The organism is Pseudomonas boreofloridensis (assembly GCF_030580795.1).
Classification (GTDB): Bacteria; Pseudomonadota; Gammaproteobacteria; order Pseudomonadales; family Pseudomonadaceae; genus Aquipseudomonas; species Aquipseudomonas boreofloridensis.
Genome location: NZ_JAUQOQ010000009.1, coordinates 1 through 115,343, shown reverse-complemented (window position 1 = coordinate 115,343; position 115,343 = coordinate 1). Strand labels below are relative to the sequence as shown.

98 protein-coding genes and 16 tRNA genes (1 of these 114 running past the window's edge) are annotated in these 115,343 nt (G+C 62.8%); 25 read left to right on the top strand and 89 right to left on the bottom strand.

The genetic code is table 11. The annotated features are described in order from the left end of the window. The 6 genes in view from pepN to Q6A47_RS13150 are tightly spaced (at most 14 nt apart) and all read right to left on the bottom strand, a layout consistent with a single transcriptional unit that may run on beyond the window. Positions 1-2,535, bottom strand: the 5' portion of a protein-coding gene (pepN, locus tag Q6A47_RS13175; RefSeq protein WP_304484501.1) for an aminopeptidase N. It extends 123 nt beyond the left edge of the window; only the first 2,535 of its 2,658 coding nucleotides appear in the window; the start codon lies at positions 2,533-2,535; its stop codon lies off the left edge, out of view. A 13-nt stretch (positions 2,536-2,548) separates the two neighbouring features. Further along, on the bottom strand, positions 2,549-3,379 hold the full coding sequence (locus tag Q6A47_RS13170; RefSeq protein WP_039576375.1) for a DUF2797 domain-containing protein: 831 nt from the start codon (positions 3,377-3,379) through the stop codon (positions 2,549-2,551). Next, positions 3,376-3,636, bottom strand: coding sequence for a YeaC family protein (locus tag Q6A47_RS13165; RefSeq protein ID WP_029614797.1), 261 nt, complete (start codon positions 3,634-3,636; stop codon positions 3,376-3,378). Before Q6A47_RS13165 ends, Q6A47_RS13170 begins: the two co-directional genes overlap by 4 nt. 14 nt (positions 3,637-3,650) lie before the next feature. After that, positions 3,651-4,529: a rhomboid family intramembrane serine protease gene (locus Q6A47_RS13160; RefSeq protein WP_304484500.1), complete on the bottom strand. Its 879-nt coding sequence runs from the start codon at positions 4,527-4,529 to the stop codon at positions 3,651-3,653. Then, a complete protein-coding gene (locus tag Q6A47_RS13155) occupies positions 4,526-5,500 on the bottom strand; it encodes a metallophosphoesterase (RefSeq protein WP_304484543.1) in 975 nt (324 codons plus the stop codon). The genes Q6A47_RS13160 and Q6A47_RS13155 overlap by 4 nt, the downstream gene beginning before the upstream one ends. Further along, positions 5,497-6,387 (bottom strand): NAD(+) kinase, encoded by an 891-nt coding sequence (locus Q6A47_RS13150; protein WP_039576369.1) that lies wholly within the window; start codon positions 6,385-6,387, stop codon positions 5,497-5,499. Before Q6A47_RS13150 ends, Q6A47_RS13155 begins: the two co-directional genes overlap by 4 nt. A 228-nt stretch (positions 6,388-6,615) precedes the next feature. Between Q6A47_RS13150 and Q6A47_RS13145 the strand changes: the two genes are divergently transcribed. Next, positions 6,616-7,161: a cytochrome b/b6 domain-containing protein gene (locus Q6A47_RS13145; RefSeq protein WP_029614799.1), complete on the top strand. Its 546-nt coding sequence runs from the start codon at positions 6,616-6,618 to the stop codon at positions 7,159-7,161. On the opposite strand, the gene Q6A47_RS13140 is transcribed toward Q6A47_RS13145, so the two are convergent. The 3 genes from Q6A47_RS13140 to Q6A47_RS13130 all read right to left on the bottom strand — a co-directional run bounded on the left by Q6A47_RS13140 (position 7,152) and on the right by Q6A47_RS13130 (position 14,106). Beyond that, positions 7,152-8,042 (bottom strand): 1-aminocyclopropane-1-carboxylate deaminase/D-cysteine desulfhydrase, encoded by an 891-nt coding sequence (locus Q6A47_RS13140; protein WP_304484499.1) that lies wholly within the window; start codon positions 8,040-8,042, stop codon positions 7,152-7,154. The two genes, Q6A47_RS13145 and Q6A47_RS13140, sit on opposite strands and share 10 nt — an antisense overlap. Before the next feature lie 44 nt (positions 8,043-8,086). Then, positions 8,087-11,995: a dermonecrotic toxin domain-containing protein gene (locus Q6A47_RS13135; protein ID WP_304484498.1), complete on the bottom strand. Its 3,909-nt coding sequence runs from the start codon at positions 11,993-11,995 to the stop codon at positions 8,087-8,089. A gap of 74 nt (positions 11,996-12,069) precedes the next feature. Further along, positions 12,070-14,106: an NADPH-dependent 2,4-dienoyl-CoA reductase gene (locus Q6A47_RS13130; RefSeq protein ID WP_304484497.1), complete on the bottom strand. Its 2,037-nt coding sequence runs from the start codon at positions 14,104-14,106 to the stop codon at positions 12,070-12,072. Positions 14,107-14,290: 184 nt separating this feature from the next. Here Q6A47_RS13130 and Q6A47_RS13125 point away from each other — a divergent pair, with 184 nt between their 5' ends. After that, positions 14,291-15,409 (top strand): nitrilase-related carbon-nitrogen hydrolase, encoded by a 1,119-nt coding sequence (locus Q6A47_RS13125; protein WP_304484496.1) that lies wholly within the window; start codon positions 14,291-14,293, stop codon positions 15,407-15,409. 1 nt (position 15,410) lies between these two features. Beyond that, complete coding sequence (locus Q6A47_RS13120) at positions 15,411-16,451, top strand: AraC family transcriptional regulator (protein WP_039576360.1); 1,041 nt, start codon at positions 15,411-15,413, stop codon at positions 16,449-16,451. Between the two features lie 187 nt (positions 16,452-16,638). On the opposite strand, the gene Q6A47_RS13115 is transcribed toward Q6A47_RS13120, so the two are convergent. The 21 genes from Q6A47_RS13115 to leuC form a co-directional block, all read right to left on the bottom strand. Further along, complete coding sequence (locus Q6A47_RS13115; protein ID WP_304484495.1) at positions 16,639-17,496, bottom strand: DUF2242 domain-containing protein; 858 nt, start codon at positions 17,494-17,496, stop codon at positions 16,639-16,641. A 194-nt stretch (positions 17,497-17,690) separates the two neighbouring features. Further along, positions 17,691-17,767: transfer RNA gene (locus Q6A47_RS13110), tRNA-Asp, on the bottom strand. Between the two features lie 140 nt (positions 17,768-17,907). Further along, positions 17,908-17,984: transfer RNA gene (locus Q6A47_RS13105), tRNA-Asp, on the bottom strand. A gap of 98 nt (positions 17,985-18,082) precedes the next feature. Next, positions 18,083-18,159: transfer RNA gene (locus Q6A47_RS13100), tRNA-Asp, on the bottom strand. A 78-nt stretch (positions 18,160-18,237) separates the two neighbouring features. Further along, a tRNA-Val gene (locus Q6A47_RS13095) sits at positions 18,238-18,313 on the bottom strand. 207 nt (positions 18,314-18,520) lie between these two features. Further along, complete coding sequence (locus Q6A47_RS13090; protein ID WP_029614187.1) at positions 18,521-19,294, bottom strand: SDR family oxidoreductase; 774 nt, start codon at positions 19,292-19,294, stop codon at positions 18,521-18,523. Further along, positions 19,291-20,502: an O-succinylhomoserine sulfhydrylase gene (locus Q6A47_RS13085; protein WP_304484494.1), complete on the bottom strand. Its 1,212-nt coding sequence runs from the start codon at positions 20,500-20,502 to the stop codon at positions 19,291-19,293. Before Q6A47_RS13085 ends, Q6A47_RS13090 begins: the two co-directional genes overlap by 4 nt. 24 nt (positions 20,503-20,526) lie before the next feature. Then, positions 20,527-22,032, bottom strand: coding sequence for an amidophosphoribosyltransferase (purF, locus tag Q6A47_RS13080; protein ID WP_295483573.1), 1,506 nt, complete (start codon positions 22,030-22,032; stop codon positions 20,527-20,529). A 41-nt stretch (positions 22,033-22,073) separates the two neighbouring features. After that, complete coding sequence (locus Q6A47_RS13075) at positions 22,074-22,628, bottom strand: CvpA family protein (protein ID WP_029614185.1); 555 nt, start codon at positions 22,626-22,628, stop codon at positions 22,074-22,076. A gap of 194 nt (positions 22,629-22,822) precedes the next feature. Next, complete coding sequence (locus Q6A47_RS13070) at positions 22,823-23,506, bottom strand: SPOR domain-containing protein (RefSeq protein ID WP_304484493.1); 684 nt, start codon at positions 23,504-23,506, stop codon at positions 22,823-22,825. Then, the gene (gene folC / locus Q6A47_RS13065) at positions 23,490-24,797 is read right to left on the bottom strand and encodes a bifunctional tetrahydrofolate synthase/dihydrofolate synthase (protein ID WP_304484492.1); all 1,308 of its coding nucleotides are present in this window, start codon (positions 24,795-24,797) and stop codon (positions 23,490-23,492) included. Before folC ends, Q6A47_RS13070 begins: the two co-directional genes overlap by 17 nt. Continuing rightward, positions 24,797-25,690, bottom strand: a complete 894-nt coding sequence (gene accD, locus Q6A47_RS13060) for an acetyl-CoA carboxylase, carboxyltransferase subunit beta (protein ID WP_029614183.1) — start codon at positions 25,688-25,690, stop codon at positions 24,797-24,799. Before accD ends, folC begins: the two co-directional genes overlap by 1 nt. Before the next feature lie 254 nt (positions 25,691-25,944). Then, positions 25,945-26,565: a phosphoribosylanthranilate isomerase gene (locus Q6A47_RS13055; RefSeq protein WP_039576348.1), complete on the bottom strand. Its 621-nt coding sequence runs from the start codon at positions 26,563-26,565 to the stop codon at positions 25,945-25,947. Between the two features lie 59 nt (positions 26,566-26,624). Next, on the bottom strand, positions 26,625-27,479 hold the full coding sequence (truA, locus tag Q6A47_RS13050) for a tRNA pseudouridine(38-40) synthase TruA (protein WP_029614181.1): 855 nt from the start codon (positions 27,477-27,479) through the stop codon (positions 26,625-26,627). A gap of 95 nt (positions 27,480-27,574) precedes the next feature. Next, a complete protein-coding gene (locus tag Q6A47_RS13045) occupies positions 27,575-30,190 on the bottom strand; it encodes a motility hub landmark protein FimV (RefSeq protein ID WP_304484491.1) in 2,616 nt (871 codons plus the stop codon). Between the two features lie 71 nt (positions 30,191-30,261). Beyond that, entirely contained in the window at positions 30,262-31,266 is a 1,005-nt protein-coding gene (locus Q6A47_RS13040; RefSeq protein WP_304484490.1) for an aspartate-semialdehyde dehydrogenase, read from the bottom strand. 109 nt (positions 31,267-31,375) lie between these two features. Next, a complete protein-coding gene (asd, locus tag Q6A47_RS13035) occupies positions 31,376-32,488 on the bottom strand; it encodes an aspartate-semialdehyde dehydrogenase (RefSeq protein ID WP_039576342.1) in 1,113 nt (370 codons plus the stop codon). 64 nt (positions 32,489-32,552) lie between these two features. Further along, positions 32,553-33,635, bottom strand: a complete 1,083-nt coding sequence (gene leuB / locus Q6A47_RS13030; RefSeq protein ID WP_116887834.1) for a 3-isopropylmalate dehydrogenase — start codon at positions 33,633-33,635, stop codon at positions 32,553-32,555. A 51-nt stretch (positions 33,636-33,686) separates the two neighbouring features. Next, positions 33,687-34,451, bottom strand: a complete 765-nt coding sequence (locus Q6A47_RS13025) for a class I SAM-dependent methyltransferase (RefSeq protein WP_304484489.1) — start codon at positions 34,449-34,451, stop codon at positions 33,687-33,689. A gap of 52 nt (positions 34,452-34,503) precedes the next feature. After that, entirely contained in the window at positions 34,504-35,148 is a 645-nt protein-coding gene (gene leuD / locus Q6A47_RS13020; RefSeq protein WP_304484488.1) for a 3-isopropylmalate dehydratase small subunit, read from the bottom strand. Beyond that, positions 35,145-36,578: a 3-isopropylmalate dehydratase large subunit gene (gene leuC, locus Q6A47_RS13015; protein WP_304484487.1), complete on the bottom strand. Its 1,434-nt coding sequence runs from the start codon at positions 36,576-36,578 to the stop codon at positions 35,145-35,147. The genes leuD and leuC overlap by 4 nt, the downstream gene beginning before the upstream one ends. Positions 36,579-36,709: 131 nt before the next feature. Here leuC and Q6A47_RS13010 point away from each other — a divergent pair, with 131 nt between their 5' ends. Further along, complete coding sequence (locus Q6A47_RS13010) at positions 36,710-37,588, top strand: LysR family transcriptional regulator (protein WP_029614179.1); 879 nt, start codon at positions 36,710-36,712, stop codon at positions 37,586-37,588. 60 nt (positions 37,589-37,648) lie between these two features. Further along, positions 37,649-40,945, top strand: coding sequence for a PAS domain S-box protein (locus Q6A47_RS13005; RefSeq protein WP_304484486.1), 3,297 nt, complete (start codon positions 37,649-37,651; stop codon positions 40,943-40,945). A 99-nt stretch (positions 40,946-41,044) separates the two neighbouring features. Here Q6A47_RS13005 and Q6A47_RS13000 read toward each other — a convergent pair whose 3' ends face one another. The 11 genes from Q6A47_RS13000 to uvrB form a co-directional block, all read right to left on the bottom strand. Then, positions 41,045-41,488 carry an Hsp20 family protein gene (locus tag Q6A47_RS13000; RefSeq protein WP_029614178.1) on the bottom strand — a complete coding sequence of 148 codons (444 nt, stop codon included), beginning with the start codon at positions 41,486-41,488 and terminating at the stop codon, positions 41,045-41,047. 124 nt (positions 41,489-41,612) lie between these two features. After that, on the bottom strand, positions 41,613-42,593 hold the full coding sequence (locus Q6A47_RS12995; RefSeq protein WP_304484485.1) for a tRNA dihydrouridine synthase: 981 nt from the start codon (positions 42,591-42,593) through the stop codon (positions 41,613-41,615). 47 nt (positions 42,594-42,640) lie between these two features. Then, entirely contained in the window at positions 42,641-43,075 is a 435-nt protein-coding gene (locus tag Q6A47_RS12990) for an acyl-CoA thioesterase (protein WP_304484484.1), read from the bottom strand. A gap of 116 nt (positions 43,076-43,191) precedes the next feature. After that, a tRNA-Glu gene (locus tag Q6A47_RS12985) sits at positions 43,192-43,267 on the bottom strand. Positions 43,268-43,311: 44 nt separating this feature from the next. Then, positions 43,312-43,387 (bottom strand) — tRNA-Ala (locus Q6A47_RS12980). A 67-nt stretch (positions 43,388-43,454) separates the two neighbouring features. After that, a tRNA-Glu gene (locus tag Q6A47_RS12975) sits at positions 43,455-43,530 on the bottom strand. A gap of 43 nt (positions 43,531-43,573) precedes the next feature. Then, positions 43,574-43,649 (bottom strand) — tRNA-Ala (locus Q6A47_RS12970). A gap of 52 nt (positions 43,650-43,701) precedes the next feature. After that, positions 43,702-43,777, bottom strand: a tRNA-Glu gene (locus tag Q6A47_RS12965). A 71-nt stretch (positions 43,778-43,848) separates the two neighbouring features. Continuing rightward, a tRNA-Ala gene (locus Q6A47_RS12960) sits at positions 43,849-43,924 on the bottom strand. A gap of 245 nt (positions 43,925-44,169) precedes the next feature. After that, positions 44,170-45,651, bottom strand: coding sequence for a glutamate--tRNA ligase (gene gltX, locus Q6A47_RS12955; RefSeq protein ID WP_116887829.1), 1,482 nt, complete (start codon positions 45,649-45,651; stop codon positions 44,170-44,172). A gap of 146 nt (positions 45,652-45,797) precedes the next feature. Further along, positions 45,798-47,813 carry an excinuclease ABC subunit UvrB gene (gene uvrB / locus Q6A47_RS12950; protein WP_304484483.1) on the bottom strand — a complete coding sequence of 672 codons (2,016 nt, stop codon included), beginning with the start codon at positions 47,811-47,813 and terminating at the stop codon, positions 45,798-45,800. 288 nt (positions 47,814-48,101) lie between these two features. On the opposite strand from uvrB, the gene Q6A47_RS12945 reads away from it, so the two are divergent. Next, the gene (locus Q6A47_RS12945) at positions 48,102-49,298 is read left to right on the top strand and encodes an amino acid aminotransferase (protein WP_039576319.1); all 1,197 of its coding nucleotides are present in this window, start codon (positions 48,102-48,104) and stop codon (positions 49,296-49,298) included. Positions 49,299-49,360: 62 nt separating this feature from the next. Continuing rightward, positions 49,361-49,436 (top strand) — tRNA-Asn (locus Q6A47_RS12940). 78 nt (positions 49,437-49,514) lie between these two features. On the opposite strand, the gene Q6A47_RS12935 is transcribed toward Q6A47_RS12940, so the two are convergent. The 15 genes from Q6A47_RS12935 to Q6A47_RS12865 form a co-directional block, all read right to left on the bottom strand. Further along, a complete protein-coding gene (locus tag Q6A47_RS12935) occupies positions 49,515-50,075 on the bottom strand; it encodes a DUF1285 domain-containing protein (protein ID WP_116887826.1) in 561 nt (186 codons plus the stop codon). A gap of 10 nt (positions 50,076-50,085) precedes the next feature. Then, positions 50,086-50,691: a DUF4823 domain-containing protein gene (locus Q6A47_RS12930; RefSeq protein ID WP_039576316.1), complete on the bottom strand. Its 606-nt coding sequence runs from the start codon at positions 50,689-50,691 to the stop codon at positions 50,086-50,088. Positions 50,692-50,825: 134 nt separating this feature from the next. Then, positions 50,826-51,461, bottom strand: coding sequence for a TetR/AcrR family transcriptional regulator (locus tag Q6A47_RS12925; RefSeq protein WP_029612997.1), 636 nt, complete (start codon positions 51,459-51,461; stop codon positions 50,826-50,828). 400 nt (positions 51,462-51,861) lie between these two features. Continuing rightward, complete coding sequence (locus tag Q6A47_RS12920) at positions 51,862-52,644, bottom strand: TatD family hydrolase (RefSeq protein ID WP_304484482.1); 783 nt, start codon at positions 52,642-52,644, stop codon at positions 51,862-51,864. A 36-nt stretch (positions 52,645-52,680) separates the two neighbouring features. Further along, positions 52,681-53,667: a DNA polymerase III subunit delta' gene (locus Q6A47_RS12915; protein ID WP_304484481.1), complete on the bottom strand. Its 987-nt coding sequence runs from the start codon at positions 53,665-53,667 to the stop codon at positions 52,681-52,683. After that, positions 53,660-54,292, bottom strand: a complete 633-nt coding sequence (gene tmk / locus Q6A47_RS12910) for a dTMP kinase (protein WP_029612992.1) — start codon at positions 54,290-54,292, stop codon at positions 53,660-53,662. Before tmk ends, Q6A47_RS12915 begins: the two co-directional genes overlap by 8 nt. A gap of 18 nt (positions 54,293-54,310) precedes the next feature. Continuing rightward, positions 54,311-55,486 (bottom strand): endolytic transglycosylase MltG, encoded by a 1,176-nt coding sequence (gene mltG / locus Q6A47_RS12905; RefSeq protein WP_295483514.1) that lies wholly within the window; start codon positions 55,484-55,486, stop codon positions 54,311-54,313. 3 nt (positions 55,487-55,489) lie between these two features. Next, positions 55,490-56,311, bottom strand: coding sequence for an aminodeoxychorismate lyase (pabC, locus tag Q6A47_RS12900; protein ID WP_304484480.1), 822 nt, complete (start codon positions 56,309-56,311; stop codon positions 55,490-55,492). Next, on the bottom strand, positions 56,311-57,555 hold the full coding sequence (fabF, locus tag Q6A47_RS12895) for a beta-ketoacyl-ACP synthase II (RefSeq protein WP_304484479.1): 1,245 nt from the start codon (positions 57,553-57,555) through the stop codon (positions 56,311-56,313). The genes pabC and fabF overlap by 1 nt, the downstream gene beginning before the upstream one ends. A gap of 171 nt (positions 57,556-57,726) precedes the next feature. After that, the gene (acpP, locus tag Q6A47_RS12890; protein ID WP_304484478.1) at positions 57,727-57,963 is read right to left on the bottom strand and encodes an acyl carrier protein; all 237 of its coding nucleotides are present in this window, start codon (positions 57,961-57,963) and stop codon (positions 57,727-57,729) included. Positions 57,964-58,167: 204 nt separating this feature from the next. Then, the gene (gene fabG / locus Q6A47_RS12885; RefSeq protein WP_039576305.1) at positions 58,168-58,908 is read right to left on the bottom strand and encodes a 3-oxoacyl-ACP reductase FabG; all 741 of its coding nucleotides are present in this window, start codon (positions 58,906-58,908) and stop codon (positions 58,168-58,170) included. Positions 58,909-58,925: 17 nt separating this feature from the next. Then, positions 58,926-59,864 (bottom strand): ACP S-malonyltransferase, encoded by a 939-nt coding sequence (gene fabD / locus Q6A47_RS12880; protein WP_304484477.1) that lies wholly within the window; start codon positions 59,862-59,864, stop codon positions 58,926-58,928. A gap of 127 nt (positions 59,865-59,991) precedes the next feature. Then, on the bottom strand, positions 59,992-61,002 hold the full coding sequence (gene plsX, locus Q6A47_RS12875) for a phosphate acyltransferase PlsX (protein WP_116887822.1): 1,011 nt from the start codon (positions 61,000-61,002) through the stop codon (positions 59,992-59,994). A 3-nt stretch (positions 61,003-61,005) separates the two neighbouring features. Continuing rightward, on the bottom strand, positions 61,006-61,188 hold the full coding sequence (rpmF, locus tag Q6A47_RS12870) for a 50S ribosomal protein L32 (RefSeq protein WP_008096416.1): 183 nt from the start codon (positions 61,186-61,188) through the stop codon (positions 61,006-61,008). A gap of 13 nt (positions 61,189-61,201) precedes the next feature. Beyond that, complete coding sequence (locus Q6A47_RS12865) at positions 61,202-61,729, bottom strand: YceD family protein (RefSeq protein ID WP_080754710.1); 528 nt, start codon at positions 61,727-61,729, stop codon at positions 61,202-61,204. A 95-nt stretch (positions 61,730-61,824) separates the two neighbouring features. Between Q6A47_RS12865 and Q6A47_RS12860 the strand changes: the two genes are divergently transcribed. Further along, entirely contained in the window at positions 61,825-62,403 is a 579-nt protein-coding gene (locus tag Q6A47_RS12860; protein ID WP_039576294.1) for a Maf family protein, read from the top strand. Positions 62,404-62,440: 37 nt separating this feature from the next. Here Q6A47_RS12860 and Q6A47_RS12855 read toward each other — a convergent pair whose 3' ends face one another. The 3 genes from Q6A47_RS12855 to rluC are packed head-to-tail and all read right to left on the bottom strand — an operon-like array spanning position 62,441 to position 65,081. Continuing rightward, positions 62,441-63,436, bottom strand: coding sequence for a S49 family peptidase (locus Q6A47_RS12855; protein ID WP_304484476.1), 996 nt, complete (start codon positions 63,434-63,436; stop codon positions 62,441-62,443). After that, entirely contained in the window at positions 63,429-64,118 is a 690-nt protein-coding gene (locus Q6A47_RS12850; RefSeq protein ID WP_304484475.1) for an HAD family hydrolase, read from the bottom strand. Before Q6A47_RS12850 ends, Q6A47_RS12855 begins: the two co-directional genes overlap by 8 nt. A 6-nt stretch (positions 64,119-64,124) precedes the next feature. After that, complete coding sequence (gene rluC, locus Q6A47_RS12845) at positions 64,125-65,081, bottom strand: 23S rRNA pseudouridine(955/2504/2580) synthase RluC (RefSeq protein ID WP_116887820.1); 957 nt, start codon at positions 65,079-65,081, stop codon at positions 64,125-64,127. 739 nt (positions 65,082-65,820) lie between these two features. On the opposite strand from rluC, the gene rne reads away from it, so the two are divergent. Further along, positions 65,821-69,135 carry a ribonuclease E gene (gene rne, locus Q6A47_RS12840; protein WP_304484474.1) on the top strand — a complete coding sequence of 1,105 codons (3,315 nt, stop codon included), beginning with the start codon at positions 65,821-65,823 and terminating at the stop codon, positions 69,133-69,135. A gap of 88 nt (positions 69,136-69,223) precedes the next feature. On the opposite strand, the gene murB is transcribed toward rne, so the two are convergent. The 8 genes from murB to Q6A47_RS12800 form a co-directional block, all read right to left on the bottom strand. Beyond that, on the bottom strand, positions 69,224-70,243 hold the full coding sequence (murB, locus tag Q6A47_RS12835; RefSeq protein ID WP_039576286.1) for a UDP-N-acetylmuramate dehydrogenase: 1,020 nt from the start codon (positions 70,241-70,243) through the stop codon (positions 69,224-69,226). Continuing rightward, the gene (locus Q6A47_RS12830; RefSeq protein WP_029612983.1) at positions 70,240-70,704 is read right to left on the bottom strand and encodes a low molecular weight protein-tyrosine-phosphatase; all 465 of its coding nucleotides are present in this window, start codon (positions 70,702-70,704) and stop codon (positions 70,240-70,242) included. The genes murB and Q6A47_RS12830 overlap by 4 nt, the downstream gene beginning before the upstream one ends. Then, complete coding sequence (gene kdsB / locus Q6A47_RS12825) at positions 70,704-71,468, bottom strand: 3-deoxy-manno-octulosonate cytidylyltransferase (protein WP_029612981.1); 765 nt, start codon at positions 71,466-71,468, stop codon at positions 70,704-70,706. Before kdsB ends, Q6A47_RS12830 begins: the two co-directional genes overlap by 1 nt. Next, positions 71,465-71,650 (bottom strand): Trm112 family protein, encoded by a 186-nt coding sequence (locus Q6A47_RS12820; RefSeq protein ID WP_304484473.1) that lies wholly within the window; start codon positions 71,648-71,650, stop codon positions 71,465-71,467. Before Q6A47_RS12820 ends, kdsB begins: the two co-directional genes overlap by 4 nt. Before the next feature lie 41 nt (positions 71,651-71,691). After that, a complete protein-coding gene (gene lpxK, locus Q6A47_RS12815; protein WP_029612979.1) occupies positions 71,692-72,687 on the bottom strand; it encodes a tetraacyldisaccharide 4'-kinase in 996 nt (331 codons plus the stop codon). Continuing rightward, positions 72,687-73,121, bottom strand: coding sequence for a flagellar polar localization protein PocB (gene pocB, locus Q6A47_RS12810; protein ID WP_039576284.1), 435 nt, complete (start codon positions 73,119-73,121; stop codon positions 72,687-72,689). Before pocB ends, lpxK begins: the two co-directional genes overlap by 1 nt. Next, positions 73,118-73,753: a flagellar polar localization protein PocA gene (gene pocA / locus Q6A47_RS12805; RefSeq protein ID WP_029612977.1), complete on the bottom strand. Its 636-nt coding sequence runs from the start codon at positions 73,751-73,753 to the stop codon at positions 73,118-73,120. The genes pocB and pocA overlap by 4 nt, the downstream gene beginning before the upstream one ends. Before the next feature lie 113 nt (positions 73,754-73,866). After that, positions 73,867-76,089, bottom strand: coding sequence for a DNA internalization-related competence protein ComEC/Rec2 (locus Q6A47_RS12800; protein WP_116887816.1), 2,223 nt, complete (start codon positions 76,087-76,089; stop codon positions 73,867-73,869). 143 nt (positions 76,090-76,232) lie between these two features. Here Q6A47_RS12800 and Q6A47_RS12795 point away from each other — a divergent pair, with 143 nt between their 5' ends. Next, positions 76,233-76,859: a DUF2062 domain-containing protein gene (locus Q6A47_RS12795; RefSeq protein ID WP_116887815.1), complete on the top strand. Its 627-nt coding sequence runs from the start codon at positions 76,233-76,235 to the stop codon at positions 76,857-76,859. On the opposite strand, the gene Q6A47_RS12790 is transcribed toward Q6A47_RS12795, so the two are convergent. The 3 genes from Q6A47_RS12790 to Q6A47_RS12780 form a co-directional block, all read right to left on the bottom strand. After that, the gene (locus tag Q6A47_RS12790) at positions 76,743-77,522 is read right to left on the bottom strand and encodes an ABC transporter permease (protein ID WP_029612976.1); all 780 of its coding nucleotides are present in this window, start codon (positions 77,520-77,522) and stop codon (positions 76,743-76,745) included. The genes Q6A47_RS12795 and Q6A47_RS12790 overlap by 117 nt on opposite strands. After that, positions 77,519-78,451, bottom strand: coding sequence for an ABC transporter ATP-binding protein (locus Q6A47_RS12785; RefSeq protein WP_029612975.1), 933 nt, complete (start codon positions 78,449-78,451; stop codon positions 77,519-77,521). The genes Q6A47_RS12790 and Q6A47_RS12785 overlap by 4 nt, the downstream gene beginning before the upstream one ends. A 146-nt stretch (positions 78,452-78,597) precedes the next feature. Beyond that, complete coding sequence (locus tag Q6A47_RS12780) at positions 78,598-79,221, bottom strand: glutathione S-transferase (protein WP_304484472.1); 624 nt, start codon at positions 79,219-79,221, stop codon at positions 78,598-78,600. A 183-nt stretch (positions 79,222-79,404) separates the two neighbouring features. Between Q6A47_RS12780 and Q6A47_RS12775 the strand changes: the two genes are divergently transcribed. Together Q6A47_RS12775 and Q6A47_RS12770 are read left to right on the top strand one after the other, a co-directional pair. Further along, positions 79,405-81,852, top strand: a complete 2,448-nt coding sequence (locus Q6A47_RS12775) for an acyl-CoA dehydrogenase (protein ID WP_304484471.1) — start codon at positions 79,405-79,407, stop codon at positions 81,850-81,852. Between the two features lie 126 nt (positions 81,853-81,978). Beyond that, positions 81,979-82,389, top strand: a complete 411-nt coding sequence (locus Q6A47_RS12770) for a PA2817 family protein (protein WP_304484470.1) — start codon at positions 81,979-81,981, stop codon at positions 82,387-82,389. A 236-nt stretch (positions 82,390-82,625) separates the two neighbouring features. Here Q6A47_RS12770 and Q6A47_RS12765 read toward each other — a convergent pair. From Q6A47_RS12765 to Q6A47_RS12745, 5 genes are all read right to left on the bottom strand, one after another. Further along, positions 82,626-82,701: transfer RNA gene (locus tag Q6A47_RS12765), tRNA-Gly, on the bottom strand. A gap of 81 nt (positions 82,702-82,782) precedes the next feature. Then, positions 82,783-82,858: transfer RNA gene (locus tag Q6A47_RS12760), tRNA-Gly, on the bottom strand. 3 nt (positions 82,859-82,861) lie between these two features. Continuing rightward, a tRNA-Glu gene (locus tag Q6A47_RS12755) sits at positions 82,862-82,937 on the bottom strand. Between the two features lie 92 nt (positions 82,938-83,029). After that, positions 83,030-83,105 (bottom strand) — tRNA-Gly (locus Q6A47_RS12750). Between the two features lie 2 nt (positions 83,106-83,107). Further along, positions 83,108-83,183, bottom strand: a tRNA-Glu gene (locus Q6A47_RS12745). A 346-nt stretch (positions 83,184-83,529) separates the two neighbouring features. Here Q6A47_RS12745 and Q6A47_RS12740 point away from each other — a divergent pair. Continuing rightward, a complete protein-coding gene (locus tag Q6A47_RS12740; RefSeq protein ID WP_029612970.1) occupies positions 83,530-84,297 on the top strand; it encodes a hypothetical protein in 768 nt (255 codons plus the stop codon). Positions 84,298-84,344: 47 nt separating this feature from the next. Here Q6A47_RS12740 and msrC read toward each other — a convergent pair whose 3' ends face one another. Together msrC and Q6A47_RS12730 are read right to left on the bottom strand one after the other, a co-directional pair. After that, a complete protein-coding gene (gene msrC / locus Q6A47_RS12735; RefSeq protein ID WP_039576275.1) occupies positions 84,345-84,827 on the bottom strand; it encodes a free L-methionine (R)-S-oxide reductase MsrC in 483 nt (160 codons plus the stop codon). Next, positions 84,824-85,714 (bottom strand): ATP-binding protein, encoded by an 891-nt coding sequence (locus tag Q6A47_RS12730; RefSeq protein WP_295483434.1) that lies wholly within the window; start codon positions 85,712-85,714, stop codon positions 84,824-84,826. The genes msrC and Q6A47_RS12730 overlap by 4 nt, the downstream gene beginning before the upstream one ends. A gap of 102 nt (positions 85,715-85,816) precedes the next feature. Between Q6A47_RS12730 and Q6A47_RS12725 the strand changes: the two genes are divergently transcribed. After that, positions 85,817-88,171: a hybrid sensor histidine kinase/response regulator gene (locus tag Q6A47_RS12725; protein ID WP_304484469.1), complete on the top strand. Its 2,355-nt coding sequence runs from the start codon at positions 85,817-85,819 to the stop codon at positions 88,169-88,171. On the opposite strand, the gene Q6A47_RS12720 is transcribed toward Q6A47_RS12725, so the two are convergent. After that, on the bottom strand, positions 88,161-88,649 hold the full coding sequence (locus Q6A47_RS12720; RefSeq protein WP_039576269.1) for a glutathione peroxidase: 489 nt from the start codon (positions 88,647-88,649) through the stop codon (positions 88,161-88,163). The two genes, Q6A47_RS12725 and Q6A47_RS12720, sit on opposite strands and share 11 nt — an antisense overlap. Before the next feature lie 13 nt (positions 88,650-88,662). Next, positions 88,663-89,058, bottom strand: coding sequence for a peptide-methionine (R)-S-oxide reductase MsrB (gene msrB, locus Q6A47_RS12715; protein ID WP_029612960.1), 396 nt, complete (start codon positions 89,056-89,058; stop codon positions 88,663-88,665). A 168-nt stretch (positions 89,059-89,226) separates the two neighbouring features. Between msrB and Q6A47_RS12710 the strand changes: the two genes are divergently transcribed. Then, the gene (locus Q6A47_RS12710) at positions 89,227-90,438 is read left to right on the top strand and encodes a pyridoxal phosphate-dependent aminotransferase (RefSeq protein ID WP_029612957.1); all 1,212 of its coding nucleotides are present in this window, start codon (positions 89,227-89,229) and stop codon (positions 90,436-90,438) included. Positions 90,439-90,670: 232 nt separating this feature from the next. Next, the gene (htpX, locus tag Q6A47_RS12705; protein WP_304484468.1) at positions 90,671-91,558 is read left to right on the top strand and encodes a protease HtpX; all 888 of its coding nucleotides are present in this window, start codon (positions 90,671-90,673) and stop codon (positions 91,556-91,558) included. Positions 91,559-91,630: 72 nt separating this feature from the next. On the opposite strand, the gene Q6A47_RS12700 is transcribed toward htpX, so the two are convergent. Further along, positions 91,631-92,275 carry a thiopurine S-methyltransferase gene (locus tag Q6A47_RS12700; RefSeq protein ID WP_304484467.1) on the bottom strand — a complete coding sequence of 215 codons (645 nt, stop codon included), beginning with the start codon at positions 92,273-92,275 and terminating at the stop codon, positions 91,631-91,633. 102 nt (positions 92,276-92,377) lie between these two features. Between Q6A47_RS12700 and Q6A47_RS12695 the strand changes: the two genes are divergently transcribed. Beyond that, entirely contained in the window at positions 92,378-93,145 is a 768-nt protein-coding gene (locus Q6A47_RS12695) for a DODA-type extradiol aromatic ring-opening family dioxygenase (RefSeq protein WP_295483418.1), read from the top strand. A 75-nt stretch (positions 93,146-93,220) separates the two neighbouring features. On the opposite strand, the gene Q6A47_RS12690 is transcribed toward Q6A47_RS12695, so the two are convergent. Beyond that, the gene (locus Q6A47_RS12690) at positions 93,221-94,900 is read right to left on the bottom strand and encodes a DEAD/DEAH box helicase (protein WP_039576263.1); all 1,680 of its coding nucleotides are present in this window, start codon (positions 94,898-94,900) and stop codon (positions 93,221-93,223) included. Between the two features lie 315 nt (positions 94,901-95,215). Next, positions 95,216-95,971: a spermidine synthase gene (locus Q6A47_RS12685; protein WP_029612951.1), complete on the bottom strand. Its 756-nt coding sequence runs from the start codon at positions 95,969-95,971 to the stop codon at positions 95,216-95,218. 115 nt (positions 95,972-96,086) lie between these two features. Between Q6A47_RS12685 and Q6A47_RS12680 the strand changes: the two genes are divergently transcribed. From Q6A47_RS12680 to Q6A47_RS12670, 3 genes are all read left to right on the top strand, one after another. After that, complete coding sequence (locus Q6A47_RS12680; RefSeq protein WP_039576261.1) at positions 96,087-97,433, top strand: class II 3-deoxy-7-phosphoheptulonate synthase; 1,347 nt, start codon at positions 96,087-96,089, stop codon at positions 97,431-97,433. Positions 97,434-97,587: 154 nt separating this feature from the next. Then, positions 97,588-98,004 carry a Spy/CpxP family protein refolding chaperone gene (locus tag Q6A47_RS12675; protein WP_039576259.1) on the top strand — a complete coding sequence of 139 codons (417 nt, stop codon included), beginning with the start codon at positions 97,588-97,590 and terminating at the stop codon, positions 98,002-98,004. A 68-nt stretch (positions 98,005-98,072) separates the two neighbouring features. After that, positions 98,073-99,401, top strand: coding sequence for a sensor histidine kinase (locus tag Q6A47_RS12670; protein WP_116887809.1), 1,329 nt, complete (start codon positions 98,073-98,075; stop codon positions 99,399-99,401). Positions 99,402-99,424: 23 nt separating this feature from the next. On the opposite strand, the gene Q6A47_RS12665 is transcribed toward Q6A47_RS12670, so the two are convergent. After that, the gene (locus Q6A47_RS12665) at positions 99,425-99,982 is read right to left on the bottom strand and encodes a nitroreductase family protein (RefSeq protein ID WP_039576256.1); all 558 of its coding nucleotides are present in this window, start codon (positions 99,980-99,982) and stop codon (positions 99,425-99,427) included. Between the two features lie 162 nt (positions 99,983-100,144). Between Q6A47_RS12665 and Q6A47_RS12660 the strand changes: the two genes are divergently transcribed. After that, positions 100,145-101,599, top strand: coding sequence for a TrkH family potassium uptake protein (locus Q6A47_RS12660; RefSeq protein ID WP_039576254.1), 1,455 nt, complete (start codon positions 100,145-100,147; stop codon positions 101,597-101,599). On the opposite strand, the gene Q6A47_RS12655 is transcribed toward Q6A47_RS12660, so the two are convergent. Further along, the gene (locus Q6A47_RS12655; protein ID WP_304484466.1) at positions 101,556-102,608 is read right to left on the bottom strand and encodes an AraC family transcriptional regulator; all 1,053 of its coding nucleotides are present in this window, start codon (positions 102,606-102,608) and stop codon (positions 101,556-101,558) included. The genes Q6A47_RS12660 and Q6A47_RS12655 overlap by 44 nt on opposite strands. 153 nt (positions 102,609-102,761) lie before the next feature. Here Q6A47_RS12655 and Q6A47_RS12650 point away from each other — a divergent pair, with 153 nt between their 5' ends. Continuing rightward, positions 102,762-103,073: an Mpo1-like protein gene (locus Q6A47_RS12650; RefSeq protein ID WP_116887807.1), complete on the top strand. Its 312-nt coding sequence runs from the start codon at positions 102,762-102,764 to the stop codon at positions 103,071-103,073. 9 nt (positions 103,074-103,082) lie between these two features. On the opposite strand, the gene Q6A47_RS12645 is transcribed toward Q6A47_RS12650, so the two are convergent. Together Q6A47_RS12645 and Q6A47_RS12640 are read right to left on the bottom strand one after the other, a co-directional pair. Further along, the gene (locus tag Q6A47_RS12645; protein ID WP_039576249.1) at positions 103,083-103,895 is read right to left on the bottom strand and encodes a UDP-2,3-diacylglucosamine diphosphatase; all 813 of its coding nucleotides are present in this window, start codon (positions 103,893-103,895) and stop codon (positions 103,083-103,085) included. Positions 103,896-103,993: 98 nt separating this feature from the next. Then, on the bottom strand, positions 103,994-104,275 hold the full coding sequence (locus tag Q6A47_RS12640) for an Rdx family protein (RefSeq protein WP_029612945.1): 282 nt from the start codon (positions 104,273-104,275) through the stop codon (positions 103,994-103,996). Between the two features lie 69 nt (positions 104,276-104,344). On the opposite strand from Q6A47_RS12640, the gene Q6A47_RS12635 reads away from it, so the two are divergent. Further along, a complete protein-coding gene (locus tag Q6A47_RS12635) occupies positions 104,345-106,528 on the top strand; it encodes a patatin-like phospholipase family protein (RefSeq protein WP_304484465.1) in 2,184 nt (727 codons plus the stop codon). An 87-nt stretch (positions 106,529-106,615) separates the two neighbouring features. Here the strand turns inward: Q6A47_RS12635 and Q6A47_RS12630 are convergent, their stop codons facing one another. Together Q6A47_RS12630 and recQ are read right to left on the bottom strand one after the other, a co-directional pair. Beyond that, positions 106,616-107,053 carry a MarR family transcriptional regulator gene (locus tag Q6A47_RS12630; RefSeq protein WP_029612943.1) on the bottom strand — a complete coding sequence of 146 codons (438 nt, stop codon included), beginning with the start codon at positions 107,051-107,053 and terminating at the stop codon, positions 106,616-106,618. Positions 107,054-107,170: 117 nt separating this feature from the next. Further along, complete coding sequence (gene recQ, locus Q6A47_RS12625; protein ID WP_295483392.1) at positions 107,171-109,315, bottom strand: DNA helicase RecQ; 2,145 nt, start codon at positions 109,313-109,315, stop codon at positions 107,171-107,173. Positions 109,316-109,558: 243 nt separating this feature from the next. Between recQ and Q6A47_RS12620 the strand changes: the two genes are divergently transcribed. Further along, the gene (locus Q6A47_RS12620) at positions 109,559-110,146 is read left to right on the top strand and encodes a YecA/YgfB family protein (protein ID WP_029612941.1); all 588 of its coding nucleotides are present in this window, start codon (positions 109,559-109,561) and stop codon (positions 110,144-110,146) included. A 9-nt stretch (positions 110,147-110,155) separates the two neighbouring features. Next, a complete protein-coding gene (locus Q6A47_RS12615) occupies positions 110,156-110,518 on the top strand; it encodes a YbaN family protein (RefSeq protein ID WP_116890026.1) in 363 nt (120 codons plus the stop codon). 25 nt (positions 110,519-110,543) lie between these two features. Here the strand turns inward: Q6A47_RS12615 and Q6A47_RS12610 are convergent. Then, positions 110,544-115,343 (bottom strand): cadherin-like domain-containing protein (locus tag Q6A47_RS12610; protein WP_304484464.1); only part of this gene is annotated, 4,800 nt, incomplete at its 5' end.

The following is a 115,343-nucleotide window of genomic DNA, read 5'->3' as shown; positions in this document are numbered from 1 at the left end:
CAGGGGCGAAAGTTGACGCGAGGCGATCTGCGGGTTGAGGGCGTTGAGCTCGATCACCAGGTCCGCCAGGAAGCGGTAGCCCGAACCGTCGGCGGCGTGGAAGTTGACCAGGTTCTGCCCGGCGAAGGCGCCGACCACTGCACGCACCTTGTTCGGGTTCTTCAAGGTGAAGGCCGGGTGCTGCATCAACGCCTTGACCCGCGCCAGCGCGCCCGGAAGGCTACTTGCTGCCTGCACGCTGAACCACTGGTCCATGACCAGCGGGTTGTCCTTGAAGTGCTCGGCGAAGGCCTCCAGCGCCTTGGCGCGCTCGGCTTCGAACGGCGAGTTGACCAGTACCGCCAGGGCAGTCAGGCGTTCGGTCATGTTGTCGGCGTGCTCGAACTGCTCGAGGGTCGCTTCCAGCACCTGCGCCTTGCCAGTGAGCATCAGGTACGACAGCGCGATGTTCTGCAGGCTGCGGCGGGCGAAGTGCTCGGCCTCGGCCACATAGGCGGTGTTGCGCGACACCTCGCGGTGCGCCTGGTAGCGCGCCCAGAGCGCATCGAACAGTTGCTCGGCGATCTGCCTGCGGGCGAATTCGCGGGCCGCATGAATCGCGTCGACATCCGCCACCTGGCTGATTTCGGTCAGGTACGCTTCGCCCGGCAGCGACAGCATCTCGGCGACCATGGCCGGATCCAGCGACTCGTTGCCCAGTACCGTACCCAGGGCGGTCATCAGCCGTGGATCGAGTTTCAGCGCTTCGCCGCGCTGATGCTGACCGATCAGCTCCTGCAACACCTGCACGGCCAACTGCTGTCCCGCCTCCCAGCGGTTGAAACCGTCGCTGTCGTGCTGCATGAGGAACATCAGCTGGTCGCGGTCGTAGGGGAAGCTCAGCTTGACCGGCGCGCTGAAACCGCGCAGCAGCGAAGGCAGCGGCTTGGCAGCGATGCCCTGGAAGGTAAAGGTCTGCTCGGCTTCGGTCACCGCCAGCACGCGGTGGGTGCCAGTGGCCTGCGCCTCGCCGAGCAGTTGCAGCGGCAGGTCGTTGCCGTGCGCATCGAGCAGACCGAGCGCCACGGGGATCACGAACGGTCGTTTCTCGGCCTTGTCCGGGGTCGCCGGGCAGCTCTGGCAGAAGGTCAGGCTGTAGGTCTGGGCGCCAGCGTCATAGGCCTCGCTGACCTCCAGGCGCGGCGTTCCCGCTTGGCTGTACCAGCGTTTGAACTGGGTCAGGTCGACGCCGTTGGCATCTTCCATGGCCTTGATGAAATCGTCGGTGGTCACGGCCTGGCCGTCATGACGGTCGAAATACAGGTCGCTGCCTTTGCGGAAACCCTCGGCGCCCAGCAGGGTGCGGACCATGCCGACCACCTCGGCCCCCTTCTCGTAGACGGTCAGGGTGTAGAAGTTGGAGATTTCGATGAAGCTGTCCGGACGCACCGGGTGGGCCATGGGGCCGGCGTCTTCGGCGAACTGGTGGGTGCGCAGGTAGGCGACGTCTTCGATGCGCTTGACCGTGCGCGAATTCATGTCGGCACTGAACTCGGCATCGCGGAACACCGTGAAGCCTTCCTTGAGCGACAGTTGGAACCAGTCGCGGCAGGTCACGCGGTTGCCCGACCAGTTGTGGAAGTACTCGTGGGCTACCACCCCTTCCACACGCTGGTGAGCGGCGTCGGTGGCCGTCTCGGCGCGCGCCAGCACGCAGCTGGAGTTGAAGATGTTCAGGCCCTTGTTTTCCATGGCGCCCATGTTGAAGTCGTTGACTGCGACGATCATGAAGATGTCCAGGTCGTACTCGCGGCCATACACCTCTTCGTCCCAGCGCATGGACTTCTTCAGGCTGACCATGGCGTGCTGACACTTGTCGATGTTCTCGGGTTCGACGTAGATGCGCAGCGTCACGTCGCGACCGGACTGACGGCTGAAGCTGTCCTCGACGCACCACAAGTCGCCCGCTACCAGGGCGAACAGGTAAGCGGGCTTTCTGAACGGGTCTTCCCAAGTGGCCCAGTGGCGCCCGTCTTCGGCCGGACCGCTGTCGACCGGGTTGCCGTTGGACAGCAGCACCGGGTAGCGATGCTGTTCAGCGATCACCGTGGTGGTGAAGGTGCTCATCACATCCGGGCGGTCGAGGTAATAGGTGATCTTGCGAAAGCCCTCGGCTTCGCACTGGGTGCAGAACATGCTGCCGGACTTGTACAGCCCCTCCAGCGCAGTGTTGCTTTCCGGGTGGATCTTGACGCTGGTGTCGAGGGTGAAGCGCTCGGCTTTGGGCTGCAGGGTCAGGCTGTCGTCATCGCGTTGATACTCGCCGGCGTGCAGTTCCTGATCGTCCAGCGCGGCGCGCAGCAACTCCAGGTGCTGGCCGTCGAGCACCAGCGGCGGCAGGCCGGCGCCGCGCTCAGGGTTGCGTCGCATGACCAGTTGCGCGTGCACCAGGCTGTGGTCTTCGAACAGCTCGAAGGTCAGGTGCGTCTCGTCGATCAGGTACTCGGGGGCCTGATAGTCCTTGAGGTAGATCACTTGCGGTTGTTCGGTGCGCATGCGGACGATCCTTTTACTGGAGCACGGCCAGCTGATAAGCCGTGTACTTGCGAATGTTGATCACGCCGGTGTCGAAGATCAGGTATTGACCCTTGATGCCCAGCAACGTGCCCTCGACCACCGGATCCTTGTCCAGGTTGAAGCTGACGATCTTCTTCGGGTAGGCCTGGACCGGATAGCGCATCTGCACCACCTCGGCATCGGCCAGCGGTTGGATCGCCTGCAGGCCGAACCGTGCCTGCAGCCCGCGCAGGCCCTCGGCGCAGGCATCGAAGATCTGCTCGCGCACGGCCGGCAAATCGAGTACCTCGGCATCGCCCTTGAGCAGGGTGCGCCAGTTGGTGCGGTCCGGCACCTGGCTGCGCAGCAGGTCTTCGACCAGCCCGGACTGCTGGCGCGTGGCAACGCGCAGGATCGGCAACGCCTGGCTGGCGCCCTGGTCGAGCCAGCGGGTGGGCAGTTGGGTGGCGCGGGTGATGCCGACCTTGATGCCCGACGAGTTGGCCAGGTAGACGATGTGGTCGGTCATGCAGAACTGCTCGCCCCACGACGGTTCGCGGCAAGTGCCGGCGTCGTAGTGACAGCGCTCCGGCGCCATGATGCAGAGGTCGCACTGCGCCAGCTTGGTCATGCAGGGGTAGCAATAGCCCTGGCTGAAGCTGGTCTTGGTGCGTTTGCCGCAATGACTGCAATGAATCGCGCCCAGGTACTCCAGGCGCAGGGTCTGGCCGATCAGCGGATTGACCGGCACCTGCTGTTCGCCAAGGCGAAAGCTGTACTGCACCACCGGTGCGTCCAGGCGCACCGCCATCTTGCTCAGAGAGCCACGAGCGAGTTCGATCAATGTACCGAGTCCGACTTGAACAGAATGTTGGGGATCGGCGCAGACTTGGACGCGCATTCCTGGGCGCCCATGTAGCCGGTGCGCTGCTCCTCGGGCAGGTTGCTGGCCTCCCAGGCGATCATGGCCTGCAACGACAACTCTTTCTGCTCGGCGGTGAGCTTGCGGCCATCGGACCATTTGCCGATCTCCACGGCCGTCTTCAGGCTCTGGTAGATCTCGGGTGTGATGTTTTCGATCATTTGCGCGAAAGTGGACATGAACGTCTCCTGAATCAAGCCGACAGTTTACGCCGGGCCAGCAGCCCACCCAAGAGGCCGCTCAGGCAACCGATGAGCAGGCCGCCGACATGGGCGGCATTGGCGATCTGGCCGAAACCGAGCTGACCGACGACGCCGCTCAGGCAGACCACCAGCCAGATCAGCATCATTGCCAGGACGCCGCGAGGCAGTTCGAACAGCGGGTGCGGCGCCAGGCGCTGGTACAGCCAGAGGTAGCCGAGCAGGCCGTAGAGCACACCGGAAAGCCCGCCGAACAGGTTCGGGCCGTCGATGACATGCTGGGCCAGGTTCGACACCCCGCCGAACACCAGCGTCAGGGCCAGCAGCGTCCATGGGCCTTGGCGCAGCTCGATGCGCCGCCCCAGTTCCCAGTACCACATGCCGTTCATCAGCAGGTGCAGCACGCCGAAGTGCACGAAGATGGGTGAAATCAGCCGCCACCACTGACCCTCGCCGAGGCTCTGGGCCAGGGGCACGAAGTACAGGTAATCGCCCTGCACCTGGTAGTCCTGGAAGGTGAACCCGCTCAAGGTGGCGAGGTTGTCGCCAAGGCCGGTCAGGCCCGCCACCACCAGGCACAGCAGCAGCACGGCGACGGTGACCTTGCAGGCGCGGGCCTGAGCCTTGAGCGAGGGCGCTGCGTTGTCCTGGGCCGGACGTTCGGGCGTGGCCAGTGCATGCAGGTCGGCGTCGCCTTCGCGATAGCGGCGGTACAAGTCCAGCACCTGCTCAGCCAGTTCCGGCGGTGCCCACAGCACTTGATCGCTGCCCTCTTCCACCACCCGGTGCGGCACCTGCAACTGCTGGAGCAAGGTCACGAAGCCGCCCAGGTCGACCGACAAGGGCAGGCGCAGCACTTCGACCACGTTCATTGGCCGGCCCGCGGACGGTCGACATCGACCCAGACGAACTTGTGCGGGTCGATGCGGGTTTCCGCATCCAGCCGGTAGGCCACCAACTTGCCGTACAGCACTGCGCTGTAGTCCAGGCAGGCCAGGTTGGGGCGGATCGGCGCGGGATGACCGCTGCGCCAGTAGTGGCCGACGAACAGCAAGGGCTCGTCTTCGGCGTACCTCAGCAAGGCATTCTTCTGGCTGTGACTGAGCGGCGCGCGGGCCACTTCTTCGGGCAGAGCGTCAGGCTGGAACACGATGTCACCATAGGTCTGCGGGTCTTCCTCCCAGAACTTGGTGCGGAAGAACGCGCGGGTCAGGCCGTCGCCACCGGTCAGGGTCAGACCGCCGGGCAGGCGCATGTCGGTGCCGCGCAGCAAGCGGTTGCAGGCGGTCGCGGCGAAGCTGCCGGACACCGCCGAGGCCTGCACGAAGTGCGGATCGATACGTCCGTCCGGATGCTGGGCGCGCAGTTGCGCGATCAGTGAGTGATCCCAGCAGGCATGCACCAGCCGAAAGCGCTCGGCATCGATGAACAACGGCAAGGTGTAGAACCAGTGCAGGAAGTCGTGCCAGTCGCCCGGATGCTGGGCGAACTGCTCCAGGGTCTCGTCGATCAGGCGCGCGTGGCGCGGCGTGTGCTCGCGTACGAAGGTCTTGCCGCTGCCCGGCAGCGCCGGGGTTTCCCAGGCCAGGGCGTTGTATTCATGGTTGCCCATGATGCAGTGCGCCTGCCCCGCTTCGACCATGTTGTGGACGATGTGCAACGCCTCGCGAATGCGCGGGCCGCGGTCGACGATGTCGCCGAGGAACAGCGCCTGGCGCCGTGGGTGACGCCACACGCCACCCACGCGGTGGTAGCCGAGGACGTCGAGCAGGCGTTCGAGGGTCTGCGCGCAACCATGGACGTCACCGATGATGTCGAAACTGCGAGCCGGATCGAGCATCAGTCGTCCCTGCCACCCAGACGGCTGCCCCAGCCGAGCTTGGTCCGGCAGACCTCGTAGTAGTTGTGCCCCAGCGGATGGATAAGGCGCAGCTTCTGCGACTTCTTGCTCACGGTGATGGTGTCGCCCGGTGCGCAGGTGAAATGGTTCTGGCCGTCACAGGAAACCTGCGGATAGATCTGCAGGTCCTTGGCCACCACGATCTTCAGCTCGCTGTTGCCGTCGACCACGATCGGCCGCCCGGACAGGGTATGCGGGTACATCGGCACGATGACGATGGCGTCGAGCTTGGGGTGCATGATCGGCCCGCCCGCCGACAGCGCGTAGGCGGTGGAGCCGGTGGGCGTGGCCACGATCAGGCCGTCGGCCTTCTGGCTGCAGACGAACTGGCCGTCGATGTAGATCTCGAACTCGATCATCCGCGTCGACTTGCCCGGGTGCAGCACCACATCGTTGAGCGCATCGCCCTGGCCGATGGCCTCGTGGTGACGGCGCACCTCGGCCTGCAGCAGGAAACGGTTCTCGACCAGGTAGTGACCGTCGAGCACCTCGGCGACCTTGGTCTCCAGCTCGTCGGGGCGAATGTCGGTGAGAAAGCCCAGGTTGCCGCGGTTGATGCCCAGCACCGGGATGTTATGGCGGGCCAGTGCGCGCGCAGCGCCGAGCAGGCTGCCATCGCCGCCGACCACGATGACCAGGTCGCAGACCTCGCCCAGCAGCTTGCGCGACGAGGTCTGCAGGCCATGACCGGGCAGCACTTCGGCGATGGTGTCCTCGAGAATCACGTGCAGGTGGCGCTCGAGCAGGAATTTCTTCAGTCGGCGAATGGTGTCGAGCACCTGCGAGCTACCGAGGCGACCGATGATACCGATATTGCGAAATTGCTCCATGGGGCTCCTGCAAGGCTCTGCGGCGGGTGACGATGGCGCGATTATGGGCGAAACCCCTGGCCAGCAGCAAACGGCCATCGCCCCGGCATACAGGGCGTGGGTCAGCATGAGTGGCGCCGATCGAAGAAACTCACCGCTAGGATCAACGAAAAACTATCATCCGACGCGCTACAGTCCACAGCAGGCGCCAGCAAGAGCGCCTCACTGACCTGATGACGAGGATCGACCATGCTTTCATCCACCCCGACGCCGCACTACGCGCGCCTGTCCATCATCCTGCACTGGCTGATGCTGGTGCTGCTCGCCGCGGTGTACGCCTGTATCGAGTTTCGCGGTCTGTTCCCCCGCGACAGCGCTGAACGCGACCTGATCAAGAGCCTGCACTTCATGCTCGGCCTGACCGTGTTCGTGCTGGTGTGGCTGCGCCTGGCCATGCGCGTGATGCGTCCCACGCCGCCGATCCTGCCCCGGCCACCGGCCTGGCAGACCGGCCTGGCGCACCTGATGCACGCATTGCTGTATCTGCTGATGATCGGCATGCCGGTGGCCGGCTGGCTGATCCTCAGCGCGGCGGGCAAGCCCATCCCCTTCTATGGACTGGAATTGCCCGCGCTGATCGGCAAGGACCCGGACCTGGCCAAGTTCATCAAGGGCTGGCACGAGCAGGTCGGCACCTGGGGCTACTGGCTGATCGGCCTGCATGCGCTGGCCGGCCTCTACCACCACTACGTGCGCCGCGACAACACGTTGCTGCGCATGCTGCCCTACAAGTAACCGCGGCGCCCCTGCAGGCCGCCGGTATGGACGAAGATCAGGCGAGTGCCACGGGCAAAGCGCCCAGCCTCGACCTGCTCGCGCAGCGCCAGCAGCGCCTTACCGGTATACAGCGCCTCCAGGGGCACCTCGCTGTGGCGCTCGCTGGCGGCGATGAAGTCCAGCAATGCTTCGTCGATCCGGGCGAAGCCCCCGCGGCAAGCGGCGTGCAGGTGATAGCCCGAAGCGCCGACCAGCGCCGCGACGTTCTGCGCCGCGCCGTGGTCTTCGGGGACCGCCAGCGCACCGTGCACGGGATGCGCGCCCTGCTCGGCCTGCACCAGGCCAGCCAAGGTGGTGCCGGTCCCAACTGCCAGCCACCAGGCGTGATAGTCCGCCCAACCGAGTGCACCCAGCCCAGCACGGGCCTGCTCGACGATCTGCGCACACCCCACCAATCCGTCCTCGCCGGCGCCGCCTTCGGCGATGCAGTGCCAGCCCGGGTAGCGTGCCTGCCAGGGCCGCCAGAAGTCTTGCTGGTGCCGCGCCCGATAACCGGCGTAACCCAGCCAATGCAGTTGCATGCCGAACGCCTCCAAATCGCGAACCGTGGGCGTGTCCTGGCGATGACCACGCAGCAGCCCGGCGGTAGCGAAGCCGAAGCGGCGACCCGCGGCCGCGAGGGCGTGCAGATGATTGGAGTGGTTGCCGCCCAGGCTGATCAGGCCAGGCGCACCGGCCTGACGTGCGCGTTGCAAAGGCCGCTGCAGCTTGAACCACTTGTTGCCGCTGATCAGCGGGTCGATCAGGTCCAGGCGCAGGATCGCGCACTCGACGCCCGCCTGCGCCAGCCAGGGCAGGCGCAGCGGGTGCAGCGGCGCGGAGGGAAGGTCTGCGAACATCGGGCGTCTCGTCGAACAGCGGCAAGGCGCCCAAGATTAACAGCTCAACGCCGGGTGGTTCGCCAGCTGTGCGCATTGCCCACATCGATGAAGCGCTCCAGCGTCGGGTGCAGCACCTCGGCGGTTTCGATCCACTGCATCACCTCGCGCTCGGCCAACACGCCTTGCCCGATCAGATCAAACACATAGCCTTTGGCTGCGTCCACGGCAGCGATCTCGACATCGGCCAGATGGCGCATGTCGTTGAACAACCGTGGACCGCTGATCGCGGAAATCTCCCGCATGTACGCGGTGAAGCCGGGCTGATCGTGCAGTGGACGCTGTTCGGGCAACCGTGCCTGATCGAAACGCCGAACGATTTCGGCCTGCATCGCGTCGAGCAACGGATTCCCTGCCAGGCTGGCGAAGTGGCTGTTGTTCGGCCCTTTGAGCATGAGCAGATAGTTTTCCACCACCGCGCCAACAGCCAGCTGTCCCGGCCGCAGGCTGATCGTTTCGAGCGGCTTGAGCAGGCGGTCGTCCATGTCCAGGTACACCCCGCCCAGTTCGAACAGCAAGCGGTAGCGCAACACGTCGCTGGCTGCCGCGTAATTACGCCACTGTGGTTGCAGAAAAGCGTCGAACACCCGCCCCTGAGCGCTGGCCTTGAACGGGGTATAGAACGCTTCGCCGGCCAGGCTCACGAATGTCGCGCCGGGGTAACGCAGACGCAGGCGGGTCAATTGCGTCAAGGTCCGCAGTCGCCCCCCCTCACCCAGAAAATGCACCTGCAGGCTGTAGCCGCTTTGTCGGGCCAACGCCACATTGGATTTGAGCGTGGCATCGTGGGCAGCGATCAGCGCAGCGGCGCTGCCGATCCATATCTGGTGAATGGCCTTGGGCACGGCCTCGCCCAGCGCCGCCGACTTGAGCCTCGGCAACACCGGGCGATCGACGCACTCCAACTCGTAACGTGCCTGCTGGCGTTCGAGTTCACTGGGCAAGCGGGTGGGCCTGGTAACGCTGCGATGACGGGCGGCCAACCCATCGTATTCATAGAACAATCGGTTGTCGGCCGAATACCAGCAACAGGTATCCAGATCGAAATACACCAATTGACTGCGCTGACCATCGTGCAGACGATGCTCGACACCATCGCGCACCTGACTGCTGTTGATCCCACGTAGATGCAGCAGTGCCGGTGCCCGCCCTACCGGCACCATCGGCATGCCGGCGCGCAGTTGCAGCTTCGGCATGACGTGCCAACGCGGCGAGCCACCCATGCGCTCGACACGCGTATCAGGATTGGAAAACAGCGAACGGGCCAGCGGACCCTGACCGTCGCCCAGGTAGAAACGCGAGATTCCTTCCAGGCTGTCGTGTACCTCATAGACCCGGTAGTAGCGGCCGTCCAGCCGGACATGGAGCTTGCCGTCGGCGGCAAACAGGCCTTCGCGTACCCCTGTTTCGATCCGCACCAGCCCGGCCATGGGTGGAGAGCTCGGCACCGGCGTCAAGCTCAGACGCGCGCCCACCGACTGCAGACGTACCGGAGCCTGAGCGCGCGCTGCCGGGATCAGCGTGGGAAAACGGGCATTGGCCAGCCCGGTGATGCTGGTCAGGGCCTGTATCACGTACTCGCCGGCCTCTTGACGCTGGCCTTGAGCGTAGGCGGCATAGCCGTTGAACAGGTAGTAGCCTAACTCGGCCAGGTCCAATACCGTCATCACGCGCGCCGGAAATACCACGCTGAGCAGACGAAAAATCGCCACGGCGATTTCCAGGCCACGCTCAAGTGCCAGTTCTGCGTCGGATAAGGCCAAGCTGTCGGCTTCGGCAGCCAGGAAGGCGAGCCGGTAATCGAAGACCTGCTGCGCGAGTGGCTTGTCGATCACGACCGTGGCGATCTGCGCTCCACCCTTGCCTTCGGCGATTTGCCGCAACAGGGGATAGACGGCAGCCTGCTGATGCTTGCCGAAACGCGACAGCCAGTACCGCAGCGTTGCCTGCCAGGCTGATGGCATGCCGATTCCCGCCAGTTCCTGGCGCAGTAGTGCGACCAGCGCGCTGCGCGACTGGCAGCGTCTGAATGGCTGCCCAGACGGGTGATCCGGAAGATAGCAGAGGATGGACGACTCACCACGAATGGAGAAGACCAGCACGTCCCGCAGCGAGTTACCACCGATCGCCAGGCCCTCCACCCGTGCGCCACTGCGTGGCGACTCGGAGGGCGCAAGCACCTCGAGCACCTGCCTATGCCCCGAGTCGTCGAGCACGCCACAGGCGTTGGCCAACAGCGCATCCAGGCGTAACCGCGTTTCGAACTGCGACAGCGCGGCGGTGCGGCTCGCCTCGAACCCCGCCTGCGTGGTCGGCCGCATCGCATCGGTGAGCAACTGCGCATAGCGCCCAGGCAAATCGAGTTGCTGCCCCAGCGTCTCCAGATAGGACGCGCTCAGGCGTGTGGCCTGGACGAGCGTAAGGCCCTCGAACTGGACCTGCCAGGTGGCATCGGCACGTGCAGGCATGCGCATCGCCAGGTACTCCACCAGCGTGCACTCGACCACGCTGGGTTGGACATGCCCCCGCTCGGGCTCGACGCCCGGCGCAAGCTCCGAGCCGATCGTCTCTGCTGAGAATTCAGTGATGGTGATCATCACCTTGACCTGCGCCGGGTCGATGGCCAAGCCGCGTGCGGCCAAGGCATCAGCAATGCGTTGGCGGGCGAAGGTCTCGAAAGACGGCAGTGCCAGCCAAAAGCGCTCGGCCTGGGCCTGCTGTTCCAGTAGCGACAGAATCAACGTGTCCAACTGCGCCTGACGCGTGGCAGTGAGCTCGCGCAGGCCCATCGGCAACTGGGCACGCAAGGCCTGTCGATGTGCAACGAAGGCCTGCAGGTCGTGCAGTGCACGCGGGGGTGATGCATCCAGCCCCAGTTGCGGGTTCCACAGCGACAGTCCGTTCGCCATCGCATTGCTGCGCCAGGCGGCGATCTGCTGCTCGGCCAGGGCTTCGAACGGGTTGTCGTCGATGGGCCGAGCGAACAGCTCGAAGCCTCCGCCCAAGCGGGCGCGCTCGCCAAGGATCCGCGCTTGATCGACAGCGCCCAATCGACGCAGCAGCGCCTGCAACCAAGGCCCCTGCCCCGCCAATGCCATCGCCACCCCATGCAACGCCTCCTGCAAGTGCGCATGGGCTCGCACGAAACCGAAATAGCCGGTGCAATAGAGCACCGTGGTACCGGTCAGGGTCTGCCGTTCGGTCACTCGACCGAGCGCTGGCTGATAGCCCGCAGGCTCAGTGCACACCGCCATCACCCCAGGCAAAAGCACCTCTTGGCCATCGCCCCAGGTCCGCGCGACCAGTGCGTAGACACCGCGTCGGGTGCTGCGATCAACCAGACGCGGGTGCGCGACGATGTCCTCGACCAACGTCATGGCCTCAGGCGCGATCCATCCAGCCGCTGCGAACGATTCCACGGTCTCGCGCAGGCTTTGGCGCACCTGAATCTGCAAAGCCAAGCGTCGACTGTTCTCGGACACGCGTTGCGGCACGTCCCAATAGGTCGCTGCGTCAGCCGCCCAGCGCGCCGCGACACGCTGCACATCGATCTGCTGCAACGCCTCACGCAGTTGCTTAAGGGTCAGGCCAGGCAACGCCTCGGGCAACTGCACGGCATCGGCACGCAACGACAGCGCCGCGTCAGCCGGCTCGAAGTCGCCTGGCGCCGCCGGCTGCCCCTGCCGAGCCTGTTGCAACAACTCGAACAACGAACGGGCCGCGAGCACTGCACGTTGCCCCGATTCATCGGCAGGGCCTAGCTGCAGCAGGTAGAGATCGAGGTCGAGCACGCCGGGCAGGCGGGCTTCGAACAAGGCACGGGCCGCCGTGTCAAGCGACGGCAGACCGTGGACGTCGGGCAGACCCTCTGGCAGTTGCGCCAGCAGCGCGGCGGACAGATCGAGCGAGGACATGAGGCACTCTCCAAGCGAAAAGCCTGGAGCTTGCCGAGGGCCCAACCGCCGCCGGTGCTAACTATGTAGAGCCCTCACAAGGCGGCGGCCAGCCGCGAACCTTGGTCAATGGCGCGCTTGGCGTCGAGTTCGGCGGCCACATCGGCGCCGCCGATCAGGTGTACCGATTGGCCCCTAGCCAGCAACCCGTCATGAAGTTCGCGCAAGGGCTCCTGGCCGGCGCAGACGACCACATTGTCCACCGCCAGCACCTGGGGTTGGCCGTCAGCAATGCGTACGTGCAGGCCTTCGTCGTCGATCTTCAGGTAGTCCACGGCGTTGAGCATCTGCACCTGCTTGTTCTTCAGGCCGGTGCGATGAATCCAGCCGGTGGTCTTGCCCAGGCCGTCGCCGACCTTGCTCTTCTTGCGTTGCAGCAAGTAGACCTGCCGCGCCGGCGCCTGCGGCTTGGGGTGGATCCCCGCTACACCACCCCGGGCGCGCAGATCGGTGTCGATCCCCCATTCGCGCCAGAACGCCTCTCGGTCGAGGCTGGTGGCGGTGCCAGCGTGCACCAGGTACTCGGACACATCGAAGCCGATGCCGCCTGCGCCAATCACCGCCACGCGCTCACCCACCGGCTTGCGCTCAAGCAGCACGTCCAGGTAGCTCAGCACCTTGGCATGCTCGATACCGGGGATGGCCGGGGTGCGCGGGGTAATACCGGTGGCCAGGATCACCTCGTCGAAACCGCCCGCCACCAGGTCGTCGACGCCCACCCGCGTGTTCAAGCGCAGATGCACGCCGGTCTGAGTCAGTTGGTTGGCGAAATAGCGCAGGGTTTCGTTGAACTCCTCTTTGCCCGGCACACGCTTGGCCACGTTGAACTGGCCACCGATCTCAGCTGCCGCGTCGAACAGGGTCACCTGATGACCGCGTTCGGCCGCCACGCTGGCCGCTGCCATTCCAGCGGGACCGGCGCCCACCACGGCGATGCGCTTGGCCACGGGCGCCGGCAGGTAGTTCAGCTCGGTCTCGTGGCAGGCGCGTGGGTTGACCAGGCAACTGGTGAGCTTGCCACCGAAGGTGTGATCCAGGCAGGCCTGGTTGCAGCCGATGCAGGTGTTGATCGCTGCCGCGCGCCCCTGCGCGGCCTTGTTGACGAATTCGGGATCGGCGAGGAAAGGCCTGGCCATGGACACCATGTCGGCGTCGCCCTCGGCCAGTACCCGCTCGGCCACCTCCGGGGTGTTGATGCGATTGGTGGTGATCAACGGGATGCCCACCGCGCCGCGCAGCTTGGCAGTGACCTTGCTGAACGCCGCCCGCGGCACCTTGGTGGCGATAGTCGGGATCCGTGCCTCGTGCCAGCCGATACCGGTGTTGATCAGCGTGGCGCCCGCCTGCTCGATGGCCTTGGCCAGCTGCTCGATTTCCGCCCAGTCGCTGCCACCTTCGACCAAGTCGAGCATCGACAGGCGGAAGATGATGATGAATTCGCGGCCCACCGCTTCGCGCACCCGGCGCACGATCTCCACCGCCAGGCGCATGCGGTTCTCATAGCTGCCACCCCAGCGGTCGGTACGCTGGTTGGTGTGGGCGGCGAGGAACTGATTGATGAAGTAGCCTTCCGAGCCCATCACCTCGACCCCGTCGTAACCTGCGGACTGGGCCAGGCGTGCGCAGTTGACGAAATCGCCTATCTGCTTCTCGATGCCCTCTTCGTCCAGCGCCTTGGGCTTGAACGGGTTGATCGGTGCCTGGATCGCACTCGGGGCGACCTGACGGGGACTGTAGGCGTAGCGTCCGGCGTGCAGGATCTGCAAGCAGATCTTGCCGCCTGCGGCATGCACCGCGTCAGTGACCAGGCGATGCTGTTCGGCCTCCTGTTCGGTGCTGAGCTTGGCGGCACCGGCGTACACGCCGCCTTCGTCATTCGGTGCGATGCCGCCGGTCACCATCAGGCCGACGCCGCCGCGCGCACGCTCGGCAAAATAGGCGGCCATGCGCTCGAAGCCGCCGGGACGCTCTTCCAGGCCGGTGTGCATGGAGCCCATCAGGGTGCGGTTGCGCAGTACAGTGAAGCCCAGGTCGAGAGGGGCCAGCAGGTGGGGATAGTGTTGAGCGGCCATGGAGGTCTCCACAGAGGGCATGATCACGGAATGCGGGCGCCTCGTCCGGGGCCCGTCGGTTGTCTGGCAGTGACATTAAACAGGCGTTTGAACGGGCTCAATGATCGAAACTGACAATTCGTTGATCCTGACGTGCAGCACGACTACCCTAGGACACCGTCCTTTCAAGGTGCCGTATCGCTTCATGCGCAAACTTCTGGCAAGCGCCCTGGCGCTGGTGATGATCGCCGCCCTGTGCGGCTACGCGTTCTGGACCCAGCAGCGCCCGGAAGGCCACTACCTCTCCGACCTGCGCATCGAGCGGGTGCTCGACCAAGGCGTGCCTGGCGATCGTGGCAATCTGCTGGGGATCGAGCCGCTGCTCTACCCTAGCGACTACCAAAACCTCGAACGCCTGCACCGCAAGCTCTCGGCTTACCTGAGTCAAGCCCGTGATCAGGGCCTGGTCAGCTCGCGCACGGTGGTGGTGCTGCCCGAGCACATCGGCACCTGGCTGTGGGCGCGCGGCGAGAAGAACGAGCTGTATCAGGTCACTCGCTTGCGCGACGCCTGGCAATGGCTGGAATTGAGCAACCCCTTGCACTACGGCCTGGCCATGCTGGCCGCGACCGGCGACGACCGTCGCTCAGACGCGCATCTGCGCATGAAGGCGCGGCAGATGGCGACCGACTATCAGCAGCTCTTCGGCGGTCTGGCCCGCGAGTTCGGCGTCACCCTGGTGGCCGGTTCCATCGTGCTGCCAGCGCCCTACGTCGAAGAGGGCCGACTCAAGGTCGGCAGCGGCCCGCTGTACAACAGCAGCCTGGTGTTCGCCAGTGATGGCTCGCCGCTTGGGCAACCGCAGTTGCAGCAGTATGTCGACAGTGAAGCACGGCGTTACATCGATGATGGCCAGTCACGCCCATTGCAGGTGCTGCAGACCCCGGCCGGGCGCCTGGGGGTGCTGGTCGGCAGCGACAGTTGGTACCCGCGCAACCACGAACAACTGGTGCGCCAATCGGCACAATTGATCGCCAACCCCGTATTTCTCAGCGGCAAGGGCAGTTGGCAACAACCGTGGCGGGGCAATCGCCATCAAGCTGCGGCGGCCGAGTTGCCGCTGGCCAAGGGCCAGACCAGCGAAGAGATGGCGTGGCACCAGTTGACCCGAGCGGCCAACCCTGGCCTGCCCAGCCTCAGCGTATTCATGCGTGGACAGTTCTGGGAGCTGGGCAGCGACGGCCAGGGTTTCGCCAACCAGGCAGGCGAGCAGTTGATGGGCCGACCGAGCCCGGGCGCGCGCCTGCTGAACCTGTGGCTGTAGATTGATGCGCGAGCGCGTGCGCCTGGGTGATCTGTCAGTCGGATTCGTCCAGCCTTTGACCCAAGCCATGCGTGAACTGGGCCATGATCCGGCACCCTTGCTACAGCGCTACGGCCTGGATACACCGCGCCTGGATGAGGCCGGGGCACGCCTGTCGATCCCGCGCTACATGCACCTGGGTCATGCGGCGATCGAGCTGTGTGGCGAGCCGGCGCTGGGTCTGCACATGGGCCGCCTCAGCCGGCTGGCGCAGGCAGGCCTGGCCGGCGTGACCGCCGCGCAGGCACCGACCGTGCGCGAAGCGGCGCACACACTGCTGCGTTTCGAGCCACTGTATGCCGCCAACTACAGGGGCAGCTCTGCGTTCATCGAAGACCCACAGGGCGCCTGGCTGCGGTTCTACTCGATCAGCCCCTACAACGCCTATAACCGCTTCGTCGTCGACTCGGTGCTTTCCGGGTGGCTGGCGCAACTGTCAGCCGTAACGGGCACACCCGCCATCGCTGACCGTTTGGAAATCGAGTTCGAAGCGCCTGCGTACTGCGCCCAGTATCAAAGCCTGTGCAGTGCGCCCGTGCAGTTCGATGCCGGCTGCAATCAACTGCACCTTGCACACGAGGTGCTCGATGCGCGCAACCCGCAGCACTGCCCCAGCACCTGGCGACATTTGCTGCAACTGTGCGAAGCCGAGTGGGTACAGCGCACCCGTGTGCGTAGCCTGAGCGAGCGCATCATTCATCTGCTGGGCCCCTTGCTCAGCGGTGGACGCGAGCCTGACTTGGAGCAGGTGTCGCAACAGTTGCACATGCCCAGTTGGACCTTGCGGCGCAAGCTCGCTGAAGAGGGCACGAGTTTCCGCAGCCTGCTCAACGACACACGACGCGACCTCGCGCAGACCTACATCCGCGATACCGCGCTGGCCTTCGGGGAGATCGCCTATCTGTTGGGGTTCGCTTCGGCAGAGGCCTTCCAGCGCGCATTCAAGCGCTGGACGGGCCTGACGCCGGGGGAGTTTCGCCGCCAGCAGCGGCGAATGGGTTAAAGCTCGGTGGCATCTTCTGCCTGCTCGGGGATGTCCAGTTCGTACGCCTGGAACTCAAGCAACTCTTCCTGATAATCGTCCATGGGCCTGCGTCCTCTCGCTCATCTTCTCGTCTGTGGCCGTCACGCTAAGCGGGCCAGGTTAAAACATCATGACAAACATATGAGCGAGGACATCAGCGAGAGGTTCACTCGCTCTGTTGCAGCGGTGCGGTCTGCTCGTCGCTGGCGGGCGCTGGAGACTGCACCTGGAGGGGCGCGGGATCGGCCGGCGGCGCCACGGGCTGGGAACCTTGACTGTCGTCGAGGGCTGGGGCTGCCGAGGTCTGATTCGCCGTAGGCACAGGTACAGGCTCGACTGGACTTTGCGGGACCGCCTGGACAGGGCTGACCGGTGCCGCCGCGGCTGCCGGAGGATTGGCCGGCGTCAGCCCCGCGGGCTCCGGCAGTCCCAACGCCTGCGCAGGTTGTTGCGCCTTTGGTGCCTCGGCCTGCGGCTCGAGCCTGCTCGACGTGCGCGGCTTGGGCAGGTAGTTCTCCACCAACGCGAAATAGCGGTCGTAGAACTGCGGCGAGGACACCGTTTCGCTGGCGACCTTGACCATGGAATCGTCGGTGGAGCCGATAGGCATCGACAACGAGCCCAGCACGCCCACACCGACACTGGCCGAGGTGTTGGATTTCTTCAGGGCGTAGCGGTCCTGCAAGGCGTTGGCGAAGATGGTCGAGCGCTGCTCGTCGTTGCTGTCCGGCACGCAGGTGATGTTGAAGCTGATCTGCAGATGGTTCTCGGCGTTCTGCTGGAAACTCTTGTTGCCTGCCACCTGATTGGCATCGCTGCTGGTGATGATGTAGCCCTGGCTCAGCAAGGCTCGGCGCGCTGCCTCGCATGAACCGGCCTCCCCCACCGCGAAGGTGCGCGAGAAGGTGCCTGAGTCGGCGAAGTTTTCATGCTCGTAGACCGCTGCCTTCTTCGTGGCGCAGCCGGCGAGGCCCGCCAGCGTCAGGGCCAGCCCGAGCGCTACGCAGACGTTAGATCTGGACATTGTCGATTCCGGGTAAACGAATGGGGCGTATTGTGCAACACATCCCTCGATGGCAGGAACCGCCGGTCGATGAAGATGCGTTCAGCATCGCACCTGCAAGGTTTTGGCCAGGCCTCTAATGGCAGGCACAAAAAAAGCGACCCTCAGGTCGCTTGATTTGAGCTTCGAGGCGTTCAGTGACCTCGAGGCGAGTATGGCGCAGCGGACGGGACTCGAACCCGCGACCCCCGGCGTGACAGGCCGGTATTCTAACCGACTGAACTACCGCTGCGTATCGCACAGGCCATGGCCTGTTTGAAACTGGGATCTGCTCGCCGGCGCAAGACGCTGGCGTTGCAGGCACAAAAAAGGCGACTCGTTTCATCGCCTTGATTGCCGCCTCGAAGAGTTCTAGGGCTTCGAAGCATAAGATGGCGCAGCGGACGGGACTCGAACCCGCGACCCCCGGCGTGACAGGCCGGTATTCTAACCGACTGAACTACCGCTGCGTATCTCACAGGCCGAGGCCTGCTTGAAACTAGGATCTGGCCTTAAGGATTTGCCTTATGACCACGGACCGGTGAATCTCACCCATCCGTTGAAGAAGTGGCGCAGCGGACGGGACTCGAACCCGCGACCCCCGGCGTGACAGGCCGGTATTCTAACCGACTGAACTACCGCTGCGCATAGTGGACTTGCGTCCTGTTCCTCTCTGCTGGAAAGCTTCGTTGGAAGCGTTCCGGTCCAGGAACTCTCAGGAAGTGGTGGGTGATGACGGGATCGAACCGCCGACCCTCTGCTTGTAAGGCAGATGCTCTCCCGGCTGAGCTAATCACCCCCGCGATGTTGCTTGTTGCGTTTGCTTCGCTGAGGCCGCGAAATTTACGCAGGTGCCGAAGCTAAGTCAATAGCCCTGTTGAGTTTTTTTTCAAAAACAGCGGAAAGCTTCAAGCCGCAAGTGGCGAGAAAAAGCCTGATCGCATGTGAACGCGCCGGCAGGCTCGACAGCGCTCCTACTTGTAGCTTGCCGCTTAAAACTTGCCGCTCAGTTGTAGATCATCTTGCGGGTCATGCCGCCGTCGACCACGAACTCCTGGCCGGTGACGAAGCTAGCCTGACGCGACAGCAACCAGGCCACCAGCGCAGCCACATCCTCCACGGTCCCTACCCGACCTGCCGGGTGCTGGGCGTGGTCGGCGTCGCTCAAAGGCTCGGCGCGGCGCTGCGACGGGTCGCGTGCGTCAATCCAGCCGGGGCTCACCGCGTTGACGCGAATCTCCGGCGCCAGGCTGATGGCCAAGGCATGGGTCAGGGCAACCAGGCCACCCTTGCTCGCGGCATAGGCTTCGGTATCCGGTTCAGACTGACGGGCGCGGGTCGATGCCAAGTTGACGATCGAACCGCCGTGGGCACGCAGGTACGGTGCACAATGCTTGGCCAGCAGCATCGCACCGCTGAGGTTGACCGCCAGCACCCGGTTCCACTGCGCCAGGCTGAGGCTTTCCAAAGTGTGGTTGTGGGGATTGGCGATGGCCGCGTTGCACACCAGCGCATCCAGACGACCGAACTGGCCGAGCACCTCGGCGACGCCCGCGATGACCTGGGCCTCGTCGGCCACATCCATGGCGATGAACCAGGCATTGCTGCCCAGTGCCTTGGCCACCTTGGCGCCGCGTGGGCGATCCAGGTCGGTGAGCACCACTTGCCAGCCTTCGCAGATCAGCCAGGCGGCGATGCCCAGACCAATGCCGCGCGCGGCCCCGGTCACCAGGGCGACCCGACCGTTGTGGTCGGGCGCCTCACCTGGCCAGTCGATCACAGCGCGGCCAGGCCGCGGGCGAGATCGGCCTGCAGATCGGCCACGTCTTCCAGCCCCACGGCCACGCGAATGAGGCTGTCACGAATACCGGCAGCTTCGCGCTCCTGTGGCGTCAGGCGACCATGGGAAGTGGTTGCCGGATGGGCAATGGTGGTCTTGCTGTCACCCAGGTTGGTGGTGATGGAGATCACCCGAGTGGCGTCGATGAAGCGCCAGGCGCCCTCTTTGCCACCCTTGACCTCGAAGCTGACGACCGCGCCGAAGCCACTCATCTGCCGTTTGGCCAACTCATGCTGGGGATGGCTGGGCAGACCCGCGTAATGCACTTTCTCGATACCGTCCTGGCGCTCCAGCCATTCGGCCAAGGCCTGAGCGCTCTCGCAGTGCGCACGCATGCGCAGCTTGAGCGTCTCCAGGCCCTTGGTGAAGATCCACGCATTGAAGGGGCTGAGCGTCGGGCCTGCGGTGCGCAGGAAACCCACCACTTCCTTCATCTGCTCGGCACGCCCGGCTACCGCACCACCCATGCAACGGCCCTGGCCGTCGATGAACTTGGTCGCGGAATGGAAGACGATATCGGCGCCCAGCTTCAGAGGCTGCTGCAGCGCTGGCGTGCTGAAGCAGTTGTCCACCACCAGCATCGCATCACCGGCGTGGGCGATATCGGCCAGCGCGCGGATATCCACCAGCTCGGCCAGTGGATTGGACGGCGACTCGACGATCAACAGCTTGGTGTTGGTCTTCAGCGCACTCTTCCAGGCACCCAGGTCGACCAGCGGCACGTAGTCCACCTGCAGGCCGAAACGCTTGAAGTACTTCTCGAACAAGCTGATGGTCGAGCCAAAGACACTCTGCGACACCAGCACATGATCGCCAGCGCTGCACAGCGACATGACCACGGCCAGAATCGACGCCATGCCCGTGGAGGTAGCCACGGCCTGCTCGGCCCCCTCCATCGCCGCCAGGCGCTCCTCGAAGGCGCGCACCGTCGGGTTGGTGTAGCGCGAATAGACGTTACCTGGCGTTTCACCAGAAAACCGCGCAGCCGCATCGGCCGCGGTGCGGAATACATAGCTGGAGGTCAGGAACAGCGCTTCGCTGTGCTCGGCCTCAGGCGTCCGGTGCTGGCCGGCGCGCACTGCCAGGGTGTCGAAACCGACACCCTCCAAGTCGCTGTCCAGCCGTCCGGCCTCCCATTGATCCGTCATGCTGTACTCCTCACAAAGTGCAGATCAGTTGTTGTACAGGTCGATGATCGCGCTGACGGCCTGGGTCTTGACCTTGGCAGCGTCATTGCGCGCCTGTTCGATCCGCTCCAGGTAGACGTCGTCGATGTCGCCGGTGACGTACTCACCGTTGAACACCGCGCAATCGAAATGCTCGATCTTGATCTTGCCGCCACCGACCGAGTCGATCAGGTCCGGGAGGTCCTGATAGATCAGCCAGTCGGCGCCGATCAACTCGGCCACCTGTTCAGTGGTACGGTTGTGGGCGATCAGCTCGTGAGCGCTCGGCATGTCGATGCCGTAGACGTTGGGGTAGCGTACAGCGGGCGCTGCGGAGCAGAAGTAGACATTCTTCGCCCCGGCCTCGCGGGCCATCTGGATGATCTGTTTGCAGGTGGTGCCGCGCACGATCGAGTCGTCCACCAGCATCACGTTCTTGCCACGGAATTCCAATTCGATGGCATTGAGCTTCTGCCGTACCGACTTCTTGCGTGCCGCCTGGCCAGGCATGATGAAGGTGCGGCCGATGTAACGGTTCTTGACGAAGCCTTCACGGAATTTCACGCCCAGGTGGTTGGCCAGTTCCAGGGCTGCGGTGCGGCTGGTGTCCGGAATCGGGATGACGACGTCGATGTCGTGCTCGGGGCGCTCGCGACGGATCTTGTCGGCCAGCTTCTCACCCATGCGCAGACGCGCCTTGTACACCGACACGCCATCCATGATGGAGTCGGGGCGGGCCAGGTAGACGTGCTCGAAGATGCACGGTTGCAACAGGGGGGCATCAGCGCACTGCTTGGTGTGCATCTGTCCGTCTTCGGTGATGTACACCGCTTCGCCCGGCGCCAGGTCGCGGATCAGGGTAAAGCCCAGCACGTCCAGGGCCACGCTTTCGGAGGCAATCATGTACTCGACGCCTTCGTCGGTGTGGCGCTGGCCGAAGACCACCGGACGAATGCCGTTGGGGTCACGGAAACCGACGATACCGTAGCCGGTGATCATCGCCACCACGGCGTAGCCACCGACACAGCGGCTGTGCACATGGGACACCGCCGCGAACACATCGTCCTCGGTCGGCTGCAGCTTGCCGCGTACGGCCAGCTCGTGGGCAAACACGTTGAGCAGCACTTCCGAGTCGGAGTTGGTGTTGACGTGACGCAGGTCGGACTCGTAGATCTCCTTGGCCAACTGCTCGACGTTGGTCAAATTACCGTTGTGCGCCAAGGTGATGCCGTACGGCGAGTTGACATAGAACGGCTGGGCCTCGGCCGAAGTCGAGCTGCCCGCGGTGGGGTAGCGCACGTGGCCGATGCCCATGTGACCGACCAGGCGCTGCATGTGGCGCTGCTGGAATACATCGCGCACCAGGCCATTATCCTTGCGCAGGAACAACCGGCCATCATGGCTGGTCACGATACCGGCAGCGTCCTGGCCGCGGTGCTGGAGGACCGTTAGCGCGTCATACAGCGCCTGATTGACGTTCGACTTACCGACGATACCGACGATGCCACACATGCGACGCAACCCCTACTTTGATGAAACGGAGTGAAAAGCGCTCAGGGCCGGGAAGGTCCGAGCAACTGTTCCTTGAACGGAAGATCAACCGGTGAGCTGATCCCATTGGACATCCACTGACCCGCGAAGCCCAGGATCAGGTTCTTCGACCAGTCGGCGACCAATAGAAACTGTGGTATCAGGCGTGATTCCTGCCACCACGAATCCTGTTGTACCGGACCCAGGCTGAGCAGCCCGACGGCCACCACCACCAGCAAGCCTCCGCGCGCGGCGCCGAAGGCCATGCCGAGAAAGCGATCGGTGCCGGACAGCCCGGTCACGCGGATCAGCTCGCCGATGAGGAAATTGATCATCGCCCCCACCAGCAGCGTGGCGATGAAGAGAATGGTGCAGCCTGCGATGACCCGTGCCGAAGGCGTCTGGATATAGCTTTCCAGGTACTGCGACAGGGACCCGCCGAACATCCACGCCACCGCGCCGGCAACGATCCAGATGAGCAGGGACAAGGCTTCCTTGACGAAACCGCGCTTGAGACTGATCAGTGAGGAAATGGCGATGATCGCGATGATCGCCCAATCAACCCAGGTAAATGCCACGGTACGGCCTGCAGACGTTTGAGGCGGCGCATTTTAGCAGAGCAAAGGGCGTGGGGTAAGCGGAAAGTCACGCCGTTGCAGGCTTGCAGCTTGACTTCCAAGACAACTTAACAAGCCTCGGCACCCCACCCGCGCGCACAAAAAGGCCCTGTTTGGCCGACGCTTGAGCGCAGGCTGAACAGGGCCGCATGGACTCAACCGCGCTCAGGCTGGAAGCGCACAACGATGCCCTTGAGGCTCTGCTGGCGGTTGATCGTATCGCGTAGACGCTCGGCTTCGGCACGGTCAATGATCGGGCCGACGAATACCCGATTCAGTCCACCGGTGGAGCGAATGTAGGCGTTGTAGCCTTGGCTGCGCAGGGTTTTCTGCAGAGTGTCGGCGCCTGCACGATTGGACAGGCTGGCCAATTGGATCGACCAACTCACCGGCAAACCATTGGCATCGACCTTGGAAGCTGCCGCCGGCTTGCTGGCCGTTGCACTGGCCGCAGGGGGCTGGGCAGCCGGTTGTGCAGCACGACTTTCGACCTTGGCATCGGCAACGGGCGCCTGAGGCTTCGCGGCGGCGGGCTGGGTGTTCTGCGACGGCGACGGCGTGATCGGCTGGCTGGGAGCGCTGGGAGGCGCTGTGGACTCATCGACCACCACCGGCGCCTGCTCGGAAAGATCGGGCAGCGGCTGAGGCTCAGGCACTTGGACCGGCTCGACCTTGACCTCGGACGGGCTTGGCATCGCCGGGGCTTGAGGCACTTCGACATGCACCTGGCGCATCTCGTCCTCACGGGTGAACAGCATGGGCAGGAAGATCACCGCCAGCGCCACCAGCACCAGCGCACCCACCATGCGCTGCTTCATTCCCTTATCCAGCACTGCCATCTACTCCATCCTCCAGGGCCTGCCGCTCAAGCCATTCAAGGGCCTGGCCGACGCAGAAAAACGAACCGAACAGCAGGATCTGGTCATCTGCCGTTGCCTGCGCACATTGCCCCTCGAGGGCAGCGGCGACACTGGCATATGACTTCACCGTCGCGCCGTGGTTCGTCAAGGCCATGGCAAGCTCCTGCCCGGTGCGACTGCGCGGCGTCTCAAGCGGCGCCACCGCCCAGGAGTCGACCAGTGGCAGCAACGGCGCGACCACGCCCTCGAGATCTTTGTCCGCCAGCAGCCCGAACACCGCCAGGCGGCGCCCGGAGACAGGCCGGGTGGCCAAGCGGCGTGCCAGGTACTCGGCAGCATGGGGGTTGTGGCCGACATCCAGGAGCAATTCCAACCGTTGGCCGCGCCACGTCACCGTGCGACGGTCGAGGCGGCCGGTCATGCGGGTACCCAGCAGCGCCCGGGCGATATCCGACGCAACCCAGGGCAGATCCATCAGCAGGTACGCCTGCACTGCCAGGGCTGCGTTCTCCATCGGCAAGTCGAGCTGGGGCAGATCGACCAACTCCACCGCCTCGCCCCTGAGCGTGGTACCACGCCATTGCCAATGTGCGTCAGTGCTCGCCAGGTCGAAATCGCGCCCGCGCAAGAAGAACGGGCAAGCCAATTCGGACACTTTGTCCAGCAGCGGCTGGGGCGGGTCGAGATCGCCGCACAAGGCTGGCGTGCCTTGCCGGAAGATACCGGCTTTCTCGAAGGCCACCTGCTCCCGGGTATCGCCCAGATAGTCGACATGGTCCACGCCGATGCTGGTCACCAGCGACAGGTCGGCGTCGATCAGGTTGACGGCGTCCAGACGCCCGCCCAGCCCCACTTCGAGCACAACGGCATCCAAGGACGACTGCCTGAACAACCAGAAGGCCGCCAGGGTACCCATCTCGAAATAGGTCAGGGAGATTTCGCCACGCGCGGCCTCTACGGCAGCGAAGGCCCGACACAGGTCACGGTCGCTGGCCTCGTTGCCATCGATCTGTACCCGCTCGTTGTAGCGCACCAGGTGCGGCGAGCTGTAGACACCCACCTTGAGCCCCTGGGCGCGCAACAGCGCGGCGACGAAGGCACAGGTCGAGCCTTTGCCATTGGTGCCGGTTACCGTCACCACTCGCGCAGCCAGGCGCCCCAGGTCGAGGCGCGCCAGCACCTGCCGGCATCGCTCGAGGCCCATGTCGATCGCCGAGGGATGCAGTTGTTCCAGGTAAGCGAGCCACTCACCCAGGGTACGCTCGCTCATCACGCGACGACGGCGGCTTCTTGGGCCTGCTCAGGCGTGGCCTGGCCGGTCATTTGCGCCAGCAGTCGGGCCAGGCGCGGACGCAGTTCCTGACGCGAAATGATCAGGTCGATGGCGCCGTGCTCCAGCAGGAATTCGCTGCGCTGGAAGCCCTCGGGAAGCTTCTCGCGCACGGTCTGCTCGATCACGCGTGGGCCGGCGAAGCCGATCAGCGCCTTGGGCTCGCCGACGATGACGTCGCCCAGCATGGCCAGACTGGCCGATACACCACCGTAGACCGGATCGGTCAGCACCGAAATGAACGGAATGCCTTCTTCACGCAGACGTGCCAGCACCGCAGAGGTCTTGGCCATCTGCATCAGCGAGATCAGCGCTTCCTGCATGCGCGCACCACCCGAGGCGGAGAAGCAGATCATCGGGCAACGGTGTTCCAGCGCATGGTTTGCAGCGCGGACGAACCGTTCACCGACGATGGCGCCCATGGAACCGCCCATGAACGAGAACTCGAAGGCACTGACGACAACCGGAAGACCCATCAGCGTTCCACTGACCGACACCAGGGCATCTTTTTCGCCCGTCTGCTTCTGAGCAGCGGTCAGGCGGTCCTTGTACTTCTTGCCATCACGGAATTTCAGACGGTCGACCGGCTCCAGGTCGGCACCCAATTCGGCACGCCCTTCGGCATCGAGGAAGATATCGATACGCTCACGGGCACCGATGCGCATGTGATGGTTGCACTTGGGGCAGACGTCGAGGGTTTTTTCCAGCTCCGGACGATACAGCACGGCTTCGCAGGATGGGCACTTGTGCCACAGGCCCTCCGGTACCGAGCTCTTCTTCACCTCGGAACGCATGATCGAAGGGATCAGTTTGTCTACCAACCAGTTGCTCATGCTCTATTTCTCCCGTTCCGGCCGGTGGCGGGCTGACTGTCGCCTGCCCTGCCCCGACCCTTGAGCTCAAAATCGTGTTCAAAACGATGATGGACCGGCCAACGGGACCACCCGTTGCACCACTCCACCTTCAACCTGTACGCCGACGCCCGCGGCGCCGCGTGTTCTGATGGCCCGCCCCGCAGGGCCGGCCCGGCAGCATCGCGCTGCGATAGCTATGGACGATGGCGCACGGCCAACCGTCACATCCAAGCTCATGCCAGCCTGACCGCCTCGAGGAAGGCATCGATCTTGCCCGCATCCTTGATGCCCTTGGCCTGTTCGACCCCGCCACTGACATCGACCGCATAGGGTCGAACCTGGCGAATCGCCTGAGCGACGTTACCCGCCGACAATCCTCCGGCCAGAATGATGGGCTTGCTCAGGCCTGCCGGCACCAGCGACCAGTCGAACGCTTCACCCGTACCGCCCGGCACACCCGGCACGTAGGTATCGAGCAGAATGCCGCGGGCGCCATGGTAGTGCTCGCAGGCCGCCTGCAGATCGTCGCCCGGGCGCACGCGCAGCGCTTTGATCCACGGACGATGGTACCCCTCGCAATCGGCCGGTGTTTCATCGCCGTGGAACTGTAGCAGGTCCAGCGGGACCACTTCGAGGATCTCGCTCAGCTCGCAACGCGAAGCATTGACGAACAGGCCCACGGTGGTGACGAAAGGCGGCAGCGCGGCGATGATGGCCCGGGCCTGGCGTACATCCACCGCGCGCGGGCTCTTGGCATAGAACACGAAGCCGATGGCGTCGGCTCCCGCTTCGGCAGCCGCCAGGGCATCCTCGATGCGGGTGATGCCACAGATCTTGGTGCGCACGTTGCTCATGGACGACAACCCTGGGTGATCGGTGAAGGGCCGGATGTTAGCAAATGACGTATCGCCCGTCAGTCGGACAGCGACTCGTAGCCGGTGAGAAAGTGTGGACCGATGTAACGCTGCGGTAGCGCGAACTCGTCCGGGTACTCCACCTGCACCAGATAAAGGCCGTAGGGGTGGGCGGTGACACCGCCTTCGCGCCGATTGCGCCCCTCCAGCACCTGCCGTGCCCACTCCACCGGCCGCTCGCCGGCGCCGATGGTCATCAGCACGCCGGCGATGTTGCGCACCATGTGATGCAGGAAAGCGGTGGCACGTACATCCAGCACGATCATGCGACCGTGGCGCGTCACACGCAGGTGATGGATGTGCTTGATCGGCGACTTCGCCTGACACTGGCTGGCGCGAAACGCGCTGAAGTCATGAGTGCCGAGCAGGTACTCGGCCGCCTGGGCCATCGCGGCGATGTCCAGCGGGCGATGATTCCAGGTCACTTCCTCGGCGAGGTGCGCCGGACGGATCGGATCGTTGTAGATCACGTAGCGGTAGCGCCGAGCGGTCGCCTTGAATCGTGCGTGAAAGTGCGCAGGCATTGGCCGCGCCCAGACCACACTGATGTCGTGGGGCAGGTTGAAATTGCTGCCCAAGGTCCAGGCGCGCTCGTCGCGCACCGCGCACGTGTCGAAGTGCACCACTTGACCACAACCGTGCACACCGGCATCGGTGCGCCCGGCGCACACCACGCTGATCGGCGCGTCGGCGACCTTCGACAACGCCTGCTCCAGCGCCTGCTGGACACTGGGCACGCCGCTGGCCTGACGCTGCCAGCCGCGATAGCGCGACCCTTTGTATTCCACGCCCAGGGCGATGCGCGAGTAGCCTTCGGCGGCCGACTCGGCCGCCTCGATGTCGTTGATGTCCAAGAAAGCCAAACCTGTGGAGCTGATCGAAAGGCGGCCATTATAAAGAAAACGGCAGCCCACTGGGCTGCCGTCATCCACCTCAAGCACGCTGCCTGTCAGACCAGACGCGAGAGCATGTCCTCGGCTTCCTGACGCTGGGTATCGTCACCATCCTTGACCACTTCATCGAGGATGTCGCGGGCCCCCTGATGGTCCCCCATATCGATGTAGGCACGCGCCAGGTCCAGCTTGGTCGCCACCTCATCGGTCCCGGAGAAGAAATCGAAATCCAGGTCGTCCAGGGCTTCGGGCTCGAGCGCCGCATCCTCGGCGGTGAAATGCGGTTCCAGCGAAGGCGACGCCAGACTCTGCGAAAGCTTGTCCAGTTCGGCGTTGACATCATCGAGCTCAGACGCGAAATGCTTGTCGGCGGGTGTTGCGTCATCCAGCGACAACGACAGGTCGAAGTCCTCCGGCAGTTCCAGTTCGGAAATCGGATCGAACTCAGGAATCTCGTCGAACGCCGCAAGCTCGGCAGCGACATCAACGGGCGTCTCGCTGTCTGCGGCTGGCGTGGCAGCAGCAGGCTCACCGACATCCAGGTCGAAGTCCGCCAGATCATCCAGTGGCTGCGGCTGAGCCTGCGCCTGAGCCTGCGCCAGCAGCGCCTCGAAATCGTCGTCTGCGCCGCTCTGCATCTGGTCGGCCTGCGGTGCTTCTGGGGCGTCGAGCACCGGCGCGTCGAGCGGCTCGTCCAACAGCAGGTCGTCATCCAGGCTCAGGTCGAAGTCGTCGCCCAAATCCGGCGTGGCCGTGATGGATTCGACGTCAGCTTCGCTCGCGTCCTGCGGCGCGGGCTCGACGGCTTGCACGGGCTCAGGCTGCGCCTCGACTAGCGGCTCTGGGTCCTGCAACAGCTCCTGGACATATTGCTCATCCTGCTCTGCTGCCAAAGCGGCGGCTCCGAGCCCGACGGCTGCCGTCGCAGCCACGACGGCAACCATGGCCGGGTAACGCTGCTTGATGCCTTCGACTTCACCCTGATTCTCCGGGGTGTCGGCCAACTGGTGCTCCTGCTCGGCAAAGGCGTGTTGATCGCCTTGACGCGCATAGACCTCCATCAACTTCAGGCGCAGGTCGCTGCGCTGCGGCTCAGCAGCCACAATAGGTTCAAGCAGGCTAGCGGCGTGGTTCAGACGCCCCTTGGCGACACTGTCATCGACCTCGGCCAACAGTGCGGCATAGCGATCGGCAACCACAGGCGCACTGGCAGCGACCGGCTTCTCAGCCGCGGCGGCGGCCGCTGCAGAGGCCGCCACCACCGCCGGCGACAGGGTCACCGTGGGGGCAGACACGTCCAGGCCATCGAAGCTGCCTGGCGGCAAGTCTGGGTCCGGCCCGCGCTCATCGTCCTCGGCCAGCGCCCGCGCCATGCGCAGATGTTTTTCCGCCTCTTGCTGCGCCTTGCGCTTGCGCGCCAGAAGCAGCAGCAACAGCAGCAGGACCAGGAACGCCGAACCGGCCAACAGTCCCAGCAACAACGGATTACCCAGCAGATCGTCGAGCATGCTCGGTTCGGTCTGGGGCTGGGCAGCGGTCTCTGGCTCCGGCACCGGCGCGGTGTCGACCGCAGCCGGAGGGGGTACGACCACAGGTTCGGCCGGCGTCAGTTGGGCATTCACCGCAGGCTCGACCGGCGGCGGCGCTACCGTAGCGGCCGGCGCCGCGTCACCTTGAGCCTGCAGACGCGCCAGTTGATCATTCTTCAGTTCGATCAGGCGCTGCAGCTTGTCCAACTGGCTTTGCAGATCGGTCATTCGACTCTGCAGTTCTTCGTTGTCACGGCGACTGGTATCCAGGCTCTCCTGAGCGACCGCCAATTTGTCGCTGAGGGCCTTGGCGTCATTCGCAGCACCTTGGTTATTCGGTGAGACCAGGCGCAGGTTATCGCCTTGGGCAATCCGTGCCGGGGCAGCATCGGCGGCGCCACGACGGGTCGCGTCCAATTGCCGAGCGCGAGGCCCCAGGCGCCGTCCTTCGCGCCAGGCGGCGTACTGTTCGGCCACCTCACGAATCGCTTCGCCCTGGGGGATGGCGCGGATCTGCTGCTGATCCGGCAGGCGCAGCACCTGGCCGGTCTTGAGCTGGTTGATGTTGTTACCGATGAAGGCGTCAGGATTCAAAGCCTGGATCGCCAGCATGGTTTGTTGAATCGAGCCACCCTGGGTATTGCGCGCAGCGATTTGCCAGAGCGTGTCACGCTGACGGGTGGTGTAGCTGCCCGCAGTGGTCGCCGGGTTGACGGTTCCCTGCGCTGGCGCGGCAGTGGCAGCTTGCGGCGCGTCGAGCGCAACGCTGTAGTCACGCAGCAGGCGCCCTTGCGGCCACATCACTTGCACCAGAAACTTGATGACAGGCTCGGGCAGCGGCTTGCTGGAGGTGACACGCAGCACGCTGCGGCCGTTGGGGTTGATCACCGGGGTGAAGCTCAGGTCCTGCAGATAGGCCGGTAGCGTCACGCCAGCCTTGGCGAACTCCTCGGCGGGCGCCAGGCTAGGCGCCACCTCCGCAGGGGTCAGGTCGCGTACATCGAGCAGCTCGATCTCGGCGTCCAGCGGCTGGTTCTGCGCCGACTTGAGGGTCAGCTCGCCAAGACCGAGTGCATTGGCCATGCCGGACGACAGCGCCGAAGCGGCCGCGATAGCCAGAACCAATTTGCGAATTCGAAGCATGGACCTGTTCCCTTGTATGAATCGTCCCCAATACCTGCCAGGCGTAGGACAAATGTGCTGGCCAGTATCTTTTACGCCATTTTTTTAATCAACAATTGCGCCAATTGTACGGCGTTGAGGGCCGCGCCCTTGCGCACGTTGTCGGTCGTCAACCACAGATCGAGTTGGTGATCCGCGTCGATTCCCTGGCGTACACGACCAACATAGACCACGTCCTGCCCCACTGCGTCACCCACTGGCGTCGGATAATCGTCATTCTCCACGCGTTCGACGCTGGCAGCGCCATCCAGCGCCAGCTTGACCACCTGCACATCCACGGGAATTCGGCTTTGTACGGACACACTGAAGCTATCGCCGAAAAACACTGGGACTTGAACGCAGCTCACAGAAATCTTCAGCTCAGGCAGCCCCAACAGCACGCGACTCTCACTGACCAAGCGCCGCTCCAGGGTGCCGTGCCCCTGCTCATCGGTAGCGCCCACTTGCGCCAGCAGGTTGAACGCCACCTGCCGATCGAAGAAGCGCGGCTCGAGAGGGCGTGCGTTGAGCAACTCGGCAGTCTGTCTGGCCAGTTCGTTCACGGCCTCGCGTCCCTGCGACGACACGGCCAGGCAGGCCATGACCTGAATTCGCTCGATATCGAGCACACCTCGAAGCGGTGCCAGCGCCACCGCCAAGGCGATCGCACCGCTGCTCGGGCTCGACACCACTACGGGCAGCTTTAGCCCGTCCAGCGCCTCAGGGTTGGCCTCCGGTACGATGCTCAACGCCTCTTCGAGCCCGCCAGAGAGGTCGATCACCGAACACCCAGCCTCACGCGCCTTACTCGCAAAACTGCGGCTCACCGCCGCACCAGCGGCGAAGAACGCCAGCTTGACCTGAGCAAAATCGAAACTGTCGACTTCGCGCACACGGACCTTCTTGCCGGCGAACATCACACTGCTGCCCGCTGACTCCATGCTCGCCAACAAATGCAGGGTTGCCACTGGAAACTGAAGCTCCTCGAGGATCTGCACCAGGGCTTCACCGACACTGCCGGTGGCGCCGACGACGGCGATATCTAAGGCTTGGCTCATGCTTTGAATCCTTGTACGGGAACGGCGGGAGCGGCACTGTACTTGATTGACGGACAAACAAAAAACCCGTGCGGTTGCCCGGCACGGGTTTTTCGACACGCCGAAGCGATCAACGCTCCAGAAGAATCCGCAGCATGCGGCGCAGCGGTTCGGCTGCGCCCCACAGCAGTTGGTCGCCGACTGTGAATGCCCCAAGGTACTGCGAGCCCATGTTCAGCTTGCGCAGACGGCCAACCGGAACGTTCAGGGTGCCAGTGACCTGAGTCGGACTCAGTTCCTGCATGCTGATCTCGCGCTGATTGGGTACCAACTTAACCCACGGATTGTGCTGGCTGATCATGCCTTCGATATCGGCCAGCGGCACATCCTTGTTCAGCTTGATGGTCAGTGCCTGGCTGTGGCAACGCATGGCGCCGATCCGCACGCAGATGCCGTCGACCGGAATCGGGCTTTTGAAGCGACCGAGAATCTTGTTGGTTTCGGCCTGGGCCTTCCATTCCTCACGGCTCTGACCGTTGGGCAATTCCTTGTCGATCCACGGAATCAGGCTACCGGCCAGCGGCACACCGAAGTTTTCGGTGGGGAAGCCATCACCGCGCATGGTCTCGGCGACCTTGCGGTCGATGTCGAGAATGGCACTGGCGGGATTGGCCAGTTCGTCCGCTACCGCGGCATGGATACCGCCCATCTGCCGGATCAGCTCACGCATGTTCTGCGCGCCTGCACCGGAGGCTGCCTGGTAGGTCATGGCGCTCATCCACTCCACCAGACCGGCCTCGAACAGCCCGCCCAAGCCCATCAGCATCAGACTGACGGTGCAGTTGCCGCCGATGTAGTTCTTGGTGCCAGCGTCCAGTTGATGGTCGATGACCTTGCGGTTGACCGGGTCGAGAATGATGACTGCATCGTCCTGCATGCGCAGGGACGACGCGGCGTCGATCCAGTAGCCTTGCCAGCCTGCTTCGCGCAGCTTGGGGAAGACTTCGTTGGTGTAGTCGCCACCCTGGCAGGTCAGGATCACGTCGAGGGTCTTGAGCTCTTCGATCGAATAGGCGTCCTTGAGCGGCGCCGTATCCTTGCCCACGTTCGGGCCCTGGCCGCCGACATTGGAGGTGGTGAAGAACACCGGCTCGATAAGGTCGAAGTCCTGCTCTTCCAGCATCCGCTGCATGAGCACGGAACCGACCATACCGCGCCAACCGATCAGACCTACACGTTTCATCGCAACTACACCTTTGCTAAAAAGTGGGCCACCGTCGAGGGGAAACGACGGCGGGCCAGAGAGATTACAGATTCTGCAGAGCCGCGACTACTGCGTCGCCCATTTCCTGGGTACCGACCTTGGTGCAACCGGCCGACCAGATGTCGCCGGTACGCAGCCCTTGGTCGAGCACCAGGCTGACGGCACGCTCGATGGCCTCGGCGGCCACCTGCTGGTTGAAGCTGTAGCGCAGCATCATGGACACCGAAAGAATGGTCGCCAGTGGGTTGGCGATGCCTTGCCCGGCGATGTCCGGCGCCGAGCCATGGCACGGCTCGTACATGCCCTTGTTGTCGGCGTCCAGCGACGCAGAGGGCAACATGCCGATGGAGCCGGTCAGCATGGAAGCTTCGTCCGAAAGGATGTCTCCGAACATGTTATCGGTGACCACCACATCGAACTGCTTGGGTGCGCGGACCAGTTGCATGGCGGCGTTGTCCACGTACATATGGCTGAGCTCGACGTCCGGATAGTCCTTGGCCACCTCTTCGACCACTTCACGCCAGAGCTGGCTGGATGCCAGGACGTTGGCCTTGTCGACCGAGCACAGCTTCTTGCCGCGCACGCGGGCCATGTCGAAGCCGACACGGGCGATACGACGCACTTCGCTCTCGCTGTACGGCAAGGTGTCGTAGGCCTGACGCTCGCCGCCCTGCAACTCGCGCTGACCACGAGGTGCGCCGAAGTAGATACCGCCGGTCAACTCGCGGACGATGAGGATGTCCAGACCGGACACGATCTCCGGCTTGAGCGAAGAAGCCTGCGCCAGTTGCGGGTAGAGGATCGCCGGACGCAGGTTGGCGAACAGGCCCAGTTGTGCGCGGATCTTCAGCAGGCCACGCTCGGGACGGATGTCACGCTCGATCTTGTCCCACTTCGGTCCACCGACAGCGCCCAGCAGCACAGCATCGGCGTTGCGCGCGCGCTCCAGCGTTTCATCGGCCAACGGCACGCCGTGTTTGTCGATGGCCGCGCCGCCGATCACATCGTGCGCCAGGCTGAAACCCAGGCCAAACTTTTCGTTGGCCAGGTTCAGCACCTTGACGGCCTCGGCCATGATTTCCGGGCCGATGCCATCACCTGGGAGAATCAGAATCTGTTTGCTCATGCTTTCCTCTATTCGTTCAAGCAGCGCGGCTGGATGCGCCGCGCCGAAATGCTAGCGCTCGGCCCACAGCACAATGACATCCGTGCTGAAGGAGCCGTCGGCTTGGATCTGATAATACTGCCGCACTTCCTCTCCCATGGCCCGCTGCAACTGGCGGATGGCCACGCGCATGGGCTCGGGTGTGCGCATGCGCTCGACCCAGGAGGCGAATTCCAAGTGCAAACGCTGGCGGCTGTGGCTGCGGGTGAACAGCCCCGCATCACTGACCTGGCGCAGCCACTGGTCGGCAGAGTAATCGCGCACATGACTGGTGTCGCGCAGGACTTCGACGCTTTGCAGGTAGGTGTCGAGCAGCGGGCTGCCCGGCGACATGACGTCGATGAAAGCAGCCACGCCACCGGGCTTGAGTACCCGGCGCACCTCCCGCAGGGCCAGACCCAGGTCGCTCCAGTGATGCGCCGAATAACGACTGATGACGTACTCGAAAGAGGCATCGGGGAATGGCAGACGCTCGGCCGCGCCGCGCTCGGTGACGATAGTGTTCAACCCACGCGCCGCCGCCGTACTGGCAACCACATCGAGCATCGACTGCGAGAGATCGTAGGCCACCACCCCGGCCACCAAGGGCGCCACCTGGAAGCTGACATGGCCGGCACCACACCCCAGGTCCAGCACCCGCGCAGCGCCTTGGCCTTGCAGCTCAGCCTGCAGCAGAGCGAACTCGGTGCCCTGGGCATGTACGGGGCTGCTGAGATAAGCGCTGGCCTGTTCGCCGAACTGGCGCTGGACCACATCGGCGTGGGTGCTGCTGGTCATGGTGTCGATCCTCATGGGTCGTTTCAAGATGCGGTGCGTCTGGCCCGCTCACTCAAGCGTCGCGAAACAACCACGGCTGCGCAGCGCGGTGCCCGATTTCGAAGTCCTTGATGGCGTCGTCATCCTGCAAGGTCAGGCCAATATCATCCAGGCCATTGAGCAGGCAGTGCTTGCGGAAGGCGTCGATCTCGAAATGCAAAACCTTGCCGTCCGGGCGAGTGACGGCCTGGGCCTGCAGGTCGATGGTCAACTGATAACCCGGATTGGCCTCGACCTGCCTGAACAACTCGTCCACTTCTTCGTCGGCCAGGATGATCGGCAGCAAGCCGTTCTTGAAACTGTTGTTGAAGAAGATGTCGGCGAAGCTCGGCGCAATGACGCTGCGAAAGCCGTACTCATCCAGCGCCCAAGGCGCATGCTCGCGGCTCGAACCGCAGCCGAAGTTCTCCCGTGCCAGCAGCACGCTGGCGCCTTGGTAGCGGGCGTGGTTGAGCACGAACTCCTGGTTCAGAGGGCGCTTGCTGTTGTCCTGGTAGGGCTGACCTACATCCAGGTAACGCCACTCATCGAACAGGTTGGGGCCGAAGCCGGTGCGCTTGATCGACTTGAGAAACTGCTTGGGAATGATCTGGTCGGTATCGACGTTGGCCCGATCCAACGGCGCCACGAGACCGGTGTGCTGGGTGAAGGCTTTCATGCTGCGCTCCCTTGGATCAACTCGCGGACATCGATGAAGTGGCCAGTCACCGCCGCAGCGGCGGCCATGGCCGGGCTGACCAAATGGGTACGCCCACCTGCGCCCTGACGCCCCTCGAAGTTACGGTTGGAGGTAGAGGCACAATGCTCGCCGCTCTCCAGGCGGTCCGGATTCATCGCCAGGCACATCGAGCAACCTGGCTCACGCCATTCGAAGCCGGCTTCGAGGAAGATCTTGTCCAGCCCCTCGCGCTCGGCCTGGGCCTTGACCAGCCCCGATCCCGGCACCACCAACGCCTGCTTGACGTTCGCCGCCACCTTGCGGCCCTTGGCGATCTCGGCCGCTGCGCGCAAGTCTTCGATGCGCGAGTTGGTGCACGATCCGATGAACACGCGGTCGAGCTTGATATCGGTAATGGCCTGATTGGCTGCCAGCCCCATGTACTTGAGGGCGCGCTCGATCGAGCCACGCTTGATCAGGTCTGGCTCGGCCGCCGGATCCGGAACACGTTGATCGACCGCCAGCACCATTTCGGGCGACGTGCCCCAGCTCACTTGCGGCTTGATCTGGGCGGCATCCAGTTCGACAACAGTGTCGAACACGGCATCCGCGTCGGATACCAGCCCTTTCCAGACCTGGACCGCATGCGGCCACTGCTCGTCATTGGGCGCGTAGGGGCGTCCTTGGACGTAGGCAATCGTGGTGTCGTCTACGGCGACCAGGCCGACGCGGGCACCGGCCTCGATGGACATGTTGCAGATGGTCATGCGGCCTTCCATGGACAATGCGCGGATAGCGCTACCGGCGAACTCCATGGCATGACCGTTGCCACCAGCGGTACCGATCTTGCCGATGACCGCCAGCACGATGTCCTTGGCGGTGACGCCGGCAGGCAACTGCCCCTCGACCCGCACCAGCATGTTCTTCATTTTCTTGGCGACCAGGCACTGCGTGGCGAGCACATGCTCGACTTCCGACGTACCGATGCCATGGGCCAACGCGCCGAAAGCGCCGTGCGTGGAGGTGTGCGAATCGCCGCAGACAACGGTCATGCCCGGCAATGTCGCGCCTTGCTCGGGGCTGATCACGTGCACGATGCCTTGGCGCTCGTCGTTCATCTTGAATTCGACGATGCCATATTCGTCGCAGTTCTCGTCGAGCGTCTGCACCTGCAAACGCGAGACCTGGTCGGCGATGGCCTCGATACCGCCCTTGCGTTCAGGCGTGGTCGGCACATTGTGGTCAGGGGTGGCGATATTGGCGTCGATGCGCCATGGCTGGCGGTTGGCCAGGCGCAGGCCTTCGAAGGCCTGGGGCGAAGTCACTTCGTGGATGATGTGACGGTCGATGTAAATCAAGGACGAACCATCGTCGCGTCGCTTGACTTCGTGCGCATCCCAGAGTTTGTCGTAAAGCGTTTTGCCAGCCATCAGACTGTTCCTCATCAGCGTATTTCTATGCCAATAACCCCTTGGCTTGTACGGTCGATGCTAAAGGGCTAGATTGAATAACTCAAATTCATAATTTTTATGCTTTGGATAACCAAAAGGAATTCGAAAGCGTGGATCTGGCAAACCTCAGTGCCTTCATTGCGATTGCTGAAACCGGCAGCTTCTCGAGTGCTGCTGAGCGCCTGCATTTGACCCAACCGGCGGTCAGCAAACGCATCGCAGGCCTGGAGCAGCTACTGGGCGTACGCCTTTTCGATCGACTCGGCCGCGAGGTGAGCCTGACCGAGGCCGGGCGAGCCCTGCTCCCGCGTGCTTACCAGATCGTCAATGTACTGGACGACACACGGCGTGCACTGACCAATTTGACAGGAGAAGTGACCGGCCGCCTGACTCTGGCCACCAGCCACCATATCGGCCTACACCGCCTGCCCCCGGTCCTGCGGGCGTTCACCCGGGAATACCCTGGCGTGGCGCTGGATATCCAGTTTCTCGATTCAGAAGCGGCCTACGACGAAGTTCTCCACGGCCGCGCAGAAATTGCCGTGATCACCCTGGCCCCCGAGCCTCATCACCTGATTCGGGCCACCCCTGTCTGGGACGACGCACTGGATTTCGTCGCCGCCCCAGAGCACCCACTGGCACGCGACAGCCACGTTCGACTGGCCGATGTCGCACGCCATCCCGCCGTGTTCCCCGGCGGTAATACGTTCACTCATCACATCGTGCAACGCCTGTTCGAGAGCCAGGGACTGACGCCAAACATCGCCATGAGCACCAACTACCTGGAGACTATCAAGATGATGGTGTCCATTGGTCTGGCCTGGAGCGTTCTACCGCGCACCATGCTCGATGGGCAGGTCGCATCCATCGCTTTGCCCGGCATATGCCTGTCTCGCCAGCTAGGCTACATCCTGCATACGGAACGAACGCTGTCCAATGCGGCCAGGGCGTTCATGGCCTTGCTCGACAGCCAGCGCGAGCCTGCCTGACTGCATCGCGGTACGGCGTGTGATCCATAGCGAGCTTCATCTGCCGAAGGTCTGCAAGCCATGCCCAAACCAGACAAAACCTACCCGCGCCTGCCTCATATTCCTGCAGTCGACCCATTGGAATCGGAGCAGGCGTGGCAGAACGCCCCGCAATTGCTCACTGCACTCAACGGTGCGCGCCTCGGCGCGTGGCTGTGGGATATCGAAACAGGCCGGGTGAGCTGGTCGCGCGGCACCCAGGCGCTATTTGGCTTCGATCCGCAGCACCCACTGGCAGAAGGTATCGATTACCTGGATTTGCTCCCCGAAGAAGACCGTGCGCGAACCCGCCAGTTGTTCCAGGCGGTGGTCGATGGCGAACCGGCGGATCAAGCCATGCGCCATCGCATCCGCTGGCCCGACGGCAGCCTGCACTGGCTGGAAATAAACGGCAGCCTGACCCACGATCACAATGGTCGCCGCCAGATGATCGGGGTGATTCGCGAAATCACCCGCCAGCGCGATCGAGAGGCCGCGCTGGTCAACTCGGAAAAGCGCTTTGCCACCCTTTTCCACCTCAGTCCCAATGCGATCCTGCTGACCCGTCGCCACGACGGCATGATCTTCGAGGTCAACCAGCACTTCGAGGCCATGTTCGGCTGGCCCGGCGCGCTGGTGATCGGCAAGAGCAGTGTCGAACTGGGCATGTGGGTCCACGCCGAACAAGGCCAGCAAATGCTCGACGCCACCCGCAACAGCGGCAAGCCGGTGACCATGGAAGTGCAGTTCCGCACCGCGACCGGCCGGGTCCAGGACGGCATTCTGTGCACCCAGGGCATTGAACTCGAAGGTATTACTTATCTGGTCAGCACCTTTGTCGACACCACTGAGCGCAAGCGCGCCGAGCGAGCCCTCAAGGACAGCCAAGAGCGCCTGGACTTGGCGCTGGACTCCGCACAACTGGGCACCTGGGACTGGCACATCCCCAGCGGCATGCTCTATGGCTCAGCGCGCGCCGCGCAGTTGCATGGCCTGGACCCTGCCCCCTTCCACGAGTCGTTCGACGCGTTCTTCGAAGGTGTGCCGGAAGAAGAACGCAGCGCCATGCGCCAGGCCTACCGCAGTTTGCGCGAAGGGCCGGCGGGCAATTACCAGATCACCTACCGGGTGCAATTGGAAAACGGCGCCTCGCGCTATATCGAAAGCCGAGCACGGCTGTACCGGGATGATCAGGGCACTCCGCTGCGCATGGCCGGTACATTGCTGGACATTACCGATCAGGTCGAACGCGAGCAGCGCCTGAGCGCCTCGGAGGAAAAATTCGCCAGCCTGTTCCAGGTAAGCCCCGATCCGATTTGCGTTCTGGATCAGGACAGCGGCCAGTTCATCGAAATCAACCCGGCCTTCACCCAAACGTTCGGCTGGACCGCCACGCAGGTGATAGGGCGCAGCCCCGACCAGATCGGATTGTGGGCCGAACCTTACGCCCGCGCCCAACGTATCGAGCGGGTCATTCGCGAACAGGGCTTGAGCAACATTGCCGTAGTGGTCAACCACCTGAGCGGCATACCGCTGACCTGTATGATTTCCAGCCGCCTGATCACAGTCGACAACCGACCTTGCAGCGTGACCACGCTACGCGACATTACCCAGCAACAACGCGCCGAGTCCGCCCTGAAGGCCAGCGAGGAAAAGTTCGCCAAAGCGTTTCATTCAAGCCCCGATGCAATCACCATCACCGAACGTCAAAGCGGTCGTTACCTGGAGGTCAACGACGGCTTCTGCCGACTGACCGGCTTTAGCAGCCACGAAGTGGTCGGCCGGACCGTTTTCGAATTGGGCATCTGGACCGACGAAAAGCAGCGCGCGGCGCTGTTGGCAGACCTCGGCGAGCATGGCCGGGTGCACCATCGGGAAATGCTCGGACATAACAAGCAGGGCGAGGTCTTGACCGTGGAAGTCTCGGTCGAACCGATCAGCCTCAACGACACCGACTGCCTGTTGATGACTGCACGCGACGTCAGCCAACTGAAGAATGCCCAGGCGCAGATTCGTCACCTGGCCTACCACGACCCGTTGACCAACCTGCCCAATCGCGCCCTGCTGACCGATCGGCTGAGCCAGCAGATCGCCCTGCTCAAACGCCATGATCTGCGCGGCGCCTTGCTCTTCCTGGACCTGGATCATTTCAAGCACATCAACGATTCACTCGGCCACCCGGTCGGCGATACCGTGCTCAAGATCATCACCGCACGCCTGGAAGCCAGCGTACGTCTGGAGGATACGGTGGCGCGGCTGGGTGGCGACGAGTTCGTGGTGCTGCTCAGCGGCCTGGCCGGCAGCCGCGAACGGGTCGAGGCCCAGGTGCGCGAACTGGCCGACACCTTGCGCGAGCTGCTGGCCGCACCGATGTCGCTGGATGGTCAGCGCCTGCAGGTGACGCCGAGCATTGGCGTAGCGCTGATTCCGGATCATGGCTCAACCCCGGCCGACCTGCTCAAACGTGCCGACATCGCCCTGTACCGGGCCAAGGACTCGGGACGCAACACCACGCAACTGTTTCACACCACCATGCAGGAAGCCGCCAGCGAACGGCTGCGCATGGAAAACGACCTGCGCTTGGCGCTGTCGCGTGACGAACTGGCGCTGCACTTCCAGCCCCAGGTTGACGCGCGCGCCAATCGCATCGTGGGCGTAGAGGTCTTGCTGCGCTGGCATCATCCACAATTGGGGCAGCAATCCCCTGCGCTGTTCATACAGGTGCTGGAGGAAAGCGGACTGATACTCGAGGTGGGCAGTTGGATCCTCGACCAGGCCTGCGAGGCCTGCGCGCGCCTGCTGGATGAGGGCTTGATCGATGCTGGTGAGTTCAGCCTGTGCGTGAACATCAGCCCCAAACAATTTCGCCAGAATGATTTCGTCGAAAGGGTTTTGCGCAGCCTGGACGAGCATCATCTGCCCCGCTACATGCTCAAGCTGGAAATCACCGAGGGGATCGTGATCCAGAACCTGGAGGACACCATCGGCAAGATGCGCGAGCTCAAGCGTCACGGCGTGACCTTCGCCATGGACGATTTCGGCACGGGCTATTCCTCGCTGACCTACCTCAAGCGGTTGCCCGTCGATGCACTGAAGATCGATCAGACCTTCGTGCGCGATGCACCCAACGATTCGAACGATGCGGAAATCGTTCGCGCCATCGTCGCCATGGCACACAGCCTCGGGCTTACGGTAATCGCCGAAGGTGTCGAGTTGACCGAACAACTGACGTTCCTCCAGCGCCAAGGCTGTCATCTCTATCAGGGTTATCTGTTCAGCCGACCACTGGCTCTGGCTGAGTTTCGCCGTCTATTGGCTGAGACAAGCGGTCGCACATGACTGGCTGGCGAGAGAAATCAGGTAGAACGATGCGCAACGCCAACAAGATCGGAGCCGCAAAGCGGCCCCGATCGATGCTCACCGAGCAGTTTCAAGGTATCAATTGAGCGCTGGCTTATCGCCATTGATTGGGATGCGCTTGGCCTTGGCTTCTTCCGGCACGACACGCAGGAGGTCGATGCTCAGCAGCCCGTTGGCCAGGTCGGCGGCCTTGACCTCGATGTGATCGGCCAGACGGAACGACAGCTTGAACGCGCGCTGGGCAATACCTTGATGCAGATAGGTCACCTCGGTGGCGGCCTTGTCACGCTTGCCACCCGAGACCGTCAGTACACCCTTCTCGACCTGAAGATCAAGGTCCTGCTCCTGCAGGCCGGCGGCGGCAATAACGATGCGGTACTGGTCATCACCATGCTTTTCAACGTTGTAGGGCGGGTAGCTGCTACCAGCCTCGTTACGTGCCGCAGACTCGAACAAGTCATTGAAACGGTCGAAGCCAACGGAGTGGCGGAACAGTGGAGCGAGGGAGAACGCGGTAGTCATAGTCATTAACTCCTGAGATTCAGCAAGTAAGTCACTTCGCGACCCGACTTCGGCATCGCGTACTCAAGAGATAAGGTCTTCAACAACGGTTTCAAGGGACATCGGCAAAAAATTCGTGTGCCCTTCAGGCAACATCCAATTCAACGCCTTGCCCGGTGAGTACTCCAACGCCCAGCAACTGACTGATCCGCTGGCAGTCGTCTTCACGGCGCAATTGGGCGAACAGTGCCACGGCCTCTGGATAGCTGCGAGTCAACATGGCCAGCCACTGCTTCATCCGTCCTGGCGCATAGCGCGGCGACAGCTTGGCCTGGGCCTGACGCCAGAATTCGCGCAACAGCGGCAACAGTTCGCACCAGGCCAAAGGTCGGTAGTCGCGCCCCTCGTGTGCTGCTGCGATCTGCAGTGCCAAGTCGGGCCGAGACACCAGACCACGCCCCAACATGATGTGTTCGGCACCGCTGACCTCGCGGCAGCGCCGCCAGTCCTCGACCGTCCAGATTTCGCCGTTGGCGAACACCGGTACCTGAACCACTTCCTGCACCCGCGCCACCCATTCCCAATGGGCTGGCGGCTTGTAACCTTCGACCTTGGTTCGCGCATGCACCACCAGGTGCGCTGCCCCGCCTTCGGCCAGCGCCGTACCGCACTCCAGCGCACCGTCTGGACTGTCGAAGCCCAGACGCATCTTGGCGGTCACAGGGATATGCGCAGGTACGGCGCGGCGAACTTCATGGACAATGGCGTGCAGCAGTTCAGGCTCCTTGAGCAGCACGGCGCCACCGCGGGATTTATTGACGGTCTTGGCCGGACAACCAAAGTTCAGGTCGATAACCGGCGCACCCAGCTCGCAAGCCAACGCGGCATTCTCTGCCAGGCATACGGGGTCCGAGCCCAACAACTGCACACGCATGGGCACACCTGCCGCTGTTTGAGCCCCATGGCGCAGCTCAGGCGCCAACTTGTCGAATGACGAGGGCGGCAGCAGGCGATCGCAGACGCGGATGAACTCGGTGACACACCAGTCGATGCCACCGACACGGGTCAGCACGTCGCGCAGGATGTTGTCGACCAGACCCTCCATGGGGGCCAGGGCAATTTGCATGTTGGGGTCTCGAGAAAAAGCGGGAGTCTAGCAAAAAGACGGGGCGATCAGGCACCGATCAGTGCCGGACCATAGCCTTCGATGAACTCGGCAGGCATGCGCCGAGGCCTGCCGCTGGACAGCTCGATACAGGCGAAGGTGGTCTGCGCACGAAGCAGCGTGACGCCGTCGCTTGGACGCCTGAGCTGGAAACGACGAGTCATGCGCAGACGCTGGTCCCATTCGACGATCCACGTGCCTAGTTGCAGCTCGTCGTCCTCATAGCCGGCCGCCAGATAGTCGATTTCATGACGAACAACGGCCATGGCCCGGTCCAGCCGACGGTATTCGGCCAAGTCCAGGCCCAGGCGCTGCGAATGACGCCAGGCACACCGCTCCAGCCACGTCACGTAAACCGCATTGTTGGCATGGCCAAGGCCGTCGATGTCTTCGCTGCCGACCCGAAGGTCGATGATGAACGGCGCTGCCAGATCCCAGCTCATGCCTGCTCCCCAATGAGTGAAGAGGCAGAGTGTAACCAATGCCGAGAAGTAGAAAAACAAAAGGCCCATTCAATAATCGAATGAGCCTTTGAAGTCCCGCAAAACGCGGGTAAAAGTGGCGTCCCCTAGGGGACTCGAACCCCTGTTACCGCCGTGAAAGGGCGGTGTCCTAGGCCACTAGACGAAGGGGACGTGAAACCTTCGTGCAGACTCGCTTTCACGAATCCTGGCAGATTTGGTGGAGCTAAGCGGGATCGAACCGCTGACCTCCTGCATGCCATGCAGGCGCTCTCCCAGCTGAGCTATAGCCCCGAAACAAAACAAAAAGCCCATCCAACAACCGAATGAGCCTCTCAACCCCGCAATACGCGGGAAGAAGTGGCGTCCCCTAGGGGACTCGAACCCCTGTTACCGCCGTGAAAGGGCGGTGTCCTAGGCCACTAGACGAAGGGGACGTTGACCTTCGTGCCGGCCCGTTTTCACGAGCCGCGGCAAAATTGGTGGAGCTAAGCGGGATCGAACCGCTGACCTCCTGCATGCCATGCAGGCGCTCTCCCAGCTGAGCTATAGCCCCAGATTTCTAGCCTCGCGGCCCAGCGACCCTTGCAGCATCGCTTGTGTGAAACTGGCGTCCCCTAGGGGACTCGAACCCCTGTTACCGCCGTGAAAGGGCGGTGTCCTAGGCCACTAGACGAAGGGGACGAACCTTCTTGCCTTCAAGACCGTGTACTAGACCCGATCTTGCTTCATGTTGCTGGACATGAAGCGGAATGTGGTGGAGCTAAGCGGGATCGAACCGCTGACCTCCTGCATGCCATGCAGGCGCTCTCCCAGCTGAGCTATAGCCCCACAATGTCGCAGTGAACCGAAGCATCGACTGGGCGCCAAATGTTTCGTTCTCGTTCATCGCTGTGGACGGGGCGCATATTAAGAGTGGATTGCAGGGCTGTCAAACGAATTCGTGAAAAAACTCAAAATTTTTTTCACAGATAACAATCACTTACCGCCCTGCCCTGGCAGCCCAAGAAGTGCTGCCCACGGCAGTGAAGGCTTGCTCCACCGCCGCCGCCCAGGCGATGACCATTCACAAACGATCAGGCGATACTGGCGAGGAGCTTTTCCCACTCCTTGTTTTCTTTCTTGGACACGCCCCCCAGCAACTCCAGCGCCTGCCGCAAGCGATAGCGCGTGAGGTCAGGGCCAAGAATCTCCATGGCATCAAGCACCGACACCGAACTGGCCTGACCGGAAATCGAAGCGAACATCAGCGGCATGGCGTCACGCAACTTCAAGCCAAGCGTGTCGACTACTGCCTGGATACAGCCAGTGATGCGCTCTTTTTCCCACTGACGCAAACTTTCGAGTTTCCACAAGATCAACTGCATCACCTGGCGAACCTGCTCAGGCGTCAGCTTCTTGTGCTCGAACAGCTTGGCATCGAGCTTGAGCGCACCTTCAAAGAAGAAACCGGCCAACGGCGCAATCTGACTGAACGTTTCCACCCGACCTTGAACGTGCGGGGCGATTTTCATCATGTAGTCGGAGTTGAACGCCCACTGTTGCACACGCGCAGCGAAGTCTTCGACCGGCAGATCACGCAGCCACTGGCCATTGAGCCAGGACAGCTTCTCGATATCGAAGATCGGCCCACCCAGCGAGATGCGCGAGAGATCGAAGTGCTCGACCATCTCCGCCAGGGAAAACTTCTCGCGCTCGTCGGGCATCGACCAACCCATGCGCCCCAGGTAGTTGAGCATCGCCTCGGGCATGAAGCCCATGCGCTCGTAGAAGGTGACGGAGGTCGGATTCTTGCGCTTGGACAGCTTGGATTTGTCTGGATTACGCAGCAGCGGCATGTAACACAGCTTGGGCTGTTCCCAACCGAAATACTCGTAGAGTTTGATCAGCTTCGGCGCCGAAGGCAGCCATTCCTCACCGCGCAAGACGTGGGTGATCCCCATCAGGTGATCATCGACCACATTGGCCAGGAAGTAGGTGGGCAGACCGTCGTTCTTCATCAGCACCTGCATGTCCATGCGGTCCCACGGAATCTCGACATCGCCACGCAGCATGTCCGGCACCACGCAGATACCTTCGCTGGGCACCTTCATGCGGATCACATGAGGCTCGCCTGCCGCCAGACGGCGCTGGACCTCCTCATCACTGAGCTTGAGCGCACGCCCGTCATAGCGGGGCGTCTCGCCGCGGGCCATCTGTTCGGCGCGCATCTGATCCAGCTCTTGCGCCGTGCAGAAGCAATAGAAAGCGTGACCGGCATCGACCAATTCCTTGGCATAGCGCGCGTAGATTTCGCCACGCTCGCTCTGCCGATATGGGCCATGCGGACCACCGACATCCGGACCTTCGTTCCACTCGATTCCCAGCCAGCGCAGGGCATCGAAGATCTGCTGCTCGGACTCACGGGTCGAACGCAACTGATCGGTGTCTTCGATACGCAGAATGAATTCGCCGCCGTGCTGCTTGGCGAAGCAGTAGTTGAACAGAGCGATGTAGGCGGTGCCGACATGGGGGTCGCCGGTAGGCGATGGCGCGATGCGCGTGCGAACGGTGGTCATGGACAGTCTCGGACGAAGGATGAAACAAAGACGGAATGTTAGCAGGGAGCAGGCTGCGGGCTCCAGCAAAGGCGTTTGCAACATCGGATCGGACGCGCTCGCGCGCAGGGCCCGTACGCCAGGTAAGCGATTGAGCGATCAGTGACTCAACTGCTGATCAACCGTGCACGCAGCTGTCCAATCTCGTCGCGCAACTGTGCGGCGGCTTCGAATTCGAGGTCGCGCGCCATCTGGAACATCTTCTCTTCCAACACCTTGATGCGCTTGGTGATTTCGCCAGGCGTCTTGAGTTCGGCCTCGTAACGCGCAGCCTCCTCCGCCGCCTTGGCCATTCCTTTGCGCTTCTTGCTGCGCGCGCCCGGTACCGTGGCGCCCTCAAGGATGTCAGTGATGTCTTTGACCACACCCTTGGGCACGATGCCGTTGGCTTCGTTGAAGGCCACCTGCTTTGTACGGCGCCGCTCGGTCTCGTCGATCGCCCGCTGCATGGATCCGGTGATCTGATCGGCGTACAGGATGGCCTTGCCGTTCAGGTTTCGCGCCGCACGGCCAATGGTCTGGATGAGTGAACGCTCGGAGCGCAGGAAGCCCTCCTTGTCGGCGTCGAGGATCGCTACCAGCGATACCTCGGGCATGTCCAGACCTTCGCGCAGCAGGTTGATGCCCACCAGCACATCGAAGGTTCCAAGACGCAGATCGCGGATGATTTCAACGCGTTCCACGGTGTCGATGTCCGAGTGCAGATAGCGAACGCGCACGCCGTGATCGGCCAGATAGTCACTCAGGTCTTCGGCCATGCGCTTGGTCAAGGTCGTGGCGAGCACTCGCTCACCGGCTGCCACACGCTTGCCGATCTCGGACAACAGATCATCGACCTGAGTCAAGGCCGGCCGAATCTCGACCTCGGGGTCGACCAGGCCGGTCGGGCGCACCACCTGCTCGACCACACGGCCGGCGTGCGCCTCTTCGTAGGGCCCGGGTGTCGCAGAAACGAATATGGTCTGCGGGCTGACCGACTCCCACTCGTCGAAACGCATAGGTCGGTTGTCCAGCGCAGAAGGCAGCCGAAAACCGTACTCCACCAGGGTTTCCTTGCGCGAACGGTCGCCTTTGTACATGGCCCCGACCTGGGGCACGCTAACGTGGGATTCGTCGATGACCAACAGGGCATCGGCCGGCAGATAGTCATAAAGCGTGGGCGGCGGAGCCCCCGATGGGCGACCGGAGAGGTAGCGGGAGTAGTTTTCGATACCGTTGCAATAGCCCAGTTCGAGAATCATCTCCAGGTCGAAGCGAGTGCGCTGTTCGAGGCGCTGTGACTCCACCAGCTTGTTGGCCTTGTTCAGATACTCCAGGCGCTCGCCGAGCTCCTGCTTGATGCCATCGACCGCTTCGAGCAACGTTTCCCGAGGGGTCACATAATGGCTCTTGGGATAGAACGTGAAACGAGGCAGCTTGCGAATGACCTCGCCGGTGAGCGGATCGAAAGCGGCGATGTTCTCCACCTCGTCATCGAACAGCTCGATGCGAATGGCTTCGAGGTCCGATTCAGCCGGGAAAATGTCGATCACGTCCCCCCGGACACGGAACGTCGCACGGGCAAAATCCATCTCGTTGCGGGTGTACTGCAGGTCAGCCAGCCGGCGTAGCAACGCGCGCTGATCGAGCTTGTCGCCGCGGTCGATGTGCAGCACCATCTTCAGGTAGGTTTCCGGGCTGCCCAGACCATAGATGCAGGACACCGTGGTCACGATGATCGCGTCGCGGCGCTCGAGCAGGGCCTTGGTCGCCGACAGGCGCATCTGTTCGATGTGGTCGTTGATCGACGCATCTTTCTCGATGAAGGTGTCCGAAGACGGCACATAGGCTTCGGGCTGGTAGTAGTCGTAATAAGAAACGAAGTATTCGACCGCGTTGTTCGGGAAAAACGCCTTGAACTCACCATACAGCTGGGCTGCCAACGTTTTATTGGGCGCCAGGACCATGGTTGGACGCTGCACCTGCTGGATGACGTTGGCGATGCTGAAGGTTTTGCCAGAGCCGGTGACGCCGAGCAGCGTCTGGTGCGACAGCCCCGCCTCCAGCCCCTCGACCATCAGACGAATGGCCTCGGGCTGATCACCGGCCGGCTGGAAGCGCGTGACGAGCTGGAACTCGGACATGAAGGACCTCGTGGAAATCGCGGCAACTGTAAATTTAGCCAGTAGTCTATACGCAAAAATGCGCATCGGGCGAATCCGCCCGTCCCTACGTGTGAACACTCATTGCAGTGGACCGGGCAATTGACCCAAGGGTCGAAAAATATTTGCGCCAACTGTGGCAAAAACCTGCGCCAGACTGTCGCGGTCACCCAGCGGTATCTCTATACTGACTCCCCGTTTGCACCGCTTCAGTGCACTGGGCTGGAGCGTGCATTTCCCATCACTCTCCACTTCAGAGCCAAGGTAACAATGAGCCTGTTTTCCGCTGTCGAGCTGGCACCCCGCGATCCCATTCTGGGCCTCAACGAAGCCTTCAATGCCGACCCACGCACCGACAAGGTGAATCTGGGCGTTGGTGTTTACTGCAACGAGGAAGGTCGCATCCCGCTACTGCGTGCGGTGATCGAGGCTGAAACCCAGCGTGCAGCCCAGCGGGCCTCGCGCGGCTACCTGCCGATCGACGGTATCGCCAGCTACGACCAAGCCGTGCAGAAGCTGCTGTTCGGTGCAGAATCCCCGTTACTCGCTGCCGGCCGCGTGGTTACCGTACAGGCCGTCGGCGGTACCGGCGCCCTGAAGATCGGCGCCGACTTCCTCAAGCGTCTGTCGCCCACCGCCACCGTCGCCATCAGCGATCCGAGCTGGGAAAACCACCGCGCCCTGTTCGAGTCGGCCGGTTTTCCTGTGCAGAACTACCGCTACTACGACGCTGCGAATAACGACGTCAATCGCGTCGGCATGCTCGAAGACCTGAACAGCCTGCCCTCGGGCTCGATAATCGTCCTGCACGCCTGCTGCCATAACCCAACGGGTGTCGACCTGTCGCTCGACGACTGGAAGAACGTGCTGGAAGTGGTCAAAGCCAAAAACCATATCCCGTTCCTCGACATGGCCTACCAGGGCTTCGGCGACGGCATCGCCGAAGACGCGCTCGCGGTGCGTCTTTTCGCCGAATCGGGTCTGGACTTCTTCGTCTCCAGTTCGTTCTCCAAATCGTTCTCGCTGTACGGCGAGCGTGTAGGCGCCCTGTCGATCGTCACCGGCTCCAAGGACGAAAGCACCCGCGTGCTGTCACAGGTCAAGCGTGTGATCCGCACCACCTACTCCAACCCACCGACCCATGGCGCTACCATCGTCGCCACCGTACTCAACAACGCCGAACTGCGGCAGATGTGGGAAACCGAGCTAGGCGAGATGCGCGAACGCATCCATGGCATGCGCAAGCAGATGGTCGAATTGCTGGCCCAATATGGCGCCAAGCGCGACTTCAGCTTTGTCGGCCGTCAGGTCGGAATGTTCTCCTACTCCGGATTGACCGTCGAGCAAGTGGCACGCCTGAAGAACGAGTTCGGCATTTATGCGCTGGACACCGGACGCATCGCTGTGGCAGCGCTGAATCAGAGCAACATCCACGTGGTGACCAAAGCTATCGTCGAGGTGCTGTAAGCGCTTGATTTGCCAAGGGGCGGGTTGACTTCCCCTTGGCATTCATTAAGATACGCGCAGATTCCGCGATAGCTCAGTCGGTAGAGCAAATGACTGTTAATCATTGGGTCCCTGGTTCGAGTCCAGGTCGCGGAGCCACACATTGAAAACCTCCAGATGCGCAAGCACTGGAGGTTTTTCGTTTTCGGGCGCACGCTTTCTCTCTGCAGCCCCGACTCAGTCGGCTCGCCCCAACGGGTAGAACTGACCGTGACTCCAGACGCCAAGCCAAGACTGGCCCTCTAACATCCGCGGCACTGCAAGGTCCACCAATTGGTAGAACACATTGCGGTGGATCAGTGCCTCCAGGTTGCTGCGCATCAGCAGATAAGGCGCTGGCTCGCCCGTGTCAGCGCAGGTGTGCACGCGCAAAGGATGTTCTGGTCCGGCTTCGGCTTGGTCGTCGACATTGCTGATAAAACGCAATACCTGACCCTCGCCTTCACCCTCGACCTGCATCGAGACAGCCACGAACGGCGCGTCGTCGACACGAATGCCGACCTTCTCGACCGGCGTCACCAGGAAGTAATCGTCCCCATCACGCCGCAGGATGGTGGAAAACAGCCGAACCATGGGCTTGCGCCCGATGGGGGTACCCAAGTAATACCACGTACCGTCACGGGCGATGCGCATGTCGATATCGCCGCAGAAATCAGGGTTCCAGAGATGCACGGGCGGCAGCCCTTTGTCCTTGGGAATTTGCCCGAGGATGTCACTGGCCTTGCCCTCACCCGTCATCGCGTACTCCTTAACGACTCATCCCAAGAAGACTGCGAGCGTACTCGCGCATCGGCTCAGCGAGCAAATCCTGGGGTGTATTGTCGTGGAACGTCAACAAACCGCCGCGACTCTTGATCCGCGCAGTGTCGATCAGATATCGAGTGCTGGTTTCGATCAGCATCATTTGCACGACGCCAGTGTCCCAGCCAAGACGATCTACAGCCTGCTCGTCATACCATTCGTCACCGTTGCCGATGCGATCATCCGTACGGGCGAACCGGGTGTAGAGCACATAATGGGCGCCGACCGAACGAGCTTCGGCAATGGCTTCTTCCAGACCCAGGGGAGCCTTCGCGCGACGTACCAGCGGGAAGTACTCGACGAAGCTCTTGAACGCCTCGTCAGCGACGGCGTTCTGTCTGGGTACCGGGCCTTTACCCGGCGGAACGAATGCGCCTTGGCCAATGAAGATGAAAGAGTCAGGCTGCAGACGGACCGACAGGGTGCGCGTCGTGTCACTGTGGTCGAGCAGACCCGCATCGCTCAACTGGTAGCGCACCCCCTCCCCCATGTCGCTGACTTTCATGCAGCCGCCCAACGCCATCAGCGCCAGCAGCAAGACCAGGCTACGCATCTTTCCTCCAGTGACCGGTGACGAAAAACCGGCGAATAGCCGCGTGATGCAGCTTTTACGCCAGTTTGCTGATCACTGCCCCCGGTTGAACGACTCGTGCATGCATTCATCACAACCCGCCGGGAACAGGGTGGTCAAGTGGCGGGGTCCGGATCACGCTTGCGCTTGTTGCCCATGCGTACACCGATATCCATCAAGAACTGGAAGAAACCCTCTTGGTCTTCCAGCACGTTGCTCCAGAACGGCGAGTGATACAGGGCGACCGCGCCGTGCACCAGCGCCCAGGCTGCACAGTAATGGAAATACGGCGGAACGTCCTCGAGCTTGCCTTCGCTGATCCGTCCCTTGATCAACTGGGTAAGACGCTCGAAATTCGAGGCACGGATGCTGTGCAACTGCTCGACCATCTCCGGCACCTGATTGCCCTTGACCACTTTCTCTTCAAGCCGGTCGAACAAACGGTAGCGCTGGGGATCACGCATGCGGAACTCGAAATAGGCGCGCGACAGGGCTTCCTTGTCGCGGTCGACATCGCTCGAATGCAGCAGCGCATTCAGATCGCGCTCGTAGTCGAGCATCAAGCGCAGATAAATTTCTGCCTTGGATTTGAAGTGCTTGTAGATCGTGCCTTTGCCGATGCCGACCGCGTCGGCAATCATCTCGACGGTGACGCTGTCTTCACCCTGTTCGAGAAACAGCTTGAGCGCCGTGTCGAGGATCTCTTGTTCGCGACGGCGAAACTCACGGACCTTACGAGGTTCTTTCTGCATAGGAAGGACTGGGATGACAATCGAAGCGGATTATTATGCCTAAGTGCTGCCAAATTGCACGGTTCTTCCGCTGACGTGAGTGTTTCATCATGAGTGTGCGTGCGGTGGGTACTGAAAACGGCAGTTCCGCCCTCGACTCATGCGGTCGAGGCATGTCGCATCGAGAACGTATGCCAAATCTGTTTAAAAAACCATCAATCGACGCTGGCACAGCGCCAGGACTGACCAATACTAGATGTGTCGATGCTGAGCTTCCCCCCAAGCGAAGCATTGATGAAGGCACCTAGGGACCGCGTGCCTGTGTATTACTCCTAATGGTCTTGACCCGGATTCCTCCCCCAGAAGCCGGGTTTTTTTTGCCGTTTGCAGCGATCGATCAATCGCTCGCTGCAAACCTTGATCAGGCGACGCGTGCCAGCGGGAACAGTCGTTTGAAGTTGGCGGTGGTCTGATCGGCCAACTGGGTGTAGCTCAGCCCGCGTAACGACGCTACGTACTCGGCAACCTCACGCACGTATTGCGGGAGGTTGGGCTTGCCGCGATAAGGAATCGGCGCCAGGTAAGGCGAGTCGGTTTCGACCAGCAAGCGGTCGTGCGGAACTTGGCGCGCCACCTCGCGCAAGGCATCGGCGTTGCGGAAGGTGACGATCCCGGAAAGTGAGATGTAATAGCCCAGATCCAGTGCCGCCCGCGCCATGTCCCAGTCTTCGGTAAAGCAATGCAACACGCCGGCCTGTGGCAGGTTGGCCTCGCGCAGCAACGCGAGGGTGTCGGCCCGCGCGGCACGGGTATGCACGATCACCGGCTTGCCGGTCTGTCGCGACGCTTCCAGATGCAGGCGGAACGACGCCTGTTGAAGCGTCGCAGCTTCGGGCTCGTAGTGGTAATCCAGACCCGTTTCGCCGATTGCGACCACATGAGGGTGAGCCAGCTCGCGCAGGAGCCATTCGAGCGCCGGCGTCTCGCCCGGCGCCAGATCGAGCGGATGCACGCCAACCGAGCAGTCGACATCGCCATACTGCTCGCTCAGGGCTTTGACTGCCCCAGCATTCTCGGCGCTCACGCCAATGCATAGAAAATGCCCGACGCCACGCTGGCGAGCCGCCTGCAAGGCAGCGTCGAGCGAACCTGCGTGGGCGCTCAGGTCAAGACGGTCTAGGTGGCAATGGGAATCTACAAGCATGGGATTGGCACATATCTGAAAAAAGCGGTGGAAGAATCAGCGCGCTCCCGGCAACTGCAGCCAATGGGCAAGCAGCGCTTCGAGCAGCAGCACACGGTTGAGGTTGGCCTTGCCTATGACTTTCTGACGCTGCTCCAGAATCCAGGCCTGCATCTCCAGCACGCGACTCTGACGACTTTTCTGCGCGAGGTACTGCAGCACTTTGCGCATGTCGGCCAAGCCCAACCCATCCTCGTCCTGGGTCAGTTGATAGCGCAGTATCAGGTGCGACCAGTCGCAGAACCAGTCGAACAGCAACAGCAGCGGCACTGAATTCCAGGCTTCGGCCAATTGCGTAGGTGATTGCTGTTGCTTGAGCAGTTTCTTGATGCCCTCGGTGACCAATGCGCGTTGCTCACGCACACCCTGAGCTTGCAAGCTGAGCGCCATCAATGGCGAGCCGGCAGCCAGGCTCAGCAACTCATCACGTTCGCCCTGATCGACGTCGGGCAATGCCGCAGCCAACCAGTCCTGGCTCTGCGCAGGCGTAGGTTGCGGGCACGCAATCTGCTGACAGCGACTCTTGATGGTCGGCAGCAGGCGACTGGGCTGATGGCTTACCAGCAGCAGCACCGTGTCGCCCGAGGGCTCTTCCAGGCTCTTGAGCAATGCATTCGAGGCATTGACGTTCATCGCCTCGACCGGCTCGATCAGCACCACCTTGCGTCCGCCTTGCTGGGCGGTCTGAACCACGAACGCGACCAGATCACGCACCTGATCGACCTTGATCGGCTTGTCGGCCTCTTCCGGCTCGAGCACAAAGTTGTCGGGATGGCTGCCAGCCTTGAGCAGCAGGCAGGATTTACACTGGCCGCACGCTTGCGAAGCGTGCGGTTTCTGGCATAGCAGCAGCGCCATCAGCCCCTCGGCCAAGGCGCGCTTGCCGATACCCTGTGGTCCATGGAACAGGTAGGCATGGGCATGCTGCCGACGCCCGGCCACCTGCTGCCAGAGCGCCTGCTGCCAGGGAAACGCCTCAGCCACGGCTGCGCTCCAGGATGTCGGGCAGCAACGTGTCGATGGCTTGCTGCACCGCAGCCAGTGGCTGCGCCGCATTCAGTAGATGGTAGCGTTGGGGGGCCGCAGCAGCGCGTTGCAGGTAGGCCTGACGCACCGCCTCGAAGAACGCTTGGCCTTCCTGCTCGAAGCGATCCAGACGCCCACGAGCCGCTGCGCGGGCAAGGCCGATCTCTACGGGCAGGTCGAAGACCAGCGTCAGGTCGGGACGCAACTGGCCCTGAACGAAGTGTTCCAGCGTGGCGATGCGCTCGATGGGCAGACCGCGACCGCCGCCCTGGTATGCGTAAGTGGCATCGGTGAAACGATCGCACAGCACCACAGCACCACGCGCCAGAGCAGGACGAATGACCATGGCCAGATGCTGAGCGCGGGCGGCGAACATCAGCAACAGCTCGGTATCGACCGCCATCGTTTCATCGCTAGGGTCCAGCAGCAACTCGCGAATGCGTTCGGCCAGCGGCGTGCCGCCGGGTTCGCGAGTCATCACGACATCTATGCCGTGCTCGCGCAGGCGCTGCGCCAGATACTCGCGATTGGTGCTTTTGCCCGCGCCTTCGGGGCCTTCCAAGGTGATGAACAGACCGCTCACAGGCATTCCTTGATGTGCTTAGTGGGTTGCCGGCGCATCGCCCGACACGGAGGATTCGGAGGTTTCGCCCGGAGCACTGTCCGGCACCTCGCTCGAGGGTGACGGGCTGCTGGCAGGAAGCTCGGCGTCCTGGGCCTGCGGCGACGCTCCGGCCGGCGCACGCGGCGCGGGGCTGGAGCGGTAGTCGGCCCGGCGCTTGAGCTGATACTCACGGACTGCGGAGTTGTGATCGTTCAGATCGTCGGAGAACACATGACTGCCATCGCCACGGGCAACGAAGTACAGGCTGGTGCCCGCAGATGGATTCAACGCAGCATGAATCGCCTCGCGTCCGACCATGGCGATCGGCGTCGGTGGCAGTCCGGTATTGGTGTAGGTGTTGTAGGGCGTTGGCGCACGCAGGTCGGCACGGGTGATCTTGCCGTTATAGCGTTCACCCATTCCGTAAATCACTGTCGGATCGGTCTGCAGCATCATGTTCAGGCGCAGCCGACGCACGAATACGCCAGCGATCTGCCCACGCTCCTGGGCAATGCCGGTTTCCTTCTCCACCAGAGAGGCCATGATCAGGGCTTGATACGGGTCGCTGTAGGGCAGATCACCGGCGCGTTGCGCCCATTCCTTGGCCAGCACCTCATCCAGGCGCAGATAGGCCTGCTGCAACAGCTCGACATCGCTCATCCCGCGCACGAAGCGATAGGTATCGGGAAAGAATCGACCTTCGGGAAAAACGCCCTCGTGACCGAGCTTCTCCATCACTTCGCTGTCAGACAAGCCCTCGAGGGTATGCTTGATCTTGTCATGCTTGGCCAGCGCGGCACGCAACTGCCGGAAAGTCCAGCCCTCGACGAGCGTCAGGTTGTACTGCACCACGTCGCCACGGCGCCAGGCGTCGATCAGGCCTTCCACCGTCATCCCCGGTGTCAGGCGGTATTCGCCAGTGTGCAGAGCGGTGCCAGCCATATTGAAGCGCCAGTACAGGCGCAGCCACAGCGCATCGTCGATCAAGCCCTCGCTCTGCATGCGATAGAACATACGGTTGGGGTTGGTGCCGGTGGGCACGTCGATCAGTCGCTCCTCAGCGATGTGCAGCGGTTGCTGCAAGGCCGAATGAACCTTCCAGGCCGACCAGCCCAGCGCCAGACCAGCGAGTACCAGGCCCATCTCCAGCAGCAGCAGGAATTTACGTCTCACGAATCAGGTATCCAGTAACGTACGGGCGACGGCCTGCAGTTTACGGGTGAGCGGCCCGGCCGGCCAGTCAAGCTTGAGCGCCGGAACGCTGCGCACTGGCCAGATACCGTAGACGCTGTTGCAGGTGAACACTTCATCGGCCTGCTGCAGATCGGCTTGTGCAAGCTCGGCGGTGCATGCCTCGATGCCAAGCGCACGAGCCTGATCCAAGAGTGCGCCGCGCATGACCCCGGCTACCCCGCAGTGACTCAGTTCAGGCGTGGTCAACACGCCATCGCGCACCAGGAACAGGTTGCTGTAGACACCTTCGATCAACAGACCTTGGGCATCGCGCATCAAGCCTTCGGCGTAGGCAGGATCCTGCCACTCGGCACGCGCCAGCACCTGCTCCAGGCGGTTGAGGTGTTTCAGCCCGGCCAGCAGGGGTTGCCGAGCCAAGCGCGTTTGACAGTCGAACAGCGAGATGCCTTGCTCGGCATGCGCTGCCGGATAGGCCGGGAGCGGGCTGTTCTGCAGGATTCGTCGGGCCGGGGCTCCGGGCGCGGGCGCATAGCCGCGTGGGCTATCACCGCGAGTGACCATCAGTTTGACGACACCCTCACCCAGTTGCGCCGCGTAAGCCAGCAATTCGTCGCGAGCGAGCGGCACATCGAGATCGATCGCCAGGCGCCGACACCCCATCGCCAGCCGATCCAGGTGACGCTGCAGCAGGCTAGGCCTGCCGCCGCGAACGGCGATGGTCTCGAACAGACCATCGCCGTAAGCCAGGCCGCGATTCTGCAGGTTGACCGCAGAGCCAGGCTGGCCGTCGATCCAGCTGTGCATCAGTCGGCGAGCCGACGGAATACCAGGGAACCGTTGGTCCCGCCGAAACCGAAGGAGTTGGACAGCACCACGTCGATCGGCATGCTACGCGCCTGATGCGGCACGAAGTCCAGATCGCAGCCTTCGTCCGGCTCATCCAGGTTGATGGTCGGAGGCGCCATCTGACTGTTGATCGCCAGCACACTGAAGATCGCCTCGACGGCACCCGCGGCGCCGAGCAAGTGACCGGTCATCGACTTGGTCGAGCTGACCGCCAGCTTATAGGCATGCTCGCCGAACACGTGCTTGATAGCAGCGACTTCAGCGATGTCGCCAGCAGGGGTCGAGGTACCGTGGGCATTGATGTAGCTGACCTGCGATGGCGCTACACCCGCATCGCGCAAGGCGTTGATCATGCACCGTGCAGCCCCTTCTCCGGTGTCCGGTGGCGAGGTCATGTGATAGGCGTCACCACTCATGCCAAAGCCAACCAATTCCGCGTAGATGGTCGCCCCGCGCGCCTTGGCGTGCTCAAGCTCCTCGAGCACCAGTGCGCCTGCACCGTCGGAGAGTACGAAACCATCACGCCCCTTGTCCCAGGGACGACTGGCGCGGGCCGGCTCGTCATTTCGGGTCGACAGTGCACGCGAAGCACCGAAACCGCCCATGCCCAGACCGCAGGCAGCCATCTCGGCACCGCCGGCAATCATCACGTCCGCCTCGCCATAGGCAATGTTGCGCGCGGCCATGCCGATGCAGTGGGTGCCCGTGGTGCAGGCGGTGGAGATGGCGTAGTTCGGACCTTGCAGCCCCAAGTGGATCGACAGGAAACCGGAGATCATGTTGATGATCGAGCCTGGCACGAAGAACGGTGAGATCCTCCGCGGCCCCTGCTCGTGCAAGGTCCGGCTGGTGTCTTCGATATTGGTCAGGCCACCGATGCCCGAACCCATGGCCACGCCGATACGCTCGCGATTGGCGTCAGTGACCTCCAGGCCGGCGTTGCGCACCGCCTGGAAACCGGCCGCCAGGCCGTACTGAATGAACAGGTCAAGCTTGCGAGCTTCCTTGGCCGACAGGTACTGCTCGACCTCGAACCCCTTCACCGAGCCGCCAAAACGGGTGGAGTAGGCACTCAGGTCCGTGTGTTCGATCGGACCGATGCCACTGCGGCCAGCCAGAATGCCCTGCCAGGTGCTCGGTACGTCAGTACCCAGTGGCGACAGCATACCCATACCGGTGACCACGACGCGTCTACGCGACACAGCACTCTCCTTTTCTAATAACAGAGTCTCTTGCCATTGCATTCATCCATCCGGAATGAAATGGCAACAGGCTCTCGGTTGCTCGAGTATCGACAGCAGGGCTCGCAAAGAAAAAACCGCACGCCGAAGGCAGTGCGGTTTTTCCCGACAAGAAGCGTCGACTACAACGTCTTAGGCCTTGTGGTTGTTGACGTAGTCGATGGCGGCTTGAACGGTAGTGATCTTCTCGGCTTCTTCGTCAGGGATTTCGGTCTCGAATTCCTCTTCCAGAGCCATCACCAGCTCAACGGTGTCAAGCGAATCGGCACCCAGGTCATCGACGAAGGACTTGTTGTTGGTCACTTCTTCTTCCTTCACGCCCAGTTGCTCGGCGACGATTTTCTTGACGCGTTCTTCGATGGTGCTCATACCTAGTTTTCACTCCTAGTGGATATATGTCAGGCAGCTGGCCGGTGCCCAAGTTTATAGGAAGACGCCTGCTTTTCAAGCGTAACGCGCCTTCACGAGAGTCGCCTGGCCTGCCGCCTGGAATCTGGTTGCAGCTTTATAACGGATTTTAGGCACGCAGTATGACTGTTTTTTTAAGCAATCCGTCACATTGAGTTGCGGCTGTTACATGTACATCCCGCCGTTCACCGGCACTGTAGCGCCGGTGACATAGGCCGCGCCATCAGATGCCAGGAAGGAAACCACCTTGGCAATTTCCTCGGCCTGACCCAGGCGACCCAGCGGAATTTGCGTCTGCAGCGCTTCGCGTTGTGCTTCTGGCAGCTCGCGGGTCATGTCGGTATCGATGAAACCCGGCGTCACCGAGTTCACCGTGATACCGCGCGATCCCACTTCACGCGCCAAGGCACGACTGAAGCCTTCCAGACCTGCCTTGGCGGCGGCATAGTTGGCCTGACCTGCGTTACCCATCGCACCGACCACCGAGCCGATGCTGATGATACGACCCCAGCGGGCCTTGGTCATGCCGCGCAGCACGCCCTTGGACAGACGGTAAAGGCTGTTGAGGTTGGTGTCGATGACATCGAACCATTCTTCATCTTTCATCCGCAACATCAGATTGTCACGCGTGATCCCGGCGTTGTTGACCAGAATCGTCGGCGCGCCGAACTGCTCCTGGATAGAGGTCAGGACGCCAGTCACGGATGCCTCGTTGGTGACATTGAGCTCAAGGCCGGTACCGGTGATACCGTGTTCCTTGAGTGTCTCAGCGATGCGCTGAGCGCCAGAGGCGGAAGTGGCGGTGCCGATCACGGTCGCGCCTTGGCGACCCAGCTCGAGGGCGATAGCCTGGCCAATGCCACGGCTGGCACCTGTAACCAGTGCAACTTTACCTTGCAGGCTCATGCAAGCTTCTCCAGATGTCAGACCAGCGCCGCGCGGGCGGCGGCGATGGCGTCAGGGGTATTGAGGTTGTAAGTGGTGACGCCCTCGGCGCACCGCTTGTTCAGGCCGGCCAGTACCTTGCCAGGACCGCATTCCACCAAATTGACCGCGCCGTTGGCTGCCAGGGTCTGCACGCACTCGACCCAACGTACTGGTTGGTACAACTGTGCCAGCAGGTCACGCTTGAGGGCGTCCAGATCGGCAGGTACGGCGGCAGAGACGTTCTGCACCACCGGGATTTGCGGAGCCTGCCACTCGACGGCACTGACCGCCTCGGCGAAGCGCTCGGCGGCTGGCTTCATCAAGGCGCAGTGCGACGGCACGCTGACCGGCAGAGGCAATGCACGCTTGGCGCCCTTGGCCTTGCACAGCTCGATGGCACGCTCGACTGCAGCCTTGTTGCCAGCGATGACCACTTGGCCAGGCGAGTTGAAATTGACCGCACTGACCACGTCATCTTCGGCCGCCTGCGCACAGACATCCACCACCACGGCGTCGTCCAGCCCCAGGATGGCAGCCATGGCGCCATGACCGGCCGGCACCGCTTCCTGCATCAGTTGGCCGCGGCGCTCGACCAGACGTACGCCGTCCTTGAGCGACAAGCTACCCGCGGCGACCAGGGCGCTGTACTCACCCAGGCTGTGACCGCAAACGTATGCCGGACGCGCGCCGCCCTGCTCCAGCCACAGGCGCCATAGCGCGATGGAGGCCGTTAGGATAGCTGGCTGCGTCTTGTCGGTTTGATTGAGTTGTTCCTCGGGACCTTCCTGGACCAATTTCCACAGGTCATAGCCCAGAGCCTCGGAAGCTTCCTTGAAGGTCTCGATGATCAGCGGCTGCTCGGCACCGAGCTCAGCGAGCATGCCCAGTGACTGGGAACCTTGGCCAGGAAAGACGAATGCGAGGGATGCAGACATTGAACAAGCCCTTATGATCTTGTCGTCGAATGGGGTGCACCCTGCCATCGGCAGGGCACGGAATCTGAAAACTTGGATGGAAACGCAGACCAAGCGGTCACATTTAACCACTTCATGGCCGATACACCTAAGGCAACAGGTCTTCCAGGCGACCATGCAAACGCTGCGGTAGATTTTCCTGAATCTCGATCAGCGCCCGCTGGATAGCACTCTGCAGGCCTTGCACACCCGCCGACCCGTGGCTTTTCACGACGATACCCTGCAATCCCAGAAAGCTTGCGCCGTTGTGCCGCGCCGGCGCCAGGTCCGATTGCAGGCGCCGCAACAAGGGCCTGGCCAAAGCACCCGCAACTCGGGCCAACAAACCGGCCTTGAACAACGCTTCCAGACGCTCGCCGATCATGGTTGCCAGCCCTTCGCTGGATTTGAGCAGGATATTGCCCACGAAGCCGTCGCACACCACCACATCGGCCTCGCCGCGATACAGCCCGTCACCTTCAATGAAACCGACATAGTTAAGGCCACGGGCGTTCTTCAGCAAACTGGCAGCCAGTTTGACTTGCTGATTGCCCTTGATGTCTTCGGTACCGATGTTCAGCAGAGCTACTCGTGGGCGGCGCACGCCCAGCGCTTGCGCCGCCACCGACCCCATCACAGCAAACTGGTAGAGGTGATCGGCGCTGCAGTCGACGTTCGCACCCAGGTCGAGCAGTTGGCAGTAACCTTGCCGTGTAGGAATGGCCGCCACCATGGCCGGCCGATCGATACCCGGCAAGGTTTTGAGCACGAGACGCGACAAGGCCATCAAAGCGCCCGTATTGCCGGCGCTTACGCACGCCTGCGCTTTGCCATCACGGACCAGCTCGAGCGCGACACGCATCGAAGAGTCAGGCTTGCCGCGCAAGGCCTGCGAGGGCCGCTCATCCATACCAATCACTTCGCTGGCATCCACGATCCGCAGGCGCGCGCGATCGATGGCTGCAAGGCCACTGACGAGTTCTTCGAGAAGGGAGGTTTGACCGACGAGGGTCAGATGGAGCGAGGGGGTAGCCGAAAGGCAAGCGATACTGGCCTCAACAATGCTGCGGGGACCGAAGTCCCCGCCCATTGCGTCGATCGCGATGATCTGAGCGGACAAGGATTACTCGTCAGCGCCCTTGTCGATCACTTTGCGACCACGGTATACGCCTTCTGGCGATACGTGGTGGCGCAGGTGAACTTCACCGGTGCTCTTTTCTACGGACAGCGCGTTTTCCGACAGGGCATCGTGCGAACGACGCATGTCACGGGCAGAGCGGGATTTTTTGTTCTGCTGAACAGCCATAATTGATTAACTCCTAAACGTTTGGGTCACGCTTTAACTGCGCCAAGACACTGAACGGGTTGGACCGCGATACCTCGTCCTTGCTCGATTCGGGCTCGTCTGCGCCCGCCGGCTGCTGGCATTCTTCCGGATGATGAGCAGGCACGATAGGAAGTGCGAGCAAAAGCTCTTCCTCGATCAGCGCCTGCAGATCCAAAGGATCTTCGCCCAGTTCCAGCACGTCATAGCCTTTCGGCAACGACTGGGTATTCGCACCCTCCTTCACCACAGCGTACGTACATTCGCTATGGATCGGCAGGGTGACCAGCTCAAGACAACGCTGGCAAACCATTTTGACTTCGACATTCAAATCACTGTGGATAACCACAACGTGCTGTTCGTCTCGTTCAAAATCGAACTTCGCCTGCACCGTACCGACAGTGTCGGAAAGCGGGTCGCAGAGTCTTTCCAAATCAGCGAGTTGCAGCGAACCCTCGAGGGTTACGCCACGATCGGCTAATTTGCGCGGGTCAACGTGAGGTGGAATCGGGTCATTCAACATAGGCGCAGCATTCTAGGGATGCCCCCCGCCTCTGTCAAAGGAAATTCGGCAGCTTGACGCATGTTAGAATCACGGCAACTGCCAAGGAGTCCACCATGCTTCCTCTGCTGCTCGCCTCGAGCTCCCCCTACCGGCGCGAACTGCTCCAGCGCCTGCACCTGCCCTTCACCTGGGCGAGTCCCGACATAGACGAAGCGCGCCAAGGCGACGAGACCGCTGCTGAACTGGTCCGCAGACTCGCTCGGCTCAAGGCCCAAGCCCTGGCCGAACATCACCCACAGCACCTGATCATCGGTTCGGACCAGGTCGCCGTGCTCGGCGAACGTATCCTCGGCAAACCACACAGCGCCGAGCGCGCCTGTGAGCAACTGCTGGCCGCCAGCGGACAATCCGTCACTTTCCTGACTGGCCTGGCCCTGCTCAACAGCGCCACAGGCCACTGCCAGGTTGACTGCATCCCCTTCACCGTGACGTTGCGCGAACTGGACCGCCAGCGCGTGGAGCGCTACGTACAGACCGAGCAACCACTGGATTGCGCCGGCAGCTTCAAGGCCGAGGGATTGGGCGTTTCGCTCTTTCAGAGCACACACGGCAGCGACGCGACAAGCTTGATCGGCCTGCCCCTCATACGCCTGGTGGACATGTTGCTCAAGGAGGGCGTGCAAGTACCCTGAAACCAGCGGGGCCGTCGAGCAGCCCCGCTAGCGCCCATTAGCGCAATGAAGGCCCCTGAAGCCCCATGTACAGCGCGAGACGCTCAGCCACACTGGCGCCCATGCGCTTGGAGAAGCGATCGAAAGGCGATTCCTGCACGGTGAAATCGACCAACTCTTTCTCGCCGACGACATCACGCGCCACATAGCTGGCGCTGCCCAGGCCATCGACCAACCCCAAGGCCTTGGCCTGCTCGCCAGACCAGACCAAACCACTGAACAGCTCAGGGTGTTCTTTGTCCTTCAGGCGATCGCCACGACCTTGCTTGACCATCGCGATGAACTGATTGTGCGTGGTATCCAGCACACCTTGCCAGAACGCTGTTTCATCCGGCTTCTGCGGCGAGAACGGATCGAGGAACGCCTTGTGCTCGCCCGAGGTGTAAGCGCGACGCTCCACTCCCAGCTTCTCCATCGCCCCGACAAACCCGTAGCCTGCCGCCGTCACGCCGATCGAGCCCACCAGACTGGCCTTGTCGGCATAGATCTCATCAGCCGCACTGGCAATGTAGTACGCACCAGAGGCCCCTAGATCCGTGATCACCGCATACAGCTTGATCGCGGGGTACTCGGCGCGCAGGCGACGTATCTCGTCGTAGACATACCCTGCCTGCACCGGACTACCGCCCGGACTGTTGATGCGCATCACCACCGCCTTGGTCTTGGCATCCTTGAATGCCTCCCGCAGGCTCTTGATGATGTTGTCGGCACTGGCAGCTTCCTGATCCGCGATGACCCCACGCACCTCGACCAGCGCCGTATGACTGGCACTGCGCGAGGCCGTGGACTCCATGTCCATGAAGGGCGAGAACAGGAACAGGATGCCGAACAGGTAGATGAATGTCAGCAGCTTGAAGAAGATCCCCCAACGCCGCGCACGCCGCTGCTCTTGAACACTGGCCAGGAGCGTCTTCTCCAGCAGCTTCCAGCTCTTGCGCTCTTCCTTGTCCTCGACTGCATCTTCGGATGCAGGCGCCTTCCACTCGTCAGCCATGCTCACCTACCTTGGAATTGGAGCGCGCAGCGCCAGCCAGCCACTCGCGCAATTGTGAAAAATGCTCGATACACACCCGCGGACCAAACTCGGCGAGCGCCTCAAGCGACATCGCGCCGTAGCCCACGGCCACCGAGTGCATGCCAGCATTGTTGGCCATCTGCAAATCGAATGCCGAATCCCCAACCATCAACGCCTCGCCCGCCTCGACCCGGCAATGCGCGAGAATTTCCTGAAGCATCAGCGGATGAGGCTTGCCACGGGTCTCGTCAGCAGCACGGGTGATATCGAAAAAGTCCTCCCAGCCATTGGCTTTGAGCACCCGATCCAGCCCTCGCCGCGCCTTGCCGGTGGCCACCGCCAGGCGATAACCCTGCGCCCGAAAGACCTCCAGCGATTGCGACACACCCTCGAACAACGGCGAAGGCTGTCGGTCGAGATCGGTATAGATATCGGCGTAATGCTGTCGAAAACGTGCCACTTCATGCGCGCCAAGGTGCGGATAGAGCACCGAGATCGCCTCATCCAGCGCCAGACCGATGATTCCCTTCACGGCAGCCTCGGCACTGGGGATCTCACCCGCGCGCTCAGCGGCGAGATTCATCGAATCGACAATACGCCCTATTGAGTCGGCCAGGGTGCCGTCCCAGTCGAAGATCAGCAGTTCATAGGGTTTGCGCATGGCCGCTCAGCTTGCCCCCAGGCGTTCAACTGTCTTGGCCCACGCCTCATCGACGGGAGCCTCGAGCTTGAGCTCGCCGCCATCAGGCAGCGGCACCGTCAGCGCATAGGCGTGCAGGAACAGGCGCTTGCCCCCCAGGTCACGAATTTCGCGAGTGAAATCTTCATCACCATATTTACTGTCGCCCGCGATCATATGCCCGGCATGCAGGGTGTGCACACGAATCTGGTGCGTGCGCCCGGTGATCGGACGAGCCTCGACCAGCGTGGCGAACTCGCCGAAGCGACGTAATACACGGAACAGCGTCAGCGCTTCCTTGCCCTCGTCATTCACTTCGACCATGCGCTCGCCGGAACGCAGGTTGCTCTTCTGCAGAGGCGCATTGACCTGCTTCTTCGAGGTCGGCCAATGACCCCGCACCAAGGCCATGTAGCGCTTGTCCACGCCATCGCCGCGCAGCGCGGCATGCAGGTGGCGCAGCATGCTGCGTTTCTTGGCGATCATCAGCAGGCCTGAGGTATCGCGATCCAGACGGTGCACCAACTCCAGCTCCTTGGCGTCGGGGCGCAGCTGGCGCAGCGCCTCGATGACACCGAAGCTCAGACCGCTGCCGCCGTGCACGGCGATGCCAGCCGGCTTGTTCATCACGATCAGGGCCTTGTCTTCATAGACGATCGCCGCCTCCAGGCGCTGCAACAGCCCTGGCGCCACCGGCGCCGGCTCGTCGCGCTCGGGCAGACGCACGGGCGGCACGCGCACGATATCGCCGGCCTGGAGCTTGTACTCGGGTTTGATGCGCCCTTTGTTCACGCGCACCTCACCCTTGCGCAGGATGCGATAGACAAGGGTCTTGGGCACGCCTTTGAGTGCGGTGATGAGGAAGTTGTCGATACGCTGGCCGGCAAGTTCCGGCGCGACTTCGATCAGCTGAACGCCGGAAGTCGGGGGATTATTGGTTGTCATCGCAGGATCATAACAATTTTTATGGAATTGAAGCACTTAATCATTGCTGCTATAGTCGCGAACGCCGCCCAAAGCGGTAGGCCAGTAACGCACGGTTTCGCACCGTCTCTGGCCAACGCAATTCTCGAGGACGCGAGGCCGTCCGACGGGGTGTGTGCCAGTTTACCGAGATGCCTGGAATCGCCACCAGCGCCGAGCAGAGAAGAACGAAAAAAACGACAAGTGCGGTGTTCCATCTCCCTCCTGTTCTTTTTCGCATGCCCCTGCCCCGCCTTGTCGCTTCCGTGCAGCGCCTGGCGAACACTTCGGAAACACCAGCCTTGGACATGAATGGCGTCAGCGCAGATACGGCGCTGGCGAAAAATGCAACCCGTTGCGGATTCAGCGCGCGGCAGCACCCGAATTATCAGGGATACGTGCAGGGTGGAGATGTACAGCCCGGACCGTGAAGCACGGCCGGCACCGGCCCACTGTATTGGCCCGGCGAGCGGAACCGGTGTTTGCAGACGCCCCAGAGGCGTCCACGGCCCTCGGCTGATTCCTCCTCCTGACTGAGTGCGATAGGCACCGCAGCAAACAGGACGCGTCGTCGCGACAACGGCAGGCTGGGCAACCGGCTGGTGCCGAACGTCGCTGGACACGGGGGTGGCATGCCACCCTTTGCGCACCTTGGCACCGACCATGAGACGTCGTGTGTGCCGAACGCCGTTTCCGGCAGCCCGGAAACCGACGGTACAACATGAAAAGAATGCTGATTAACGCGACTCAACCCGAAGAGTTGCGTGTAGCACTGGTGGATGGCCAACGCCTCTACGACCTGGACATCGAGTCCGGTGCCCGCGAGCAGAAAAAGGCCAACATCTACAAGGGCAAGATCACTCGCATCGAACCCAGCCTCGAAGCCGCTTTCGTCGACTTCGGCTCCGAACGTCACGGCTTCCTGCCGCTGAAGGAAATCTCCCGCGAGTACTTCAAGAAGGCCCCTGAAGGCCGTGTCAACATCAAGGAAGTCCTGAGCGAAGGCCAGGAAGTCATCGTCCAGGTCGAAAAAGAAGAGCGTGGCAACAAGGGTGCAGCCCTGACCACTTTCATCAGCCTCGCCGGCCGCTACCTGGTGCTGATGCCCAACAACCCACGCGCTGGCGGTATTTCTCGTCGCATCGAAGGCGAAGAACGCAACGAACTGCGCGAAGCCCTCAACGGCCTGACCGTACCGGGCGACATGGGCCTGATCGTGCGCACCGCTGGCCTTGGCCGCAGCAGCGAAGAAATGCAGTGGGACCTCGATTACCTGCTGCAACTGTGGACCGCCATCAAGGAAGCTTCCCTTGACCGCGCTGCGCCCTTCCTGATCTACCAGGAAAGCAACGTCATCATCCGCGCCATCCGCGATTACCTGCGCCAGGACATCGGTGAAGTGCTGATCGATAGCATCGATGCCCAGGAAGAAGCACTGACCTTCATCCGCCAGGTCATGCCGCAGTACGCCAGCAAGGTCAAGCTGTACGAAGACAGCGTCCCGCTGTTCAATCGCTTCCAGATCGAAAGCCAGATCGAAACGGCCTTCCAACGTGTGGTTGACCTGCCATCCGGCGGTTCCATCGTCATCGATCCGACCGAAGCACTGGTCTCGATCGACATCAACTCGGCGCGCGCCACCAAAGGCAGCGACATCGAGGAAACTGCCCTGCAGACCAACCTGGAAGCGGCCGAAGAAATCGCCCGCCAACTGCGTCTGCGTGACATCGGCGGCCTGATCGTCATCGACTTCATCGACATGACGCCAGCCAAGAATCAACGCGCCGTCGAAGAACGTGTTCGCGAATGCCTGGAAGCCGACCGCGCCCGTGTACAGGTCGGCCGCATCTCGCGCTTCGGTCTGCTGGAGATGTCTCGCCAGCGCCTGCGCCCATCGCTGGGCGAGAGCAGCGGCATCGTCTGCCCCCGCTGCTCGGGCACCGGCATCATCCGCGACGTCGAATCCCTGTCGCTGGCCATCCTGCGCCTGATCGAGGAAGAAGCACTGAAGGACCGTACCGCCGAGGTGCGTGCCCAGGTGCCGATTCCGGTTGCCGCGTTCCTGCTCAACGAGAAGCGCAACTCGATCACCAAGATCGAACTGCGCACCCGTGCGCGCATCATCATCCTGCCCAACGATCATCTGGAAACCCCTCACTTCGAAGTCCAGCGCCTGCGCGACGACAACCCGGACGTGCTGACCAACCAATCCAGCTACGAGATCGCCACCAGCGAGACCGAAGAAGCGCCGCAACCCACCGCCACCCGTACACTGGTTCGCCAGGAAGCCGCCGTGAAGACTGCGCCGGCCCGCACCAACGCCCCGACGCCGACCGTTAGCGAAGAGCAGCCAAGCACGCCGACGCCTGCTCCAGCACCCGTCGCCGTCCCGGAGCCGAGCCTGTTCAAGGGGTTGGTCAAGTCGCTGGTCAGCCTGTTCGCCGGGAAGGAAGAGCCCGTCGTCGCACCGGCCGCCACTGTGCAGAAACCTGCCACCGAGCGCACCGCGCGCAACGAAGAGCGCCGCAACGGTCGTCAGCAGAGCCGCAATCGTAACGGCCGTCGCGACGAAGAACGCAAGCCGCGTGAAGAGCGCAGCGAGCGCACCTCTCGTGAAGAGCGTCAGCCGCGCGAAGAGCGTGCCCCTCGTGAAGAACGCGCCCCTCGCGAAGAGCGCCAGTCGCGCCAACCGCGTGAAGATCGCCGTGGCAACCGCGAAGAGCGCGTGCGCGAACTGCGCGAGCCGCTGGATGCCACCCCTGCGGTGGCCCGTGAAGAGCGCGCCCCTCGTGAGGAGCGTGTGGCCCGTGAAGAGCGTGCGCCACGTGAAGAACGCGCATCACGTGAAGAACGCGCCCCTCGCGAAGAACGTGCCCCTCGCGAAGAACGCACACCGCGCGAAGAACGTGCTCCTCGCGAAGAACGTGTAACCCGTGAAGAGCGTGCTCCGCGAGAAGAGCACACTGCTGTGCGCGAAGAGCGTCCGGCCCGCGAAGAGCAGGCCGCACGTGAGGAGCGCCCAGCTCGCGAAGAGCGCGCACCGCGCGAGGAACGCCAACCACGCCAGCCGCGCGAAGAGCGTCAGCCACGCACTGCCGAACAAGCCGCCGAGACCAGCGAAGAGCAACTGCCTGACGAAGAGCACCTGCAGGACGATCAGGAAAGCACCGATGGCGAGCGCCCACGTCGTCGTTCGCGCGGTCAACGTCGTCGCAGCAATCGCCGCGAGCGCCAGCGCAACGCCAATGGCGAGTTGATCGAAGGCAGCGAGGAAGAAGGCAGCGAAGAGCAGCCAGCTCAGCAGCACAAGGCCACAGAACTGGGCGCCGAACTGGCTGCAGGCCTGGCGGTAACTGCCGCTGTGGCTACCAGCGCGGTCAGCGCCAATGCCGAAGCCCAGGCCAATGAGCAAGCCGAGCGCGCGACTGCCGCTGTCGCCGAGACCGAGCAGCACGAAGCAGCTCAACCCGTCGAGCAGACTCAGGTGCAGCCGCAACCGGCTGAGGTCAAGGCTGAGGACGTTACTATTGCGCCAGTCGTTGAACAGCCGCTCAGCGAGCCTGTCGCAGTGGTTGAGCCGAGCGTCGAGCCAGTTGTCGAGGTCGTCCCTGAACCGGTAGCACACATCGCTGCCAGCGAGCCGGAAACGGCTGCTGAGACGCCAGCCCTTGAAGCACCGGCCGTGGAAGTGGTCGCCGCTGAGAAGGCCCCGGTCATCGAAAGCAAGGAAGTGCCCGCGTCCTCCGTCGAGGCTGCAACGGTCGAACCGGTTGCGGTCGAGCCCGAAGTCGAGACTTCCGCTGCTACCCCTGCCGCGCCTGCAGTTGCCGAAGAGCCCGCTCCTGCCGTAGCCGAAACGGCAGTGGTCGAAGAGCCAGCCGTGGCGCCAGCCTCGACTGTCATGCTGTCGAACGGTCGTGCACCGAACGATCCGCGTGAGGTACGTCGCCGCAAACGCGAGGCTGAAGCCGCTGCGGCCGCCGCTGCACCCGCACTGGAAACCTCCGAGAATGAGCACAAGCCTCACCACGGTTGATTCAGCCTGCTGAATGAAAAGGCCCCGCCAGTGCGAACTGGCGGGGCCTTTTCTTATTCAACGTTCCAGCACGAGAGGTAGCCGTGGCTTAGTAGACGTTGGGTTCCATTTCCAGCGCCACACCGAAGCGCTCGAGGATATCAGCCTGGATTCGCTGGGCCAGATCCTGCATCTGAGCGCCCGAGGCCAGACCGTGATTGACCAGCACCAGCGATTGCAAACGGTGCACGCCTGCGTCACCTTCGCGATGGCCTTTCCATCCCGCTTGCTCGATCAACCAGCCCGCCGCCAGTTTCACCCCACCGTCAGCCTGTGGATAAGCCACAAGATTCGGATAATGCGTGCGAATCTGCTCAGCCAAGGCAACTGAAACGACAGGATTTTTGAAAAAGCTGCCGGCATTGCCCAACTCAGCAGGGTCCGGCAGCTTCTCACGGCGAATGCTGCTGATCGCATCGCTGATAGCCTGCGCCGTCACCGCTTCGATGCCCTGCTCCTGCAGCCGCTGGCGCACCGGCCCGTAATCCAGGTGCGCGCTCAGCGTGCGACTGAGCAGAAAACGAACACGCAGAATCAACCAGCGGCCTGGGTTACGCTTGAACACACTGTCTCGATAGCCGAACGCACAGTGTTCGAGCGTGAACTCACACAACTCGCCGGTCTGTCGATCCAGGGCCGTCAAACCCGCGAAGACGTCCTTGATCTCCACCCCATAGGCGCCGACGTTCTGCATGGGAGCAGCGCCAACCGTACCCGGAATCAGGCTCAGGTTTTCCAGACCGCATAGCCCTTGGGCCAAGCTCCACTGGACGAATGGATGCCAAGGCTCACCGGCCTCGGCCTCGACGACGACCCGTTCGCCATCGTCGCTACAGATCCGTCGACCACGGCTGGCCATGTGCAGTACCAAGGCGTCGACGTCGCGAGTGAACAGCATGTTGCTGCCACCGCCGATGACCAGCACCGGGATCTGTCGCTGGATAGCACTCTCCAAGGCCGAACGCACCTGCGCGTCGTTGTGGGCCTGTGCCAGCCACCGCGCCTTGACGTCGATGCCAAAGGTATTGAACGGCTTGAGCGACGCATGCTCCTGCCACTGCATCGTCATATCCGCCCCTTGATATCCACCACCAGTTCACGGCACGCGGCCTCGATCAAGTCGAGGACCTGCTCGAAACCCTCGGCGCCGCGGTAATAGGGGTCCGGCACTTCATCCAGCGCGGCGCCGTAGCGGCGCAGAAAGAGATCAAGCTCACCACTCGTACCGCTCGGACGCAGGGCCTGCAAGTCGCGCAGGTTGCTGTTGTCCATGGCCAGGATCAGGTCGTACTCGCTGAAATGGGACGCCTTGACCTGCTGGGCGCGCTGCGCACTGAGATCATAGCCGCGCGCCCGGGCAGCTGCGCAGGTGCGGCTGTCGGGGGGGTTACCCACGTGCCAGTCGCCGGTGCCGGCCGAGGCCACTTGCACGCGGTCAGCAAGCCCGGCAGCCTGCAACTGCTGGCGCAGCACGCCCTCAGCGGTCGGCGACCGGCAGATATTGCCCAGGCAGACGAACAAGATACGCATCATACCTCCAGCAAGCGCCGCACGCGCTCAAGGTCTTCGGCCGTATCGACACCGACGGCCGGGGCCTCCAGCGCATCGGCCACGTGGATACGCACCCCATGCCAAAGCGCACGCAGTTGCTCCAGCGATTCAGTCTGCTCGAGCCAGCAAGGCCCCCAGCCGACGAAATCCTGAAGGAAGCTCACCCGATAGGCATACATGCCGATGTGTCGGCGATAGGGCACGTCATGGGGCAATTGCTCACGATCACGGGCGAACGCTTCGCGCGCCCAGGGCAGTGGCGCCCGACTGAATGTCAGGGCCAGCCCGTGCTTGTCGCTGACCACCTTGACAGCGTTGGGATTGAACACGGTCTGCGGCTCGTCGATCGGCTCGGCGAGGGTTGCGATGCCCGCTTCCGGATGAGCTGCCAGATTGACCGCCACCTGGTCGATGATCGAAGGCGGAATCAACGGCTCGTCACCCTGCACATTGACCACAATGGCTTCTGCGGGCAATCCCAAATGGGCGGCGACCTCGGCCAGTCGGTCGGTACCGGACTCATGGTCGGCGCGGGTCAGCAGCACTTCAGCGCCAAACGCCTGGCACGCCTGGACGATACTGGTGTCGTCAGTCGCAATCACCACACGGCTGGCGCTGCTCTTGCAGGCCTGCTCCCAGACATGCTGCACCATCGGTTTACCGGCAATCGGCAGCAGTGGCTTGCCAGGCAGACGGGTGGAGTGCAGTCGCGCGGGAATAACGACCGTGAACGTCACACTCATTTGTCCAGACGCTCATCGTCAGTCAAAGTGCGCGCTTCACTTTCCAACATCACCGGGATGCCCTCGCGGATCGGATAGGCCAGGCCAGCAGCCTTGCTGATCAGTTCGGTCTTGTCGGGACTGAGCTTGAGCGGACTCTTGGTGATCGGGCAGGCCAGGATATCTAGCAGTTTGGTGTCCATGAGGGTGTCCTAGAGGCCGGAGGCCGAAAGAATGAAAGGGGTCAAGGCAACAGGCGGTCGAGTTGCCGATCGAACCAAGCGACGAACGCGCAAGAAGGTTCGGCATCGACAGCCAGATACCACCAGTCGTCACTTGCGAAATCTCGACATTTCACCGCATCCTTTTCTGTCATGACCAACGGCAACGCGGGCGTGAACCTGAGGTTCTGCGCGCTGAACTGAGCATGATCGGCAAACGGATGAGGTACGGGCTGCCAGTCTAGTCCCAGCAGCGTATTGAAGAAACGTTGGGGATTACCGATGCCGGCCACGGCATGGACAGCTTGCCCGGGAGGGAAGTAATCGAGCGCGCGCCGCTCACCAGTGCGCAGATTGACCAGGGCACTGGGGCGCAAGGCGAAGGCGAAACCACCTTCGGGATCGGACGAAGCACCGTTGTGCAGCACCGCATCGACCTGCGCCAGACGCTCAACAGGCTCACGCAAGGGGCCGGCCGGCAGGCAACGACCATTGCCCAAGCCGCGTGCTGCATCGATCAGCACCAGTTCCAGGTCACGCGCCAGCCGGTAGTGCTGCATGCCATCATCGCAGAGCACCACGTCCAATGGCTCGCAGGCCAGCAGCGCCTGCACAGCGCGCGAACGGTCCGGGTCGATCATCAGCGGCACGCCTGTGCGCTGCACGATCAGCAGCGGTTCGTCTCCGGCCTGCGAGGCGTGCTGATCGGGCGTGACCTGCCACGGCAAGCTGGGCGGCGTGGCGCCATAGCCTCGACTGACCACACCGACCTTGAGCCCCTGGCGCCGACAATGCTCGATCAGCCACAGGATCATAGGCGTCTTGCCGGTACCGCCGACGGTGATGTTACCGACCACGATCACTGGCACCGGTGCACGGTAGCTGGGGCTTTGCCCTTGCAGAAAGCGCACACGCTTGCGGGTGACGACACACCGGTACAGCGCTTCGAGCGGGCGCAGCAGCGCCAACGCCGGATGCCCTTCGTACCAGGCGGCAAGCAAACGATCGGCGATGCTCATCAGGGTGTCCCCTGGGCCGCCTCGACGGTGGTCATGCGCAGATGGCTGAAGCCGAGCTTGCCGGCAGCGTCCATCGCCGTGATCACGGCCTGGTGCGGGGTCTTGCCATCCGCGCTGATGGCCAGTGGCAGGGTGTTGTCCCCGCCGGATTCGCGCTCGAGCGCCTCGGTCAAAGTGCCCAGATCGCTCTTGGGCAGCAGATGGTTGTTCACTGAATACACCCCATCGGCGCTGATGGTCACCTCAACCAGTTTGGCGTCATCGGCAACCGCCGGCGCGCCGTTGGCAGCTTCGGGCAGTTCCACGCGCAATTGCGTCTCGCGGGTGAAGGTAGTGGTGACTACGAAGAACAGCAGCAGGACGAACACCACATCGATCAGCGACGCCAGGTTGATGTCGACGTTTTCGCGCTGTCGATTACGCCGAAACTTCACGCATCGCCTCCGGCCACCTCGACCTCGCGGTCGCCTTGCAGCACTTCGACCAGTTTGATCGCTTCCTGCTCCATCCCAACGACCAGCTCATCGATGCGGCGCAACAGGAAACGATGGAAGAATACCGCGGGGATGCCCACCATCAGACCGGCTGCGGTGGTCACCAAGGCTTTGGAAATACCCCCAGCGAGCACGGCGGCATTGGCGGTCATCTGCGAGCCCATGAAGGCGCTGAAGATGTCGATCATGCCCAGCACTGTGCCAAGCAGACCGAGCAGAGGCGCCATGGCGGCGATGGTGCCGAGCGTGCTGATATAGCGCTCGAGCTCATGGATGACTCGGGAAGCGGCCTCTTCGATGCATTCCTTCATGATCTCTCGGCCATGGCGGGAGTTGGCCAGACCTGCCGCAAGAATCTCGCCCAGTGGAGAATCGGCACGCAGCGCCTTGAGCTTGTCGCTGGTCAACTGCTTGTCCTTGATCCACATCCATACCTGCCCCAGCAAATGGGAGGGCGCGACGCGGCTGGCACGCAGGGTCCACAGGCGCTCGACCACGATCGCCATGGCAGCGACGGAGCTCAGAATGATCGGCAGCATCATCCAGCCGCCAGACTTGACCAGTTCCCACACAGTAAGCATTCCCCCTGAAAATGGTCGCCACTCTACCATAGGCGCGCCAGACGCTCATCTGCCGGAGGTCAGGGCTTCCTCAGGTTGATTGAGCCAGTGCCGTTAAGGCAGGTTCAGGACGGTGGCCCGCGCCAGAAACGCCTCTGCAGACCAAGCCCCTCGACGTCGCCATGGGCACCCAGCGACAGGCGCAACGCGCCATGCAGAGCCGTATCATGCACGGTCAGACCATGCCGTCGATAGCGTTCGATCACTTGGGGATGAGGGTGACCGAACATGTTGTGTCGCCCTCGGGAAATCAATACGCCACGTGGCGCCGTTGCGCGCATGAACGGCTCGGTGGAGGAACTGCGGCTGCCGTGATGCGGTGACTGCAGCCAGTCGATGCGTGGCGATACGTTTTCTTTCAGCCAGACGCGCTCGGCGGCCGTCTCCATATCGCCAGCGAGCAGTAAGCGCTCGCCCTGAGCCTCGACCATCAATACACAGGAGCGGTCGTTGCTGCTCTTGCCCTGCGGCCAGTGCCACAGCGAGAAATGCACGCCGTCCCATTCCCAGCGCTCGCCGCTGGCGCACGCTTGCGCCTGCAGCGAGGCTGGCAGCGCCAGCGGCTCGCCTGCCAGCACGCGCGCGATCGGCAGTCCTCGATACACCGCCGCAGCACCGCCCGCGTGGTCGGCATGGGCATGACTGATCAACATCACATTGAGCTGATCGACACCGAGCTTGCGCAACGTTGGCAGTACCACGCTTTCCCCAAGATCGCTGAAACGGGTGGCTGGCCCGGCGTCGTAGAGCAGGCTGTGATGCCGCGTACGCAGCAGTACCGCCAGGCCTTGGCCGACGTCCAACTGCCAGATCTCTGCCTGTCCATGCGGGATATGATCGCGGGGCGTCCATAGCGCCAAGAGCATCACCGCCCCCAGACCCTTGAGCGGCGCGCCGCGCGGTGACAGCAGCAGCAGCGCACCGGCACACACCAGGCTCCAACGCCACAGCGGCAAGGGACGAGGCAGCCACGCCGGTTGCCATTCGGCCAACAGGCCGAGCGTGCGGAACATGATGTCGATCAACCCGCCGGCCGCCCATAACAAACTCTCGCCGACACCCGTCAGCGGTAACAAGGCCGTGCCGAGCAACGCCAGAGGTAAAACAGCCAGGCTGATCCAGGGCACGGCCAGCAGATTGACCAACGGTGCGCTGAGGCTGATCGGCAGGCCCAGCGCCAGCAATGCAGGCAGCAAACCGATCGCGATCACCCATTGCGCGCGACTCCAGGCTTGCCAAGGACGCCAGCGGCCCAGACGCCCACTGAAACAGTAGATCAAGGTGGCCACGGCAGTGAAGGACAACCAGAAACCTGGCAGCAGGCTTGCCAGTGGCTCGAGCAGCAGCACACCGGTCAGCGCCAGCAATAGCGGAAAGAAGGCGCCCAAGTGGCGAAAGCGCAGACGCCAGAGCAGCACCGTAGCCAGCATCAGGCAGGCACGCTGCACGGGCACTTGGAATCCAGCCAGCGCCCCGTAGCCCAACGCCGAAGCCATCGCCAGACCACACGCCCAAGGTAGCCACGGCCAGCGCCCAGGCCACACGCCTAGACGAGCCAAGCCGGCAATGACGCCGTAAATCAGCCCTGCCAGCAGACCGATGTGTTGTCCGGAAATAACCAGCAAATGCACGGTGCCAGTGGCCTGCAAGGTTTGCCAGTCCGTGCGCGTCAGGCCCGAGCCATCCCCCAGCAGCAAAGCCGCCAGCACCGATTCACGTCCGTGCGCATCCACTGCCAGCAGCCGCTGACGCAAGCGATCCCGCCATCCGCCTCGGACCGGCTCCAGTCTCTCGCCGGCCTTGACTGTTCCGGTGGCACCAATGCGACGAGCCAGAAACATCGCTTCGCGATCCGCACCATGGGGGTTGAGCAGACCGCTCGGCTGCCTGAGTGTCACCGCCAGTCGCCAGCGTTCACCCGCCCTGATCGTCGGGCCGCCGAACCAACTCAACTGGACGTGCCGAGGCAGCGCACCACGCCGCGACTGCGCATCCTCAAGGTCGAAGCGCACAGTGCCGCCGGAGTGCGCCGGAAGCCCCACCACCCTGCCCTCCAACCACAAGGTGCGGCCATCCAGACCGCTGGCCAGGCGATCGTCCAGAGCCTGCTGCGCCGACCAGCAGGCCCAACACACGCCCAGCAACAGCCAGCCCAGCGGCCAGGCGCGGCTGCGCAGGCACAACAGCGCCAACAACGACAGAAGGAAAAGCCACCCGACCGATGGCAAGGCAGGCCACAAACCCAGGCTCAACAACCCGAGCACCAGCGCAAACATCCCTGTGCGCATAGAAATAGAGCTCCGCAAGCATCAACGCCCCTGCAGCCTAGGCGCCAATGCCCTCAGAGCTCACTCAATAATTGTCACAAACTCTGAACGAGATTGCGGTGAAATCGCGGCATACTCGCCCTACTCCAGCCCCGGGGGCCTACATGCCGCGCCGATTATTCAAACGCTACATGCCGGATCCGACCAGCATCAGGGAACACAAATCCTTACGCTTCTTCGGCCGATTACTTCATGACCCCAACCTCTGGCACCTGAACCGCCATTCGGTGGCTCGTGCCATGGGTGTCGGACTGTTCGCGGCGCTGATCCCCATTCCCATGCAAATGCTGCTGGCTGCAGCCTTGGCCATTCCCGTACGGGGCAACCTGCCCATTGCCGTGAGCTTGGTGTGGCTGACCAACCCGCTGACCATGCCACCGGTGTTCTTCGTCACTTACATGACCGGGGCCTGGCTGATGCAAGTGCCACCGCGCACGCTGCCAGACGAGCTGACTTTTCAGTGGATCACCGACCAGCTCTCCACCGTATGGCAGCCCTTCCTGCTGGGGTCGGTGGTATGCGGCGTACTTCTGGGCATCGCCGCCTACTTCAGCACACTGTTCTACTGGCGCTGGTGGGTCGGTCGCCAGTGGCGTCGGCGCAAGCTCAGAAGCTCACGCCCGCATGCCACGCCCACTGACCAGGAGTCGGATGCACAGTGCGTAGAGCAGTGCAGTGGCCACCACCATGAAGGTGATCGCGGTGCCAATGCTGATATCCGACACCCCTAGAATGCCGTAGCGGAACGAGTTGACCATGTGCAACACCGGGTTGGCCAGCGACACGGTCTGCCAGAACGGCGGCAACAGGTTGATCGAATAGAACACCCCGCCCAGGTAGGTCAGCGGTGTCAGCACAAAGGTCGGGATGATCGAAATGTCATCGAAATTCCGTGCAAAAACCGCGTTGACGAAGCCCAGCAGCGAAAAGATCGTCGCGGTGAACAGCACCACCACAACCGTCACGCCCAGATGGTGAACCTGCAGATGGGTGAAGAACATCGACAGGATCGTCACGATCACGCCCACTGCCAGACCACGCAACACGCCACCCAGCACATAGCCCACCAGGATGGTATGCGGCGACACCGGCGAGACCATCAGCTCTTCGATGGAGCGTTGAAACTTACTGCCGAAGAAGCTCGACACCACGTTGCCATAAGAGTTGGTGATCACCGACATCATGATCAGCCCCGGAACGATGTACTCCATGTAGGTGAAGCCGCCCATGTCGCCGATCTGCCGGCCGATCAGGTTTCCGAAGATGACGAAGTACAAGACCATGGTGATGGCTGGCGGCAGCAGTGTTTGCGGCCAGATGCGCAGGAAACGACGTACTTCACGGTAGACGATGGTGTTGAGGGCGACCCAATTGGTCCGCAATTCGATGCTCATACCGCCACCTTCGAGAGGTTTTTTTCAACCAGGGACACGAACAACTCCTCGAGACGATTGGTCTTGTTACGCAAGCTTTGCACTTCGATGCGCTGCAACGCCAACTGACCGAAAAGCGCAGTGATACCAATGTCCTTGTCCACCTGCACTTCCAGCGTGTGTGGCGTGATCAGCCGGCATGGGTAACCTTGCAGGACCGGAGCGGCGATCAGATCCTGACGCAGGTCGAGCACGAAGGTTTCGACGTGCAGCTTGCCCAGCAACTGGCGCATGCTGGTGTTCTCGACGATGGTGCCGTGGTCGATGATGCCGATGTTGCGGCACAACTGCTCAGCCTCTTCCAAATAATGCGTGGTGAGGATGATGGTGATGCCTTTCTGGTTCAGTTCGGTGAGGAAGCTCCACATCGAGCGGCGCAACTCGATATCCACACCCGCCGTGGGCTCGTCGAGGATCAACAGGCGCGGCTCGTGGATCAATGCACGGGCGATCATCAGCCGGCGCTTCATGCCGCCGGACAGCGAACGCGACTGCACATCACGCTTGTCCCACAGCCCCAACTGAGTGAGGTACTGCTCGGCCCGCTCCTTGGCCAGCTTCGGCGGGATGCCGTAGTAACCGGCCTGGGTCACGACAATGTCGAAGGTCTTCTCGAACTGGTTGAAGTTGAACTCCTGAGGCACAACACCGATGCTGCGCTTGAGCGCGGCAGGCTGGCGGTCCAGATCGTGGCCGAAGACATTCACTGTGCCGCTGGTCTTGTTAACCAGCGTCGAGAGAATGCCGATCGTAGTGGATTTTCCGGCACCGTTGGGGCCGAGCAAGGCGAAGAAGTCGCCTTCGGCAACTTCCAGATCGATGCCCTTGAGGGCCTGGAAGCCGTTGCCGTAGGTCTTGGTCAACTGTCGGATGGACAGAGCAGAACTCATAGCAGATCACGTACCGAAAAAAGGGTTCGGAACACGCCGACTTGAAGCGCCAGCGCAGTAGGGGGTGCGGCCATGGTGCAAGCCCTGACCGCACAAGTACAGTCATACGTATCGATAGTGACTATCGAAGCACTTGGAGTGTTCGATCAGGTCAAGGCCGTCATAACAGCTGTCTGGTAAGACGGCCGCACTTTCAACCGTTCGTACCAGGCCTCAAGGTGAGGCATCTCTGGACGTTCGATGGGCAACTCGAACCAGGCGTAGGCGAAACTGCCCAAGGGAACATCGCCCATACCAATGTGCTCACCGGTCAAATAGGGTTGCGTCGCCAGAGCCTGGTCAGCAATGGACAGCAACTGTGCGCAGTGCTTGTGCGCCGCGTTGATGGCGACCCAGTCGCGTTGCTCTTCGGGGGTGCGTAGCAACCCCCAGAACAGAGGTCTGAATGGCGCAGCGAGGGATGAAGTCGTCCAATCCATCCATTTGTCTGCCTGAGCGCGTTGACGCGGCTGATCCAAGTACCAACCCTGCTTGCTGCCATATTCAGCACAGAGATAACGCACGATGGCGTTGGACTCCCACAGTATCAGTTCATCGTCTTCGAGCATTGGCACCAGGCCGTTAGGGTTACGCTGGCGATAGTAGGGTTCGTCGACCATGCCAAACGCGCCGCCAGCGTCGATCGAATCGAACGACAGGCCCAGTTCGTGCGCGACCCACAACACCTTGCGCACGTTGCTGGAATTCTTGCGACCCCATATCTTGATCATCACCACGTCCTCAGGAAGGCAGAGCCGACCAGTCTACTCCTTGTGCCTGACCTCTGTACCGGTAGCGGGCTCTTCTGAAACTCCTGTAGCCATACCCTGTCACTGTTCAGAGCGAGTCTTCCTGCGCAGCGCGTCTATGCTTGCGGGGATACCTCGAGCCCTAGCTTCCAAGGAGGAAGGTCTATGTTGCTGTTGTGGTTGGTGGTGCTGGTGATCGGCGCCGCGTATCTCACCCATCGGCGTCTGGCGCCACTGCACATCATCGGTGCCATCGCGGTCTATGTGCTGCTGATGGGCGTCTTCGCCGATGCCCCAGGATGGTTGTTGACGCTGATCTGGCTGGTGCTGGCAGCCAAGGTTGCCTTGCTGGTGCTGCCCGAGTGGCGGCGCCGGTTGTTCACCGCCCCGGTGTTCAACTGGTTCCAGCGCACGTTGCCGCCCATGTCGCAGACTGAACGCGAAGCGATCGACGCAGGCACCGTCTGGTGGGACGGCCAGCTGTTCAGCGGCCAGCCCGACTGGAATACCCTCCTCGACTACCCTGCTCCCCAACTCACCGCCGAGGAACAGGCCTTCATTGACGGGCCGACCGAGGAACTGTGTGCACTGGTCAGCGACTGGCAGATCGGCCAGGACCTGGATCTTCCACCGGCTGCCTGGGAACACATCAAAACGCACGGCTTCTTCGCCCTGATCATTCCCAAGGAATACGGCGGCAAAGGCTTTTCGGCCTACGCTCACTCGCAGGTGGCGATGAAACTGGCTACCCGCAGCGGCGACCTGGCCTCAACGGTGATGGTACCCAACTCGCTCGGCCCCGCCGAATTGCTCCTGCATTACGGCACCGATGAGCAACGCAACCATTATCTGCCGCGCCTGGCGCGGGGCGATGAGATCCCTTGTTTCGCCCTCACGGGACCGCTGGCCGGGTCAGATGCCGGTGCGATGCCCGACACCGGTATCGTCTGCAAGGGCCAATGGAACGGCGAAGAAGTCATCGGTTTGCGCTTGAATTGGGAGAAACGCTACATCACCCTCGGCCCAGTCGCCACGCTCTTGGGCCTGGCGTTCAAGGCTTACGACCCCGACCATCTGCTCGGCGAGGAAGAGTCACTGGGCATCAGCCTGGCGTTGATCCCCACTGACACCCCCGGTGTACAGATCGGCCAGCGCCACCTGCCCCTGGGCGCAGCTTTCATGAACGGTCCAAACAGCGGAACGGACGTATTCGTGCCACTGGACTTCCTCATCGGTGGCCAGGACATGCTCGGCAAGGGCTGGATGATGCTGATGAACTGCCTGTCCGTGGGTCGCTCCATCTCGCTGCCCGCCGTCGGCACCGGCGCCGCAAAGTACACCAGCCTGGTGACCGGACAATACGCGCGCATTCGCGAGCAGTTCAATGTGCCGCTGGCCGCATTCGAGGGTATCCAGGAATCGCTCGCGCAGATTGGCGGCAATGCCTGGCTGATGGACAGTGCGCGCCTGCTCACCACCAAGGCGGTAGACCTCGGTGAAAAACCCTCTGTCCTGTCGGCGATTCTCAAGTATCACCTCACCGAGCGCGGTCGAGCGTGCATCCAGCACGCCATGGACGTGCATGGCGGCAAAGGCATCATCATGGGCCCCAACAACTACCTGGGCCGCAATTGGCAAGGCGCGCCGATTTTCATCACGGTCGAGGGGGCGAACATCCTCTCGCGCAACCTGATGATCTTCGGCCAAGGGGCGATCCGTTGCCATCCGTTCGTCCTCAAGGAGATGGCCCTGGCAGGCCGTGAGGACCGCGATCAGGCACTGAAAGAGTTCGATGATTTGCTGATGAAGCACATCATGTTCGCCACCCGCAATGCGGCGAGTACTTTTGTATTGGGGTTAGGTCTTGGACACTTCGACAAGGTGCCGGGCGATGCACTCAGCCAGGGCTACTTCCGTGCACTGAACCGGCAGGCAGCAGCCTTCGCGCTGCTGGCAGACCTGTCGATGATGCTCCTGGGCGGCGCCTTGAAGCGTCGCGAGCGCCTCAGTGCACGACTGGGCGACGTGCTGAGTTACCTGTACCTCTCGTCCGCCGCACTCAAGCGCTACCATGATCTCGGCGCGCCCGACTACATGCAGCCTTTGCTGCGCTGGGCGCTGGAAGAGAGCCTGGGACAGGCAGAAACGGCCCTGGATCGATTGCTCGACAATTTCCCCAATCGCTTCGTCGGCGGCGCACTACGGGTACTGGTGTTCCCCTTCGGACGGCGGCATACCGGCCCCAGCGATGAACTGGACGCTGAAGTGGCTGCACTGATCGGCCGGCACAAAGGTGACCCCGCTCTGGAAGAACTGCTCGCAGGGTGCTTCCGCCCTCAGGCGGATGGCGATCCGGTAGCAGCGCTGCAACAGGCTTGCGATCTACTGGACGACACCGAGCCGCTGCAAAAGGCTGTTCACCAAGCGCTCAAGGAAGGCAAGTTGCACCCTGCGCCCGGCCAGTCCTTGATCGATGCGGCAGTGCAATCAGGTGTGCTGCAGACCGCCGAGGCCGAGCGGCTGCGAGCGGCGGAGGCTGCACGCCGTGTCGTGATCGATGTGGATGCGTTCGACAAAGAGCAGCTCTTACCCACTGAAGGCAAGATTCGCTGAAGTAAATCTCTGACTCGATTGCCGACCGCCCTGCCGGTCGGTGGTCGACGCCAATCGCCCACCCTGCCCCCGCGAATAAAACCTGCGTATACTCCGCCCCCCGTTTCAATACCCGAGGACAGCCCCATGGCCAATTCCCACCTGGAGTATCACCTGCAACTGCTTCGACATCTGCGCACCATCCTGGTGGCCCTGGGCGAAGCCGAGCAGGTACCGGAAGAAAGCCATCTGCTGTTCCTGGAACGCTTCGACGAACTGTTGAGCCTACTGCCGCAGGATCCACTGGAAAGCCAGTACCTGGGCCAGGACATCATCTGCCAAGTCATCACCCGCTACCCGCAGATCGCACACTTGGTGCCGCGTGATCTGCTCTGGTTCTTCGGTGGCGACTGCCTTCACTACATGCCGGATGACGAACTGGATCTTTATCAGACCCTGGAAGAGCGGCGTTATGAGGCCGAACAGCAGGGCGAGCCGTTTGACTGGCATTTGGAGAAACAACTGTTAAGCGCCCCGGACCAGGGCGAGCGCCACTAGGCCTGAGTCACCCACTGCTTGAGTTGCTAAGCGCCACTGCAATGACGTGGCGCTTTTCTTGAATCAGAACATGACCGTTGGCTTGGTCCAAGGCGTGTTGAAGGCTCGTTGATGGGGTGACCAACGATAAGGGCCAGTCGAGAACACCTGGCTCGGGAAAACTCAGGAACGAAAAAAGACGCCGAAGCGTCTTTTTTGTGATTCAACAACATTTGAAAACGTTGAAGATCAAGATATGGAGCGGGAAACGAGACTCGAACTCGCGACCCCGACCTTGGCAAGGTCGTGCTCTACCAACTGAGCTATTCCCGCAATGTAAACCAACCACTTGAGGCTTGAAGTGACCTGAGCCCTTCAACACCGCTGTACCGTCATGAACGCCACAGAATTAACTGGAGCGGGAAACGAGACTCGAACTCGCGACCCCGACCTTGGCAAGGTCGTGCTCTACCAACTGAGCTATTCCCGCAAATGGCGTCCCCTAGGGGACTCGAACCCCTGTTACCGCCGTGAAAGGGCGGTGTCCTAGGCCACTAGACGAAGGGGACATACCCAACGCTTTTCAGCGCACCAGGTGTAAAGCCTCGCGGCTGACCCTGGATTTCTTTTCCAACCCTGCCAGACGGCAGCGTCGTGAAACTGGAGCGGGAAACGAGACTCGAACTCGCGACCCCGACCTTGGCAAGGTCGTGCTCTACCAACTGAGCTATTCCCGCAATGGCGTCCCCTAGGGGACTCGAACCCCTGTTACCGCCGTGAAAGGGCGGTGTCCTAGGCCACTAGACGAAGGGGACACGCTAGATCTTTTCACTGCCTGCGGCGCTTGGCGAAGAGCTTTACGCTGCAAGTGGCGCGCATTCTAGGGATGCACTCGGAAGCCGTCAACCCCTTTGTGGAAATTTATTTAAATCAATGACTTCCGTAATTCCCTAGTGTGCCCGCACAGGTGCCCGGGGATTGACGTTGCTTTTCTGGCGGCGGCCCGGCAAGCTCGCTGCAAAGTGCCAGCACTGTAGTTTTACGCGCCCGTGCCGACAACGCTATGGGCGCTTGAATGCGCTGCCCGCCAGGCTGCACTGTTCGCGCCACCGCGGACTCACTACACTCAATGATGCAAAACTTCTTCATGAGGCGTTAACGGTGACACCACTTCTGATCACCCTGCTCATCGTGGCGGGTATCGCGTTGCTGATCGTGATCGGCTACCTCAACAATGTCGTGGAAAACGCCAAGCTCGAACGCACGCGCTTGAAAATCGAGCTCACCGATCGTTTGCGCCGGTGCGGTGAGATCACCGAGACCTTTCCCGGCCAGTTGATGACCCCGGCGCTCAAGCTGCTGCTCACGCGCCTGGAGTTGAACATCAATCAGCGGCAGTTGGCGCTGGACAAGCAAAATAGCGATATAAAGGCGCGAATCGGCGAACTGGAAGCCTTGATCGCCTTGGGCGACAAGCTGCCGGTGAACAATCCGCCTAGCCCGATCCAGACCGAGGTCAAGGCCAAGGACGTGCGGTTTCTGCTTGAATCGCTGCACAACCAGATCGTCCGGGCGACCCAGGAGAACTTCCTGCAGTCCAATGAAGGCAAGTACTGGGTCAAGGAAATCCGCCACATCCTCGTGCTGCTGCACATCGAGTTCTTCAATAACCTGGGACAACAGGCTTTGCAGCAGGGCCAACCCGGGCAAGCCCGACTGGCGTTCGAGCGCGGCGTACAGTATCTGCGCAAGCAACCTGAGCCCAAGCAGTACGAAGAACAGTTGATCTACCTGGAGAAGCTACTGGCGCGGGCCAATGCCCAGGTACTCGACCAGATGGAGCCGACCGAGGACGAACAGAACGCCTTGACCGAAGGCCTCAAGACCGATGAAGACGAAACCTGGAAAAAGCGCGTGATCTACGATTGATCCGCGAATTCACCTGAAGAAGGGCCGCGCTGCGGCCCTTCTGTCTTTCAGCAGTCGCTCAAGCTGAGGAAGATCGAGGCCAAGTGCTCAAGCCCGCGCTGGTCAGCCTCGCTGAAGCGCGCCAAGGTCGGGCTGTCCAGATCCAGCACGCCGATCAACCTGCCCTCTTTCACCAGCGGTATCACCAGCTCGCTATTGGACGCGCTATCGCACGCGATGTGGCCGGGGAATGCATGCACGTCCTCGACCCGCTGGGTCTGCCGGGTCGCTGCCGCAGCGCCGCACACGCCCTTGCCGAATGGAATGCGCACGCAGGCCACCTGCCCTTGGAACGGGCCGAGCACCAGTTGCTCGTCGCGATTGAGGTAGAAGCCTGCCCAGTTAAGGTCTGCCACTTGGTGATAGATAAACGCCGAGAACTGCGCGGCATTGGCGATGAAATCACGCTCGTCGGCGAACAGCGCCTGGACTTGCGCCGCCAGAAGTTCGTAGCCATCCAGGCCTTTGCCACTGGCATTGAGGTCGATCATTGATTCTGCTCCAGCAATTGCAGTCCGACCCAATAGCGGGCGAACTGATAGGCACAACGGCCATTACGGTTGCCACGGCCGGTCGCCCAGCGCGTGGCGAGGATGTCGAGCGCTTCGTTGCGCTGCCATGTCAGCCCGGCGGTCGTGGCAAGCTGACCGATCCAGTGCTCGACCACATCGAGGAAATGTTCTTGGGTGAATGGATAGAACGACAACCACAGGCCGAAGCGGTCGGACAGTGCAATCTTGTCCTCCACCGCTTCGTTGGGATGAAGTTCCCCATCGACCATTTTCCAGTTCTCGTTATCGCTCTGCTTCTCCGGCACCAAATGTCGACGGTTAGACGTGGCATACAGCAGCACGTTGTCCGGCGCCTGTTCGAGGGAGCCGTCCAGTACGCTCTTGAGCACCCGGTAATCACCCTCGCCCGCCTCGAACGACAGGTCGTCACAAAACAGGATGAAACGCTGGTCTAAACCCTGCAACTGTTCGACCACCCGCGGCAGGTCGGCCAGATGATCGCGTTCGATCTCGATCAGGCGCAGCCCCTGACCGGCGTGCTCGGCCAGTAACGCCCGCACCAGCGACGATTTACCGGTGCCACGCGAACCCCACAGTAGCGCGTGGTTGGCAGGCATGCCCTGAATGAACTGGTGCGTGTTGCGACCCAATTGCTCACGCTGCTGATCGACGCCGATCAGATCGCTCAGGCGCATATCCAGGCTCACCTGCAACGGCATCAAATAGCCGCTGCGGCCATCACGCTGCCAACGTGCGGCCAGCGTTTCGCTCCAGTCTATAGTCGGCCGTTGGGCCGGAAGCAGCGGCTCAAGGCGCGCCAGCACCGATTCGGCGCGCTCCAGAAATGCGGTCAAGCGGGCGTCCATGATGGCTCCTACGATTTTCAGTGAGGCATGCCCGACGACGGCACACCAGGGAATCAACTGAAATGAACAGACAGACCCGCCAGCAGCCGAGGTTGATCGGCTATGCTTGCGCAGCGCAAAGGGCGTAGAGCCGGCTCGGGAAGCATGGATATCAAGTTCACCAATCGCCTGTCATACAAGCAAGCCCGGTTGACAGTCCTGGTCGGCTTCATCCTGGGGACATTGCTCAGTCTCATCCAGATCGGCATCGATTATGCCAGCGAAGACGCGTCCATCAACCGCGAAGTGCAGGCGCTGCTGCAAATAAGCCACGACCCGGCATCACGCATCGCCTACAACATCGACGCCGAACTGGCCCAGGAACTGACTCGGGGTCTGCTGCAGTCACCCGCCATCGTGCGTGCTCGGCTGATCGACAACAACGATACCGTGCTGGCCGATGTCAGCCGTCTGCGCCAGGAAAACAGCTACCGGCCGCTAAGCGACTTTCTGTTCGGCGAGCAGCGCCAGTTCAAAGACCCGCTGTATCTGGCGCACATGCCCAAGGACTACCTGGGCACGTTGTACCTGGACGTCGACACTTACGCCTTCGGCAGTCGTTTCCTCGAGCGCGCCGGCATCACCTTGCTCAATGGTTTTGCCCGCAGCCTGGTGCTGACGGTGATCCTGCTGGGGCTGTTCTACGTCATGTTGACCAAGCCGCTGGTCACGGTCATCAGCGCGCTGAGCAGCCGCGATCCGCGCCAACCCGGACAGGCGCGCCTGGACTACCCCAACGGCCACGAGCACGATGAGATCGGCGTACTGGTCAAGGTCGCCAACCAACAATTCATCAGCATGGCCACCGAGATTCAGCAGCGGCGCAACGCCGAAAATCGCCTGACTCAATACCTGAACGAACTGGAAGACATCGTCTCGGCCCGTACCGACGAACTCAAGGCCAGCAACAGCCGCTTGAGTCAGTCCAATCAGGAACTGGAGGATGCCCGTCGCCGCGCCCTGGACATGGCCCAGGCACGCGCGGCCTTTCTGGCCAACATGAGCCACGAGATCCGCACACCGCTCAACGGCATGCTCGGCATGCTTTCCCTGGCGATGGACAGCGGCTTGAGCGGCGAGCAACGCCAGCAACTGTCGATCGCCCACGATTCGGGCAAGGTGCTGGTGGAACTGCTCAACGATATTCTCGACCTGTCCAAGTTCGATGCCGGGCAACTGGAGTTGGAACGCATTCCATTCGACCTCGGCACCTTGCTCGAGGACACCGCCAGCCTGCTGTCGCAGAATGCCGCGGCCAACGTCGAGCTGACCTGCCTGATCGCCTCGGATTTTCCGGCGAGTGTGCTGGGCGACCCAACCCGCGTGCGGCAGATCGTCAGCAATCTATTGGCCAATGCGCTGAAGTTCACGCGCTTCGGGCGGGTCGATGTGCGCCTCTCGAGCATCGTCGGCGGCATTCGTCTGGAGGTGTCGGACACCGGCATCGGCATCCCCGAAGATGCCCAGGCGCGCATTTTCCAACCCTTTACCCAGGCCGGTGCAGGTATCACCCGCCAATACGGCGGCACCGGTCTGGGTCTGACCCTGACCCGCAACTTGTGCAAGGCCATGCACGGGCACCTGACCATTGAGTCGCAGACCGGATTCGGCAGCCGCTTCAGCGCCGACCTGCCCTTGCCCGCCCACCTGGAGGCGGTCCCCCCGCCTGCGCTGCATGGACGGATCGTGGCCCTGACCAATGCCGCCAGCGGTCTGGCCGAACTGCTCGATCGCCTGCTACCGAACTGGGGCTTGGACTACGGGCGCTGCGAGCACACCGAGGAGCTCGACAATGCTGCCCTGGACCTGTTGATCTGCGACGATGCCGAGCAACTACCTGACCTGCGCAAGCGAACACACGCACCGATCCTGCTGATCACCGCGTATGGCAATTTCCTGGCCGCCGAGCAGGCCCTGCGCCTGGCGCCCTTGCATCAGCTCGCGCGCCCGCTGGCACGCAATACGCTCTATCAACTGCTGCGCCGAACGCTACAAGGGGAAAACGGTAACCCACTGCCGGCAGGTACAGCGCTATTGGCCGAGCGGCGGGCGCACATCCTGCTGGTCGAAGACAATCCGGTGAACCAACTGGTGGCCATCGGCATGCTGGGAAAACTCGGCTGCCAAGTGCAAGTGGCCGCCCACGGCGCAGAAGCGCTGCAAATGCTCGAACACGACCGCTTCGACCTGGTGCTGATGGACTGCAACATGCCAGTGATGGACGGTTACGAAGCCAGTAGACGCATTCGTCAGGACGGTCGCTGGAGTCAGTTGCCGATCGTGGCCCTGACCGCCAACGCCATGCCCGAGGAGCGCGAGCGCTGTCGCGCAGCGGGCATGGACGACTACCTGGCCAAGCCGTTCCGCCGCGAAGAACTGCTGGCACTCATCGACCATTGGGTACCGTTCAACGGCTGAGCAGCCGCTCGATGTCGGCCTCCAGTGCCTGGGGCTTGGTGGTGGGTGCGTAGCGGGTGACGTTGCCGGTAGAGGGATCGAACAGAAACTTGGTGAAGTTCCACTTGATCTTCTGGGTGCCGAGTACGCCGGGGGCACGGCGCTTGAGCTCGGCGAACAGCGGATGGGTACCGGGTCCGTTGACCTCGATCTTGCGAAACAACGGGAAGCTCACACCGAAATTCAACTCGCAGAACTGCGCGATCTCGTGCGCATCCCCCGGCTCCTGCTTGCCGAACTGGTTGCAAGGAAAGCCCAGCACCACCAGGCCGCGACCGGCGTGGGCCTGCCACAGTTTCTCCAACCCTTTGTACTGCGGGGTAAAGCCGCACTGACTGGCGGTGTTGACCACCAGCAGCGCTTTACCGGCAAAGTCGCCCAAGGTTTTCTGCTCACCGCCGAGGGTGAGGCAGGGAATGTCCAGCAGCGCATCGGTCATGGGGGCTCTCCGTTCAGTCTCGCGGTTGGAAATCCAGGCACACCGAGTTGATGCAGTAACGCAGCCCGGTCGGCGGCGGACCGTCCGGGAACACATGGCCCAGGTGCGCATCGCACTGAGCGCAGGTCACCTCGGTGCGAATCATGCCGTGGGAGGTGTCGCGAATCTCGATCATCGCGCTGTCTTCGATCGGGGCGTAGAAACTCGGCCAGCCGCAGCCGGAGTCGAACTTGGTCTGCGAATCGAACAGCGGCAGACCGCAGCAAATGCACGAGTAGGTGCCCGCGCGCTTTTCGCTGTTGTACTTACCGGTGAAGGGCCGCTCGGTGCCTTTCAGGCGGCACACTTGGTATTGCGCGGGATCGAGCATTTCGCGCCATTCTTCCAGGGTTTTGTCGATCTTTTGCATGGCTGGACCTCGGCAGGCTGAATTTCACCCTGCGCCGTCTTTTCCCTGGCGCGGGTGGCACGTATATTAGTCGGCTTGTGTGCAGACGGTCAGTCTGGCACCCGCGCCGCGTCCTTTTCAAATCTTTAGACGCCCGCGCCCCGCGACTTATCCATTCGGGATCACATCATGCAGTTCAGCAAATCGAACAAGCTCGCCAATGTCTGCTACGACATTCGCGGCCCGGTGCTCAAGCACGCCAAACGCCTGGAAGAGGAAGGCCAACGCATCCTCAAGCTGAACATCGGCAACCCGGCACCTTTTGGTTTCGAGGCGCCGGACGAAATTCTCCAGGATGTGATCCGCAACCTGCCGACGGCCCAGGGCTATAGCGACTCCAAAGGTCTGTTCAGCGCCCGTAAAGCGGTCATGCAGTATTGCCAGCAAAAGCAGATCGACGGTGTCGGCATCGAGGATATCTACCTGGGCAACGGCGTCTCGGAACTGATCGTGATGTCGATGCAGGCGTTGCTCAACAACCATGATGAAGTGCTGATCCCCGCGCCTGACTACCCGCTGTGGACGGCGGCCGTCAGCCTGGCCGGCGGCAAGCCAGTGCATTACCTGTGCGACGAGCAGGCCGACTGGTTCCCCGACCTGGACGACATCAAGGCCAAGATCACCCCCAATACCAAGGCGCTGGTAATCATCAACCCCAACAACCCGACGGGTGCGGTGTACTCGAAGGAATTGCTGCTGGGCATGTTGGAACTGGCTCGCCAGCACAACCTGGTGGTGTTCTCCGACGAAATCTACGACAAGATTCTCTATGACGAGGCCGTGCACATCAGTACCGCTTCGCTCGCGCCCGACCTGCTGTGCCTGACCTTTAACGGCCTGTCCAAGTCGTACCGCGTCGCCGGCTTCCGCTCCGGTTGGCTGATCATTTCCGGACCCAAGCACAACGCACGCAGCTACATCGAAGGCATCGACATGCTGGCCAACATGCGCTTGTGCGCCAACGTGCCGGCCCAGCACGCGATCCAGACCGCCCTGGGCGGGTACCAGAGCATCAATGACCTGGTACTGCCGCCGGGCCGCTTGCTCGAACAGCGCAACCGTACCTACGAACTGCTCAACGACATTCCCGGCGTGAGCTGCGTCAAGCCCATGGGCGCGCTGTATGCCTTCCCGAAAATCGACCCGAAGGTGTGCCCGATCCATAACGACGAGAAGTTCGTACTTGATCTGCTGCTGTCGGAAAAACTGCTGATCGTGCAGGGCACTGCGTTCAACTGGCCATGGCCGGACCACTTCCGCGTCGTCACCCTGCCACGGGTGGATGACCTCGAACAGGCCATCGGCCGTATCGGCAACTTCCTGCGCACCTATTCGCAGTAAGCTTTCTGACGCCTGCGGCACCTTGATCCAAGGTGCCCGCAGGAATAGACGCCCTCCCCCACGGATGAATTCTTACATCCTGCAACGGTCTATCCACCGGCGCGCCTTTGCGCCTCTGGCATACTGCCGGGTACACAGTTTGAAATAGTCGGCCGGTTGAATCGCCCAGGCCGTCCCCTTATATACCCCGCAGTAGAGCGACATTTTCATCCGTCAGGAGAACGTAACAACCATGATGCGCATTCTGTTGTTTGTGGCCACCAACCTTGCGGTGGTGCTGGTTGCAAGCATTACCCTCAGCCTGTTCGGCTTCAACGGGTTCATGGCCGCCAACGGCGTCGACCTCGACCTGAGCCGTCTGCTGGTCTTCTGCGCCGTGTTCGGTTTCGCCGGCTCGCTGGTCTCGCTGTTCATCTCCAAGTGGATGGCGAAGATGACCACGGGTACGCAGATCATTACCCAGCCGCGCACCCATCACGAACAGTGGCTGCTGCAGACGGTCGAGGAGTTGTCCCGCGAGGCGGGCATCAAGATGCCCGAGGTGGGCGTGTTCCCCGCCTATGAGGCCAACGCCTTCGCCACTGGCTGGAACCGCAACGATGCCTTGGTCGCGGTATCCCAAGGTCTGCTCGAGCGTTTCTCGCGTGACGAGGTGCGTGCGGTGCTGGCCCACGAGATTGGTCACGTGGCCAATGGCGACATGGTCACCCTGGCGCTGGTGCAGGGCGTGGTGAACACCTTCGTGATGTTCTTTGCGCGAATCATCGGCAACTTCGTCGACAAAGTGGTGTTCAAGAACGAGGAAGGCCAAGGCATTGCCTACTATGTTGCCACCATCGTCGCCGAACTGATCCTGGGCATCCTGGCCAGCATCATCGTCATGTGGTTCTCGCGCCGTCGCGAATACCGCGCGGACGAAGCCGGTGCGCAACTGGCAGGCAGCGGGGCGATGATCGCGGCACTGCAACGCCTGCGCTCGGAGCAGGGCATGCCGGTGCATATGCCCGATACGCTGAAGGCTTTCGGCATCAACGGCGGCCTGAAGCAAGGCCTGGCGGGCCTGCTGATGAGCCACCCGCCGCTGGAGGACCGTATCGACGCGCTGCGTCGCCGCGGCTGAGTCAATCGGCAGTGCAAAAAAGGGCGACTTCAGTCGCCCTTTTCATGTTTCATTTTTCAATGAAGTGCACGCTCAGCGCCGCACAGCGTAGACCCTCTCCAGCAGGCTAGTGACACCCGCCGCCTGAAATTTGGGGCTGCTAGCGATGACCTGAGGCGCCTGCAACTCCGTCACCTGCCATCCGCCGAGCCCTTGCCTCACCTGCGCTTGTGGCACTGAAAACGGCGGCCCCTCTATGAGCGATTGATCGTACTCCAGCGTCACCAACAGGCCTTCGCAGCGATCTGGCAAACAGCGGGACAGGTGGTCCAGATAGCGCTCACGCATGCTCGGGGGGAACGCGATCAGCGCGGCTCGGTCGTACACCGCCGTGCAGTCTGCCAGGTCCGACGCACGCAGTGCGAAGAAGTCCCCACACCACAACTCGAAGTCTGCACTGCGCCATACTTCGAACGCTCCCTGCCGCTCGACTTCGGCGGCCAGCCCCTGCTCGACGAAGAAGTCTTCGACTGCACGCCGCGACAGCTCCACGCCGAGCACCCGATAGCCCTGCCCCGCCAACCAGACCATATCCAGACTTTTGCCGCACAAAGGTACGAATACCCGACTGCCTGGCGCCAACGTCGGCCAATGGCCTTGCAGATAGGTATTCACCTGAGGCTGATGAAAACCGATCTGGTTATCCGCCCACCGCTTGTGCCAAAACGCCGGCTCCATGACTTCTCCAGTTTTTTCGATTGATTTACCGCAAATCTTATATTGGATATCGATCTTTGCCTGATCGAAGATGGCAGCATCTTAACGCCCCAGGACACCGCCATGTTGCCCAGCCTGTTCATTTCCCACGGCTCCCCCATGCTTGCCCTTGAGCCGGGTGCCAGCGGTCCTGCGCTTGCCGGATTGGCTGCCGGCCTGCCGCGGCCGAAAGCGATCGTGGTGGTATCGGCGCACTGGGAAAGCCGTGAGCTGATGCTTACCAGCGCCGCTCGTCCCGAAACCTGGCACGACTTTCGCGGCTTTCCAGCGGCGCTGTACGCGGTGCAGTACCCGGCGCCCGGCGCGCCGGACCTGGCCAGGCAGATCGTCGAACAGCTCGGTCAGGCCGGCTTGATTGCGCACCTCGACGCCCACCGGCCGTTCGACCATGGCGCCTGGGTACCGCTGTCCTTGATGTACCCAGAAGCCGACATTCCGCTGCTCCAGCTTTCGCTGCCCAGCCATCGCCCTCCGGCGTTGCATGTGCAGATTGGCCGGGCGTTGGCCGGCTTGCGCGACCAGGGCGTTCTGCTGGTGGGGTCGGGCAGTATCACCCACAACCTGGGCGAACTGGATTGGCAGGCTGGCCCGGAGGTCATCGAACCCTGGGCGCGCAGTTTCCGCGATTGGATCGTCCAGCGACTGGTCGACGGTGACACCGCGGCTCTGCAGGACTATCGCCAGCAGGCCCCCTTTGCGGTGCGCAACCACCCCAGCGACGAGCACTTGTTGCCGCTGTTCTTCGCCATGGGCGCAGGCCAGCATTTTGGCATCGTGCATCAGGGATTCACGCTGGGTGCGCTGGGCATGGACATCTATCGGTTCGACTGAGACCACCTTGCGCTTGATCGCACGGACAAAAAAAAATCCCCAGCCTGAGCTGGGGATTTTTCATGACCGCGGGACTCAGTCCTCGCGATAGCGACGCAGCTTGAGCTGCTTGCCGGCTACGCGGGTGTCCTTGAGCTTGGTCAGCAGACGCTCCAGACCCTCCTCAGGCAGCTCGACCAGACTGAAGCTGTCGCGTACCTGGATGCGGCCGATGGCGTCGCGGGCCAGACCGCCTTCGTTGAGGATCGCACCCAACAGGTTCTTGGCGGCGATGCCGTCACGTGCACCCAGGGCAGTCCGGCAACGCACGCGGCCTTCAGCCAGTGGCATCGGTGCACGACGCTCGCGGTCGCCGCGCTCAGCGCGCTCGCCACGGTCACTGCGCTCGCCGCTACGCTCGCGCGGCGTGTGGGTCGGCACCAGCGGCTGCTCGCGCTCGACGGCGGCCAGGTCCAGCGACTGACCGTTGGTCGCCTTGCGCAGCAGGGCGGCGGACAGCGCACGGGCCGAGCAGCCCAAGTCGGCAGTCAAGCGATCGAACAGCTCGCCGTGGGTCGCTTCGGCCTCGGCCACCAAGGGTGCCAGGCTGGCGGTCAGTTTCTTGATGCGCGCATCCAGCACGGCTTGCGGGCCAGGCAGACGGGCTTCGGCGACCTTCTGCCCAGTGACGCGCTCGATCACCTGCAGCATGCGACGCTCACGCGGGGTCACCAACAGCAGGGCACGACCTTCACGACCGGCACGGCCAGTACGACCGATACGGTGCACGTAGGATTCAGGATCGTACGGCATGTCCACGTTGAACACGTGGGTGATGCGCGGGACGTCCAGACCACGGGCAGCGACGTCGGTCGCGACGACGATGTCCAGACGACCGTCCTTGAGCGAGTCGATGACGCGCTCGCGCTGGTTCTGGGCGATGTCGCCGTTCAGCGCAGCGGCCTTGTAACCCTTGGCTTCCAGCGCAGCAGCCAGATCCAGGGTGGCCTGCTTGGTACGCACGAAGGCGATCAGCGCGTCGAATTCCTCGACTTCCAGCAGACGCAGTACGGCCGGGATCTTCTGGTCGGCATGGACCATCAGGTGCGCCTGGTCGATGGCGGTGACGGTCTGGGTCTTGCTCTGGATCTTGACGTGCTTGGGCTCGCGCAGATGACGCTCGGCGATCGAGCGGATCGACGACGGCAGGGTCGCGGAGAACAGCACGGTCTGACGGGTCGCTGGGATCGCGTCGAAGATCACTTCGAGGTCGTCCATGAAGCCCAGCTTGAGCATCTCGTCGGCTTCGTCGAGTACCAGGTACTGAACGGTGGAAAGCACTTTCTCGTCACGGCGCAGGTGATCGCAGAGACGGCCTGGGGTGGCGACCACGATCTGGGCGCCATTGCGGATGGCGCGCAACTGTGGACCCATCGGGGCACCACCGTACACGGCCACGACATTCACGCCCGGCATCTGCTTGGCGTAGGTTTCGAAAGCGGTAGCTACTTGCAGCGCCAACTCACGGGTTGGCGCCAGGATCAGGGCTTGCGGTTCGCGCTTGCTCACGTCGATCTTGTTGAGGATCGGCAGGGCGAAGGCAGCGGTCTTGCCGGTGCCAGTCTGCGCCTGGCCGATCATGTCGTGACCGGCGAGGATGATCGGGATCGACTGTTGCTGGATGGCCGATGGCTCTTCATAGCCTGTGGCCAATACGGCAGCAACGATGTTCGGATGAAGATCGAGAGCGGCGAATCCGCCGGTTTCCTGGGTCATGGGTCTGCCTCTATGTGCATCCGCAAAGACCCATGCTCCAAAGCTGCACATGCCTTGAAAGACCCGAAGGTCACCCAGGCAGCTTTGGCGGCGGGGATTTGCGAAAACGATTGAAAAAGAATTACGTGGGAAGGTCCGCCTAGCGGACGTGCAGCCGAAGCTGGACTCGGAGGATTTGCACCGCCTGATTTTGAGGTCCGCTAAAAGACCGGCGCGTACTATATACGAATTCGCGTAGCACCGTGAGAAAAATTTCTACGGGAACCCGCAGTGGGTACGACACGGGCGTCGCCGACTGAAACGTTTCCGTTTCGCTCAACTGGCGGGCCTGATCGCCTTGATCAGATACTCCAGCGAATAGCCCAGACGCGTCGCCAGCGCTGCCGCCCGGTCACCCACCGCGTCCTGATCCAGGCTCTGCTCGAGGTCCGCAGGTACCAGCAGGATCACGTTGCCCTCCTTGACCGGCAGTTCCCAGTAATGGCGGTGATACAAGCCGCGCAACAGCGCCGCCCCCAATGGCCGACCGTCATCGGCGGCCCATTGGTTGATCACCAGCCAGCCCCCCGGATTGAGCTGCTGCTGGCATTTTTCCAGAAAGCCCCACGCCAGGTGGCCAACGCCCGGCCCGTAGTCGGTATACAGGTCGACGAAGATCAGGTCGGCCTTTTCCGCCGTAGGCAGCAGTTCAAGTGCATCGCCGATGCGCACGTACAGGCGCGGATCATCGTCCAGGCCCAGGTACTCCATGGCCAGACGCGGCACATCCGCGCGCAGTTCGATGGCTTCGACGTCTTCCAGCGGCAGGAATTTCAGACAGGCCTGGGTCAGGGTGCCGGCGCCCAGCCCGAGAAACAGCGCGCTTTCCGGGTGTGGGTGGCACAGCGCGCCGACCAGCATCGCCCGGGTGTAGTCGTACTCCAACCAACTCGGATCGGCGGTGAAGGTGCAGCTTTGCTCGATGGCGTCACCGAACTCGAGGAAACGGTAGTCTTCGACCTCGTAAACGCTGATGACCCCGTAGGCATCCTCAACCCGGGCCAGCCGCCGCTCTTCCCGATCCATCGCCATCGCCGCCACCTGCCCGCGCAAAACCGGCATTGTCCGCCAATGCCTGCAGTGCAACAAGCCGGCGGGCAACTGTTACCATGGCCAGCATGCCCGAACCGACCTGACCGAGCCGATGATGAACCGACCCTGGACCCCCGACAGCTGGCGCGCCCTGCCGATCCAGCAGCAGCCGATCTACCCCGATGCCGCACACCTGCACAAGGTCGAGCAGACCCTGGCCAGCTATCCGCCGCTGGTGTTCGCCGGCGAAGCCCGCGAACTGCGTCGCCAGTTCGCCGAGGTCACCCAGGGCCGCGCGTTTCTGCTGCAAGGCGGCGACTGCGCCGAGAGCTTCGCCGAATTCTCCGCCGCGAAGATCCGCGACACCTTCAAGGTGCTGCTGCAGATGGCGATCGTCATGACCTTCGCCGCCGGCTGTCCGGTGGTGAAGGTCGGGCGCATGGCCGGGCAGTTCGCCAAACCGCGCTCGGCCAACGACGAAACCCTGGGCCAGGTCACCCTGCCCGCCTATCGCGGCGACATCGTCAACGGCATCGGCTTCGACTCGGCCAGTCGCATTCCCGACCCCGAGCGCCTGCTACAGGCCTACCATCAGTCCACAGCCAGCCTCAACCTGCTGCGCGCCTTCGCCCAGGGCGGTTTCGCCGACCTGCACCAAGTGCACAAGTGGAACCTGGACTTCATCGCCAACTCGGCGCTGGCCGAGAAGTATCATCAACTCGCCGACCGCATCGACGAGACCCTGGCCTTCATGCGCGCCTGCGGCTTGGACAGCGCGCCGCAACTGCGCGAAACCAGCTTCTTCACCGCCCATGAGGCGCTGCTGCTCAATTACGAAGAAGCGTTCGTGCGCCGTGACAGCCTGACCGGCGACGCCTACGACTGCTCGGCGCATATGCTGTGGATCGGCGACCGCACCCGCCAGCTCGACGGCGCTCACGTCGAGTTCCTGCGCGGGGTGCACAACCCGATCGGGGTCAAAGTCGGCCCCAGCATGAACCCTGAAGAACTGATCCGCCTGATCGACGTGCTCAACCCGGACAACGACCCCGGTCGTTTGAACCTGATCGTGCGCATGGGCGCGAACAAAGTCGGCGACCACCTGCCACCGCTCATTCGTCATGTCGAGCGCGAGGGGCGCCAGGTGCTGTGGAGCTCCGACCCGATGCACGGCAATACCATCAAGGCCAGCAGCGGCTACAAGACGCGCGACTTCGCGCAGATACTCGACGAAGTGCGGCAGTTCTTCCAGGTGCACCAGGCCGAAGGCAGCCACGCCGGCGGCATCCATATCGAGATGACGGGGCAGAACGTCACCGAGTGCATCGGCGGCGCGCGCCCGATCACCGAAGACGGCTTGTCGGACCGCTACCACACCCACTGCGACCCGCGGCTCAATGCCGACCAGTCGCTGGAGCTGGCGTTCCTGATCGCCGAAACCCTCAAGCAGGTGCGTCGCTGAACACAGCCCAAACCGGTTCGATCCGGGCGCCAGCCGCGATCGACGTCGAGGGCGGTCTTTACCGAGCCTTTACCCTGACCTGACCGCGCTTGACCTTGCGCACCCTAGACTGGGCTCATCCGGTAACCACCGGCCTGAAAAAGGAGAAACACCCATGCGCAAGACCCTGACCGCACTGATGTTCGCTGCCGCCCTGCCGACCGTCGCCATGGCCATGCCTGAACCCGGCCCGCACGGCGAAGGCCCTCATCACCGTGGCCCTGCGGCTTTCGCCCAGCTCGACCTGACCCCGGAGCAGCGCCAGCAGATCGGCCGGCTGATGGGCGAGCAGATGAAACAGCGCCGCGAGATCACCGAGCGCTACCTGGACAAGCTGCCGGCCCCTGAACAGAAGGCCATGAAGGACGAGATCAAGGCCGGTCACGACAAGACCCAGACCCAGATCCGCGCCCTGCTCAAGCCCGACCAGCAGAAGCAATTCGACGAACTGCAAAGCAAACGCGCGGCCGACAAGGCCGAGTGGGAGCAGTTCCAGGCCTGGAAAGCTGAAAAAGCCGCCAAGGCCCAGTAAGCTGCACGTTCGACGCCCGGCCCGCACTCCAGCGGGCCGGGCCTTTTCATGCCTGGGAGGTACTCGTCTTGCGCTCACTGTTCTGGCGCATCCTGGCCAGCTTCTGGCTGGCCATCGCCCTGGTCGCCGGCCTGTCGATCCTGCTTGGCCACATGCTCAATCAGGATGCCTGGATCCTCAGTCGTCACCCGGGCCTCAACACCCTCGCCAGCCGCTGGGTCCAGCACTACGAGCAGGAAGGCCTGCAAGCCTCGCAACGTTTCCTGGAACGGCGTAAACAGCGCTACAAGATCGACGTCCAGGTGCTCGACGACAGTGGCGATGCCGTGGTGCCCGGTACCTTCCCGCGGCGCGCCGAAGACTTCGAGCGCCGTCAGCACAATGACGAGCGCCTGCCCTGGCGTCGCCTCACCGAGGAGTACACCAGTCCCACCACCGGCCAGACCTACCTGCTGATCTACCGCATTCCTCATCCGGAACTGATGGCTTGGCACCGCGAGAGCCTGATCTGGCCGCTGAGCGCCCTGGGCATCGCGCTGGTGGTGCTGACGTTGTTCAGTTTGCTGGTCACCCTGTCCATCACCCGTCCGCTGAGCCGTCTGCGCGGCGCGGTGCACGACCTGGGGCAAACCACTTATCAGCAGAACAGCCTGGCGCAGTTGTCGGTCAGACGCGACGAGTTCGGCGTACTGGCCAACGACTTCAACAAGATGGGCGCGCGCCTGCAAAGCCTGATTTCCAGCCAGCGCCAATTGCTGCGCGACGTGTCCCATGAGCTGCGCTCGCCGCTGGCACGCCTGCGCATCGCCCTGGCCCTGGCCGAGCGGGCCGAGCCCGAGCAGCGCCAGGCGCTCTGGCCGCGACTGACCCGCGAGTGCGATCGCCTGGAAGACCTGATCAGCGAGATTCTGGTGCTGGCCCGGGTCGATGCCGAGCAGGCGCACCCGGAGCCGGTGGACGTCAACGCACTGCTGGGCAGTGTGCGCCGGGACGCTCAACTCAGCGAAGCGGAGCAGGAGGTGCGCCTGGAAGCAGAACCCGGCTTGACCTTGCAGGGCTGGCCGACCTTGCTCGAACGGGCGCTGGACAACCTGGTACGCAATGCCCTGCGGTTCAACCCGGCGGGCCAGCCCATCGAAATCCATGCCCGCCGCGAGCACGAGCAGGTGCTGCTGAGCGTGCGCGACCATGGCCCTGGGGTCGCGCCGGAACACTTGCTGCACCTGGGCGAGCCGTTCTTCCGCGCGCCGGGGCAGCAGGCGGCGGGGCATGGGCTGGGCTTGGCAATCGCCCGCCGCGCCGCCGAGCGCCATGGCGGAACGCTGGTGCTGGAGAACCACCCACAAGGCGGGTTCGAGGCCCGGCTGGCGCTGCCGGTGACTCAGGCGCCCGTTTAAGGGCGCACGACATCAGGCCTTGGTCACTCGCCCCAGGCGGTGACGAAGTCGGCGGTGTCCAGTACCGGCGGTGTGCGCGGCTCGCTAGTCGGGGTGCCCAGGTACAGATAGCCGATCAGCTCTTCATTGTCGGCCAGCCCCAGCCCCTTGTGCACATGGCTGTCGAAGGCCATGTCGCCGGTGCGCCACACCGCACCGATGCCTTGGGCATGGGCGGCGATCAGGATGCCGTGGGCCGCGCAACCGGCCGCCAGGCGCTGTTCGGACGCCGGTACCTTGGGATGCGCCTGCAAACGTGCGATCACCACCACCAGCAACGGCGCACGCAGCGGCATGGCCCGGGCCTTGTCCAGCGCGGCCTGGCTGGCATCGCCTTGGGCCTGAATTGCCTCGGCGAACAGCTCGCCCAACGCTTCGCGCGCCGCCCCCTCGATGGTCAGGAATCGCCACGGTCGCAGCTGTCCGTGATCCGGTGCACGCAGCGCCGCCTGAAACAACCCTTCACGCTGGGCCGCATTGGGCGCGGGATCGGTCAGGCGCGGCACGGAAACACGGTTGAGCAAAGCGTCGAGAGCCTCCACGGGCTACCCTCCTGGCAAATTGAAAGTGCCGCCATTCTCAGGTGCTCAGCCGCAAGCTTCAAGCTGCAAGCGGTCAGCCAACGCCGGCTCGCTTCACTTGCCGCTTGCAGCTTGAGGCTCGCCGCTTAAAATGTCGCCCTTTCCCGTTTCGAGTCAGATCACATGGCGTTGCCGACCTTAAGGATCATCGCGTTCATCATCGGCATCTTCCTGATCACCCTGGCCGTGAGCATGGTCGTGCCCATGGCCACGCTGATGATCTTCGAACGCACGGCCGATCTGCCCTCGTTCCTGTGGTCGAGCCTGATCACCTTCATCGCCGGCCTGGCCATGGTGCTGCAGGGGCGACCGGAACACGTGCACCTGCGCCCGCGCGACATGTACCTGCTGACCGTCAGCAGTTGGGTCGTGGTCTGCGTGTTCGCCGCCCTGCCCCTGCTGCTGACCCAGCACATCAGTTACACCGACGCCTTCTTCGAAAGCATGTCAGGCATCACCGCCACCGGCTCGACAGTGCTCAGTGGCCTGGACAGCGTGTCGCCGGGCATTCTCATCTGGCGCTCGATGCTGCACTGGCTCGGCGGCATCGGCTTCATCGGCATGGCGGTCGCGATCCTGCCGCTGCTGCGCATCGGCGGCATGCGCCTGTTCCAGACCGAATCGTCGGACCGTTCGGAAAAGGTCATGCCGCGTTCGCACATGGTGGCCAAATACATCGTCGCGGTGTACGTGGGCATCACCGTGCTCGGCAGCCTGGCGTTCTGGTGGGCCGGCATGAGCCTGTTCGATGCCATCAACCATGCCATGTCGGCGATCTCGACCGGCGGTTTCTCCACCTCCGATCTGTCCCTGGCGAAATGGGACATGCCGGCCGTGCACTGGGTGGCGGTGGTGGTGATGATCCTCGGCAGCGTGCCGTTCACGCTGTACGTGGCGACCCTGCGCGGCAACCACCGCGCGCTGTGGCGCGACCAACAGGTGCAGGGCCTGCTCGGTCTGCTGGTGGCCACCTGGATAGTGCTCGGCACCTGGTACTGGGCCACCACCGACCTGCACTGGCTGGACGCCTTCCGCCACGTGGCGCTGAACGTCACCTCGGTGGTCACCACCACCGGCTTCGCCCTGGGCGACTACAGCCTGTGGGGCAACTTCTCGCTGATGCTGTTCTTTTACCTAGGCTTCATCGGCGGCTGCTCCGGCTCGACCGCCGGCGGTATCAAGATCTTCCGCTTCCAGGTGGCCTACATCCTGCTCAAGGCCAGCCTCAACCAACTGATCCACCCGCGCGCGGTGATCAAGCAGAAGTACAACGGTCACCGCCTCGACGAAGAAATCGTGCGCTCGATCCTGACCTTCTCGTTCTTCTTCGCCGTGACCATCTGTGTCATCGCCTTGCTGCTGTCGCTGCTGGGCGTGGACTGGATGACCGCGCTGACCGGCGCCGCCAGCACCGTCTCCGGCGTGGGCCCGGGTTTGGGCGAGGTGATCGGCCCGGCCGGCAACTTCGCCAGCCTGCCGGATGCGGCAAAGTGGATCCTGGCCGGCGGCATGCTGCTCGGTCGCCTGGAGATCATCACCGTGCTGGTGTTGTGCATGCCGGCGTTCTGGCGCCATTGAGCGACGCCTCCAGGCGCGCCCGGTACTCGCTGGGCGTGGCGTCGAACCAGCGACGGAAGGCCCGGTAGAAATTGCTCGGGTCGGCAAAACCCAGCAGGTAGGCGGTTTCCAGCAAGGTCATGCCAGGCTGCGCCAGGTACTGCTCGGCCAACTCCCGACGGGTGTCGTCGAGCAGGGTCTGGAAGCTGGTGCCCTCCTCCTGCAACCGGCGCTGCAGGGTGCGCTGCGACAGGTGCAGGGCCTGGGCCACGGTATCGCGCTTGGGTTCGCCCTGCGGCAGGATGCGGCACAGGGTCTGGCGCACCCGATGGGTCACTCGGCTTTCGGAAAAGCGTGCCAGGTACTCGCCCGCGAAGCGGTCGTGCAGTATGGCCATCGCCTCGTTGGCCGTGGGCAACGGCGCCTCCATGTCCGCGCGTTCCAAGACCAGCGCATCGTGCCGCGCGCCGAACTCCACAGGCGCACGGAAGGCCTGTCGGTAGGGTTCGATGTCCCTGGGCTGCGTGCCCTGGATCAGCACCCGCCGCGGCTGCACCGGGCGGCCGCTGAGCCAGGCGCACAACGACAGCGCACAGGCCAGCGACGCCTCGGCGCTGTGGCGGGTCGGCGGCAGGTGATCGCCATGCACGGTGAGGATCAGCGAGTAGCCTTCAGGGCCGAGGGTGAAGCTCAGGTCAGAGCTCTCGGCGATGATGCGCTGATAGCGCACCAGGCGCTCGAAGCCTTCTGCCAGGGTACGACTGGACATCAGCGCATACCCCACCACATGGAACGACGCCGGGCGCACCACCCGCGCCATGTTCAGGCCGATGGCCTGGTTCCCGGACAGCTCGACCGCCAGCAACCACAGACGGGTCATGTCATCCTGGGGAAAGCGTGCATCCGGGTCGTCCAGCGCCGCGAAGTCCAGCCCCAACTGCTTGAACATGGCCCGGCAATCGAGTCCTTCGAGCTCGAGCGCTTTGACGATCCCTGAGGCCCAGCTGGCCGACGTGGTTCTTTCGCTCATGACAGGCTTCTTGTACTGACCGCTCCTGCGGTGAATCGAAAGGATACTCAAATGGCGCCAATTGTCACTGGTGGGCGCTCCCAGTGACTCTAGACTCGAAACAGGCTCCACGCCGTATACCCCGAACAAAAACGCAGCGGCGAGAACCCCGCCATGAACAGCACGACGCAGTTTCGCAGTTTCGCCGAGTTCTATCCCTACTACCTCGGCGAGCATGCCAACCCCACCTGCCGACGCCTGCACTTCGTCGGCACCAGCCTGGTCATCGCGCTGTTGGCGTATGCCATCGGCAGCGGTCAGTGGCTGTTGCTGCTGGCCATGCCGGTGGCCGGCTATGGCTTCGCCTGGGCCGGGCACTTCTTTTTCGAGAAGAATCGGCCGGCCACTTTCACCTATCCCCTCTATAGCCTGATCGGCGACTTCGCCATGTTCCGCGACATCCTGCGCGGCAAGATCAGCCTCTGAGCACGGGTCTCAGACCAGCTCGCGCAGCGCCGCCAGGCGCTCGCTTTCCTGGGCTTGCGCCTCGGCCAACCGATACAACTCGATATGACCGTCCCAGTGCTCGATGAGCGCGGTGCACGACTCGACCCAGTCGCCGCAGTTGAGGTATTGCACATCGCCCACCTGACGAATCTCGGCGTGATGGATATGCCCACAGACCACGCCTTGAAAGCCGCGTCGTGTGCATTCGTGGGCAATCGCATCCTCGAAATCGCTGATGAAGTTCACCGCACCCTTGACCTTGTGCTTGAGGTACGCCGACAGCGACCAGTAGCCATAGCCGTAACGGGCGCGCCAGTGGTTGAGCCAGCGGTTGAGCACCAGGGTGAATTCATAGGCGCGGTCGCCGAGAAAGGCCAGCCAGCGGTGGTAGCGGGTGATCACGTCGAATTGATCGCCATGCACCACCAGCAGGCGACGGCCGTCAGCCGTGAGGTGTTCGGCCTCGTCCACCAGCTGGATGTTGCCCAGGATCAGCCGTGAGTAACGGCGCAGGAATTCGTCGTGGTTGCCGGTGACGTAGATCACCTCGGTACCGCGTTTGCTCATGGTCAGCAAGCGGCGGATCACATTGGTGTGAGCCTGCGGCCAGTAGACGCCGCTGCGCAGCTTCCAGCCGTCGATGATGTCGCCGACCAGATAGATGCGATCGGCCTGATACCCCTTGAGGAACTGCGACAGGTGCTCGGCCTGGCAGTCACGAGTACCCAGGTGTACGTCGGAGATCCACAGGGTTCGCACGCGTTGCTTGCGTGACGGGCGGAGCAGTTCGGCGTGTGTCATCGGGCGGCCTCCGGCGTTGTTTGCAGGAGACTGGCAGGTGCGGATGACAGGTTGGTGGCAGTCGTGTGACGAGTCACGCGCTGCCCACCGACACACCCTCAGCGGTCGTTGTGGCCCAGGTCGCGCTGCGGGTCGATGCAATCGCGCACCCGCTGCTTGAGCACCTTGGCTTCGGGGAAGCCGCCGTCGGCCTTGCGCTCCCAGAGCTGTCGCTCGTTGCAGGTGATGCGGAACACACCGCCGCTGCCCGGCTGCAGCGTGACCCGGCCCAGGTCGTCAGCGAAGGTGCTGAGCAATTCCTGCGCCAACCAGGCAGCGCGCAGCAGCCACTGACACTGGGTGCAATACTCGATGACGATTTCGGGCTTGGCATCGGCCATGGTCAAACGTCTCCTGCTGAAATGGGCCGCTTATACTAGCGGTCTTTGCCCACGGTTTTGAGACTCACGATGCGCCGTCTGCTGTTATGCCTGTTGCTGACCCTCACCCCGCTTGTCCTGCACGCGGCCGACGCGCCCCGGCCCAAGGTCGGCCTGGTACTGTCCGGCGGCGCCGCCCGAGGCCTGGCCCACATCGGCGTGCTCAAGGCCCTGGAAGAACAGGGCGTGCGCATCGACGCCATCGCTGGCACCAGCATGGGAGCGGTGGTCGGCGGGCTGTACGCCTCGGGCTACAGCATCGAGGAACTCGAACACCTGGCGCTGACCCTCGACTGGCAGCAGGCGCTGTCCGATGCGCCACCGCGCAAGGACGTGCCGTTCAGGCGCAAGCAGGACGACCGCGACTTCCTGGTCAAGCAGAAGCTCAGCTTTCGCGACGACGGCAGCCTGGGTCTGCCGCTGGGGGTAATCCAGGGCCAGAACCTGTCGCTGCTACTGGAAAGCAAGCTGGCCCACACCGCCGACATCCGCGACTTCGACAAACTGCCCATTCCGTTCCGCGCCGTCGCCACCGACATCGCCAGTGGCGAAAAGGTGGTGTTCCGCCGTGGCCACCTGCCGCAGGTGGTGCGGGCCAGCATGTCGATTCCAGCGGTGTTCGCGCCGGTGGAGCTGGACGGTCGCCTGCTGGTCGACGGCGGCATGGTCGACAACATTCCGCTGGATGTCGTGCGGGAAATGGGCGTCGACCTGGCCATCGTGGTGGACATCGGCACCCCGCTGCGCTCGCGCAAGCAACTGGCCACTGTGGTGGACGTGCTCAATCAGTCGATCACCCTGATGACCCGGCGCAACTCCGAAGAACAACTGGCCAGCCTGGGCCGCGAAGACATTCTTGTGCAACCACCGCTGAGCGCCTTCGGCGTCACCGATTTCGGCCGCGCCCAGGACATGATCGACGCGGGCTACCGTGCCACCCGCGCCCTCGACGCGCGCCTGGCCGGGCTGCGCCGGGGCGGTGACGCCGAACTGGCCGTGGCCCGCTCACCGCGCCAGCGCACGCCGGTGATCACGGCGATCAAGGTCGAGAACGATTCGAAGGTCAGCGACGAGGTGATCCGCTACTACATCCGCCAGCCCATCGGCGAGCCGCTGGCGCTGGATCGCCTGCAAACCGACATGGGCACCCTGTACGGGCTGGACTACTTCGACCGCGTGCAGTACCGCGTGGTACACAAGGGCGACGACAATACCCTGGTGATCAATGCCCGTGGCCGGCGTGGTGGCACCGACTACCTGCGTCTGGGCCTGAACCTCTCGGACGACATGCGCGGCGACAGCGCCTTCAACCTCGGTGCCAGCTACCGCGTCAATGGCATCAACCGGCTGGGCGCCGAATGGCTCACGCGCGCGCAGATCGGCGACCAGCAGGAGCTGTACAGCGAGTTCTACCAACCGCTGGACGTGGGCTCGCGCTACTTCGTCGCCCCCTATCTGTCCCTGGGTTCGCAGAACATCGAAGCCACCCTGGACAACGATCCGGTCGCCGAGTACCGCCTGGAACGTTACGGGTTCGGCCTCAACCTGGGCCGACAGATCGGCACCTACGGCGAAGTGCGACTCGGCGTCGGCAAGGCCTGGGGTGAGGCTGAGGTGCGCATTGGCGATCAAAGCCTGCCCAAAGTCAGCTTCAACGAGGGCTTCTACGAACTGAAGTACTCCTTCGACACCTTCGACAACGTCTATTTCCCCCACAGCGGCGAAGACATCGGCCTGAGCCTGCGCAAGTTCGACCGCTCGCTGGACTCGGACAGCGACTACCGCCAATGGCAGTTCCACCTGGACAAAGCCTTGAGTTACGGCGCCAATACCTGGGTGCTGGGTGGCCGCTACGGGCGCACCCTGGACGATACCGAGGTGGTGACTTCCAGCTTCGTGCTCGGGGGAGCCAGGCAACTGTCGGGGTTCCGCCAGGATTCGCTGTCAGGCCAGAACATCAGCCTGATGCGCATGGTGTATTACCGCCGGCTGACGCCTCGGGCCTATGTGCCGTTGGATCTGCCCTTGTACCTGGGCGGGTCGCTGGAGCGTGGGCGCGCGTGGAACAACGACAACGACTTCGACAGCGGCTACATCAACGCGGCCAGCGTGTTCCTGGGACTGGAGACGCCACTGGGGCCTTTGAACATCAGCTACGGAATCAACACCGAGCATCAGAAGGCGGTGTACTTGAATTTGGGCAGCAGCTTCTGAGTGTCGACGGGCCCGGCCAAAGAAATGGAAAAAGCGGATGGGGCCGCCATCCGCTTTTGCGTGTGCGCGCGGGTGCGCCGTTGAACCTCAAGGCTTCTCCAGGTTGCCGAGAATTTTCGCATGCACCCGCATGCACACGTCCAGGTCTGCCTCGTCAACGCCGGTGAACAGCTCCGCGCGCAAGGCGTTGGCGATGGTCTCGATCTGGTCGATCAGCGGCTTGGCCGGCGGACACAGCAGGATTTTCTTGGCGCGGCGGTCTTCCATGACGGCCTGGCGACGGACCAGCCCCTGGTTTTCCAGGCTGTCGAGCAGTCGCGCCAGGGTCGGACCTTCGACGCCGACGCTCTGCGCCAGCTCGCGCTGGGTGGGTGCTTCGCTGAACCGGGCCAGGTGCAGCAACACCAGCCAGCGCGCCTGGGACAGATTGAGCCCGGCCAAACGACGGTCCAGTTCGGCACGCCAGCCTCGGGACATCTGTGCCAGCTGCATGCCGAAGCGGTGTTGATTGTCGGTGAGGGGCATAGGCAACTCGTGGATGGAAACTAATAGTTAGTCAGCTAATCATGCCCCACAGGATCAGGCAAGGCTCAGCCTGTGGGAATGCGCCGAAAATCGACGCAGAGCATGACGCCGGTCAGCTCAGAGCTCGAACTCGGCCGCCAGTGCTGCGCGCACGCAGTACAGCACGCCTTCCGGCACCCGCTGCGCGAACTGTGGCAACAAGGCCGACACCGGTGGCAGCTCGCCTTCGCCGTCGAGGAAGGCGTCCTGAATTTCCATCATCAGCTCCTCGGGCAGGTCCAGCGCCTGCTCAAGGCTCAGTTCCTGACGACCGATGGCCTCGGCCAGCAGGCTGTACACATTCTTCTCGCTGCACGCCAGTTGCCCGGCGATCTGCGCCGGCGTCATCCCCGCACGGGCCAGACTGACCAACTCGTGGCGCAGGTCGAGCACCACCTTGGGCGCCTCCTCGGTGCCACCGGCGCCGTTGAGCACCTCGAGGAAGGCCTGGCCATAGCGCTCCAGCTTGCGTGCACCGACGCCGCTGACCTGGGCCATGTCGCTGAGGCTGGTGGGCTGGCTGCGCAACATCTCCAGCAAGGTGGAGTCGGGGAAGATGACGTACGGTGGCACGCTGTGCTCCTCGGCCAACTTGCGCCGCAGGGTGCGCAGCGCCTCCCACAGCTCGCGCTCCTCGGCACGCACCAATTGGCTGGCCGGGCTGCCGCCACCGCTCGAGGACTTGGCGACTGTTTGCGGCTTGAGGTCGCGGCGCAGTTGCAGGTTGACCTCGCCGCGCAGCAGCGGCCGGCACGTGTCGGAAAGCCGCAGGCCGCCGTAGCCTTCCAGATCGATGTCCACCAACCCGCGCGCCACCAACTGGCGGAACAGCGAGCGCCATTCGTGTTCGCCCAAGGCCTTGCCGACGCCGAACACCGAGAGCTTCTCGTGACCGAAACTGCGCACCTTCTCGTTGTCCTTGCCCAGCAACACATCGACCAGATGCCCGACACCATAGCGCTGTCCGGTGCGGAACACCGCCGACAGGGCCTGGCGCGCGGGCTCGGTGGCATCCCAGGTCTGCACCTGGTCGACGCAGTTGTCGCAATGGCCACAAGGCTGCTCCAGCACTTCGTCGAAGTACGCCAGCAGCGCCTGACGACGGCAGCGGGTTTCCTCGCACAGCGCCAGCATGGCATCGAGCTTGTGCTGCTCGACACGCTTGTGGCGCTCGTCGCCTTCGGAGTTCTGCAGCATCTGCTTGAGCATCACCATGTCCTGCAGCCCATAGGCCATCCAGGCATCGGAGGGCAGGCCGTCACGGCCGGCACGTCCGGTTTCCTGGTAATAGGCCTCGAGCGACTTGGGCAGGTCGAGGTGGGCGACAAAGCGCACGTTGGGCTTGTCGATGCCCATGCCGAAGGCGATGGTCGCGACCATGATCAGCCCCTCCTCGTTGAGGAACCGGTGCTGGTTGGCCGAACGGGTCTCGGCGGGCAGGCCGGCATGGTACGGCAGCGCCGGGAAGCCTTGCTCGCAGAGGAAGGCCGCCGTCTCGTCGACCTTCTTGCGCGACAGGCAATAGACGATACCGGCGTTACCCCGACGCTCGGCGAGGAAGGCCATCAATTGCTTGCGTGGCGATTCCTTGGGCACGATGCGGTAGAAGATGTTGGGCCGGTCGAAACTCGACAGGAACCGCTCGGCGCCCTGCAGGTGCAGGCGCTGGACGATTTCCTCGCGGGTCCGCATGTCGGCGGTGGCGGTCAGGGCGATACGCGGCACATGGGGGAACAGCTCGGCAAGCTGACCCAGTTGCAGGTACTCGGGACGGAAGTCGTGCCCCCACTGCGACACGCAGTGCGCTTCATCGATCGCGAACAGGGCGATGTCCAGGTCGCGCAGGAAGTCCAGCATGCGCGGCTGCACCAGGCGCTCAGGCGCCAGGTAAAGCATCTTCACTTCGCCGCGGCGCAGGCGCGCGGCCAGGTCGCGCTGCTGCTCGGCACTCAAGGTGGAGTTCAGCGCCGCCGCCGCCACGCCGAGTTCGTCGAGGGTGGCGACCTGGTCGTCCATCAGCGCGATCAGCGGCGACACCACCACGGTCAGGCCGTTGCGCAACAGGCCGGGCACCTGGAAGCACAGCGATTTGCCGCCGCCGGTGGGCATCAGCACCAACGCATCGCCACCGTTGGCCACGCATTCGATGATCGCCGCCTGGCGACCCCGGAAGCTGTCGTAGCCGAAGATGTCCTTGAGGACGCGCTGAGCCTGTTCGAGCATTTGCCACTCCACGATCGTCGTACCATCCCGCAGACAGGCTGGACGATAAATCCGCTGCGCACACGCCGGATGCGTAAGCGTTTTTTGCCGAATGACGCCAAGGCGCCACCTGGCTCGAAAACGGCGAAGTATACCCCACTGCCCTGCCCTGCGGCAGGCTGGGATGACAGACGTTCCCTTTGCCCCGCCATCGCTGCAAGGTGCTAGAATTCAGCATCGTTTATTCCCCAAGGTAGCCCCGTAATGTCCTTCGCCGAGCAACTGACCCGCCTGCAAGCCTTCCTCGACGCCGACGAGCTGCACGAAGAGGCGCTGGACTACGTCGCCGCACACGGCTACCTGACCGCGCTGTCGATCTGCTCGGAGGAGGTGCCCGAACGTGAATGGATCGACGCGCTGTTCGCCGAGGAACCGCATTACGCCAGCGAAGCCCAGCACGTCGAAATCGAGGCCACCCTGGTCGCCCTCAAAGGCCACATCGCCCGCCAACTGGCCAGCGACGAGGAATTCGACCTGCCCTGCGAGCTCGACCTGACCGACGAGCCGGACGATTCCGAACTGCGCGGCTGGTGCATCGGGTTCATGGAAGGCGTGTTCCTGCGCGAAGAAGCCTGGTTCGAGAACGCCGAAGAGGAAGTCAGCGAAATGCTGCTGCCGATCATGGTCGGCTCGGGCCTGTTCGACGAACAGCCGGAGTTCGCCGACATCGCCAGCAACGCCAACTTGCAGGACGACATGATCGTGCAGATTCCCGAGGCCCTCAGCGCCTTGTTCCTGCTGCTGCACGCCCCGGAAGAGAAGCCGGCACTGCTCAAGCCACGCCACCACTGATCGGCGGTGGTGCGCTATCTGCTGCTGGCCATTGGCTGGCTCAGTGTCGCGCTGGGGGTGATCGGCATCTTCCTGCCGGTCTTGCCGACCACCCCATTCCTGCTGCTGGCAGCCGCCTGTTTCGCCCGCAGCTCCCCGCGTTTTCACGCCTGGTTGGTCGAGCATCCCCGGCTCGGCCCCTGGATCCGCGACTACCTCGAAGGACAGGGCATTCCACTCAAGGGCAAGGTGTACGCCATCGGCCTGATGTGGGCCAGCATCGGCCTGTCGTGCTACCTGGTGCCCTTGTTCTGGGCACGGGCCTTCATGCTCACCAGCGCCGTGCTGGTCAGTCTCTACATCCTCAAGCAGAAGACCCTGCACCGGCCCTGAACAGGCCGGCGCACCCGCCTGGCAATCAGACCGTATCCACCTTCAACGAATGATCGTTGAGCATGCCGTTGATCAGCGCCGCCGTGTCGTAGCCGGCAGCGATCAAGCCGCCAGCGCCCGGGGTCACCCCGTAGTGCTGCGCCAGGTCGACACCCGCCAGGTCGATGGTCTGGGTCGGCGCCGCACCCGCCACGCTGCTCACTTCCAGGGTCGATACCACCCCGGCACCACTGCCGCTGATCTTGAAATGCAGGTAGTCGTCCAGTGACGCCGCCGTGGCGTTCTCGCCCTGCAGCAGTTGCGACAGGTCGAGCGTGTCGCTGCCTGGGGTGAAGTCGGTGACGCGGTCGTGCCCGCTGTCGCCCTGCTGCCAGACGAAGGTGTCGTTGCCGCTGCCCCCCGTCAGGGTATCGTTGCCCGGGCCGCCGATCAGGGTATCGTTACCCGCGCCGCCGACCAGCAGATCGTCGCCCTTGCCGCCATTGAGCACATTGTCGCCGTCGTTGCCGAACAGCCGATCGTCATGGTCAGAACCGATCAGGTTCTCGATGCTGACCAGGGTATCGAGCCCCGCACCCACGGTATTCTGTTGCCCGACATGGGCCAGATCGACGGTCACGCCCGTGCCAGCGCTGGCATAGCTGGCGGTGTCATTGCCCGGGCCACCGTCGAGCAGGTCGTCGCCTGGCCCGCCGATCAGCAGGTCGTTGCCCTCCCCACCGTACAACCGGTCGTTGCCCTCTCCCCCCACCAGCACATCGTGCCCGGCGCCACCGATCAAGGTGTCGTCGCCGTTACCCGCCAACAGCACATCGTCGCCCGCACTCCCCACCAAGGTGGCCCCCGCCTGATAGGTGATGTCCACAGCGCCAGTGGCGACGCCGCCATGGTTGTCGCTGAGGGTATAACTGTCGTGCCGGACTTCGTTCTCGGCCTGGCTGTAATCGATCACCAGGCTCAATTTGTAACTCTCGGCCGCCTTGCTGTTGCCTTGCGCATTCTCAGTGTTGATCACATGCAGGCTGTACACCCCGTCATGGCTGGCGGTGAAGCGGCCACCCTCGTCGATAGCCTGATAATTGCCCGTGGTGTCCTTCCACTGCATCTGCAGATTGCCGGCCGGACGGTCGTGGTCCAAGGTCAGGCTCTCACCCTTGCGCAAGCTGACCGTCAGCGTGTCTTCGTCGTTGGCATTGCTGGTGCTGATGGCGCCCAGGTAGCCCGCGACCACCAGCGCGGCGGTCATGCTGCCCGACACCGCCGTGAAGTCGCTGCGCAGCAGTTCCTTGTATTGGTTGGCCGTGGTGTTGGCCGTACCGTCGAAGCGCAGGGTCTGCACCTGACCGGCGGCGGCGAAGCCGGCCCCCTTGTCGGCGAAGCCGGTGGTGAAGGTGGTCGGCGCGGCACTCAGGCGATCATGGTCAGCATCACTGTCGTTGGCCAACAGGGCCTGCATCGGCACGCTGATGCTGGCCCCCGTGATGTTGGTGATGATGTGGTCGGCCCCGGCGACCGGCGCGCTGTTGCTGTTGAGCTGCACCACCAGGCTGGCGCTGCTGGTATCGCCGTCGTTGTCGCTGACGGTGAAGCCGAAGCGCTCCACGTGGCGACTGCCATCGTCCTTGGGCGGTGCGTAGGTGAACGCGCCGGTGTCCATGTCCACCAGCAGCGTACCGCCGAGTGCGGTCTTGACTGCCAAGGTATTGCCCTGCGTGTCGAAGCTGGCCTTGTCCGGTCCGCCCGACACGCTGTAGCCACCCTGCCCGCCATTGGCTTTGGGGTCGAAGGTGTAGGTGGTGCCATCGACCAGCAATGCCTTGATGAAACCGCCGTCGGCACCGAAGTGCCCGCCACTCATCAGGCTGCCGGTGATCGGCGCGCCCTGCACGGTGCCGGTGAGTACCGCACTGAGCTGACTGAGGTCGGTGACCACCACCGAGCCGGTGTCGACATGGCTGCTGCCGTCGTAGGCCAAGGGATCGAGATTGGCCTGATTGACCCCGGTGCCCATACCGATTGCGTAGGACTTGATGCCTTGGTCGTCGAGGAACCGCTCCCAAGCGGCCTCGCGCACCGACGTCATCGCGTGCCCATTGGTCGGTACGCCATCGGAGAAGAAATAGCTGACGTTCTGCGCCCCGGCGATCTTGCCGCTGCTGAGGAAGGCGTCCTGGGCCTTGGTCACCGCCGAGTCGTAATAGGTGGAGCCGTCGGCGGTCAGCCCTGCGACCACGCTCTTGGCCTCGGCGATCGACACCCAGACCGGCGTCTTGACCCAGGCGCCGGTCGCAAAGGTCACCACCTGCACCTTGATGTCGCCCATCTCGTCATAGCGCTCGAGCAACGCGTTGATCGACTGCTTGGCCAGGTCCAGTCGGCTCAGCCCTTGAACCCCGGAGGCGAAGTTCATGCTGCCGGACACGTCGATCACCAGCAGGATGTTGGAGTCCAACTGGCCCGGCGTGATGCTGCGCTCGGCGCACACGGCTTTGGGTACGTCATCGACGATGGAAATGGCGATGGTGCTGGTCACGCTGTTGCCCAGCGAATCGGTGGCTTTGTAGGTGAATTGCTCGATGACCCGGTTGGCACCGTCATCGGCACCACTCGGCGTCTTCGGCGCCGAGGTGAGGGTGTAGGTGTAGCTGCCGTCCGCATTGACCTGAATCTGGCCGAACTGACCGACCGTATTCCCGACCAGGCTATAGGTCACGGCACCCACGCCACCGCCGACCGAGCCCGCCAGGTTGCCAGTGGCCGTTTCGCCGGTGGACTGCGGATCGCTGCCGATGACCGTACCCGCGGCCAGATCGTGGCCGTCCTTGACCAGATCCAGCGCCTTTTCGTACACCGTCACATCGCTGTTCTCACAGGCCAGCAAGCGGCTGTCCTGCACGTTGATGGTCAGAGTCGTGCTGCTTTCATCGCCATCGGCATCACGGATGGTGTAGACGAACACGTCGGTGGCACCGGCCTTGGATACGCTGTTCGGGTTGGCGTGATAGGTGGCGTTGCCTTGGGCGTCGAGGGTCAGGTAACCGTATTGGCCAGCCACCTGCACACCGAGCTGGCCAATGGCCGATGTCGAGGTATCCGACCCGGCGCGCACGCCCACGACATACTGGCCGTCGGCCCGCACGTCGGCGCCGACGATGTCATTGTCCAGCACATTGCCGCTGACCGCGCCGCCTTCGGTCACGCTGGCGACGTCGCAGTGCGCCTTCGGCACGTCATCGACGATGCTGATGACCACGGTGCCCGTGGTCGAATTGCCCAGCGAATCCTTCACCTGATAGGTGAACGACTCGGTCAGGGTATTCGCCCCGTCATTGACGTTTTCCGGCGACTTCGGCGCCGAGGTGAGCGTGTAGGTGTAGGAACCATCGGCGTTGAGCTGGATCTGGCCGTATTGGCCGACCGCATTGCCCACCAGCGCGAAAGTCATTGCGCCGATGCCGCCGCTGACCAACCCGGCCAGTGAGCCAGAGGCGGTTTCTGCAGTGGAATGCGGATCGCTGCCGGTGACCGTGCCCGGCGCCAGGTCATTGCCGTCCTTGACCAGATCGAGGGCCTTTTCGTACACCGTCACGCCACCGCCTGGCGCAACCACCAGCGAGCAGTCGTGGATATCGATGGTGATGGTGGTGGTGCTTTCGTCGCCGTCGGCATCGCGGATGGTGTAGACGAACACGTCGGTGGCACCGGCCGGCGTCACGCTGTCTGGCCTGGCGTGATAGGTGGCGTTGCCCTGGGCGTCGAGGGTCAGGTAACCGTACTGGCCGACCACCTGCACGCCGAGCTGGCCAATGGCCGAGGTGGAGGTGTCGGCGCCCGCGCGCACGCCCACGACATACTGGCCGTCGGCCCGTACATCGGCACCGATCACATCGTTGACCAGCACATTGCCGCTGACGCTGCCGCCCTCGTAGACGTTGACGAAATCGCTGTCCGCCTTCGGCACGTCATCGACGATGCTGATGACCACGGTGCCCGTGGTCGAGTTACCCAGCGAATCCTTCACCTGATAGGTGAACGACTCCGTCAGCGTATTCGCCCCGTCATTGAGGTTGTCCGGCGACTTCGGCGCCGAGGTAAGCGTGTAGGTGTAGGAACCATCGGCGTTGAGCTGGATCTGGCCGTATTGGCCGACAGCGTTGCCCACCAGCGCGAAAGTCATTGCGCCGATGCCGCCGCTGACCAACCCGGCCAGTGAGCCAGAGGCGGTTTCCGCGGTGGAATGCGGATCGCTGCCGGTGACCGTGCCCGGCGCCAGGTCATTGCCGTCCTTGACCAGATCGAGGGCCTTTTCGTACACCGTCACGCCACCGCCTGGCGCAACCACCAGCGAGCAGTCGTGGATATCGATGGTGATGGTGGTGGTGCTTTCGTCGCCGTCGGCATCGCGGATGGTGTAGACGAACACGTCGGTGGCACCGGCCGGCGTCACGCTGTCCGGCCTGGCGTGATAGGTGGCGTTGCCCTGAGCGTCGAGGGTCAGGTAACCGTACTGGCCGACCACCTGCACGCCGAGCTGGCCAATGGCCGAGGTGGAGGTGTCGGCGCCCGCGCGCACGCCCACGACATACTGGCCGTCGGCCCGTACATCGGCACCGATCACATCGTTGACCAGCACATTGCCGCTGACGCTGCCGCCCTCGTAGACGTTGACGAAATCGCTGTCCGCCTTCGGCACGTCATCGACGATGCTGATGACCACGGTGCCCGTGGTCGAGTTACCCAGCGAATCCTTCACCTGATAGGTGAACGACTCCGTCAGCGTATTCGCCCCGTCATTGAGGTTGTCCGGCGACTTCGGCGCCGAGGT

Coding starts and splice junctions, on each gene's coding strand:
- Q6A47_RS13165 (WP_029614797.1), bottom strand. CDS start 3,636: ATGTCCACTTTCGCGCAAATGATCGAAAACATCACACCCGAGATCTAC.
- Q6A47_RS13160 (WP_304484500.1), bottom strand. CDS start 4,529: ATGAACGTGGTCGAAGTGCTGCGCCTGCCCTTGTCGGTCGACCTGGGC.
- Q6A47_RS13150 (WP_039576369.1), bottom strand. CDS start 6,387: ATGGAGCAATTTCGCAATATCGGTATCATCGGTCGCCTCGGTAGCTCG.
- Q6A47_RS13145 (WP_029614799.1), top strand. CDS start 6,616: ATGCTTTCATCCACCCCGACGCCGCACTACGCGCGCCTGTCCATCATC.
- Q6A47_RS13140 (WP_304484499.1), bottom strand. CDS start 8,042: ATGTTCGCAGACCTTCCCTCCGCGCCGCTGCACCCGCTGCGCCTGCCC.
- Q6A47_RS13135 (WP_304484498.1), bottom strand. CDS start 11,995: ATGTCCTCGCTCGATCTGTCCGCCGCGCTGCTGGCGCAACTGCCAGAG.
- Q6A47_RS13130 (WP_304484497.1), bottom strand. CDS start 14,106: ATGGCCGCTCAACACTATCCCCACCTGCTGGCCCCTCTCGACCTGGGC.
- Q6A47_RS13125 (WP_304484496.1), top strand. CDS start 14,291: ATGCGCAAACTTCTGGCAAGCGCCCTGGCGCTGGTGATGATCGCCGCC.
- Q6A47_RS13115 (WP_304484495.1), bottom strand. CDS start 17,496: ATGTCCAGATCTAACGTCTGCGTAGCGCTCGGGCTGGCCCTGACGCTG.
- Q6A47_RS13085 (WP_304484494.1), bottom strand. CDS start 20,502: ATGACGGATCAATGGGAGGCCGGACGGCTGGACAGCGACTTGGAGGGT.
- purF (WP_295483573.1), bottom strand. CDS start 22,032: ATGTGTGGCATCGTCGGTATCGTCGGTAAGTCGAACGTCAATCAGGCG.
- Q6A47_RS13070 (WP_304484493.1), bottom strand. CDS start 23,506: ATGGCAGTGCTGGATAAGGGAATGAAGCAGCGCATGGTGGGTGCGCTG.
- folC (WP_304484492.1), bottom strand. CDS start 24,797: ATGAGCGAGCGTACCCTGGGTGAGTGGCTCGCTTACCTGGAACAACTG.
- accD (WP_029614183.1), bottom strand. CDS start 25,690: ATGAGCAACTGGTTGGTAGACAAACTGATCCCTTCGATCATGCGTTCC.
- Q6A47_RS13055 (WP_039576348.1), bottom strand. CDS start 26,565: ATGAGCAACGTGCGCACCAAGATCTGTGGCATCACCCGCATCGAGGAT.
- Q6A47_RS13045 (WP_304484491.1), bottom strand. CDS start 30,190: ATGCTTCGAATTCGCAAATTGGTTCTGGCTATCGCGGCCGCTTCGGCG.
- Q6A47_RS13040 (WP_304484490.1), bottom strand. CDS start 31,266: ATGAGCCAAGCCTTAGATATCGCCGTCGTCGGCGCCACCGGCAGTGTC.
- asd (WP_039576342.1), bottom strand. CDS start 32,488: ATGAAACGTGTAGGTCTGATCGGTTGGCGCGGTATGGTCGGTTCCGTG.
- leuB (WP_116887834.1), bottom strand. CDS start 33,635: ATGAGCAAACAGATTCTGATTCTCCCAGGTGATGGCATCGGCCCGGAA.
- Q6A47_RS13025 (WP_304484489.1), bottom strand. CDS start 34,451: ATGACCAGCAGCACCCACGCCGATGTGGTCCAGCGCCAGTTCGGCGAA.
- leuD (WP_304484488.1), bottom strand. CDS start 35,148: ATGAAAGCCTTCACCCAGCACACCGGTCTCGTGGCGCCGTTGGATCGG.
- leuC (WP_304484487.1), bottom strand. CDS start 36,578: ATGGCTGGCAAAACGCTTTACGACAAACTCTGGGATGCGCACGAAGTC.
- Q6A47_RS13005 (WP_304484486.1), top strand. CDS start 37,649: ATGCCCAAACCAGACAAAACCTACCCGCGCCTGCCTCATATTCCTGCA.
- Q6A47_RS13000 (WP_029614178.1), bottom strand. CDS start 41,488: ATGACTACCGCGTTCTCCCTCGCTCCACTGTTCCGCCACTCCGTTGGC.
- Q6A47_RS12995 (WP_304484485.1), bottom strand. CDS start 42,593: ATGCAAATTGCCCTGGCCCCCATGGAGGGTCTGGTCGACAACATCCTG.
- Q6A47_RS12990 (WP_304484484.1), bottom strand. CDS start 43,075: ATGAGCTGGGATCTGGCAGCGCCGTTCATCATCGACCTTCGGGTCGGC.
- gltX (WP_116887829.1), bottom strand. CDS start 45,651: ATGACCACCGTTCGCACGCGCATCGCGCCATCGCCTACCGGCGACCCC.
- uvrB (WP_304484483.1), bottom strand. CDS start 47,813: ATGTCCGAGTTCCAGCTCGTCACGCGCTTCCAGCCGGCCGGTGATCAG.
- Q6A47_RS12945 (WP_039576319.1), top strand. CDS start 48,102: ATGAGCCTGTTTTCCGCTGTCGAGCTGGCACCCCGCGATCCCATTCTG.
- Q6A47_RS12935 (WP_116887826.1), bottom strand. CDS start 50,075: ATGACGGGTGAGGGCAAGGCCAGTGACATCCTCGGGCAAATTCCCAAG.
- Q6A47_RS12930 (WP_039576316.1), bottom strand. CDS start 50,691: ATGCGTAGCCTGGTCTTGCTGCTGGCGCTGATGGCGTTGGGCGGCTGC.
- Q6A47_RS12925 (WP_029612997.1), bottom strand. CDS start 51,461: ATGCAGAAAGAACCTCGTAAGGTCCGTGAGTTTCGCCGTCGCGAACAA.
- Q6A47_RS12920 (WP_304484482.1), bottom strand. CDS start 52,644: ATGCTTGTAGATTCCCATTGCCACCTAGACCGTCTTGACCTGAGCGCC.
- pabC (WP_304484480.1), bottom strand. CDS start 56,311: ATGCACAGCTGGATCGACGGCCAGCCTGGCTCTGCGGTCAACCTGCAG.
- acpP (WP_304484478.1), bottom strand. CDS start 57,963: ATGAGCACCATCGAAGAACGCGTCAAGAAAATCGTCGCCGAGCAACTG.
- fabG (WP_039576305.1), bottom strand. CDS start 58,908: ATGAGCCTGCAAGGTAAAGTTGCACTGGTTACAGGTGCCAGCCGTGGC.
- fabD (WP_304484477.1), bottom strand. CDS start 59,864: ATGTCTGCATCCCTCGCATTCGTCTTTCCTGGCCAAGGTTCCCAGTCA.
- rpmF (WP_008096416.1), bottom strand. CDS start 61,188: ATGGCTGTTCAGCAGAACAAAAAATCCCGCTCTGCCCGTGACATGCGT.
- Q6A47_RS12865 (WP_080754710.1), bottom strand. CDS start 61,729: ATGTTGAATGACCCGATTCCACCTCACGTTGACCCGCGCAAATTAGCC.
- Q6A47_RS12860 (WP_039576294.1), top strand. CDS start 61,825: ATGCTTCCTCTGCTGCTCGCCTCGAGCTCCCCCTACCGGCGCGAACTG.
- Q6A47_RS12855 (WP_304484476.1), bottom strand. CDS start 63,436: ATGGCTGACGAGTGGAAGGCGCCTGCATCCGAAGATGCAGTCGAGGAC.
- Q6A47_RS12850 (WP_304484475.1), bottom strand. CDS start 64,118: ATGCGCAAACCCTATGAACTGCTGATCTTCGACTGGGACGGCACCCTG.
- rluC (WP_116887820.1), bottom strand. CDS start 65,081: ATGACAACCAATAATCCCCCGACTTCCGGCGTTCAGCTGATCGAAGTC.
- rne (WP_304484474.1), top strand. CDS start 65,821: ATGAAAAGAATGCTGATTAACGCGACTCAACCCGAAGAGTTGCGTGTA.
- murB (WP_039576286.1), bottom strand. CDS start 70,243: ATGACGATGCAGTGGCAGGAGCATGCGTCGCTCAAGCCGTTCAATACC.
- Q6A47_RS12830 (WP_029612983.1), bottom strand. CDS start 70,704: ATGCGTATCTTGTTCGTCTGCCTGGGCAATATCTGCCGGTCGCCGACC.
- kdsB (WP_029612981.1), bottom strand. CDS start 71,468: ATGAGTGTGACGTTCACGGTCGTTATTCCCGCGCGACTGCACTCCACC.
- Q6A47_RS12820 (WP_304484473.1), bottom strand. CDS start 71,650: ATGGACACCAAACTGCTAGATATCCTGGCCTGCCCGATCACCAAGAGT.
- lpxK (WP_029612979.1), bottom strand. CDS start 72,687: ATGAGCATCGCCGATCGTTTGCTTGCCGCCTGGTACGAAGGGCATCCG.
- Q6A47_RS12800 (WP_116887816.1), bottom strand. CDS start 76,089: ATGCGCACAGGGATGTTTGCGCTGGTGCTCGGGTTGTTGAGCCTGGGT.
- Q6A47_RS12795 (WP_116887815.1), top strand. CDS start 76,233: ATGCCGCGCCGATTATTCAAACGCTACATGCCGGATCCGACCAGCATC.
- Q6A47_RS12790 (WP_029612976.1), bottom strand. CDS start 77,522: ATGAGCATCGAATTGCGGACCAATTGGGTCGCCCTCAACACCATCGTC.
- Q6A47_RS12785 (WP_029612975.1), bottom strand. CDS start 78,451: ATGAGTTCTGCTCTGTCCATCCGACAGTTGACCAAGACCTACGGCAAC.
- Q6A47_RS12780 (WP_304484472.1), bottom strand. CDS start 79,221: ATGATCAAGATATGGGGTCGCAAGAATTCCAGCAACGTGCGCAAGGTG.
- Q6A47_RS12775 (WP_304484471.1), top strand. CDS start 79,405: ATGTTGCTGTTGTGGTTGGTGGTGCTGGTGATCGGCGCCGCGTATCTC.
- Q6A47_RS12770 (WP_304484470.1), top strand. CDS start 81,979: ATGGCCAATTCCCACCTGGAGTATCACCTGCAACTGCTTCGACATCTG.
- msrC (WP_039576275.1), bottom strand. CDS start 84,827: ATGATCGACCTCAATGCCAGTGGCAAAGGCCTGGATGGCTACGAACTT.
- Q6A47_RS12730 (WP_295483434.1), bottom strand. CDS start 85,714: ATGGACGCCCGCTTGACCGCATTTCTGGAGCGCGCCGAATCGGTGCTG.
- Q6A47_RS12725 (WP_304484469.1), top strand. CDS start 85,817: ATGCTTGCGCAGCGCAAAGGGCGTAGAGCCGGCTCGGGAAGCATGGAT.
- Q6A47_RS12720 (WP_039576269.1), bottom strand. CDS start 88,649: ATGACCGATGCGCTGCTGGACATTCCCTGCCTCACCCTCGGCGGTGAG.
- msrB (WP_029612960.1), bottom strand. CDS start 89,058: ATGCAAAAGATCGACAAAACCCTGGAAGAATGGCGCGAAATGCTCGAT.
- Q6A47_RS12710 (WP_029612957.1), top strand. CDS start 89,227: ATGCAGTTCAGCAAATCGAACAAGCTCGCCAATGTCTGCTACGACATT.
- htpX (WP_304484468.1), top strand. CDS start 90,671: ATGATGCGCATTCTGTTGTTTGTGGCCACCAACCTTGCGGTGGTGCTG.
- Q6A47_RS12700 (WP_304484467.1), bottom strand. CDS start 92,275: ATGGAGCCGGCGTTTTGGCACAAGCGGTGGGCGGATAACCAGATCGGT.
- Q6A47_RS12695 (WP_295483418.1), top strand. CDS start 92,378: ATGTTGCCCAGCCTGTTCATTTCCCACGGCTCCCCCATGCTTGCCCTT.
- Q6A47_RS12690 (WP_039576263.1), bottom strand. CDS start 94,900: ATGACCCAGGAAACCGGCGGATTCGCCGCTCTCGATCTTCATCCGAAC.
- Q6A47_RS12685 (WP_029612951.1), bottom strand. CDS start 95,971: ATGGCGATGGATCGGGAAGAGCGGCGGCTGGCCCGGGTTGAGGATGCC.
- Q6A47_RS12680 (WP_039576261.1), top strand. CDS start 96,087: ATGAACCGACCCTGGACCCCCGACAGCTGGCGCGCCCTGCCGATCCAG.
- Q6A47_RS12675 (WP_039576259.1), top strand. CDS start 97,588: ATGCGCAAGACCCTGACCGCACTGATGTTCGCTGCCGCCCTGCCGACC.
- Q6A47_RS12660 (WP_039576254.1), top strand. CDS start 100,145: ATGGCGTTGCCGACCTTAAGGATCATCGCGTTCATCATCGGCATCTTC.
- Q6A47_RS12655 (WP_304484466.1), bottom strand. CDS start 102,608: ATGAGCGAAAGAACCACGTCGGCCAGCTGGGCCTCAGGGATCGTCAAA.
- Q6A47_RS12650 (WP_116887807.1), top strand. CDS start 102,762: ATGAACAGCACGACGCAGTTTCGCAGTTTCGCCGAGTTCTATCCCTAC.
- Q6A47_RS12645 (WP_039576249.1), bottom strand. CDS start 103,895: ATGACACACGCCGAACTGCTCCGCCCGTCACGCAAGCAACGCGTGCGA.
- Q6A47_RS12640 (WP_029612945.1), bottom strand. CDS start 104,275: ATGGCCGATGCCAAGCCCGAAATCGTCATCGAGTATTGCACCCAGTGT.
- Q6A47_RS12635 (WP_304484465.1), top strand. CDS start 104,345: ATGCGCCGTCTGCTGTTATGCCTGTTGCTGACCCTCACCCCGCTTGTC.
- Q6A47_RS12630 (WP_029612943.1), bottom strand. CDS start 107,053: ATGCCCCTCACCGACAATCAACACCGCTTCGGCATGCAGCTGGCACAG.
- recQ (WP_295483392.1), bottom strand. CDS start 109,315: ATGCTCGAACAGGCTCAGCGCGTCCTCAAGGACATCTTCGGCTACGAC.
- Q6A47_RS12620 (WP_029612941.1), top strand. CDS start 109,559: ATGTCCTTCGCCGAGCAACTGACCCGCCTGCAAGCCTTCCTCGACGCC.